The following is a 112,659-nucleotide window of genomic DNA, read 5'->3' as shown; positions in this document are numbered from 1 at the left end:
GCGGTGAGCACGGCGAGTCCGAGCGCGGATCCGATCTGGTAGCTCGTGCTGACGAGGCCCGAGGCGACGCCGGTCTCGGCCGGAGGCGCCGCGTTGATGGCGGTGCCGAGCGAGGGGACGAACGCCAGCGACATGCCGAGAGCGGCGAGCAGCGAGGCGGGCAGGACGTCGACGGCGTAGGTGCCGTCCGGTCGGACGAAGGCGAGCCACGCCAGTCCGCCGGCCAACAGGAGGAGTCCGCTGACGATCAGCGCCTTGGCGCCGAACCGCTCCTGAAGCCGGGGTGCCAGTGCGATCATGACGAGCACGACCAGTCCGGTCATCGGCAGCAGCGCGGCTCCGGCGGCGAACGCGCTCGCACCGAGCACCTGCTGCAGATACAGGTTCAGGAAGAACCACATCGACACCCAGGCGGCGCCGAGCATCAGCTGGGCGACGTTCGCGGCTCCGAGGAGCGGTGCGCGCAGCAGGCCGAGGCGGAGTAGAGGGTTGCGGCTGCGGGCCTGGATGAGGAAGAAGATGAGCAGCAGAACGATGCCGGCTGCCAGCATCCCCAGCGTGGACCAGGTGAGCCAGCCGACCTCGGGTGCGTTGACGACGGCGTAGACCACGGCGGCGAGTCCGAGGGTCACCGTGACGGCTCCGCCGATGTCGATCGATCCCGATGTCCCGCGCACTGTGCGAGGAAGGGCGGTGCCGGTGAAGGCGAGTACGAACAGCGCGATCGGCACGGTGACGTAGAACACCCACGGCCAGCTCACGTACTCGGTCAGGACTCCGCCGAGGAAGACGCCGGCCGTGCCGCCGATGGGTGCCGCGGCGCCGTAGACGGCGAACGCCTTGGGGAGGTCGGGCGTTCCGCCGAACAGCATCATGAGCAGGGTCAGGGCTGCGGGGGCGATCATCGCGGATCCGGCGCCCTGGATGGCGCGTCCGGCGATCTCGACGCCGATGTCACCGGCGGCTCCGGCCATGATCGAGCCGACGATGAGGACGATCCAGCCGAGCACGAAGATCTTGCGGGCGCCGAACGCGTCGGAGAGGCGTCCGCCCAAGAGCAGCAGTCCGCCGAAGGCGACCACGTAGGCGTTGAACACCCACGACAGGGACTCCGGCGTGAAGCTGAGGTCACGCTGGATGTCGGGTAGGGCGACGCCGATGATCGAGGTGTCCATGATCACGACGAACTGCGCGGCGGCTATCAGCACGAGGCCGAGCCACCGCTTCGCGGGTGACAGGGGTCGGGTTGTGGGCATGTTCGTTCCTCCTGGGAGCTGCGCCGGGATGTCCGGGTCGCGGTGTAGCTTATACCCATAGGGGGTGGGGGTATCTCCCATTGTGAATGCGACGACGAGACCCCGCCTGGATCGGGCGGGGTTCGGATGCGGGTTCGGGTCGGGTGATGCCCAGCGTGGAGCTGACGTTCGCGGCCGTCTTCGCGCCGGGCCCGATGTGGTCGGTGGGCAACGTCACGACCGCGTTGAGCTCGATGGCGCAGTGCGCGCGAATCCTGCTTGGGGCGAGAGGCCCAGGAACGAGGGATGTGGAGGGACTGACGGGAATCGAACCCGCGCTATCTGCTTGGGAAGCAGAAGTTCTACCATTGAACTACAGTCCCGAACCCGCTCGAGAGCAGGTGTGGGCAAGCCTACCTGCACCGCGCGCGATGGCCAAAGCCACACGGCGGGGATCCGCATCGGCAACTAGGCTGGTGCCGTGCTTCTCAGTGATCGCGACATCAAGGCAGAACTCGCATCCGGCCGCGTCGGCCTCGAACCGCACGAGCAGGAGATGGTCCAGCCGTCGAGCATCGATGTGCGCCTGGACCGCTACTTCCGGCTGTTCGACAACCACAAGTATCCGTTCATCGACCCGTCGGTCGACCAGCCGGAGCTGACGCGTCTGATCGAGGTCGACCCGGAGGAGCCGTTCATCCTGCACCCCGGTGAGTTCGCGCTCGGCGCCACCTACGAGCAGGTCACGCTGCCTGACGACATCGCCGCCCGCCTCGAGGGCAAGTCGTCACTGGGACGCCTCGGACTCATCACCCACTCGACGGCCGGCTTCATCGACCCCGGTTTCACCGGGCACGTGACGCTGGAGCTCGCGAACGTCGCGACCCTGCCGATCAAGCTGTGGCCCGGGATGAAGATCGGGCAGCTCTGCTTCTTCCGGCTCACCTCTCCCGCAGAGAACCCCTACGGCTCCGGTCCCTACGGCAACCGGTACCAGGGGCAGCGCGGACCGACGGCCTCGCGGTCGTTCCAGAACTTCCATCGGACGGATGTCGGCGTGACCGACGTCGGAGCAGTCGGAGGCTGACATGACAGACGGCAGTGGCAGCACCCCGGAACAGCCGGTCTCCCCTGAGGAGGCGCTGGCCCCCGAGGAAGCGCTGATCCCGCCCGCCGATGCCGTCATCCCGCCGCCTCCGCCCGAGATCCCGATCCCTGCGGGTCTGCTCGCACCGCCGCCGTCGGCCGACATCCCCGACGCGGATGTCGTGATCCCGCCACCGCCGCCCGACACGCTGCGCCGCTCCGACCGGGTGCGTCCGACGCCCCGCATCCTCGAGGGTGACGCGCCGGCTGCGGTGGCCGAGGACTGGGCGCAGCCGTCGGTCGCGCCCGAGGTCCCGACGTCGGGCGGCTACGGCGGGCTCGTCGCCGTGATCTTCGCCTTCCTGCTCCTGCTGCTCGTCGCCGCGATCGTGCTGATCGTGGTGCTGCTGAACACGGTCGGGCTGCCCTTCGCGGGTGGGGCCGTCGTGCCGCCGTCCATCCTCGCGCTGCCGGTCTGACGCGCCCACTGACGCCGCGTCAGGTCTATCCCCGCGTCAGGCCTTCGACTGCCGCCGACGGAGTGCCGCCGACGCCACCGCGACCACGGTGCCGACGGCGACGCCGATCACGGTCTCGATCGCGCGGTCCTGCAAGAGCACGTCGACCGGTGTCGGCGCGGCGAGGTGCACCATGAGCAGCGCGAGCGGGGTGATGAACACCATCGCGATGCCGTAGTTGCGGCCGACGAACAGCTCGGCGGCGGCCTGCAGCAGTACGACGAGTGCGATGACGGCGAGCGGCGGCAGATCGATCGCGAGCACCCCCGCCGCGACGAGGATGCCGAGCAGGGTGCCGACGAGTCGCTGGATGCCGCGGATCACACGGGCGTTGAGCTGGGGGCCGCTGACCGCGGCGACCGCGCCGACCGCCGCCCAGTACCAGTGCGAATCCATGATCAGGAATCCCGCGAAGCCCGCACCCACGATCGCGACGGCCACGGTGGCAGCCATCTCCCACGCGATCGGTCCCACCGGCTGCCGGGAGCGGGGTGGTGCATCCTGCGCGCTGCGGGTGAACAGGCCGATTACTGCGGTGACGGCCAGCCCGAACAGCACGCTCGCGCCGCCGACCAGGAGCACGTCGCCGAAGGAGGCGGCCGTCGCGGGGATGGTCGCGCACGCGCCGACCGCGAATACCGGGAACAGCGGCCCGGGCGGGTGCCAGCGCATCGTGTACGCGAGCAGGGTGACGGCCGAGGCGATGACGGCGAGCACGAGGATGCTGACGGCGGCGGGAGCGGACACGACTGACAGCGCGGTGCCGATGAGCATCGCGGCGAGCAGGACTCCGCCGGCGCTCGCCTGCATCCGGATGCGGTCGCGGAACACGTCGTGGCGCCCGTAGAGCGCGGCGAAGGCGCCGAAGCTGGCGTAGATGCTCAGGTCGAGGCGCCCCAGCATCCACAGCACGAGAAGGGGGACGGCGACGCTGATCGCGGCCCGGAGCGCCACGCGGTGATCGCCGCGGTGCGGTCCGACGCGCAGGACGCCGGTCCACACTCGTCCCTGGGAATCCGCCACCGATCCAGCCTACGTCCGACGGCAGGCGGGTTAGCCCCCTGGCGAACCACCCCTTTGTGTGCGAGCTGCCCCTTTGAGGACGGTTTTAAAGGGGTGGTTCGCACCGAACGGGGTGGGTCGGCGTCTCTCGGAAGGGGGCGGCGGTCAGTTCGCGGCGGCGCGCTGCCGTCCGGCGTAGAGAGTGCCCCAGCGGGTCAGCTCCGTCAGTAGCGGCCCGGAGCTCGCGCCGAGTTCGCTGAGCCGGTACTCGACCTTGGGCGGCACCTCGCGATACACGGTGCGGGTGATGAGGCCGTCTTCCTCGAGCTCGCGCAGCTGGCGGGTGAGCACGCGCGCGGTCGGGTTCTCCAGAAGGCGTCCGAGCTCGCCGAAGCGGAGGACCTCGTGCTCGCCGAGCAGGGTCAGGATGCTGGGCTTCCAGGCCCCGCCGAGCACCGCGATCGACACCTCGGCGTCGCAGGTCTCGGTCCAGTCGCGGATGATCCGCTCGGTCTTCTCCCGCACGGCACGGCCCCCTTGGTATCCGAAGTGTCAGTACGTATCAGAAATGACCGTACTTGTGGCTTCTGTCTGTACTTTACAGACTGAGACCGTGACTTCAACCCCCACTCTCGACGGCACCCGCTCATCCCTCCGCCTCTGGTTCGCGATGGCTCCCCTCCTGCTCGGGGTGCTCATCGGCGCCCTCGCGATCAGCAGCGTTTCGACCGCGCTCCCGGCGATCCGCGGCGAGCTGGATCTGACCGATACCGAGGGGCTCTGGCTCGTCGATGTCTACGCGCTGTCGTTGGCCGCGACGTTGATCGTGGCGGCGAGGATCGGCGATGCATTCGGGCGAAAGACCATCGTCCTCATCGGCCTCGCCGGGTTCGCTGTTCTCAACGTGGTCGGCGGGCTCGCCTCCAGTGGCCTGGTGCTCATCGTCGTGCGCGCCCTGCTGGGCGTCGCCGAGGCGTTCGTCATCGCGGGCGTCGTCGCGACGATCGGCGCCAAGTTCCAGGCGCGCGAGCGCGTGCTCGCCTATGGGCTGTGGACGGCGACCTTCGGCACCGGAAGCGCACTCGGACCGGTGCTCGGCGGGCTGCTGGCCGAGGGACCCGGATGGCGCTGGCTGATGCTGGGCAGTGTTCCTCTCGCGGTGATCGCCGGGGTGCTGGCCGTGTGGCTCGTGCCCGACTCGCGCAGCTCGCAGCCGCCGTCGTGGGATGTGCTCAGCATCCTCTCCTCGATCGTCGCGCTCGGTGCCTTCGTCTTCGCCCTGCACGAGGCACTCGTGGCGCCGCTGCCGGCCCTGGTCGCGGCGGTGATCGCAGCCCTGACCCTGGTGTTCTTCGTGCGCAGGCAGGGCCGGCTCAGCGATCCGCTCATCGACATGCGGCTGTTCCGGGTGTCAGGGTTCAGTCCCGCGATCATCCGGATCGTGGTGAGCAGCGGGGCGTCAGCGGCATCGGTCCTGCTGGTGAGTCTGCATCTGCAGGACTCGCGCGGGCAGAGCGCGGCTGAGGCGGGCATCGCACTACTCCCGCAGGCGGTGGCCATCGCGATCGGTGGCGTCGTGGCGCCCCTGGCCCTGCGCTGGCTGTCGGCGAACGCGCTGACAGTGCTGGCACTCGTGCTGCAGGCCGTCGGGCTCGTCTGGCTCGCGTTCGACCCGGCGGTCGTGGCGGTCCCGCTCGTGCTCGTCGGACTCGGGTTCGGCGTCGGTGCGACGCTCGCCGCGACGGCTCTGTTCGAGGTGACGACCGAGGATCAGGCCGGCCAGGTCGGCGCGATCCAGGAGGTGGGCTTCGCGCTCGGAGGCGGGCTCGGCATCGCGGTGTTCGGCACCATCGCCGCCGTCCTGGTGACGGGCGGGTTCGTCGCGGCGGTGCTCGTGGCGGCCGCGGTCGTCGCGACCGCCGCCCTGCTCCCGCTGGTGCGGCGCGCTTCGCGCTGACCCGCCACTGACAGCGAGAAACGCCCCACCCGGTCGTCGGGTGGGGCGTTTCTCTGAGGAGGGTGAGATTAGGCGTCGCGACCGCGGGTGAATCCCGCGTCGAAGCCGCGCTCGAACGCGTGCTGGGCGATGCGCTCGGCACGGTGCGGACCGTGTCCGTGCTCATTGTGGCCGGGGTGCCCGTGCCCGCGGCCGTGCCCGCGGTGTCCGGCACCCGCTTCGCCGTGTCGGCAGCCGTGCTCAGCATCCGGTCCGAAGCCGTGCGCGACATCCGGGCCGAAGCCGTGCTCCGGTCCGTGACCGAAGTCGCGGCCGTCGCTGTGATCGAAGCCGTGCTCGTGACCGAAGCCGCGACCGAACCGGCGCCCGAAGCCGCGCGGGAAGCCGCGGCCGTGGCGGGGTCCGCCGAAGCCGTGCCGGCGACCGCGGGGCAGAGGGGTCTCCTCGTCCCAGCCGAAGGCGCGGGCGATTTTCTCGAGCGAGGCGAGCGTGGTGGCCATCTCCTCGTCGGAGACGGCGCTCGACACCTTCGCGCGGATGCCGTCGACGAGGGCGCCGAGGCGGTCCTTCGCCACGCGGCCCTCGTCGGTGAGCGTCCAGCCGTCGCCCTCGGGGGTGACCCAGCCGCGCTCGACGAGTCGGTGCAGCTTGTGTGCGTTCAGGGGACGGTCCGCCGTGACGGTGCCGTCGACGATGTTGAGGATCCGCCAGTCGCGGCGGGTGACGTGCTCACCGTCGAAGGCGGCGGCGAACTCGGCCGCCATCAGGCGGTCGGCGGCCTTCAGCCAGTAGCCGAAGGGGCGGGTGGTGTTCTCGGGGTTCTGTGATTCAGAGGTGTTCATGGGAAGTCCTTAGTTGTCAGTGTGCATGTGAATGTCACAGTGCATGTACATGTAGTGTGACATGGAGTCGCAATGCATGTCAAGTCGCATGTAAAATCGAGCCGTGACCACCGAACCGCACGACCCCGCCGCGCAGGATCCCGCCGAATCCATCGCGCAGGCGCTGTCCCGCCTGCGCGGGCGTCGTCCCGGTGATCGGGGTCCAGGCGGTCGCGGCGCCGCCGAGCGCGGTCGCGGTCACGGAGGCCCGCACGGCTGGCACGGCGGTCCGCACGCGGGTTCGCATGGCGACGACGCTCACGATCACTTCGACCACCACCGTGGTCACCCGGGCATGCCCCCCTGGATGTCCGACCCGTCCGGTCGGCTCGGCGGCCCCGCTCGCATGCGCATGCTCGAGGCCCTGGCCGCGGCATCCGCTCCGCTCAGCGTCAGCGACCTCGGCATCGCGATCGGGGTCGATCAGCCGCGCGCTTCACGGCTCGTGCAGCAGGGCGTCGAGCGCGGCTTCGTGCGCCGCGAGGCCGACCCCGACGACGCGCGACGCACGCGCATCGCGCTGACCGACGAGGGGCGCAAGCTCGCCCGCGGCATGCGCGGTGAGCGTCGCGAGATGCTCACGACCGCGCTCGCATCCTTCACCGATGACGAGCGCGTCGAGCTCGCCCGGCTGCTGAACAAGCTCGCCGACAACTGGCAGCGCTGAACAAGCTCGCCGACAACTGGCAGCGCTGAACAAGCTCGCCGACCACTGGCAGCGCTGAACAAGCTCGCCGACAACTGGCAGCGCTGAACAAGCTCGCCGACAACTGGCAGCGCTGAGCCGGCCGGGCTCTAAGCGCGCGCGAACTCGAGCGACGGCTCGTCGTCGACCGAGAGCGACAGCACGACCGTCTCGACGGCCTCATGCGCCTCGATCCGCCGCTCGACGTCGCGCAGCCGTCGGGCCACATCGTGCTCGCGGGCGTCGCCGGCCAGGTCGATCTCGGCCACGATGAACAGCCGGTTCGGACCCACGTACTCGATGTGCAGGTAGGTGACGCGTTCGATCTGGTCGAGTCCGAGCAGGGCGGTGCCGACACGGGCGCGCAGTTTCGGGGCCGCCGTGGCCCCGACGAGGAAGATGATGTTCCGCCGGATCAGGATGACCGCGACCACGCCGAGCAGCACGCCGACGAGGATCGAGCCGATCGCGTCCCAAGCCGCGACGCCGGTGATCTGGTGCATCGCGATGGCGCCCGCCGCGATCGCCAGGCCGATCAGCGCGGCGGAGTCCTCGAAGAACACGGCACGCAGCGTCGTGTCGCTCGTCTCCAGCACGAAGTCCCAGGTCGACGATCCGCGCTCCTTGGCGAGACGCCGCGACTTCACCATCGCCTGGGTGAACGACGCGCCTTCCAGCACGAACGAGACTCCGAGCACGATGTACGCGACCATCGGACTCTCGACGGGGCCGGTGTCGGACAGCTCCTGGATGCCGTGCATGACCGACACGATCGACCCCGCCGTGAAGATACCGAACGCGGCGATGAGCGACCACACGAAGGCGTTGCGTCCGTAGCCGAGGGGGTGCCGCGCATCCTTCGTCTTCGCGCCGCTGCGGTCGGCGATCAGCAGGAACACCTCGTTGCCGGCATCCGCCCACGAGTGCGCCGCCTCGGCGACCATCGATGCCGAGGCGGTGATGATCGCGGCGATCGTCTTCGCCACCGCGACGAGGATGTTGGCGAGGAAGGCGAGGATCACGGTCACGCGGTCAGGCTACTCCCGCCGCACCGATGGCACCCCGACACAACTTCGGACTTCGATGACGACGCGCCGGGATGCGGAGCCCAAGCCCGGCGTGTCGCCCGCGAGATCCGAAGTTGTGGGGTCGTGCGGTCGGGCGGTCGGGCGTGTGGGCGGGCGGGCGTGTGGGCGTGCGGGTGCGCAGGCTACTCGCCGCGGGGCGTTCACGACTCAGCGGGGCGCCTTCACCGGGAGCAGCAGCAGGAAGCCGGCGATCAGGACGATCACGATGCCCAGGATGCCGTAGGCGGTCTGGCTCGTCAGGACGATCAGGAGCGTCCAGGCGCCGGAGGCCATCCAGCTCGCGGCGCGACCCGTCGTGGCGTAGAGGCCGAAGATCTCGCCCTCCCGGCCGGCCGGGGTGAGCCGTGCGAGGAAGGAGCGTGCCGCTGCCTGGGCGGGGCCGACGAACGCGCACAGGACGAGGCCGCCGATCCAGAAGACCATAGACCCGGCGTCCCGCAGGAAGAAGACCGCGAGGCCGGCGACGATCATCGATCCGATCGAGGCGAGGATGATCCGCTTCGGCCCGAGGCGGTCGTCGAGTCGGCCGGCGGCGATCGTGGAGACGCCGGCGATCAGGTTCGCGACGATGCCGAAGACGATGATGTCCTGCGCCTCGAACTTGAACACGGCCGTGCCGATGATCGCTCCGAACGCGAACACTCCGCCCAGGCCGTCACGGAACACAGCGCTCGCCAGCAGGTACCAGAAGGTCGGCCGCGTCTCCTCGTTGCGGTACAGCCCCGCGACGTCCTTCACCAGCAGCGGATAGGAGGCGAAGAAGCCGACCTTGCGCTCCGGGCGGCCGAGCGACGGCTCCGGCACGTTGAGGAAGATCGGGATGCTGAAGACGATCGCCCATACGGCGCATCCGACGGCGATCAGTCGATAGGCGAGGCCGTTGTCGGTCGACATGCCGAACCAGTCGAAGGTGTCGAGCACCACGACGATCACCAGGGCGATGATGCCGCCGAGGTACCCGAAGCCCCATCCGAGCCCCGAGATGCGGCCGACGTTCTTCGGGTTCGCGATGCCGATGAGCATCGCGTTGGAGTTCACCGCGGCGATCTCCTGGAACACGGTCGCGGCCGAGATCAGGGCGACGCCCAGCCAGAACAGGCTCGGCGTCGGTTCGACGAACCACAGGCCCAGCATGCAGAGGATCAGGGCTCCGGTGCCGATCCCGAGCCAGAGCTTCTGGCGCCCCGCGGCATCCGCCCGCTGGCCGAGCACGGGGGCGAGCAGCAGGATGCCGAAGGCCGCGATGGTCGAGCCGAGGCCCAGGCCGGAGGCGAGGTCTGCCTCCGCGGCCATCCGAGCCGGGTCGCTCGCATCGAGTGCTGCGACGTCGGCGGGGAGGAAGCCCTCGCCGACGAGGTAGAGCGCGGTGAACACGAACGTGAGGATGACGGTGTTGAAGGGCTGCGTCGCCCAGTCCCACAGCGCCCACGAGTAGACCTGCTTCTTGGGCGCGGGTGTCTCGCCGCGCAGGTCGAGGCCGACGACGGCGACGGCACCGCTGTTCGCGGTGGCCACGGGCTCGGGGACGCCCTGGCGAGGATCGGGTTCGCTCATGCTGGAAGTCTGGCCGCGCCCGGTGAACGGCCGGTGACGACGCGCCGCACGCAAACACCGCTCTCTCCCGCTTCCGGTCGCACTTGGTGACGCCCGCGCGTCCGGAAGGCGGCGCGAACTGCGACCGCAAGCACGCGCGAGAGACCCAGCTCAGTCCGTGCGCAGCGGCCGGAGGGTGCGGGCGTAGTCCTCCTTGAGCACGGCGAGGTGCAGCCAGGCCTCTATGCGCGTCACCCCGGGCAGCGCGCGCAGCCGCTCCAGGCTCGCGTACAGCGCTCCGGCGGAAGGCTCGACCAGCGTGGCCACGGCGTCGAACCGGCCGAGGGTGCGAGCGGCGAAGTCCACCCCTCGTCCGCGCCGCAGCTCGTCGATCACGGCATCGTCGTCGTCGCCGAGGGTCATGCCCACGCCCATCGACAGCTGCCGGTGGGCGAGGCCGCGCGCCTCGACCGCACTGATCTTGATCACTCCGCCGTCGATCAGCCGCTGCACCCTGGTGGCGACGGCGGAGGGGGAGAGCCGCACCTCCTCGCCCAGCGCGCGGAAGCTCTTGCGCCCGTCGGTCTGCAGCTGCTCGATCAGGGCCTCGTCGATCGCGTCGAGCGTGACGCCGCCGTGGTACTCGGAGACGAAGAACCCCTTGATCACGGTCGAGTAGATGATGGTGCTGATGTCGAGCACGCCGTCGATCGCGCGGATGAGAGCCAGCAGATCGTGCAGCTCCGACATCGACCCGACGCGCACCTCGGTGACCACATCGTGCGCGCCGCCGACCGCCGACACCAGCACGGTCTCGCTCATGTCGCGCAGGTGCTCGGCGACGAGCTCGACCGCGCCGTCGGTGCGGATGGAGATGTGGGCGAGCACATGCTGCCCGAGGAACACGGGATCGACGGCGGCCACGACCCGTACCGTCCGGTCGGCGAGCATCGTGCGCAGTCGTGCTGCGACGGCGGCCCGGGACTGCCCGAGTCGCTGGGCGAGGGAGAGGATGCTGGCGCGACCGTCTTCCTGCAGCGCACGGATCAGTTCGGCGTCGAAATCCATGGTTCCGCCCATTTCCTCAGTTTCCCGCGATCGCACGCTTCGCCGCGCGCATGTTCAGTGTAAGAGGGGGCGAGGCCGTGGGGAAGGCACGCATTGCACGAAACGACGATCAGATACTCAGTGAATACTCGTTCTCGCTGGAGTTCTGCCCTTGCCGGCGGCTCCACGCAGCCGTAGCATCCTTCGCTATCCGACATCTTCCGCAAAGGAGCGGGCACCCTCATGACCACTACCCCCACCAGCGGCACGCACAGCCGGGCACGCCGTGCCGGCATCGCCGCCTTCGTCGGCACCACCATCGAGTGGTACGACTTCTACGTCTACGCGACCGCCGCGGCGCTCGTCTTCGGTCCGCTGTTCTTCCCGAGCGGCGACCGGCTGGCCGAGACCGCAGCGGCCTTCGCGACCTTCGCGGTCGCCTTCCTCGTCCGCCCCCTCGGCGGCATCATCTTCGGCCACATCGGCGACAAGCTCGGCCGGCGCACGTCGCTCGTCATCACGCTGCTGATGATGGGAGCGGCCACGGTGCTCGTCGGCTGCCTTCCGACCTACGAGAACATCGGCATCCTCGCCCCGATCCTCCTGATCCTGCTCCGCGCGGTGCAGGGCCTCGCGGTCGGCGGCGAATGGGGCGGCGCGGTGCTCATGAGCGTCGAGCACGCCCCCGAGAAGTCGAAGACCTTCTACGGCGGCTTCACGCAGCTCGGCAACCCGGCCGGCGCGCTGCTGGCATCGGGCATCTTCGCGATCATGACCCGGATGGGCGACGACTTCATCATCAACGGTGGCTGGCGCATCCCGTTCCTGCTGTCGATCGTGCTGGTCGGCGTCGGCTTCTGGGTCCGTTATCGCGTCGAGGAGACCCCGGTCTTCGAGGCGAAGGTCGAGGGCCGCAAGCAGTCGATGCCGCTGGCCTTCGCGCTGCGCACCAACTGGCGCCCGATCCTGCTCGGCATCGGCATCCTGCCCATCTCGACCGGCGGTTACTACCTGGCCACCACCTTCGCCACGGCCTATGCCACCGGCGACACGGTCGCGATCAGCGAGCAGGTCATCCTCGATGCCATGACGATCGCCTCCTTCGTGGAGTTCGTCGTGACCCTCCCCGTCGCCTGGCTGGGCGACAAGTGGGGGCGGAAGAACGTCATGTACATCGGTCTGATCACCTCGGTGCTCACCTTCGTGCCGTTCCTGCTGATCCTGCCCGGACGCATCGAACCGCTCATCTTCCTGTTCGCCTCGCTGGTGCGCATCGCGATGAGCGCCACCTACGCACCGATCGCCGCCCTGCTCTCGCAGATGTTCCGCCCGCAGGCCCGCTACACCTCGATCGCGCTGTCCTACGGTGTCGGCGCAGCGGTCTGGGCCGGATTCTCGCCGTGGTTCGCGACGCAGCTGATCGCCTGGACGGGCAGCATCTGGTCGGTGATCGCGATGTTCATCGGCATGGCCCTCATCGCCGGAATCTGCACCCGCCTCGCGCCGCAGCACTCCGACGAGGCTCCCGTGACGGCGTCCTTCACCGCGCGTACGGACACCACGGCGAACCGGCTGCCCTGACCGGCGCCGCCACCTCCGCCTCCCGTACGCCACGACCGCGAACAGGTTCCCCATGAGAAAGCTCACCCCCTTCGACCGCTCGGCTCAGACGGCTCCCCTTCTCCTGACCGCGCACGCCATCCATACCGCGGATGACGACGCCACCACGGCGACGGCGATGTTGACCGATCGCGGGCGCATCCTCGCGATCGGTACCCCCGCCGAGTGCGAGGCGGCGGCGGAGGGGGTGGGCCTCTCGCCCGAGCGCATCGATCTCGGCGACGCCGTGATCGTCCCCGGCTTCGTCGACGCGCACGCGCATCCGCTCATGTTCGGGCAGATGATGAGCTGGGTCGACTGCGGCCCCGAGAAGGCGGGCAGCATCCCCGAGATCGTGGCGCTGCTGAAGGCGGCGGCCGCCGAGCTTCCCGAGGGGCGCCCGGTGCGCGGCTACGGCTACGAGCAGCGCAACCTCGCCGAGAAGCGCCACCCCACCCGGTTCGAGCTCGACGAGGTCGCCGCCGACCGCGAGGTCTACCTCATGAACGCCTCGGGTCACGGCGGTGTGGTGAACTCGTACACGCTCGCCATCAACGATGTCGACAGGGACACCCCGAACCCCGACGGCGGAGAGTTCTTCCGCGACGCGGACGGCGAGCTCACCGGGGAGCTGTCGGATGCGGCCTGCAACATCCTCACCGGCGTCCACGGGGTGAAGATCGGCCACCACGGTCCGAACTTCCACCTGGCGGACGAGCCGGAGGAGCACCTGCGCCAACTCGACGCGGCGACGCAGCGGTTCCTGGCCGGGGGAGTGACCTCGATCGGCGACGCCCAGGTCACCCGTCGCGAGTTCGACATGTACCTGCGCCTCGCCGAGGCCGGGCGCCTGGAACTGCGCGTGTCGATGTACCTGCTGTCGCACCTGCTCGACGAGGCGCTCGAGATGGGTCTCGTCGGACAGTTCGGCAACGCGCACCTCAGCTTCGCCGGCATCAAGTTCTACGCCGACGGCACGCTGGGCGGCTGGACCGCATACTTCCCTGACGGCTACGTGGGCGATCCCTGCCGCACTGGCCAGCTGTATCACGAGCCCGCCGAGTACGAGGGGCTCATCCGCAAAGCGCACGCCGCGGGGTTGCAGACCGCGACCCACGCCCAGTCGCCCACCGCGATCGAGATGGTCGTGTCCGCGATCGAGGCCGCGCTCGCCGAGCACCCCGATCCCGACGCCCGTCACCGCATCGAGCACTGCGGCCTGCCGACTCCCGAGCAGATCGAGCGGATGGCCGCCTCCGGCATCCGTCCGGTCAACCAGACCCAGCACTACTTCAACTGGGGCGAAGGTGTGGAGGAGGCCATCGGCACTCCGGGCGAGCGCTTCAACCCGCTGGGCGAGTTCGAGCGCGCGGGCGTGCCGTTCACGATCTCGTCCGATGCCCCGGTCGCCGAGCCCATCCCGCTCGAAGCCATCCAGACGGCCGTGACCCGAGTCACGCGCCGGGGGCACAAGCTCGGGCCGGACGACCTGCGCGTCTCGGCGCTCGCAGCTCTGCGCGCACACACGATCGAAGGTGCCGTGTCGATCGGCCGCGAAGACGATCTGGGGTCGCTCGAAGTCGGCAAGTACGCCGACTTCGCGGTGCTCTCCGGCGATCTGCTGGCCGTCCCCGCCGAGGAGATCTCGGCGATCACGGTGCGCGAGACCTGGGTCGACGGCGTCCGTCGTCACCGAGTGTGAGGATGATCCGATGAGCAGCGACACCACAGCGGCAGAGCAGTACGCCGACACCGCCGGGCGCGCCGTACTGGAGACGATCCGCGCGTACGGGGTCACCGCGATCTTCGGCATCCCCGGCACCCACAACCTCGAGCTCTACCGCCCGCTCGCCGACCTCGGCATCCGCGCGGTGACGAACCGTCACGAGCAGGGCTCCGGCTACGGTGCCGACGGGTGGGCCCAGCAGACCGGCCTCCCCGGAGTCGTGATCACGACCTCCGGTCCCGGACTGCAGAACGCCATGAGCGCGATCGGCACGGCCTTCTGCGAGTCGCGCCCGCTCATCGTCCTCTCGCCGGGAGTGCCGCTCGGTGCGGAGTTCGCCGACGTCGGCACACTGCACGAGACGAAGGACGCGACGGCGATGGTCGCCGCGATCGCCGAGTGGTCGCGGCGGGTGACCAGCGCCGCCGAGGCGGTCGAGGCCGTGCACGATGCGTTCCACCTGTTCCGCACCGGCCGTCCGCGCCCCGTTCACATCGAGATCCCGCTCGACGTGCTGGAAGCGCCCGCCGACGTTCCCGCCGAGGCGCGGCAGCCGCGTCCGGTCCCTGCGCGGGTCTCGGGTGAGTCGGCTGCGCTCGCCGAAGCGGCCCGGCTACTGGCAGAGGCGAAGACCCCGGTGATCGTCGCCGGTGGGGGAGCCGTGGATGCCGCGCACGAGGTCACCCTCCTGGCCGAGCGCCTCGGAGCCCCGGTGCTGACCACGCTGAACGGCAAGGGCGTGGTCGACGAGCGGCATCCGCTCTCGCTCGGGTCGAACCTTCGTCTCGCCGCGGCCCGCGCGGTCGCGGAAGATGCCGACGTGCTGCTCGTGGTCGGCTCGAAGCTCGGCGAGGCCGAACTGTGGGCGCCGCGGCTCGAAGCCCGCGGGGCCGTGATCCGCATCGACATCTCGCTCGCGCAGCGCGACAAGAACCTCGCCGCGACGGTCGGGATCACGGGGGATGCAGCTGCCGTTCTGGACGCGCTGTCGACTGCCCTCCCCGCCGGTGTACGCCCGGCGCGTGACCTCACCGCCGAGCGCACCGCGATCGCCGCCGAGATGCGCGCGACCGCCCCCGACACGGTGGCACTGGCTGAGATCATCGTCGAGGCCCTGCCCGACGACGCGATCGTCGCGGGTGACTCGTCCCAGATCGTCTACATGGCGCTCGGCAGCGTGCTGTCGTCGGCGCATCCGCACTCCCTGCTCTACACCCCGACCTACGCCACCCTCGGCTACGGTCTCCCGGCAGCGATCGGTGCCGGAGTCGCGCAGACCGAGCACCCGGTCGTGACCGTGATCGGCGACGGCGCCCTGATGTTCTGCGTGAACGAGCTGGTGACGGCGGTCGAACAGCGCCTCGACATCACGATCGTGTGCGTCGACAACGGCGGGTATGCCGAGATCCGTCAGAACGAGGTCGACCGCGGCATGGAGCCGATCGGCGTCGACCTGGTACAGCCCGACTGGGCAGCGCTCGCCTCGGCCTTCGGCGCGACCGGGCGGCGGGTGGAACGCCGTGACGACATCGCATCGAGCATCCGCGCCGCGATCACCGACGGGGGAGTGCAGCTGGTGCACATCCCGCAGAGTGCGCTCTGAATCCCTCGACATCCCCGACGAACAGGAACGAGCAATGACCGACAACATCGGCCCCATCGACGCCTCCGTGAACCCGCGGTACTCCGGCATCGCGACCTTCGCCCGGCTGCCGCGTATCGAAGACGTGCCGCGTGCGGACATCGCCGTCGTCGGCATCCCCTTCGACTCCGGTGTGAGCTACCGACCGGGCACGCGCTTCGGCCCGTCGCACGTGCGGGAGTCCTCGCGGCTGCTGCGCCCCTACAATCCCGCCCAGGACGTGTCGCCGTTCGCGATCGCGCAGGTGGTGGACGCCGGGGACATCCCGGTCAACCCGTTCGATCTCACCGAGGCCGTGACCGAGGTCGAGCGCGCGGCGCTGGCGCTCGGCGAGCAGGTGCAGCGCATCGTCACGATCGGCGGCGACCACACGGTCGCTCTGCCACTGCTGCGTGCGGTGGCGGCGAAGCACGGGCCCGTGGCTGTGCTGCACTTCGATGCGCACCTCGACACCTGGGACACCTACTTCGGGGCCCCCATCACGCACGGCACTCCCTTCCGACGCGCGAGTGAGGAGGGGCTGATCGACCTCACCGCGAGCTGCCACGTCGGCACCCGTGGCCCCCTGTACTCCAAGCAGGACCTGGAGGACGACGAGCGCCTCGGCTTCTCGATCGTGTCGAGCGAATACATCGAGGAGCACGGGGTCGAGGCCGCCATCGCCCGCATCCTGCAGCGCATCGGCGACAAGCCGCTGTACGTGTCGATCGACATCGACGTGCTCGACCCCGCCCACGCGCCCGGCACCGGCACCCCCGAGGCCGGCGGGCTGACGAGCCGCGAGCTGCTGCGGATCTTGCGGGCACTGTCCTCGCAGAACATCGTCGGCGCGGATGTGGTCGAGGTGTCGCCCGCCTACGACCATGCGCAGATGACCGGCATCGCCGCGAGCCACGTCGTGTACGAGCTCGTGACGCTGCTGGCCGCCCGCCTCGCCGCCTAGCCCACGAGACTGACCCGTCTGTTCCGGTCGCAGTTCGTGCCGCCCGACGGCCGATCCTGCGGCACCAACTGCGACCGGAACGGACAGAAGCGGCAGCAACTGCGACCGGAACGGGCACGGGCGGCCCGGCCTCACGTGTACGACGCCGCGAGCAGCTCGGCGAACAGCTCCTCGGCGTCGCAGTCGACGCGGCGGCGGGCGAACCAGTCGCAGATGTTCACGCAGTCGCGGTGCAGCAGATCGAGCCCCTGCGGGTTCGCGATGATGTCGACGATCTGCGGCAGATCGATCACACGCACCCGCCCCTCGTGCACGAGCAGGTTGTACGCCGACAGGTCGCCGTGGGCGAAGCCGGCCGCGGCGAAGATCCGCATCAGCTGGACCACCTGGGCGTAGTACTCCTGCAGTTCGTGCCGGTCGCTGCGCACCTGGGCCAGGCGGGGTGCGGCCGTGCCGTCGGCGTCGCCGAGGAACTCCATCAGCAGCTCGGTGCCGTCGACCTGCACCGGGTACGGCACCGGTGCGCCGAGCTCCCACATCCGGCACAGCGCCTCGAACTCGGCGAACGACCACTGTGCCGCGGCGACCGCGCGACCGTGCTCCGACTTCTTCGCGAGGGCTCGGGTGTCGCGGGTGTTCCGGGTGCTGCGGCCCTCGGTGTACACCGACGAGCGATGGAAGCTGCGGTGCTCCGCGCTGCGGTAGCGCTTCGCCGCCAGCAGTGTGCGCTGCGTCGGGTCGTCCGGCACTGCGCGTTCCAGCAGGAAGACGTCGGCCTCCTTGCCGGTCTTGAGGATGCCGCGCTCGGTGTCGAGCGCGCCGGCCGAGGTCACCACCCACGCCGGCCATGGCTCGGGGCCGCGCTCGGATGGGGTGATCGCCGGCCAGGTGGACCAGCGTTGCCCCTCTCCGGGATCGACGTCGGCGAAGGAGAGTTCGGTTTCGAGGGATTCGAACGAGGATGCGTCGAAGGACGCGGCTTCCGAGGAAGCGAAGAGTTCAGACAAGGTGTGGCTCCGGGAGCAGGAGGCCACGCCGGGATCAGGAGCGGGTGGCCTCGAGGGGAAGGTGGTCGGCGGTGAGCGCGACAACGACGATGTTCATGTCCTCGGCTCCTTCCGCTCGGGCTTCCCGGGCTCGTCCCGGTGCGTCGTCGAGCATAGGGCGTCGGCGGTGCGCTTGTCCAGACATCCTGGCTGAACCGACGGGGAGATGAATCGCGACCCGGACGATCGGTCGGTTGCGGCGGACGACCGGTCGGGCGGCGGCATCCGGATGCTGCGAACGTGGAACCATGACCACCACAGCGCCCGTCCCCACCGTGCCGGCCACGGCCGTCACCCGCATCCGCTACGGCGGACTCATCGTCCTGATGCTGATGGGCTTCCTGCTGGTCACGGCCGAGTTCCTCCCCAACGGCGTGCTGACCGAGATGGCCGACGGCCTCGGGGTCACCCCCGGTCAGGCCGGGCAGACGGTGACGGTCACGGCACTCGTCGGCCTCGTCGTCGCGCCGACGGTCGGACTCATCTTCCCGCGCCTCGACCGGCGGTCGCTGCTGGTGTGGATGGCGCTCGCCGCGGCGGTGTCGAACCTCATCGTGGCGATCTCGCCGAACCTGATCATCGTGCTGCTGGCGCGCTTCCTGCTGGGTGCCGCGATCAGCGCCTTCTGGGCGATGTCGATCACGGTCGCCGCCCGGCTCGCGGGTCCGGAGAACCTGGGTCGCGGCGTGATGTTCACCTCGGCCGGAGTCTCGCTGGCCACGGTGGCGGGCGTGCCGCTGGGTGTGATGCTGAGCGAACTGGTCGACTGGCGGATGGTCTTCGCCCTCGCAGGCGGGTTCATGGTCGTGCTCGCGGTGGTGCTGCGGTTCGCACTGCCGTCGGTGCCGGCCGAACGCGCGTCGAGCCTGCGGCTCCTCGTCGACACCCTGCGCCGGCCGGGAATCGGGCTCGGGATGATCGGGCACGTGCTCGTCGTGCTCGGGCACTTCCTCGCCTACACCTACGTGCGTCTGGCGCTCGAGCGCATCCCCGAGGTCGATGCCTCGACGATCGTGGTGCTGCTCGCGCTGTTCGGCGTCGGCGGCCTGCTCGGCAACATCACGATCGGGCTGGTCATCGACCGCACGTTCGCCTTCTTCGCGGTGTTCGCCCCGCTGGTGATCGCCGTGTCCATGATCTCGATGATCCTGTTCTCCGGCTCGATCCTGGGCGTGGGCATCGTGGTGGTGGTGTGGGGCTTCTTCTTCTCGTCCTGGCTGATCGTCGCCAACACCTGGGTCGGACACCGGATGCCGGATCGGCTCGAGGCCGGCGGTAGCCTCGTGGTCGTGGGGTTTCAGGGGGCGATCACCCTGGCCGCGGGCGTGGGCGGACTGCTCGTCGACACCCTGAACGTCGAGCTGGTCTACGTGCTGGGTGCGTCTGCGCTGCTCGCGGGTGCCGTGCTCTTCGGAGTGTCGAACCGGGTCAGCAGTCGGGCCTGATCCGGGTGCGCGCCGATCCGCTGCCGGCGGCCCGCCGCGCCACTCTCGCTTCCTCGTGCGTGCACAACTTCGGAGATCGAGGGCGACGCGCCGGGGCGGGGGCCGCGACGGCGGCGTGTCTCGCCGTATCTCCGAAGTTGTGACGTGACGTGACGTGACGGGACGGTACGGGCCGGGGCGGACGGGACGGGGCGGACGGGCGCGACGGCGTCAGGCGGAGACGGGGATCCGGTTGGCCATCCGCCACGACGAGGGGGTCAGGCCGGTGCGGCGGCGGAACGCGCGGCTGAACCCCTCATCCGAGGCGTAGCCGAGCTCTCGGGAGATCTCCGACACGCTTCGCCCGGCGTCGAGCATCCGCTTCGCCGCATCCACCCGCACCTCGGTGACGTAGTCCGCGGGGGAGCGGCCGACCGCGTTGCGGAACCGCTCGGCGAAGGTCGACCGCGACATGGCTCCGATGCCCGCGAGGCGCTCGACCGTCCAGTCGCGGCCGGGCTCCTCGTGGATGGCGTCGACGACGCGGTCGAGGAACGGGTCGTTCGACAGAGACGGCCAGCCCGCCGGTGCGCAGCCGTTCGCCGCCCAGGCGCGGATGACCGACAGCAGCACGGTCGTCGCCATCATGCGGCAGATGACCGGGTCGCCCTGACGCGCCGGCTCCACCGTGTGGTCGACGACGCCCATGTTCAGGGCGAGGGCGGCGGCGGCCGGCTCGATGGCGTCGAAGCCGGTGACCGTCAGGAACGGCGGGAGCAGCGCGGGCAGCGGTGACGCCGCATCGGCGAGCACGATCTCGGCGATCATGAGGCTCGTGTCGCCCTGGGCTTCCAGCGCGAACGGCGTGCGGCCGAGCGTGAGGAACGCGTCGCCCGCGACGAGGAGATCGCGGCGGCTGGCCGGGTCGACCGTGAGGCGATGCGACTCCGGGTCGACGTCGAGGCGGCAGCCGTCGCCGAGCGGAGGATGCCCGTGCACACCGCCGTCGACGATGTACACGAGGGTGATGGCGCCGGTCGGGATCGGCAGCAGCGCACCGGGGGCGAGAGTCGTCCGGCGGCCGATGCCGACGCGGAGGTCGACGGCGCCGAGCACCTGCGAGATCGCGTCCGCGTCCACTGTCACCATGCCTTCGGCAACGCCTCCGCACAGCGTGATATTCCGCCAGCGAGCTCTTTCGAAGCGCGAAGCGCCCCGCGTCGTCCCGCCGGTCTCAACCATTCGGTTGATTCGACGGCGACGACCGCCGGATACGGTGGGAGGACCCCCACCCGAGGAGACCCGTCTTCCGCACCCCCGACCGCCTGTTCCGAGTTCTCGCGATCGCGGAGGCGATCACCTGGACGATCCTGATCGCCGCGATCATCGCCCGCGCCGTCGGTGCGCCCGGGGTCGTGGTGACGGTGGGCGGTGGCATCCACGGATTCGTGTTCCTCGCCTACGGGGCGACGGCGATCCTGGTCGCGCTGAACCAGCGGTGGCACCCTGGCGTCGGCGTGCTCGCGGTGGTCAGCGCCGTGGTGCCGTACGCCACGATCCCGATGGAGATCTGGCTGCATCGCACCGGGCGTCTCGATGGTGCCTGGCGGCTGGAGGCCACGGACGACCCGCGGGATCGCCGCTGGTACGACCGGCTGATGCGGTGGTTCCTGCGCCGGCCCTGGGTTCTCGCGGTGCTGCTGGCCGTCGGCATCGTGGCGCTGTACGTCATCCTGCTGCTGGTCGGTCCTCCCGGCGGCAAGTGAATCGCCTCCGAGGGGAGGGCGTGATGCTCAGCGAGCGACGACGATCGCGTTCGCCTCGTTGACGGCATCCATGATCTTCTCCGCGTCGTTGGCGGTGCAGTCCACGATCGTGTAGAGGCCGACTCCGGTCTGCGTGAACGCGCGCGCAGCCATGAGCCAGGAGCGGGAGCCCTCCACGGCGCTGACCTGACGCATCTCGACGCCGCCGGTGCCGCCCGTCATGTAGCTGAACTCGCCGGTGGTCGCGACGGGGGTGATGTCGGCCGTCGGGGTCTCCAGCAGCACGCCGAGGATGGCATCCGACGATGCGCTGTCGTCGCTTTCGACCACCGGGACATCGGTCATGTGTCCCTGCCAGAACCGCACCGTGCAGGTGCCGTCGGCCGTGCCGTACGTCCAGCCGCCGTTGCCGTCGTCGGGCGAGATCGTCTCCCACCGCTCGTCGGCGAGGAATCCGTCGCCCCACTCGATGTACGCGTCGTTCGAGAGTTCGAGGCCTTCGTCGAAGCTCAGCGTCGTTCCTCCGACCGGCGCTTCCGTCTCGCCGGTCTCCGTGCCGGGCGACGGCGCCTCGGAGGGTGACGCGACCGGGATCTGCGAGTACAGGCATCCGCTCAGCGGCAGGATCGCGAGCGTCACGATGGCGGCTGCGGTGCCGATGCGGCGGGTGGCGGAGGCGGTCCACGTCATGCCGGTCAGCCTAGCGACCTCAGCCGCGTCTGACCGGCTGCTGCAGCTCGGTGACCCAGTCCGACTGGTCATCCGACACGGCGCGCACGTAGAGCTCTCGGCACGCCCCGTCGTGCACCAGACCGCGGGCGAAGATCTCGGAGTGGATGCCGTGCCAGCTCTCGGCGATGCGGTCCATCGAACCCAGGTGGATGCCGCACACGGCCTCGTCTGCGGCGGGGAGCTCGACGATCTCGAATCCGTCGTGCGCGGGTCCGGAGTAGGTGTACCCAGCGATGACCTGCACGCCGTCGTCGAGCGTCTCGTACTGGGCGATCGGGGTGGAGAGCGAGTGCTCGTCGCCGATGATCGCGGCGACCGCGTCGAACGACGGGCCGACCACGCCGGCGACCGAGGGCTGGTCGGGGACGACCGTGCGGATCGCGGCGAGGCGGACGGCGGGGAGGGGCTTGTCGACGATCTCGATCCGGGACATATGGTTCTCTTTCTCGATGAGGTGGAGGCGCCGTTCGACGTCGACGAGTCTCCCCGCGGCGACCCGGTGCTCCAGCTCGACCTCTGCGCGGCGGATCCGCAGCAGGGAGGCGATGCGATCGGCGTCGACTCCCCGGTCGAGGATCGACGAGATGTCATCGAGTCCGAAGCCCAGCTGGCGCAGGGCGACGATCCGATGCAGCCGATCCAGTTGTGAGGGGTCGTAGGAGCGGTAGCCGCTGAACTCGTCCACGTGGGCGGGCACGAGCAGGCCAGCCGTGTCCCAGTGCCGCAGCATGCGGTGGGTCACCTGGCCGATCTGCGCGAACGCTCCGATGGACAACATGTCTCTGTTCTCCCGTCTGCCACAGTGTCAGGGTCAAGTATCGCGTTCGGGAAGGTGTGGTCGGATGCTCGTCGAGGCGCTGCGCTAACGTCGACGCGTGGACGAAGAGGTGCTGACAGGGGGGAACGCGAGCGGGACGGTGGTGCGCATCGGCGACACCGTGCGCAAAGCGTGGTCGGATGCGACCCCGAGCGTCAGCCACTTCGTCACGGCGCTGCGGGCGGCGGGAGTCGATGCTCCGGAACCGCGCGGCCGAGACGAGCATGGGCGGCAGGTCGTCGAATTCGTCCCCGGCAGGATCGCGATCGCGGGCGCTCCGCTGTCCGCGGTCGACCTGCGCCGCGTCGGCTCGATGATCCGGCGGATCCATGACGCGAGCGCTCAGTATGTGCCTCCGCAGAACGCCGTGTGGCAGACCGCGATCCCCGCTCCGGCTGCCGAGATCGTGTGCCACAACGATCTCGGCCCCTGGAACCTCGTCATCGGCGACCGATGGGTCTTCATCGACTGGGATGCGTCCGCCCCGAGCACCCGGCTCTGGGATCTCGCTTATGCAGCGCAGGCGTTCACCCTGTCCGACGTCGAGCGCGAAGCGGAGAGCGCGGCCGGCGATCTCGCGGCGATCGTCGACGGTTACGGCGCAAGCCCCGCCCTGCGGCGTGACCTGCCGCAGGCGATGGAGGAGCGGACGGCGGCGATGCTCGCGCTCCTCGAGGGTGCGCGTTCGACGGGGGAGGAGCCGTGGGCGTCGATGCACGCGAGCGGTCACGGCGACCACTGGGCGAGGGCTCTGCGGTACGTCCGGGAACATCGGCGGGTCTGGCTCCGGGAGATCGAACAGGGCTGAGCGCCTCTTTGCCGACCGCATATCGGTATTTCGTTTTCTCGCTCTGATCTGGGCCTTTGAATGTCGGTGGCCCCTGGTTGACTCGGGATATGGCAGCACTGGCAGATGCGACGGTCGAGCAGATGGAGACGCTCGGCGAGCTCACCGACATGCTCGTCGGGTTGGAGCGCACCATCAGCAGTCTGCAGGCCGCGCGCGACGGCGTTCTCGCGGTCGGTTCCCGGCTGGCGCTGCAGGTGGCCGACGAGGCGGCCCATCCCGATTTCGGCGACCTCGCGGCTCGCACGGTCGCGGCCGAGATGGCGGCGGCGCTGCGGGTCAGCGACCGCACGGTGCAGGCGCGGATGACCGACGCGGTGTGGAGAGTGGAGCGCTTCCCGCTGGTGTGGGCCGCCCAGGGAGCCGGCCGGGTCAGCGCCGCGCACGCGCGGGCGATCTGCGATGCGGCAGAGCATCTCGAAGACGCGGGGGATCGAGCGGCCTACTCCGCCGAGATGGTCCCGTTCGCCGAGTCGGAATCCCCGAACCGGGTGTCACGGCACGGGCGGCGGGTCGCGGAGCGGTTCCAGTCGCGATCGGTCGACGAGCGGCACCGGGATGCGCGGGAGAAGCGTTCGGTGTGGGTGAAAGACGTCGGCGATGGGATGTCGCAACTCGGGCTGCTCGGCCCGTCCGCACTCGTTCACGGTGTCTTCGAGCGATTGACGCAGATGGCGCAGGAGGTGAAGAAGTCGGGGTCTCAGGGGTCGGAGTCGGCGCAGGAGGCAGAGTGCGCGCAGGAACAGTCGGAAGGTGATCAGCGCACCACCGCGCACCACCGCGCAGCTCCGCGCCGACCTCGCTCTCGACCTGCTGCTCACCGGTGCACCGGACGGGCATGACACCTCCGACGGGCTCCTCGCCGCGATCCGCGGATCGGTTTCGGTCACCGTTCCGGTCACGACCCTGATGGGACAAGGTTCGATGCCGGCCGAACTCGATGGGCGCACGCCGATCGACGCCGGCACGGCGAAAGCTCTTGCGGGGGCCGCGTCCGGGTGGGATCGGATCCTCACCCACCCGATCACGGGGGTGCTCCTCGCTGTCGATCGCTATCGGCCCGGTTCCGAATTGAAACGGTATCTCCGGGCTCGGGATCAACGCTGCCGATTCCCGACCTGCGGGCACGCGGCACGCGAGTGCGATATCGACCACCATCACGACGCCGCCCGCGGCGGCCCGACCACCTCGAGAAACCTGGGCCATCTGTGTCGCCGCCACCACGTGCTCAAACACCATTCCCCGTGGGTCGTCGAGGCGCTCGGCGACGGTACCTACGCGTGGACGAGCCCGACGGGCAGGGTCTACATCGATCGACCGCAACCCCAGAACGCCGTCACGTTCGTCGAGGAACATTCCCCGGCGCCCTTCTGATCCACAGCTCGGAGCGCAGGTTCCGATCAGGCGCAGAAGGCTCCCGAGCCCGCGTTCCGCAAACTTGAGTCGACTCGTATCAAGTTGATTTGACACGGTCAAGGCGCAGGCGTACAGTTGAGCCATCGCGACTCAGGTTTCCCTGATCGCCGCGGATTTCCGCACCACAGCGGAGATCCACCACAACGAACTTCCCAACCAAAGAACTTCCAACAAAGGAGAGAACACATGGCACGTGCTGTCGGTATCGACCTCGGAACCACCAACTCCGTCGTCAGCGTCCTCGAGGGCGGCGAGCCCAAGGTCATCGCCAACGCCGAGGGCTTCCGCACGACCCCCTCGGTCGTGGCCTTCACCAAAGACGGGGAGGTGCTCGTCGGTGAGACCGCGAAGCGCCAGGCCGTCACCAACGTCGACCGGACGATCGCCTCCGTCAAGCGCCACATGGGCACCGACTGGAGCTTCGACGTCGACGGCAAGAAGTGGACGCCGCAGGAGATCTCCGCGCGCATCCTCATGAAGCTCAAGCGCGACGCCGAGTCGTACCTGGGCGACACGGTGACCGACGCGGTCATCACCGTCCCCGCGTACTTCAACGACGCCGAGCGTCAGGCCACCAAGGAGGCCGGCGAGATCTCGGGCCTCAACGTCCTGCGCATCATCAACGAGCCCACCGCGGCCGCTCTGGCCTACGGCCTCGACAAGGGCAAGGAAGACGAGCTCATCCTGGTCTTCGACCTGGGTGGCGGAACGTTCGACGTGTCGCTGCTCGAGGTGGGCAAGGACGACGACTTCTCCACGATCCAGGTGCGCTCGACCGCCGGTGACAACCGCCTCGGTGGAGACGACTGGGACCAGCGTCTCGTCGACTACCTGATCAAGCAGTTCAAGGAGACCACGGGCGTCGACGTCTCGGGCGACAAGATCGCCCTGCAGCGTCTCAAGGAAGCTGCCGAGCAGGCGAAGAAGGAGCTCTCCTCCTCGACCTCGACCAGCATCAACCTGCCGTACCTGTCGCTGACCGAGTCGGGCCCGGTGTCGCTTTCCGAGACCATCACCCGCGCGAAGTTCGAGGACCTCACGAAGGACCTGCTCGACCGCACCAAGAAGCCGTTCGAGGACGTCATCCGCGAAGCCGGCATCAAGGTGTCCGAGATCGACCACATCGTGCTCGTCGGTGGATCGACGCGTATGCCCGCGGTCGCCGAGCTCGTCAAGCGCGAGACCGGCAAGGACGCGAACAAGGGCGTCAACCCGGACGAGGTCGTCGCCGTCGGAGCCGCGCTCCAGGCCGGTGTCCTCAAGGGTGAGCGCAAGGACGTCCTCCTCATCGACGTCACCCCGCTGAGTCTCGGCATCGAGACCAAGGGCGGCATGATGACCAAGCTCATCGAGCGCAACACGGCCATCCCGACCAAGCGCAGCGAGACCTTCACCACGGCAGACGACAACCAGCCGTCCGTCGCGATCCAGGTCTTCCAGGGCGAGCGTGACTTCACGCGCGACAACAAGCCGCTCGGCACGTTCGAGCTGACGGGTATCGCTCCGGCTCCCCGTGGCATCCCGCAGATCGAGGTCACCTTCGACATCGACGCCAACGGCATCGTGCACGTGTCTGCCAAGGACAAGGGCACCGGCACCGAGAAGTCGATCGTCATCTCCGGCGGCTCCTCGCTGTCGAAGGAAGACATCGAGCGCATGGTCCGCGAGGCCGAGGAGCACGCGGCCGAGGACAAGGCTCGCCGCGAGGCCGCCGAGGTCCGCAACCAGGCCGAGACTCTCGCGTACTCGATCGACAAGCTGATCACCGAGAACGACGACAAGCTGCCCGAAGACGTGAAGACCGAGGTCAAGGCCGATGTCGACGCGCTCAAGACGGCGCTGGCCGGCGAAGACGACGAGGCCGTGAAGACCGCGTTCGACAAGCTCAACCAGTCCCAGTCCAAGCTCGGCGAGGCCATCTACGCCTCCTCGCAGGCGGATGCCGCAGCCGGCGCTTCGGCTGAGGGCGAGGCTCCGGCCGGTGACGCTCCCTCCTCCGAGGAAGACGTCATCGACGCCGAGGTCGTCGACGACGAGGACGAGAAGAAGTAATCATGACGGACAAGAACTTCGACGAGAACCAGAATCCTGAGTCCGCCGAAGGTCGCAGCGAGGGGTCGGATGCTCAGGCATCCGGCCCCGCGCCGCACCACCCGGACTCCCGTGAAGCGGCCGCCGCCGAGGGGTCGGACGAGACCCCGATCGACGGCGCCGACGACGACCTCACGGTCGACGACATCCTCGGAGCGACCCAGACCGGCGAGGCCGCGGCGGAAGACGCTGTGCTCGCCGACCTCGAGTCGACCCTGCTGAACGACCTCAAGCGCCTCCAGGCCGAGTACGCCAACTACCGTCGCCGCACCGAGGAGCAGCGTCAGGTCGAGATCGAACGTGCGAAGGGCGAGGCCGCCAAGGGCCTGGTCCCCGTGCTCGACGACCTCGACCGCGCCGCTCAGCACGGCGATCTCGTCGACGGCACCCCGTTCGCCGTGATCGCCGACAAGGTGCGCACGGTCGTGGAGCGTCTCGGAGTGGTCGCGTACGGCGAGAAGGGCGAGGAATTCGACCCGCAGCGCCACGAGGCCATCTTCCAGCAGCCGACCCCCGGTGCCGAGAAGACCACGATCCTCGAGGTCGTCGAGGTGGGCTACCGCCTCGGAGACGTCGAGCTGCGCCCCGCGAAGGTCGTCGTCGCTGTCCCTGCGGAGTAGGTGATTGATGGCCAGCCAGGATTGGTTCGACAAGGACTTCTACAAGACCCTCGGGGTCTCCAAGGACGTCAGCGATGCGGATCTGAAGAAGACGTATCGCAAGCTCGCGCGGAAGTACCACCCGGACTCCAATCAGGGTGATGCCAAAGCGGAGGCCAAGTTCAAGGAGATCAGCGAGGCCTACTCCGTGCTCTCCGACGCCGAACAGCGCAAGGAATACGACGAGATCCGCGCCATGGGCTCCGGCGCTCGCTTCACCGCGAGCGGTCAGGGCGCCGGCGGCTTCGAAGACGTGTTCAGCCGGTTCGGCCAGCAGGGCCGAGGGCAGACTGCCGACTTCGAAGACATCTTCGCGATGTTCAACCAGGGGCAGGGCGCGAGCTTCGGCAACGGCCGCTTCGGACAGACGAGCGGCGGATACCGCGGCTTCGGCGGTCCGCAGCGCGGCGCCGACGTCACGGCGCGCACCACGCTCGACTTCGTCACCGCCGTGCAGGGCGAGACCATCTCCCTGCAGGGCGAAGACGGCAAGCCGTTCAAGGTGAAGATCCCCGCGGGCGTCGCCGACGGGCAGAAGATCCGTCTGCGCGGCCGCGGTCGTCCCTCGCCCGACGGCGGAGAGAGCGGAGACATCGTGGTGCAGATCGCGGTGCGCCCGCATCCGGTCTTCACGCGCGACGGTCTGAACCTGCGGGTCGTCGTCCCGGTGACCTTCACCGAGGCGACTCTCGGCGCGACGATCGAGGTCCCGACGCTCAGCGGCGACGTGGTCAAGCTCCGCGTCGCACCCGGCACCCCCTCCGGGCGGGTGCTGCGCGTCAAGGGACGCGGAGTCACGACCTCCAAGGGCACCGGCGATCTGCTCGCCGAGCTCCAGGTCGCGGTGCCGACGCACCTCGACGACGCCGCACGCGAGGCGCTGAAGAAGTTCCAAGAGCTCGAGCCCGAGGAGAACCCGCGGGCCGAGCTCATGGCGAAGGCACGGCGATGACGAGCCGGACTCTCGCCGACGCAGGCGTTCGCGCCGGATCAGGCCGTTCTGTGAAGAACTCGCCTGATCTGGCGCGTCTGCCTGTTCCGGCGCGTCTGCCTGCGTGGGCGCTTCTGCCTGCGTGGGCGCTTCTGCCTGCGTGCGATTCCGGGGGAGGAGAGAGGTTCCTGTGATGAACGCTGACACCCCGGTGTTCGCGATCGCGGCCGCCGCCGAGCTGTCCGGCCTCCACCCGCAGACGCTGCGGCAGTACGACCGCATCGGTCTGGTCGTGCCCGGACGCACCCAAGGCGGATCCCGCCGCTACTCGCCCCGCAACATCGAGCAGCTGCGCGAGGTCGCCCAGCTCTCCTCCGAAGGCGTGAGCCTTCCCGCGATCGCGCGCCTGCTCGACCTCGAAGACGAGAACCGGGCGCTTCGCAGCCGCATCGCGGTGCTCGAGGGTGCACTGCGCGCCGAACGCGAGAATCGTCCCGGCGTGCGCGTGTTCGCCGCCGGTTCCTCGGGAGTGGTACCGATGCCGACCGGTCGTCGCCTGCGTCGCTCGACCGAGGTCGTGCTCTGGGATCCGCGCGGGAGCGCCTAGGCGCCCCGTCCTTCGTGGTGTGTATCCTGTCAACAGTTAACAGGAGGTCACCATGACGCAGTCCGTGAAGCGTGGAGAATCCCTCGGCGCGCAGGTGGCCCGAGTCCTGCGGCAGCGCATCGTGCGCGGCGAACTCGCCCCCGGCGCACGCATCACCGAAGAGGCGTTGGCCGAGGAGTTCTCGGTCAGCCGCGGACCCGTGCGCGACGCGCTGACCCAACTGAGCTTCGAGAAGCTCGTCGAGGTGCAGCGCCCCCGCGGCGTCTACATCGTCGGGCTCACCCATGACGACGTCGATCAGCTCTACAGCCTGCGCGGTGCCCTCGAGCAGCTCGCGCTCTCCCGGGCGATGCGCGTCGAGGACGACTCCCGCTGGACCGCGATGGCGGCGGCCGTCGGGCGCATGGGAGAGGCGGCGGATGCCGGCGATCACGCGGCCTTCGTCGTCGCCGACCTCGAGTTCCACTCGCAGATCTACGCTCTCGCCGATCACCCCCGCCTCGAGGGTGCGTGGAACCAGTACCTCCCGACGTTCACCGCTCTGCTCGAGGTCACGATCAACCACGACGAAGACCTGCACGAGTCATCCGGCGACCACGTCAAGCTCATGGATGTGATGCGCAGCGGGAAGCCCGCGCAGGCGGCGAAGGTGCTGTCGGAGCACCTGGACGGCGCCCGCGAACGCATGCTCGCCGAGCTCGCCGCCCGCGCCTGAGTGGGCGCATCCGCTGGCCGAAGAGGTCGCATGAGTGTTGACTGTTAACAGTCAACACTGCTAGCCTCAGGGAGTCGACAACAAGGTCGACCCACGTAGAGGAGCAAAGATGCCCCGCAAGCGCATCACCCGGGCGGCCGCCGCGATCGCCGCCCTCGCAGCCACCGCTCTCATCGTCTCGGCCTGCACCAAGGTCGAAGAGGGCGAAGAGGCCGGATCGGCCTTCCCCGAGAACGACCTCCGACTCATCATCCAGGCCAACCCCGGCGGAGGCTCCGACCTCTCGTCGCGTGCGCTCGCCACGGAGCTCGAGAAGATCCTCGACGTCAGCGTCATCCCGGAGAACATGCCGGGTGCCGCCGGCGCCCTCGCGATGGAGTACGTGGGCGCACAGGATCCCGACGGCTACGTCATCGGATTCGCCCCCGTCGAGATCGCGATGCTGAACACCACGCAGGGTGCCGACGTCCTGCCCGAGAACTTCGACCTGCTCGGCCAGATCATGCTGGCCCCCGGAGTCGTCACGGTCGGCGCGAACAGCGGCATCGAGACACTGGAAGACCTCGTCACCCAGGCGAAGGCCGGCGCCGTCACCGTCGCCAACTCCGGCGCCGGCTCCATCTGGGAGGCCGCGACCGTCGGACTCGGCAGCGCGACCGACGCCGATTTCACCCCGGTCCCGTACGACGGCGGAGCGACAGCCGTCGCGGCGGCCGCATCCGGTGAGACCGTCGCCGCCGTCTCCGGACTCGGCGAGGCACTGGCCCAGGGCGAATCCGTGCGCATCCTCGCCGTCATGAACGACGTGCGCCACCCCGACGCGGAAGACGTCGAGACGGTCGAAGAGGCCATCGGCGAGAACGTCGTCTTCGGCGGCTGGGGCGGCATCTACGCACCCAAGGGCCTGCCGGATGACGTGAAGTCCACGCTCGAGGCCGCGGTCAAGGAGGCCGTCGAGTCCGACAGCTACCAGAAGTTCCAGGCCGACGCCGGGAACCTCGTCGTGTACCGCGACTCCGCCGAGTGGACGACGTTCGTCGACGAGCAGTTCGACCTGTTCAAGGACCTCCTGGGCTGAGAACACTGCGGGGCCGGTGCAGATCGGCCCCGCAGCTGTCTCTCGTCGACGAAAGAAGGAGCATGATGTCCACCCCCGACGCCGTTGCGGAACCGGCGGGCCACGACGAGCCTGCCGGCGAATACCAGGGCGCGCCCGCCTCCCGGCGCCTCGAGATCGTGTTCGCCGTCGTCTCCCTCGCCTTCACCTCCGGCTACCTCTTCCTCTCGACGCAGATCCCGCTGCGCCGCGAAGCCGCCGCCGGGCAGATCGACGCCCGTTTCTGGCCCCTCGTCATCGGGGTCACCGGAGTGGTCATCGCCATCGCGCTGCTCGCCGTCGCGATCACCCGCCCGGCCCCCACCCGCGAAGACCTCGAGCGCATCCAGCCCGGCGGCTACCTGCGCGTCATCGCCACCCTCGCGATCACCGGCGCCTTCATCGCGCTCTGGTCGCTGGGCTCGGTCGTCCTGTTCGGCTACCGCGTCGAGGTGTTCCCCGTCGCCGCAGCCCTGCTGATGGCCGCCCTCATGCTCCTCTACGGCCACCGCCGCTGGTTGAGCCTGATCATCTACTCCGCCTCCGTCACGGCGTTCGTCTACGTCGTGTTCGGGATGCTCCTGAGGATCCCCCTGTGAACGCGCTCATGGAGGGGCTGAACTCGCTCCTCGACATTTCGATCCTGCTCTACATGCTCGTCGGCCTCGTGCTCGGCTTCATGGTCGGAGCCTTCCCCGGCATCACCGCGACCATGGCCGTCGCGCTCGCCGCCGGATTCACGATGACACTCGAGCCGGTGCAGGGCCTCGCCGTGCTGCTGACCATCTACGTCGCCGCGAACTTCGGCGACCGGGTACCGTCGATCCTCATCAACACTCCGGGCACTCCGGCATCCATCGCCACGACGCTCGACGGCTATCCGATGGCGAAACAGGGGAGGGCGGGTCTCGCCCTGACCATCTCGGCGATCGTCTCGGCGGTCGGCATCCTCGCCTCGCTCGTGCTGTTCTCGGTCGCGGCGGTGCCCATCGCCAGCTTCGCCCGCGACTACTTCAAGTCGCCGGAGCTGTTCGCACTCGTCGTCTTCGGCATCGCGATCATGATCGGCATCTCGTCGAAGTCGATGCTCAAGGGCATCCTCGCCGGACTCTTCGGCCTCATGCTCGGCAGTGTCGGCACCTACGCCGCGACCGCCGACCAGCGCTTCACCTTCGGGGTGCTCGAACTCGTCGAGGGCGTGAACTTCATCGCCGTCATCATCGGCCTCTTCGGCATCGCCGAGCTGTTCGACCAGCTGCTCACGCACCGCAAGTCCGCCGTGCGTCCGATCTCGAGCCTCGGCCGCTGGTGGCCGAACCGCGCCGAACTGAAGCAGAGCGGTCGCGCGACCGCGGTCGGCGGCGCCGTCGGACTCGGCGTTGGCCTCATCCCCGCGGCGGGCGGCGACATCGCCGGACTCATCGGCTGGGAGAGGGCGCGCAAGGCCTCCAAGCACCCGGAGATGTTCGGCAAGGGGTCCATCGAGGGCGTCGCCGCCAGCGACACCGCCTCCAGCGCCACGCTCGGCGGCTCGCTCACCACCACCATGGCCCTCGGCATCCCCGGCGACTCGGTGATGGCCGTGATGATCGGCTCCATGATCATCTGGGGCATCACCCCCGGGCCGACGCTGTTCACGAACCGTCCCGACCTCGTGGTCTCGATCGTGGGCATCATGCTCATCGCGACGATCCTCTCGCTGGGCCTGAGCCTGGTGCGCATGAAGGGAATGGTGAAGCTCCTCGACGTGCCGCAGCCGTACCTGTGGAGTGGCATCCTGATCTTCTGCATCATCGGCACCTATGCCACCTCGAACAGCCTCTCGACCGTCGTCACCATGCTCGTGTTCGGCGTGATCGGCGTGCTGCTCAAGCGCATGCAGGTGCCCGCCGGTCCGATCGTGCTGGGCCTGCTCCTCGGACCACTCGCCGAGGAGAACCTCGCCCGCACACTCGCGATCCTCCCCACGCGGCCGTTCTTCGAGGTCGTGAGCCCGATCGCGATCGTGCTGCTCGCGCTGGCCGTGCTCTCGATCGTGATGCCGGCGATCCGTGCCGCCCGCAGGCCCCGCGCCGAGCGCGCGGCACTCGCGGACTCGATCCTGCACGACGACAGCATCCAGCAGATCGAGAAGGCGCACGACGAGCTCGCCGCTCAGCCCGACCTCCTCACCTCCACCGTCCGCAACGTCGACGTCCCCGCGCGCCGCGCCCGCAAGTCCCGCAAGAACTCCGAGGAGACCGAGAAGTGACCCGCTACGACATCCTGACCGCCGTCCCGACCGCGTTCCGCCGCGACGGCAGCCTCGACCTCGAGGGGTCACGCGCGATCTTCCGCTTCGTCGGCCAATCGGGCAACGAGGGCGCCTTCATCCTCGGCACGACAGGGGAGTTCCCGGCCGTCGACGTCACCGAGTTCACGGCCCTCGTCGCCGCCGCCGTCGAGGAGTTGCACGACCGGATGCGCGTCATCGTGCACGTCGGCCAGCCCAGCACCTTCGAGGCGGTGCGGCTCGTCGATATCGCCAAGGGCCTCGGCGCGACCGAGTTCGCCGCGCTCACGCCGTACTACCTGAAGTCGACCGAGGACGCGATCTTCGACTACTTCCAGGCGGTCTCGGATGCCGTCGGCGACGGGCGCCTGTACGTCTACATCTACCCGGCCCGCAGCGGCAACACCGTCTCGCCCGAACTGCTGGTGCGGCTCGCGGAGCGGCCCAACATCGTCGGAGCCAAGCTCAGCGAGCTGTCCCTCGACGAGATCGCGGCGTACCGCGCGGTCGTCCCCGCCGACTTCGAGCTGTACACCGGCGCCGACCGCGACCTCATCGCCGCCGTCGACGCGGGTGCGCAGGGCGTCGTGTCCGGGGTCTCGTCCGTCACCCCGAAGCCTTTCCGCGCTCTGGCGGACGCCGGACGATCGGGTGATGCCACGGCGATCGCGGCCGCCCAGTCCGCGGTCGACGACGTGGTCTCCCTGATCGGCGGGGACATGGCGCGCATGAAAGAGGCGTACCGCGTGCTCGACGTCGTCGACGCCTACTGCCGCATGGCCATCGCCGAGCCGAGCGATGCCGAGCGCACCGCCGTCGCCGAGGTGGTCGCCGCGCACCGCTGATCGCGTGCCGCCCGGAAGGGGCGCGATCACAGGAGATGGAAAAGTGCGCTTCCTAGCGTGGAAGCAGGGAACGACCCTGCTCCGCGCCTGGCGCGCGGGTGTCCTGCCACGAAGGAAGAACTCCTCATGACGAACACCAAAGCCTCCTCCGCCGCACCCTCGCTGGGACTCCTCGTCCTGCGCGTGGTCGTCGGTGCGATCTTCGCCGCGCACGGCGCGCAGAAGATCTTCGAGTTCACGCTGCCCGGAACGATCGGCAGCTTCGCCGGCATGGGGATCCCCCTCCCCGAGATCGCGGCGCCGGTCGTCGCCTTCGTCGAGCTCGTGGGCGGTCTCCTGCTGATGCTCGGGCTCTTCACGCGCCCCGTCGGCATCCTGCTCGCGGTCGACATGATCGTCGCGCTCGTCGCCGTGCACCTTCCCGCCGGTCTCTGGGTCGGAGAGGGCGGATACGAGTTCGTCGCCGTCCTCGGCGCGGCAGCGCTGGCCCTCGCGTTCACCGGTGCCGGGCGGTTCTCGGTCGACGGTGCGTTCCTGCGCGGACGAGCACCGGCCTGGCTCGCCTGACCGGAGAGCAGTGACACGGATGCCGCGGGGGTGACCCCCGCGGCATCCCTCGTCTGCGGGGGATGCGCGGCGTTCTGGTGAACGGATGAGACGCGATAAGGTTGCGTAACCATTTCATTCTTGACACCGCTGTGAATGCGGAGTTATGGTGATGAAACCGATTTCACGCAGACCCGGCGAGAACTCGGATGCACCGTCGCATAGAACTTGCTGCCCAAAGGAGTGAACAGTGAAGTCGAACCACGCACACCCGTCCCGCCGCGCACGCGCGCTGCGGATCACCGGCCTCGTCGCCGTCGCGACCATCGCCCTGGCCGGCTGCGCCGCCGGCGACGACTCAGCGGATGCCGGGAGCGCCGGGGGAGAGCTCACGTTCTCCAACTGGCAGTTCCTCGAAGACGGCAAGGGCCCGATCATCTGGGACGCCGTCAAGGGCTACACCGGGCCGGACGACAACGTCGAGCTCACCAAGGTCGAGATCCCGTTCGCGAACTACGCCGACAAGCTCAGCACCGAGCTAGGTGCCGGCGGCGGCCCCGACGTCATGGTGCTGCAGGACAGCCAGTTCGCCTCGCTCGTCGACGCCGGCGTGCTCGAGCCGCTCGACGACATCGCCGACGAGCTCGGCGACTCCCTGAACAACACGAACGAGGCCGGAGTCTTCGACGGCGGGCAGTACGGCTTCAACTGGGAGCGTCCGACCTACAGCACCGTCATCTACAACAAGGACATCTTCGCCGAGCTGGGGCTGGAGGTTCCGACGACGTTCGACGAGTTCCTCACCACGGCGAAGACGATCAAGGATGAGCTGGGGATCGCCGGCTGGGCCGGCCGTCACCAGACCGCCGAGATCGACGGCTGGACGCTGGAGATGGCCAACTGGATCTACGGATTCGGCGGCGAACTCAGCGACGGGAAGAAGCTGACCATCGACAAGGCCGAGAACGTCGAGGCCGTCGAGGCGTTCCTCGAGACGTTCGCCTCGGGCGTCGCCCCCATCGGCGACGACGCGTCGACCTTCCGCGCGAAGTTCGGCCAGGGGCAGGTCGGAATGCTGTTCGAGAACTCCGGCGTCGCGACGACCATCACGAGTAACCCGGACAACGCCGTCAACGGCCAGAACATGGGCGCGGCTCCGCTGCCCCTCGCGAACCCCGGCTCGAACTCGCAGCTGATCATCGCCGTCAACGCGAACAGCGACAACAAGGAGGCCGCCAAGGACTTCGTGCGCTGGGTGCTCGGCGAAGAGGGCCAGACCGCCATCCGCGCGGGCCTCGGCGCCTCGGCCATGGCCACCGACGTCGAGCCGGACGCCGCCTTCCTGGAGGCGAACCCGTGGGCGACGCAGTTCCTCGAAGCCGCCAAGACCTCGAAGTCGACCCTCGTCGAGGGCTTCGAGACCGAGAGCAAGGTCGTCTGGCGTGAGGTCCTCACCGCGGTCGAAGACCTGCGGGTCAACGGCGGCGACGTGAAGTCGAAGCTCGCCGAGGTGCAGGAGAGCCTCGAAGCCGAGCTCGGCTGAGCACTCCGAGGGGCGGGCTTCACCCCCGTCGCCCGCCCCTCGGTCATCCCTGCGACACGCGAAAGGACCCCCGGCCATGGCCACCCCCACGCTCGAGGCGCGTCCCACGACGCCCTCTGCCTCGCCGCCACGGCGACGCCGCGACACCGGCGCGATCGGACGCTTCATCGAGCGCAACGGCGCCTACCTCTTCCTCTTCCCGGCGATCGCCTACCTGGCGATCTTCACGGTCTTCCCCCTGATCCGCGGCGTGCTGCTGTCGTTCACCGCGACCAAGCTCGTCAACCCCTCCGGGGGACGGCCGGTCGGCATGGAGAACTACGAGTACCTGCTCTCGAGCGACAAGTTCTGGTCGTCCGTCATCACGACCCTCCTCTACACGCTCTTCACAGTGGTCTTCTCGGTCGGGATCGGCACGGCCGGAGCGCTGCTGCTCAACACCGCGTTCAAGGGCCGAGGCATCATCCGCGCCATCGCCACGGTCCCGTGGGCCGTGCCGACGGTGGCCGCCGCCCTCATCTTCGTCTGGATCTACAACAACGAGCAGGGCATCCTGAACCGCACCACCGCAGCGCTCGGTCTCGGTGAGCACGGCTGGCTCGTCGATCCGAAGTACGGGCTGTTCGCGGTGACGCTCGCGACGGTCTGGAAGCTCACGCCGCTCGTGATGCTGGTCATGCTCAGCGCCCTGCAGAGCGTGCCGCACGAGCTCCGCGAAGCGACCTGGGTCGACGGCGCCACGCGCTTCCAGTCCTTCCGTGCGGTCACCCTGCCGCACATCATGCCGACCGTCCGCGTCATCACGCTGCTCATGACGATCTGGTCGATCCGGCGCTTCGAGATCATCTTCCTGATCACCGGTGGCGGGCCGCTCGACGTCACCAACACGCTCGTCGTGAACGTCTACCGCACGGCGTTCCAGGATCAGAACCTCGGACGGGCCGCAGCGATCGGCGCCCTCGGTCTGGTGCTGTCGCTGCTGGTGACGGTCGTCTACTTCATCGTCGAGCAGATCCAAGAACGTCAGGAGAGCCAGCGATGACCACCGTGCGCATCCCCACCGATCTCCCGCGTCGCCGCGGGATCGGCGCCAAGTTCGGCAGCCTCGGCAAGGCCGTCCTCATCACGCTGCTGGTCGTCTTCGCCGGATTCCCGGTGTACTGGATGCTGGCCACCTCACTCGGCACCGAGGCGTCGCTCTACGGCGGTAGCCAGCCGCTGCTCCCCGAGGTGCAGAACATCGGCCAGTGGGGCGGCTTCCTCTCCGACATCCCGATCCTGCGCTGGCTCGGCAACTCGTTCGTGATCGCCGCCGGCACCACGATCCTCAGCCTCGTGCTGGCGACCATGGCCGCCTATGCGCTCAGCCGGTACAAGTTCCACGGCCGCGGCGTCGCCGGCTTCATCTTCTTCAGCACCCAGATGCTGCCCGAGGCGCTGATCATCGTCCCGCTGTACGCGATCTTCGCCGGCGCCGGGCTGCTCAACAGCCACTGGGGGCTCGTGCTCGCCGACACCGCGTTCGTGATGCCGGTGAGCATGTTCATCATCAAGAGCGGCATCGACAAGATCCCGTACGAGATCGAGGAGTCTGCCCGCATCGACGGGTGCTCTCGCCTGCGCATCCTGACCACGATCGTCCTGCCGCTGATCATGCCGAGCATCGCGGCCGCGGCCGTCATCGCGTTCTTCGACGGCTGGAACGAGTTCATGTTCGCGAACACGTTCATCTCGTCGTCGGACCTGTGGCCGGCGTCCGTCGGGCTGTCGTCGTTCCTCGGGCAGTTCTACACGCCGATGAACGTCGTCATGCTGTGCGCGCTGCTGTTCGCGCTGCCCGCGATCATCTTCTTCCTGTGGGCGCAGCGCGGCATCGTGTCCGGGCTCACCGCGGGATCCGTCAAGGGCTGACCGCCCTGCAATCTGGAGTATCGATACATGTCTGAAGGACTCGACCCGCTCTTCTCGGTGCGGGACAAGGTGGTCGTCGTGACCGGCGGCTTCGGCCAGATCGGAGCGGAATTCGTCCGCTCGCTGCACCAGCGGGGCGCGCGCGTCGCGGTGACCTCCCGTAGCGAGGTGGCCGATCCCGCCGCGCGCCTCGGCATCGACGACCCGGACGGGCGGCTGCTCGCCGTGGCGATGGACATCACCGACCAGGCCAGCGTCGACGCCGGGCTCGACCGGGTCGCCGAGACCTGGGGTGTGCCGACCGTCGTCGTCAACAACGCCGGTCTCGACACGCAGCCCAGCGCGCCGCCCGAGGTCTCCGGACCGTTCGAGGAGTTCCCCGTCGAGGTGTTCCGTGAGGTCGTCGACACCAACCTCGTCGGCACGTTCCTCGTGACGCAGGCAGCGGGCCGGCGGATGCGCGACGCCGGCGTCGGCGGCTCGATCGTGAACGTGGGGTCGATCTACGGCATGGTGTCTCCCGTGCAGGACATCTACGCCTACAAGGCCGAGGACACCGGCATCCCCTTCATCAAGCCGGTCGCCTACTCGGCCGCGAAGTCGGGGCTCTACAACCTCACCCGCTACTGCGCCACGTATTGGGGGCGTGCGGGCATCCGCGTCAACACGCTCACGCCCTCGGGCGTCCGCCGGGACACGCAGGACGCGAAGTTCCAGGCGAACTACATCGCCCGGATGCCGATCGGCCGCATGGCCGAGGCCGACGAGTACAACGGCGCCCTGGTCTTCCTCGCGTCCGACGCCTCGACGTACATGACCGGCTCCAACCTGGTGGTCGACGGCGGATGGACCGCGTGGTGAGCGACCTGCTCGGCACGCGTCTGTTCACGGCGGCGGTCACCCCGATGCGCCGAGACGAGAGCGTCGACCTCGGCGCGCTCGCGACCATGCTCGACGCCGACATCCGCCGCGGCGTCGAAGGCCTCTACATCTGCGGGTCCTCCGGCGAGGGCGTGCTGCTCTCCGAGGCCGAGCGCATCGCGGTGGCGGAGACCGCGGTGACGGCTGCCGCGGAGCGCGTGCCCGTGGTCGCGCACGTCGGAGCGATGTCGACGGGAGAGGCGGTCCGCATCGCCGCCGCGGCGAAGCATGCCGGGGTCGGCGCGATCTCGATGATCCCGCCGCTGTACTACGGCTATTCCACCGCGGATGTCGTGCGGCACCTCCGCACCGTGATCGATGCGGTCGAGCTTCCCTTCATCCTCTACAACATCCCGCAGTTCACGGGACGGGACATCTCGGAGGGCGGCTTCGACGAGCTGCTCGCGCTGCCGCAGGTGATCGGCGTCAAGCACACCTCGCGCAACCTCTACGGCGCCGAGCGGATCCTCCGCCGCTACCCGCACCTGACCCTGATCAACGGCTTCGACGAGTTCTACCTGCCGGCGCTGTCGATCGGCGCCCGCGGAGCGATCGGCACCACCGTGAGTCTGCAGATCGAGCTCTTCCGTTCGCTGCGGCGGCGATTCGACGCGGGAGACCTCGCGGGAGCGCGCGCCGTGCAGGTGCGCATCAACGACACCGTCGAGGGCATGGTCGAGGTGGGCGTGTTCGGTGCGGCCAAGTACCTCGGCGGCAAGCTGTCGGTGCCGCTCGGCGACTGCCGATCCCCGCTCCCGGCGCTCGACGACGACGGGCGCGCGCGCCTGGACGCGGTCTTCGCCCGGCTGCAGGAGAACATCGCGGTCACCGCCGAGGAGGATGCCCGCGCGGGCTCGTGACGTGTGATCGCGGGCGTCGTCCGGGGAGGCCGGTAGGGTGAAGCATCCGGGCAGCAGAGGGCGGGAAATGACCACGATCTACGACGTCGCGCGGCGTGCGGGCGTCTCGCCGGCCACCGTCTCGCGGGTGTTCAACGGCACCCGGGTCTCGCCCGAGAAGATCGAGGCCGTGCGGGCTGCGGCGGAGGAGCTGAACTTCACGCCGAACCGCGCCGCGCGCACCCTGCGCACGCAGAGCTCCGAGGTCATCGCGCTCGTCATCCCCGACATCGAGAACCCGTACTTCACCGAGATGGCTCGCGGGGTCGAGGATGTAGCTTCCGAAGCCGGATACTCGGTGGTGCTCTGCAACTCCGACTCGCAGACCGTCAAAGAGGCGACATACCTGCAGATCGCGATCGCCGAGCACATGTCGGGCGTCATCATCGCGGCCGCGTCGAAGGAGACGGATCTCGACAGCATCCTCTCCACGGGTCGGCCGGTGGTGGCCGTCGACCGCGCCACGCGTCACGAGCTCGATGTGGTCGTGATGGCGAACCGCGAGGCGGGCGTCGCGGCGACCGAGTCCCTGATCGCCGCTGGATACCGACGCATCGCCTACATCGGCGGTCCGGAAGACATCGACACCGCGGCCGAGCGCGCTGCCGGATGGCGGGAGGCCCTTGCAGCGGCGGGCCGTTCGGCCGACATCGACGAGCTGCAGCGGTTCGCGACCTTCCGTGTCGACGGCGCGCGTGCGGCGATGGAAGAGCTGCTCGCCCTTCCCGAGCCGCCCGACGCCGTGGTCGCCGGGAACAACCTCATCGGCGTCGGAGCGATCCAGGTGCTCACCGAGCACGGACTCACCCCGCCGGCCGTCGGGGTCGCCGTCGTCGGATCCCTGCCCTTCACGACGCTCTCGCCGACCGCCGTCACGATGGTGCGGCTGCCCGCCCGGCACATGGGCGTCACCGCGGCGCGCATGCTCCTCGAGCGCATCGCCGGCGACACCCATGCCCCGCGCACGGTCGTGCTGCGGGGCGAGACCCGCCACGCGACAGCCCCACGCTCGGCCTGACGTCGAACTGATCCCGGCCTGGCGTCGGCCGACTGCATACGCAACCATCATTCTTGCTTGCGTTGTGAAATCGATTTCAGTTACGATCTCCTCAGGCGTGATCAAGGAGGACACCATGCGATGCACCCTCGGGGTGGATGTCGGCACATCGAGCACCAAAGGCGTGCTCGTGGCGGCTGACGGAACCATCATCGCCACCACCACCCGGACGCACGACGTCTCCCGGCCGCGCACCGGCTGGGTGGAGATGGATGCCGCGATCTGGTGGGACGAGTTCGTCGACATCGCCCGCGAACTGCTCGCGGCGCACCCCGACGCGGAAGTCGTCGCCGTGGGTGTCAGCGGGATGGGTCCCTGCATCCTCCTCGCCGACGAGAACGACCAGCCGGTCCGGCCCGCGATCCTCTACGGCGTCGACACCCGCGCTTCCGCCCAGATCGAGCGGATGACCGCCGAGCTCGGCGTCGAGGAGATCACGCGCATCGGAGGCTCGGTGCTCACCTCGCAGGCCGGCGGTCCGAAGATCGCCTGGATCGCCGAGGAGGAGCCGGAGGCATTGGCGCGCGCCCGCCGGCTGTTCATGCCCGCATCCTGGCTCGTCCGTCGACTCACCGGCGCGTACGTGTTCGACCACCAGTCCGCGAGCCAGGTCTCCCCGCTCTACGACATCGAGAGCGAGAGGTGGCATGCCCCGTTCTGGGGTCGCTACGCCACCACGATCGTGCAGCCGCGCCTGGCCTGGGCGGGCGACATCGCCGGCGCCGTCACCGTGCAGGCATCCGAAACGACCGGGATCCCGGCTGGAACGCCCGTCATCACGGGCACGATCGACGCCTGGACCGAGGCCGTCAGCGTCGGCGCGCACGAGACGGCCGACCTCATGCTCATGTACGGGACGACCATGTTCATGGTGTTCACCAACGCGGTGACGCCGGGGGAGCCCGCGCTGCGCACACCGTCGATGTGGACCACGGCCGGGGCGTTCCCCGGAACCCGCAACCTCGCCGGCGGCCTCTCGACGTCCGGCGCGCTGACCGCCTGGCTGAAGGAGCTGACCGGCACCGACTATCCCGAACTCCTCGCCGAGGCGGAGGCATCGGGGGTCGGCGCCCGGGGTGTGCTGATGCTCCCGTACTTCGCCGGCGAACGCACTCCCATCCAGGACCCGGACGCGCGGGGCGTGATCGCCGGACTGACTCTGGAGCACGCCAGGGGAGACCTGTACCGGGCAGCGCTCGAGGCCACAGCGCTCGGTGTGCGGCACAACGTCGAGACCATGCGGGCCGCCGGCGCCGATATCCGCCGGATCGTCGCCGTCGGCGGTGGCACGCAGGGCCGGCTGTGGCTGCAGATCGTCTCCGATGTCACCGGTCTCGTGCAGGAGGTGCCGCAGACCACGATCGGTGCGAGCTACGGCGCCGCCTTCCTGGCCGCCGTCGCCGTGGCGGCCGACGGCGAACGGCCGCTCATCACCGACTGGAACCCCATCACGGAGCGCATCACCCCGAACCCCGACCTGCGCCTCGCCTACGACACCCTCTTCGACCGGTACGTGCGCCTGTACGACGCGACGAAGGGCGTCGTCCATGAACTCGCCGCCGAGCAGCGCGGCACCACACCCATCCCCAACCCGGAGGCATCATGACCACCTACACCCTGCCCGCACGGGCATCCCGTCCGGCAGTCGCTCCGCAGACGGCGTACCTCATCACCTCGGGCGACCTGCGGGAATCCGCGAACATCGCCGGATGGCCCACCCAGGTCGAGCTCGAGGCCGGCGTCACGGGCGTGCTCGCGGACCTCGGCTGGGAGGTCATCCGGCCCTTCGGCGTCGACCCGGAGACCGGTCACGGATTCATCTCCAGCCAGCGCATGGGCCTCGAGGTCTTCAAGGACATCCCGGTCGATGCCCCGCTGGTCGTGGCGATCGCCAACTGGCAGTACTCCCACCACGTGCTCGCCGGCCTCCGCACCCACCAGGGCCCGATCCTCACGGTCGCGAACTTCGCCGGCGACTGGCCCGGCCTCGTCGGACTCCTCGGCCTCAATGCCGGCCTGACGAAGATGGGCAAGCCCTACGCCACGACCTGGTCCGTCGACTACACCGACGACTGGTTCAAGGCGGGCATTGAGGAGTGGACGCAGACGGGTGCCATCACCCATGACGCCTCGCACGTGCGCGCGCTTCCCGCCCTGCCCGACAGCCCCGAGAAGCAGCTGGGCGAGGCGCTCGCCGCGGAGCTCCTCGCCGAGAAGGCCATCATCGGCGTCTTCGACGAGGGCTGCATGGGCATGTACAACGCGATCTTCGACGACGAGCTGCTCAACCAGACGGGCATCTACAAGGAGCGGCTGTCGCAGTCGGCGCTGTACGCCGAGATGCTCGAGGTCACCGAGGCCGAGGCGGACGCCGCCTACGACTGGCTGATCGACGCGGGCATGACTTTCCGGTACGGCGAGGACGCCACCACCGAGCTCACCCGTGAGCAGGTGCAGTGGCAGCTGAAGATGTACATCGCCGCGCTCCGCATCGCCGACGACTTCGGACTCGATGCGGTCGGCATCCAGTACCAGCAGGGTCTGAAGGACCTGGTGCCGGCATCCGACCTGGCCGAGGGCATCCTGAACTCGACCCAACGCCCCCCGGTGACCTCGCGCGACGGCTCGCGGGTGCTGCACGAGGGGCGCGCGTTCCCGCACTTCAACGAGGCCGATGAGGGCGTCGCGGTCGATGCGCTCGTGACCGACCGCGTCTGGCGTGCGATGGGCCTCGTGCCCGACAACACCCTGCACGATGTGCGCTGGGGCGAGGAGTACGACGGACAGTTCGTCTGGGTCTACGAGATCTCGGGCTCGGTTCCGGCATCTCACCTGGGCGGATGGCAGAACGCCGAGGGCTGGCGGCAGGGGCACGTGTTCTTCCCCGCGGGCGGAGCCACGATCAACGGTGTCTCGAAGCCCGGCGAGATCGTGCTGTCGCGTGTGTTCATCGCCGACGGCATTCTGCAGGCCGACATCTTCCGCGCCTCGGTCGTCGAGCTGCCGGCCGAGGAGACCCAGCGCCGTAAGGACGCAACGAACCCGGAGTGGCCGATCGCGCACGTCGTGCTGCACGGCGTCTCCCGCGACCAGTTCATGGCTCGCCACAAGGCGAACCATGCGCAGCTCGTCTACGCTCCGGATGCCGAGACAGCCGACAAGGCCCTGATCGCGAAGGCCGCGATGTTCGCCGGGATGGGCATCAAGGTCAACCTCGTGGGAGACGTCGCGGTCTGAACCGGCGGTGGATTATTGTGACCGCCAGAACCGCACGGCGAGGTTCGTGAGTTCTTTGTCGAGGTCGTCGACCTTCGACTCGATGCGCCCCAGGCGTGCGTCGACGCCGTCGATGCGCGCCGAGAGGGTGGCGTCGACTCGGCCGACCTCGGCGCGGATCACTCGGCTGAGCTGCGTCGTCATGAGCGTCATGCCACCGAGCATGACGGCGGCGAACACCCCGATCAGCGTCCATACCTGTGGGTCGTTCAAGTGCATGCCTCCAGTCTGAATCCGGGTGCCCACGTTGTCACGGTATTCCGGTGTCGCGACGCCGGGAGGCCGCCAATTGTGGGCACAGCCCTGGGCCCACGTCTCGGTGCAGAACGAAAGTTCGCCTCTCGATAGCGGTTCTTCACCTCCGTTCACTTAAGCGATATAGTCGGCCGCAGGTCGCGCCGATGCGGCCTGATCTCGATATCGATGATGAAGGAGACGATCTGCCATGAGTCAGCCGCACGTCAGGATTCACCGGTTCCGAAAGGGGCTCGCCGCCGTCGCGGGTCTTGCGCTCGCGGCTTCGGGCGCTGTCGCCGTGTCGCCGGCCGCCGCGACAGAGAAGCCCGGGGAAGATCCGCAGCTCGCCGTCTATGTCGAAGTCAACTCGAACGATTTAGCGAACGTCGCCGACTACACGCTCGCCGAGTCAGGTCGACCGGCCGTCGACCTGGCGATGATCTTCGCCGCCAACATCAACTACGACGGTGAGAAGGCGTACCTGCACTTCAACGAGCGCGTCACCGAGACCCTCGACGACGCGGAGAACCAGATCCGCCCGGTGCAGGCGCGCGGCACGAAGGTCCTGCTCTCGGTGCTCGGCAATCATCAGGGGGCGGGGTTCGCGAACTTCACGTCCTATGAGCAGGCGGATGCGTTCGCCGCGCAGCTCGCCGATGCGGTGACGACCTACGGGCTCGACGGCATCGACTTCGACGACGAGTGGACGAACTACGGGGCGAACGGGACCCCGCAGCCCAACGCTCAGTCGTTCGGATGGCTGGCCACGGCACTCCGCGACCGTCTCGGTCCCGACAAGATCATCAGCCTGTACGCGATCGGCGAGACGTACACCGTGACGGACTTCAGCCTGTTCGACGCCGCGGCGGTGCTCGACTACGCCTGGAACCCGTACTACCCGACCTACAACGCACCCACCGTTCTCGGGCTCGATGACAGGTCCCGCCTCGGAGCAGCGGCGATCGACCTCTCGAACGTGAGCGCGGCGACGGCGACGGACTTCGCCGAGCGCACGGTCTCCGACGGCTACGGCGTCTACGTGGCGTACAACCTCACGGCGACGGATCAGTCCGACCTCCTCTCCGGCATCACGCAGCATCTCAAGGGCGAGGCGACGGAGTACCGGGCCGCGCCGAAGGACACCACGGCCCCCACCGTGACCGTCAAGAAGGGCACACCATTCACGACCGGAACGGACGGCGGCTACTCGAAGGTCAGCTTCAAGCTCCACGATGCGGGAAAGATCGACCGCGTGTCCGTCAACGGCGTGCAGAAGAATCTCACCGACGACAAGTGGAGCGACCTCAACTTCGTGAAGCCGGGCGTCTTCGGCGCCGTCGCCGGGGCGAACACGCTCGAGGTGTTCGACGTCGCCGGCAACCGCACCGAGGTGCCGTTCGTCCTGACGCCGTGATCAGTCCACCTGAGTGATCAGTCCAGGTCGAAGAACTCGAGCTGACGGATCGTGACCTCGGCCACCGCCCGCACGCGGAGTGCCGAGGTCACGATCGGCGAGGTCAGCGTGAAGGGCGTCGTGCGGTCTGCCGGCAGTTCCGCGCTGTGCGTCATCGTGACCGGCATCCACCGGCCATCCGTCCCCTCGGCCTCCCACCGCAGGGACGATGACGATGTCGCAGCCACCATAAGCGTCACGCTGACGTCGGTGACGCCTCGAGGCTCCCCGAACCGCCATCCCACCCATTCCCCGGGGCGCAGCATGACGCCGGCATCACCCGATGGCGAACCGTCGTCGAAGATCCGCTCGGGAGCGACCGTCTCGGGCGAGGCGATGAGGTGACCGGGGCCGGACGTCAGATCCGCCCGCCAGACCGCGACGTCTCCGGCGGAAGGGGCCTGTTCGAGCGCGGTGGCCGGGTCGATCCCGAACTCCAGCTCCAGCACGGCGTCGCCGACGAGCGCGTCGATCGGCAGCTCGGCCGTCGGCAGCGAGACCCCGTCGAGGCGAGCCCGCTGCAGGATGCGCGCCGACGGCTCACTCCGCACGGACCGGATGCGCAGCGAGGAGCCGTCGCCGCGATCCACACGGACGTCGTCGAAGAGAGGCGACCCGATCCGCAGCCGGCCAGAGGCGAGTTCCAGCGGATAGAGCCCGAGCGCGGCCCACAGCCACCAGGCGCTCATCTCGCCGTTGTCCTCGTCGCCCGGGAACCCCTGGCCGATGTGCGCGCCGGCGAACAGGCGTCCGGCGAGGTCGTGCACGGTACCGGCGGTCTTCCACGGCCGGTCGCTGAACGCGTACATGAAGGGGATGTGGTGCGCCGGCTGGTTCGAGATCGCGCACATCCCGGCACGGAGCGCCCGCGCCTCCCGCTGCTCATGGATGACGGTGCCGTACGCACCGCCGAAGCGCTCGTCGGCCGTCTCCGGCTCTGCGAACAGGGCGTCGAGGTGGCGTCCGAGACCGGCGGGACCTCCGTAGAGGTCGGCGAGGCCTGCGCCGCCGTGCACGGCGCCGACCGACATGCCCCAGGCGTTGGTCTCGACGTTGTCGCCGCCCCAGGACCGCGGATCGAATGCGGTGGCGGCAAAGCCGCCCTCACAGTCCCTGCCGCGGAAGAACCCGATGTCGTGGTCGAACAGCGCGCGGTACGACCGGGCGCGATTCTCGAAGTATCGGGCGAAGGATCGATAGCGCGCGGCAGCGGATTCGGTCTCGGATGCAGAATCGGATGCGACCTCTCGGGCGAGCTGCGCCGCGAGCCTCCCGAGCGCGGCATCGCTCACCGCGTTCTCGATGCTCCAGCTCATGCCCTCGGGCACGTTCGAGGAGATGTATCCGGTGAATCGGCCCCTCGCGATGCCCTTGCGGCCGCGGCGCGCGTCCGGCCCCGGCTCGCACGCGTTCCGCCAGCCGCTCTCGAACGCCGTGACGCGGTCGAACCCCACGCCCCAACGGGCGGCATCGGCGAAGATCTGGTCGCTCGAGGTGCCGACCATGCTGTCGACATAGCCCGGTGCGCTCCATCTCGCCATCCAACCGCCGCGACGGTACTGCTCGAGCTGACCGTCGAGGAGCCGCCCGGCGAGTGCGGGGTCGAGCAGGGCGAGTGCCGGCCACTCGGTGCGATAGGTGTCCCAGAAGCCGTTGTTGACGACGAGCTCGCCGTCGACGGCCGGCGGAACTCCGCTCCCGTCGTGCGACTCGCGCGCGGCGAACACGTCGGCGAACCGCCAGACGGGCGCCTCCGCTGTCCCGGCGTTCTCGGCCGCGCTGTTGGGGTACAGGTGCATCCGGTGGAGCGCGGCGGCGATCCGTGCCCGATTCTCCTCGTCGGCGAGCGATCGGTACGGGGCGTCGGCTTCGGGCAACGGGGGGATCGTCACCCGCGACAGCAGGCGATTCCAGGATGCGGCGGCCGCGTCTCGCAGCTCTTCATAGGCGGTCGTCGGAGGAGCCTCGGTCTTCAGGGCATGCCGGGCCTGCTCCACCGACAGGAAGGAGATGCCGATGCGCACTTCGAGCGACCCGCGTCCGCCGATGTATCCCGCGACCCTGCCCCGCCCACCGTCGTGGAGTGGTCCACGGTCAGTGTTCTCCTCGCCGTGCGGAGCCTGCTGCACCGATCCGGCGAAGAAGCAGCGGGGTGCGTTGCCCCAATCCTCCGGGCCCGCAGGGATCCAACCCTCGAAGCCCCCGTCATCGGTCCAGTCGAGGCATCCGTCGTCGGTCAGCTGATCGATGACGAACCCGACCGGGGCGTCGACATCCGCACTGCGCACGCGGAACGCGGCCGTGTGCGACGTCGCCGTCATCTCGATGCGCAGGTCGTCGCCGAGCTCCGCCGCGTACTCGTGCGGCCGGCCGCGTTCGGTGCCGGGCACGATCCAACGCCGGCGAGCCGCGTGCGACGAGGCGGGGCGGCCGAGGAACGGCATCAGCTGCAGCACCGAGCGATCGCCGATCCACGGGCTCGGTTGATGGGAGAACTGCAGTGCTTCCAACCGGCGACCTTGAGGATCGTCGTGCACGAAGGGCCGATACGGCCAGCGGGCGTCCTCCGCGTCGGTCGCCGGGGTGACGAACGTGAACCCATGCGGCATCGCCACCGCCGGGATGGTGTTGCCGCGTGAGAACCGCGGGCCCGAATGCGACCCGCGCCGGGTGTCGACCCGTTCGACGGGGGCGAGGTCGGCGGAGGGAGCCCGCTCCTCGACCACGACCTGCACGAACCCGGCGCACCGCGCGGGGAGGTCAGGGGCACCGGGGAGGGATGCGGTGCCGAGCACGATCTCGACGGTGCCGCTGCGGCGTGCGAACGGGGCGAGGGAGACGGTGTCGGCGTTCCACTGCTCGGGCAGGCTCCACCGGGCATCGAACTGGGCGTGCGCCGTGACGGGGAAGTCGTAGCGATCGCGCACGGCCGAAGCCTCGCTCAGTCGTGTTCCCTCGGGGAAGCGCACATCCACCGTCACGGCGAGCGCCGCGTGCGGGGCGAGCGTCGCTGCGGGGCCGTCGGCATAGAACGCCCAGTGCAGCACGGTGTCCGAGGAGATCTCGAGGTCGGCGAGCCCCGGCACATCGATCCGCTGCTCGCCGGCGGCCGGATCGAACGCGAAGGCGTACACCGCGCCGGGCAGCACGCCCGCACGAGGACGGGACGAGGGAGGATCTGCCGGCCCGTCCGCCAGCGTCAGATGCGCGGCGCTCACCCCTTGATCGCGCCCTCCTGCACGCCCTTGAAGAAGAACCGCTGCGTGAACGAGAACATGATGACGATCGGCACGAGCGCGATCATGGTGCCGGCGGCGATCAGGCGCGGGTCGACCGAGAAGCTGCTGTTCAGGTACGCCATGCCCACCGTCAGGGTGTACTTCGACGGATCCGAGAGCACGATGAGCGGCCACAGGTAGTCGTCCCAGGCGCCGATGAACGCGAAGATCGCGACCACCGAGACCATTCCGCGGATGTTGGGCCACACGATGTGCCGGATGCGCTGCCAGGTCGTCGCGCCGTCGACGGTCGCGGCATCCAGCACGTCCTTGGGGATCATGCGGCACGCGGTGGCGATCAGCAGCACGTTCATCGCACTGATCGCGCCGGGGAGGAAGACGCCCCAGAGGGTGTCGGCCAGCCCCAGAGCGCGGATCGTGAGGAAGTTGCTGGTCACCGTCACCTCACCGGGGAAGAGCAGCGTCGACAGCAGGATCGCCATCACGATCCACTTGCCGCGGAACCTCATGCAGCCCAGGGCGTAGCCCGCGAACGTCGCCAGGACCACGTTGCTGACGACCGTGCCGACCGAGACGAGCAGCGAGTGCCAGGCATAGAGGTACACCGGCACGATGTCGGCGACCCTGCTGTAGTTCTGCAGCGTCGGCTCGCGCGGGATGAGCTCGGGTGGGAACGAGTAGATGTTCTCCTGCGGCCCCTTGAACGAGGTCGACAGCTGCCAGATGAACGGCCCGATGACGAGCACGAGCACGAAGAGGAGGAGGGCGTATCGACCGATCAGCCCGCCGAGGGTCGGCTTGCTGAAGTCGCCGGAGCCGCGGCGGCGGAACATGCGCTCCCGGGGTGGTGCCGACAGCTCTTCGGAGGGGCGGGCGTCGTCGGTCGAGCGGGGCGGCGTGAGTGTGCTCATGCGGAGACCTTCGCCTTCTTCTCGCGATTCATGACGGCGATCGCGACGAGGGGGATGAGGGTGAGCAGGAACAGCGCCACGCTGATGGCGGAGGCGTATCCGATGTTCCCGTTGAGGCCGGAGCCGACCTGGCGGATGAGCATCACGAGCGACATGTCGTATCCGCCCGGGCCGCCCGTGCTCTTGGAGAGCACATCGAGCTCGGCGAACACCCTCATGGCGGACACCGCGATGAGCACCGAGATGAGGAGCATCGCACCGCGCACCGAGGGGATCGTCACCGACAGGAAGCGACGGAAGGAGCCGGCGCCGTCGAGCATCGCCGCCTCGTGCAGCTCCTTGCCGACGTTCCCGAGCGCCGCGAGATACACGACCATGTAGTAGCCCAGGCCCTTCCAGACCGTGAGCAGGATGGCGCAGCCGAGCAGCAGCCACCGGTCGACGAGGAACGCCATCGGCTTGTCGACCAGCCCGAGGAACTCGAGCGTCTGGTTGATGATGCCGCGGCTGTCGAACAGCCAGGTCCAGATGAGGGCGACCACGACCACCGAGGCGATCACGGGGAAGTAGAACGTGGTGCGGAAGAACGAGATGCCGGGGAGCTTCTTCTGCACGAGGAGGGCGAGCAGCAGCGGCAGGATCGTGAGCAGCGGCACGCACACCACCACGTAGATGAGACACGTGGTGAGGGCGTTCCAGAACATCTCATCGCCGAACATGCGCTCGTAGTTCGCGCCGCCGACGAACTCAGGCGTCCGCAGGGGCTTGGCGTCGGTGAAGCTGAGGAAGACCGTGTTCAGGAACGGCCAGAGCGCGAACACCAGCACCCAGGCGACGGCGGGCCCGAGGAGCAGCCAGGGTGTGAACCACCGGTGGGATCTCATCGTGGCCTTCCTGCCGGCCGGGGTGCCGGTGCTCGCGCGCATGGCTTACTTGTCCACGCGGTTGGCGTTGGCGTACTCGACGATCTTGTCGAGCTGAGCCTTCGCGTCCGCCTCGCCGTTGACCGCGAGGGCGATCTGCTGGGTCATGTAGGTGGCCATGTCGGACGTCCACTGGAACGGCAGCGCCTTGGCGTCCTTCATCGCGCCGAACACCGTGTCGATCGCCGCCAGCTGCTTCTGGTCGGTGACCGTGGCGGCGATGTTGTCGACGACCTCGTCGCCACCCTCGGCCGTGCCGGGGGCGGTGCCGACGGCGAGGGACGAGAACGCCACCTGGTTCTCCTGGTTCGTCGCGAACTCCGCGAAGGCGAGCGCGGCTTCCTTATTGTCGGAGTCGGCCGAGACGTTGAGACCCTGCACGTACAGCGGTGCGACACCGAGTCGCGGGGTCGCCACCGTGTTCTCGAGCAGCGCCGGTGCGTCCTTCTGCAGGTCGGTCGTGAAGCCGGTGCCGCCGGTGGTGAAGGCGACCTTCTCCTGGATGTACGCCTCCGCGTTCCCGCCGTAGTCGCCGGTCAGGGCTTCCGCGGGCATCGCACCCGCGGCGTACGCATCGGCGTACTTGTCGATGATCGCCGCGGCCTCGTCGGTGTTGAAGTCGAACTCGCCCTCATCGTTGATGACCTCCATGCCGGCGGCCGTGAAGGTGTCGAGGGCCGGGATCGAGGAGAGGAGCTGCACCTTGCCGTTGGACTCGGTGGCCACGTCCTTCGCAAGCGTGAGGAGCTCGTCGACCGTGGTCGGCAGGTTCTCCTCGGTGACGCCGAAGGGGGCGAGCTGTGCGAGGTTCCACCAGGAGGCGTCGCTGGAGAGGTACCAGGGCAGGCCGAAGGTGCCTTCCATCCCCGGGTACTGGCTGTAGGCGTCCCAGGCGCCCGTGTTGTAGGCGGACTTCAGATCGGGGTCGGCGGTCTCGAGGTCGACCAGCTTGCCCGCCGCGACCAGCGGGTACGCGATGTCGGGCGGCAGGTTGAGCACATCGGGGAGGGTGTCGGCGTTCGCCTGGCTCAGGATCTTCTCCTGGTAGCCGTCTCCCGGCTGGTCGAGCCACTCGACCGTGACGTCGGGGTGCTCCTTCTCGAACGCGTCGATGAGGTCTTCGAAGTACGGGGTGAACTTCTCGTTCTTGAGCGACCAGGTCTGGAACTGGATGGTGCCGCTCAGGTCGCCCGAGGTGTCGATGGGGCCCGCGTCACCGGCGGTGGCGCCACCCCCGGTGCAACTCGTCAGCGCCAGAACGCCGATGCTGAATCCTGCCAGGGCGGCAATGCGTGTCCGAATCTTCATCGTGCTTCTTCCTCGAGGCGGGCGATTCTGCCTTCCGTCCATGAAAATGGCACTGGAACGCTTTAGCAGATGAAACCATCCGATTCCGCGCCTGTCAAGGCCCGCACGCGCGGGCCTTGGGGCCATTGGCAGAAGATGGGTGCGCCTTGTTGCTCAAGCGTTATAGTGGTGCGAACTCCGCCCTCCTCGAAGGGCACGTCCGAAAGGTCTGACACATGACGCAGCGCGGCGCCCTCGATGCTCCTCTGAGGTTCGGGGCGAACTACACGCCGTCCAAGGACTGGATGCACTCCTGGCTCGACTTCACTCCCGACGACGTGCGCCGTGACTTCGCCGCACTGGCCGAGCTCGGGCTCGATCACGTCAGGGTCTTCCCGCTGTGGACCGTGCTGCAGCCGAACCGCACACTCATCCGGCAGAAGGCGATCGACGACGTGCGCGCCGTGGTCGACATCGCCGGCGAGTTCGGCATGGATGCCGGGATCGACGTGGTCCAGGGCCACCTCTCGAGCTTCGACTTCGTCCCGTCGTGGCTGTACACGTGGCACGACAAGAACATGTTCACCGATCCCCGCGCTCTCGAGGGTCAGGTCGCACTCGTCGATCGGCTCGGGCGGGCGCTGGGGGATGCGCCGAACTTCCTCGGTCTGACGCTCGGCAACGAGACGAACCAGTTCTCCGCGCACACGCATCCGTCGCCGTGGCCGGTCACGCAGGACGAGGCCGGTGGCTGGATCTCGACTCTGCTGGCGGCGGCGGAGGCTGCGGCGCCGGGGCTCCCGCACGTCCACAGCGAATACGACGCCGTCTGGTACATGGACGGCCACGGTTTCACCCCGGCGCATGCGTCGCGGCTGGGGGCCATGACCACGATCCACTCCTGGATCTTCAACGGCACCGCCCAGCGCTACGGCGGCCGCTCCGTCGCGTCCGATCGTCATGCCGAGTACCTGATCGAGCTCTCTCGAGCCTTCGCGACCGACCCCGACCGGGTGGTGTGGCTGCAGGAGGTGGGCGCTCCGTCGAACTGCCTCACCGACGACGAGATGCCGGGCTTCCTGGAGGCGACCGTGCGCTCGGCGGCGCGCACCGAGAACCTCTGGGGCATCACCTGGTGGTGCTCGCACGACGTGAGCCGCGACCTCGGCGACTTCCCCGAGCTGGAGTACTCGCTCGGTCTGATCGGGCAGGACGGTGCGGCGAAGCCCATCGGGCGCCGCCTCGCCGAGCTCATCCCGGAGCTTCGGCAGCGGGTCGCGCCGCCCGTGCGGGACACGGCGATCGTGGTGGACGTCGACGACCGCGAGGTGCCGGTGAGTCGAGCGGCGCTGAGCCCGGGCGGTGCGGTGTTCCAGGCCTGGGTGGATGCCTGCGCCGCGGGCCTCGATCCGGCGCTGGTCACATCGCGCGACGCGCTCGACCCCGCAGCGCTCGACGCGCGAGGCATCCGTCGTCTCATCCGTCCCGACCTGTCGGCCGACGTCGTCGACCCCTACGGCTCGGTCAACACCGTCGTCCAGGGCTGACGGCTGCTCAGGCCGTGCGCGCAGGTGGAGCCGTGCTCTCGCGCGCGGTGAGCACGGGCGTCGGGCCCTCGACGCTCGGCAGGTTCACTCCCGCTTCGATCTGCTGCAGCAGGAGGGTGGCGGCGCGTTCGCCGAGCTCGAAGGTGTCGCGGGTCATCGCCGTGATCGACGGGTTGATGAGACCGGCGATGACCGAGTCGTCGAACGAGGCGAGGGAGACGTCGCGCGGAACGGCGCGGCCCATCTCCTGTGCGACGCGGAGACCTGCGACCGCCATCACGTCGTTGTCGTAGACGATCGCGGTCGGATGCTGCCGGCCCGACAGCAGCGCCCGCGTCACGGCGGAGGCGCGCGCGGGCGAGAAGTCCGTGGTGATGATCTCGCCCTCGAGGCCATCGGCGGCCATGCGCTCGAGCACCTCGGCGCGAAGTCGCGTGTGCTCGAGCTCGGCGGGGCCGGCGACATAGGCGATGCGGGCGTGCCCGAGGGCGGCGAGGTAGGAGAAGAGGGTCTCGGCGACGGTGTCGTCGCCGATCCAGACGCTCGGCACCGAGCCTTCGGGGGCGGGTTCGGAGCCGATCATCACGGCCCGTGCGTCGAGAGCTTCGATACGCCCGACGCGGGGGTCGCCGTCGCGGGGGTCGATGAAGATGAAGCCGTCGACCTGGTTGGAGGAGCGCCACTGCCGGTGCACCTCCATCTCCTCCGCGATGTCGGCGACCAGCCGCAGCTGCAGGCTCACCTTGCTCTCCGACAGTCGTGACTCGATACCGGCGATGAGGTCGGTGAAGAAGGCCTCGGAGCCGAGCGACCGGGCGGGTCGGGCGAGCGCGAATCCGACCGTGTTGGCGCGCGCCCCGACCAGGGCACGAGCCGCTGAACTCGGCTGCCAGCCGTTCTCCTCGACGATCGTGAGGATGCGCTGTCTGGTCTCGTCGCTCACACCGGGGCGGCCGTTCAAAGCGAACGAGACGGCGCCGGGGGAGACTCCCGCCATGCGCGCGATGTCGGCGATGGTGACGCGTTTCGCCGGAGTCATAGTCCCTCACAATACTTGATCGATTTAGTCTCGCGGAAGAAGTGACGATGCGTTTAGACTTGCTTACTAGATCGTTTTAGTAAATCCGATAGCATCAACACGGCGTCGCCCGTCGCGCCGCGGACCAGCACTCACCGTCGAGCCCGGAGATTCCCATGCATGACGACACCTCGCTCACCGTCGGCCGCGTCAAGCGGGTCCTCGAGGAGCGCATCCGCCCGGCGATCCACTCGGCCACCGTGCCGCTGGACGTCGAGATCCACGAACTGCCCGGCGAGCCGATCGCGCCCGCCGAGGGACTCGCACTCGCCTTCGAGCCCGGTGTCGTCGGCGCACCCTGGGGTCCCGCCTGGGGCACCACCTGGTTCAGGCTCACCGGACGCGTGCCTGCCGAGTGGGCGGGGCGCCGGGTCGAAGCGCTCATCGACCTCGGCTTCGACGTGAACATGACCGGCTTCCAGTGCGAGGCCCTGGCCTACCGTCCGAACGCCGCAGGATCCGACCCGATCCCGGTGAAGAGCATCAACCCGCGCAACCAGTGGGTTCCGATCACCGAGACGGCCGAGGGTGACGAGCCCGTCGAGCTGTATCTCGAGGCGGCATCCAACCCGGTGCTGCTGGATTACCACCCCTTCCTCCCGACACAGGAGGGCGACATCCTCACCTCCTCGAAGGAGCCGCTGTACCGCGCGCGGCGGATGGACCTGGCCGTGTTCGAGCAGGAGGTCTTCGACCTGTCGCTCGACCTTGAGGTGCTGTTCGAGCTGCAGGCCGAACTGCCGGCGACCTCGCCGCGGCGCATGCGCATCCTGCAGGCGATGGACGACGCACTCGACGTTCTCGACCTGCAGCACATCGTGGAGACCGCGGGCGACGCGCGTGCCCGCCTCGCCGACGTGCTGGCCGCGCCCGCCGAGGCCAGCGCGCACCGCATCTCGGCCGTCGGCCACGCGCACATCGACTCCGCCTGGCTGTGGCCAGTACGCGAGACGATCCGCAAGGTCGCGCGCACCACCTCGTCGATGACGACGCTCATCGAGGAGCAGCCCGAGTTCCAGTACGGCATGTCCAGCGCGCAGCAGTACGCCTGGATCAAGGAACACCGCCCCGAGGTGTGGGAGCGGGTCAAGGCCGCCGTCGCCGCCGGGCGCTTCCTGCCGCTCGGTGGCATGTGGGTCGAGTCCGACACCGTGATGCCGACGGGCGAGTCGCTCGTGCGGCAGTTCTCGCACGGCCAGCGGTTCTTCGAGCGCGAGTTCGGCATCCGGTCGAAGGGCGTGTGGCTGCCGGACAGTTTCGGCTACTCGCCGGCTCTGCCGCAGCTGATGCGCCGTGCCGGGTTCGAGTGGTTCTTCACGCAGAAGATCTCGTGGAACCAGCAGAACGTCTTCCCGCACCACTCCTTCCTCTGGGAGGGCATCGACGGCTCGCAGGTGTTCACGCACTTCCCGTCGATGGACACCTACAACTCGCAGCTGAGCGGCATGGAGGTCGCGAAGGCCTCGCGTCAGTTCAAGGAGAACCGGCTCAGCTCGCGGTCGATCGCCCCGGTCGGCTGGGGCGACGGCGGTGGCGGCACGACCCGTGAGATGACCGGCAAGGCCGAGCGTCTGCGCGACCTCGAGGGCAGCGCGCAGGTCGTGTGGGAGCATCCGGACGTCTTCTTCGATGCCGCAAAGGCCGAGCTGCCGCATCCGGCCGTCTGGGTCGGCGAGCTGTACCTCGAGCTGCACCGCGGCACACTCACCAGCCAACACGCCACGAAGGCGCTGCACCGCTGGGCGGAGCACGCGCTGATCGAGGCCGAGCTGTGGGCGGCGACGGATGCCGTGCGCACCGGCGCCGCGTATCCGCAGGCCGAGTTCGACCGCCTGTGGCAGGCCGTGCTGCTGCACGAGTTCCACGACATCCTGCCGGGCACCTCGATCGCGTGGGTGCACCGTGAGGCCGTCGCGGTGCTGTCGGACGTGCTCTCGGACGCCCAAGGCATCGCGGATGCCGCCCGCCGTTCGCTCGCGGGCGAGGGCGACCGGGAGCTGCAGTTCGAGCCGACGTCGGTCGGTCGCGGACGCGCCCTCGGGGCGGCGTTCGTGGCTGAGCCCACGGCGGCGCCGGTGTCGCTCACGGAGGAAGACGGTGGCTGGCGGCTCGAGAACGAGCTCGTCTCCGTGCTCGTCTCGGCCGAGGGGCTGATCGTCTCGGCCGTCGACAAGGCTTCAGGGCGTGAAGCGGTGGCGGCGGGCAAGGCGGCGAACCTGTTCCAGCTGCACCAGGACTTCCCGAACATGTGGGATGCGTGGGACATCGACCGGTACTACCGCAACAGCGTCGACGACCTCACCGCCGTCACGTCGATCGAGGCCTCGGTGGTCGGTCGGTCCGCGAAGATCGTGGTCGTCCGTCCGTTCTCGGAGTCGACCATCGAGCAGAGCATCATCCTGCAGCCGGACTCGCGGACCGTGCTGCTGCGCAACGAGATCGACTGGAACGAGACCGAGAAGCTCCTCAAGCTCGCCTTCCCGCTCGACATCCAGGCCGCCCACACCGACGCCGAGACCCAGTTCGGCTACCAGTCACGGGTCACGCACACGAACACCAGCTGGGAGGCGGCGAAGTTCGAGACCTCGATGCACCGGTTCGTGCTGGTGCGCGAGCAGGACTTCGGCGTCGCCCTCGTGAACGACTCGATCTACGGCTACGACACGTCGCGCGAGGTGTCGGACGACGCCGTGACGACGACCGTGCGACTGTCGCTGCTGCGGGCGCCGCGGTTCCCCGATCCCGACACCGACCACGGTCACCACGAGATCGAGGTCGGCTTCGTGATCGGAGCGGATGCGGCGATCGCGACGGCCGAGGGCATTCGGATCAACGCGCTCCCGAGCGTCGTGCGCGGTGCGCGCGAGGTCGAGCCGCTGGTGTCGGTGCGGGGCGCGGGCATCGTGGTGTCGGCGGTCAAGCTCGCCGACGACGGGTCCGGCGACGTGATCGTGCGCGTGTACGAGGCACTCGGACGACGCGCGACCGGTGAGCTCTCGGTCGGGTTCGAGCACCGCGAGGTGCGTGAGGTGAGCCTGATCGAAGACGACATCGACGACGCGCGGGTCGGTGGAGGACTGCAGCTGCGCCCGTTCGAGGTGCGGACGCTGCGCATCCTGCGCTGAGCAAAGGCGTGTGATCAGGCGGAAGCGCGGGATCAGGCGGAACGCCCGCGGAAGTGCCTGATCTCGCGCAGGTGCCTGATCTCGCGTGCGCGCTCGCGTGTCTGTCTGTTGTGGCGGCCGTCCGCGTGCGCGACGATGGCGGGATGGCGAGCATCGACGACGCGCGGACGATCGCCCTCACCCTCCCGGGCGCCGAGGAAGCGGTGAGCGGCCATACCGGCGAGGCGGCGTGGCGGCTGAAGAGCGGGCAGTTCGCGTGGCTCCGCGGCCCGAGCGCGACCGACCTGCGGCAGCTCGCGGAACTCGGGCGGGAATGGCCGGCGGGAACGGTGCTCGCAGTGCGCGTCGCCGACCTCGAGGAGAAGGAGGCGCTGCTCGCCGCAGAACCCGGGGTTCTGTTCACGATCCCGCACTTCGACGGCTACCCCGGGCTGCTCGTGCGTCTGGACGTCATCGACCGCGATCGGCTGACCGAGATCATCACGGATGCGTGGCTGGTGCGCGCGCCCGCCCGGGTCGCGAAGGAGTGGCTCGCGGAGCGCGGACTGGACTGAGCCGCGTGGCGACCTGGCGGAGCGTGCGCGTTCAGACCAGGAACGGGCGGGCGGCGTCGAGGAACGCGCGCGGCTCATCCGCCCAGAGCCGGATGCTGGTGACCTGGTGCTCTCCGCCGCGCGGCGCGAGGCCGGGAAGGCGGATCGCGAACGGACGCTCCAGTTCGATCTCGATGTTCGTCTCGTCCTGCATCCGCTCGGCGTACTCGGCTCCGTGGTCGGTATCGGAGATGCGCGGCTGCTTCGGCTCGTCGACGCGCTTCGAGATCGCCACCGAGGCGACCGCATCCCAGGGGACGAAGACGTCGACCTCCAAGCCGCTCCGCACTCGGATGCCGTCCGGCGCCACGGCATGCGGACGCAGCAGCATTGCGCACAGGAGCCCGATCATCCACGTCAGTCCCCAGATCCCGAGGATGAGGATCGGGATGCGCACCGCCGGCCAGGGGTGCACGATCAGATCGAGGATCGGGATCTCGACGGCGGACAGCACGATGAAGATGATGAGCACGGTCAGCACCGGACGGTGGTAGCCGATGCCGGTGCCGCCCTCCGGGACCGCAGGACGGCGGGCGATCGCGCGACCGATGCTCGAGTACACGCGAAGCTCGGCGATCAGTGCGCGGTGGAGCATGTTGAGGATGCGGGCGGTGCGCGTCGGAGTGGGCGGCGGGGTGGGCTGGTGCGCCCGACTCACGCTCGGTTCGGCGCTCACGGGGCATCCTTCCCTGGTTCGCTCGCAGCCTGAGTCACGAGCTGCTCCAGGTGGTCGGCGATGGCGATGATGCCGCGCTCCACGGCGTCGCGATCCTCCGGGGCGACGGCATCGAGGAGGGTTGCGTTGAGCTCGACGTGGTCGTTCTGCATCCGCGCCATCGTCTCGGTGGCCGAGGGGGTCAGCTCCACCAGCACGGCCCGCCGATCAGACGGATGCGGGGTTCGTCGCACGTGACCGGATGCTTCCAGCGCATCGACGAGGCCGGTGATGTTGCGCGGAGTGACCTCGCACAGGCGGGCCAGCGTCTGCTGCGTCGAGGGCCCGGCGTGCTGCAGCATCCACAGCAGGTGCACGCGTGCCGTGGTGAGGCCGGTGCCGTCGAACGCCCGCGCCATGTCGCGCTGGAAGAGGTCGCCGATCTGGAGCAGGCGGTCGAGCAGCAACGGGTTCATAATGCTGATGCTACTACATAGTTACCTGACTTCACTAGTTGTGAAGCGGGAGCGCGCTCAGGCGGGATCGAGCCGCAGCACGTCCGGGGATTCTCCACCGGTGAGGTCGTCGGCGATGCGGATGCTGCGCGCCAGATCGTCGAGCGCGCCGGTCAGGGTGCCGAACCGCTCCTTGTCGCTGCACACCGCGGTCAACGTCACCAGATGGGTGCCCGTGTCCCAGGTGTAGGTCGCGAAGGGCGGCGACGCGGGAGACGGCGGCATCGGCACGAGCAGCTTCTCGCCCACGCCGAGCCGGGTGGGGAACGACTCCGTGTCGTCGAAGTCCATCGGCATCGACGCGCGAGCGATCCGCACATCGGGGGTCAGGACCTGCGCCGACGCCATCGCCACGACCAGCTCCGGCTCGGCCTTCCAGGTCCACACCAGGACGCGGCCATCCGCCCGCTTCATCAGCATCGGCGCCGCCTGGCTCATCGCCCACGCGCCGAACCGGGACCCGGGGCGCTCGGTCGCACCCACGGCGGCGTTGACCTGACCCAGGAGCATGCGGATCGCCGCCTTGCGATGCCGGCGGCCCTTCCACCCGAGCGAATCCGTCACGGGAATCCACAGCTGGGGATCGGCGTCGGCAGTCAGTCGCATGGCTCCACGGTATCGGCTGAGGCTGAGGGGATGCCGGTATGCCGCCGCTGTCCGATCAGGCCCCTCGGGTAGAGTGGCCAGCGCCCCGACCAGGGCTTTCCCTTGGCCGCCACATCGTAAGGCAGCATGTCTGTGACCTCCTCCGACGATCCGATCGATCCGTCGAGCGGCCCCGCCGCCGCCCCCGCGCCCCGCCCGTTGAAGATCGTGATCGGCTGCGACACCTTCGCGCCCGACATCAACGGCGCCGCCCGCTTCGCCGAGCGCCTCGCCGCAGGGCTCGTGCAGCGCGGACATGACGTGCACGTCGTGGCCCCCAACCAGGCCTACCGTCGCGCGCAGCCGCACACCGAGGTCATCGAGGGCGAGCCGATGACGCTGCACCGTCTGCCGTCGGTGCGCTGGGCGCCGCACGACTGGCTGCGGTTCGTGTGGCCGTGGCGTTCGAAGCACTACGCCCGCAAGGTCATCGACCAGGTGCAGCCGGATGTCGTGCACATCCAGTCGCACATCGTGATCGGCCGCGGCCTCGCCTACATCGCGAACGAGCGCGGCATCCCGGTCATCGCGACCAACCACGTGATGGCCGAGAACATCCTCGACCACACGACCATGCCGAAGTTCATCGACGACCTCGTCCTGAAGTTCGCCTGGGCCGACGCGAAGCGCACCTTCGACAAGACGCGTGCCATCACCACGCCGACCCGCCGCGCCGCCGACTTCCTCGAGAAGACGGTCGAGGTGAAGGGGGTGATCCCCGTCAGCTGCGGCATCGACCGCACGCAGTACACGCCCGTGATCGCCCCGCGTGACAAGAACCGCATCGTCTTCGTCGGCCGCCTCACCGCCGAGAAGCAGGTCGAGGTCATCCTCAAGGCGATGACGAAACTCGACCCCGCCCTCGACACCACGTTCGACATCGTCGGCGGCGGCGACCAGCGCAAGCAGTTGGAGCACCTGGCCGCGCAGCTCGGACTCGCTGACCGCGTCACGTTCCATGGGCGCACCAGCGACGAGGAGCTCCGCGCGCTGCTGTCCCGTGCGAGCCTGTTCGTGATCGCCTCGATCGCCGAGCTGCAGTCCATCGCGACCATGGAGGCCATGGCGTCGGCGCTGCCGATCGTCGCGGCGGATGCCGTGGCCCTCCCGCACCTCGTGCACGACGGCGAGAACGGCTACCTGTTCGAGCCGGGCAACGTCGACGACCTCGCCGCGCGCCTGACCGATGTGCTCACGGCCGACCCCGCGGAGTACGAGCGGATGCAGCGGGCCTCGCTCGACGGTGTTGCGATCCACGACATCAACCGCACACTCGACACCTTCGAGGCGCTGTACCGCAACGAGCCGCTGCCGGAGTAGCGAGCAACCCGCCATGCACAGTATCCCCATCGGTTCACGGCGCCGCGACGCGTCAGCGGCGGAGTAGCCCGCATGCACAGTATCCCCATCGGTTCACGGCGCGTAGACGCGTCAGCGGCGGAGTAACCCGGCATGCACATCGTCTTCTTCGGGGATCAGCACCTCGACTCCCTCGGCGGCGCGCAGGTGTCGATGCGGCTGCAGCGGGAGTTCCTCGAACGCGCCGGACACACGGTCACGGTCGTCGCGCCGAAGATGCACGGATCGCGCACGCCATCCGATACTCACGGCGGGGCGTACATCGACCTCCCCTCGGTGCCGATCACGCTCGACCGCGAGTACTCGATGAGCTGGCCGGGGCGCGCGACCGACCGCTTCCTCGACAGAGCGTTGACCCGCCGCCCCCCGGTCGACCTGGTGCACGTGCAAGCCGACTTCTGGGGCGCGTTCATCGGGCACCGCTACGCCCAGCGACACGGCATCCCGGTCGTGCACACGATGCACAACCGCGTCGACGTCGGGATCGCGGCCGTGACCCCGCTCCACCGGCCCGTGCTCGGCGTGTTGAACGCCTGGCGCCGCGGGGCGATGCGCGGGATCGGCAATCCGGTGCGCGGCGCGGACGGCTGGGCGTTCCTGCGTGGCCTCGCCGTCGGCGCATCCGCTGTGACCGCGCCGTCGACGCACTTCGCCCGACGCCTGGAGGAACACGATGTCTTCCCGCGGGTCGACGTGATCTGGAACGGTATCGACGACGACCTGCGTGCACAGACGCTCGCTGCGCGACCGGCAGTCAGGGAGTCGGGACCGCCCCGGTTCGTCTGGCTCGGCCGGATGAGTCCCGAGAAGCGCCTGCTGCCGTTCCTCGAGGCGTTCGTCGCCGCCGGAATCGACGCGGAACTCGAGATCATCGGCGGCGGAGGGCAGCGTGCCGCGGCCGAGAAGATCGTGCGCGGGCATGACGGCGTGCGCTTCGCCGGACGACTGACCTACCCGCAGACCCTGGAGCGGATCGCCGCCGCCGACGCGCTCGTGCAGACGTCGATCGGCTTCGAGACCCAGGGGATGACCCCGTTCGAGGCGGCCACCCTCGGCACGCCCTCCGTGATCTGCGACCCCGACATCGCGGCCGAGCTCGGCGGGGGATTGTGGGCGGTTCCGGATGCCGGCGCCACCGTTTCCGGACGGGAGCTCGAGACCCGACGGGTGGCCGCGCTCGCGGAGACCCTGCGCAGGGCCGCATCCGACATCGCCGCCGGCACCGCGCCCACCCCGGTTCCCGAGGTTTCGGAGGCGTTCCGGCAGTCGTCGCGCACGGCGGCCATGGTCGAGGTCTACGAGCGGGTGCTCGCCGGGCGCTGACGAGGCTGAGTTTCAGACGAAGCGCAGGAACGCGATGCCGACCCAGCTGAAGATCATCCCGAGAGCGCCGGCCCCGGCGATCCCGATCGCGATGCCGGTGAGAAGGCGCGCGCCCGGTCGGCGCGCGGCGATGATACCCAGCACGAGGGCCACGGCATACGCGAAGAACGAGATCACGCCGATCGCGTCGTCGATCGCGTAGGCCGCTCCGTACCCGAAGTCCGATGTGTAGATGAAGAGTCGGACGATCGACGAGATGAGGTTGACCGCGAGAGTGATGACGGCGATCACGAAGGCGGTGCGGCCGAGCATGCTGCCGGCCGGTGCGGTGGGGGCTCCTGACGCGATCGGCCAGGACGCGGGCTGGCCGGGCGCTCCCGCAGGATAGGCCGGGGCTGCGGTCGGGTAGCCGGCGCCGGGCGGGTAGGCGGCGCCGTGCGGGTAGCCGGTGGGATGCGCGGGAGTGCCGGCCGGGTGAGTGGGGGCGGTCGGATACGCCGTGGGATACGCGGGAGCAGCCGGGGCAGCCGGGGCAGCAGGGTCGGCAGGGTCGGCGGGGTCAGAGGGTGGCGCACTGGACGCGTGAATCGGGAACGTGTGCGTGCCGGGATACTGCGGATCGGCGGGCAGGTGCGCGGGAGGCTGCGAGGGCTCGCTCATGACGACGAGCGTAGCCGTGGTGCCCGCGATCCGCACGGGGGAATCGGCTCAGCTCTTGGCGCCGGTCAGCGCGAGTGTGCCGCCGAGGCCGATCATCATCACGCCCCCGGTACCGGAGAGCGTCGACATACGACGCGGCGAGCGGGCGAACCAGGTGCGCGCGGTTCCGGCGGCGAGTGCCCACACGCTGTCGCAGACCAGTGCGAGCGCCTGGAAGGTGAGCCCGAGCAGAAGCAGTTGCGCCCAGACCGTGCCGGCCGCCGGCACGACGAACTGCGGGAGCACAGCCACGAAGAACGCGATCGTCTTCGGGTTGGTCAGCCCGACGATGAAGCCCTGGCGCAGCAGCTTCGCGGCGGAGGCCGGTGTGCGACCCGCATCCGGGACGTGGTCGTGGCGGTGGCGGATGGCCTGCACTCCGAGCCAGACCAGGTAGGCGGCGCCGACGATCTTGATGATGGTGAACGCCACCACGGAGGAGGCGACGATGGCCCCGACCCCGAACGCCACGGCGAGGACGGCCGGCACGGTTCCGAGTGCGTTCCCGACGACGCTGAGCACGCCGGCGCGCCGGCCGAGCGAGAGTGAGCGGCCGATCACGAACAGCACGCTCGGACCGGGGATGACGATGATCACGACGGAGGCGACGGCGAAGGCGACGAGGCTGTCGAGCGGGATCATGAGCCGACCATACACCGCGGCTCGAGCCGGGTTCAGCGGTAGCCGTGCCCGGACTCGGCCTGCTGGTGGATGTCGCGACCACCGATGCGACCCCAGTCGGTCGGCGCGCGGTGGTAGCCGTCGCGACGGAGTTCGACGACGGTGGCGACGGTTGCCCACACGACCAGAGCGATGAGTGCGATGACGAGTATCATGGCAGAAACGCTACGTTCGATGCTGAACTGTCACGAGTGGCAGAATCGACTATCATCGTACGAAAACTGCCAACCGGGAGTGTGCATGAAGACAGTGGCCTGCGTCATCCAGGACGGCTTCGCGCCGTTCGAGTTCGGCGTCGCCTGCGAGGCGTTCGGGCTCGATCGGTCCGCCGACGGCGTACCGAACTTCGACTTCCGCATCGTCGCCCCGCACTCGGGAGTGGTGAAGTCGAAGATCGGCTTCTCGGTCAACGTCGAGCACGACCTGGCCTTCGCCTACGAAGCCGACCTCGTCGTGTTCTGCCCCGTGCCGCGCGAGCGCTGGGGCGACATCGATCCGCTCCTGCTCGACGTAGCCCGGCATGCGGTCGACCGCGGCGCCTGGGTGATGAGCGTCTGCAGCGGCTCGTTCATCCTCGCCGCCGCCGGCGTGCTCGACGGGCGACGTGCGACGACGCACTGGATGTACGCGCACGTGATGGCCGACATGTACCCGCAGATCGACATCGACCCCGACGTGCTCTTCGTGCAGGACGGGAAGATCATCACCAGCGCCGGCACCGCCGCCGGCATCGATGCGTGCCTGCATCTGCTCCGCCAGGAGGTGGGCGCCGAGCTCACCAACCGCATCGCGCGTCGCATGGTGGTGCCCCCGCAGCGTGACGGCGGCCAGGCGCAGTTCATCGACCGTCCGATCCCCGTGGTCGCCACCGACTCGCTCGCGGCGGTCGCCGACTGGGCCGTCGAGCACCTCCGCGACGACCTCGGAGTCGATCAGCTCGCGGCCAGAGCCCTGATGTCGCCGCGCACCTTCGCCCGACGGTTCAAGGCCGAGTACGGCGCGACGCCCGCGGCCTGGCTCGCACGCCAGCGCATCATCCATGCCCAGCGGATGCTGGAGCGCACCGACCTTCCCCTCGACCACATCGCCGATGAGTGCGGGTTCGGCTCGGCGGCCGTGCTGCGGCAGAACTTCGCGAGGGTGCTCGGACTCACGCCCACGGCCTACCGCGCGCGGTTCTCCTGCGCCGAGGATTCAGAGGCTTCGGCGGTGCCGGCGGCCTGAGCCGGCGTTCCGGTCAGATCGCCCGCGTGGTCGAACGCTCGACGAGCGAGCAGGGCAGGAGCACGTGCGCGGCATCCTGCTCCGGCGCGGCGAGACGCGCGAGCAGCAGCTCGACGGCGCCGTGCGCCATGTCGAGGATCGGCTGACGCACCGTCGTGAGATCGAAAGCCTGCCACGACGACATCGCGACATCGTCGAACCCGAGCACCGACACCTGGTCCGGCACACCGATTCCGAGTGCCTTCGCGGCGTTCAAGGCGCCGAAAGCCACGAGGTCGTTGTGGCAGAAGAGTGCGGTGGGAGGCTCCGGCAGCTGCAGCAGGCGCGTCGCGGCCTCGAACGCTCGGGTGTAGTCGAGGTCGGCCACGTCGAGCAGCGAGGGGTCGAACGCGACCCCCGCGGCCTCGAGTTCCGACAGGAAGCCTTCGTGCCGATCGCGCACCGAGGTCGTGCCGAGAGGGCCGGCGATCACCCCGATGCGTCGATGGCCGAGAGACGCCAGATGGCGGCCCGCGATGCGGCCTCCGTCCATGTTGTCGGGCGAGATCGAGTCGTTGTCCGGCACGGCCCCGGGCCCCATCGTCACCGCGGGGACGCCGAGCGACACGATGCGACCCTCGTCATCGGGCGAGAGCAGAGTCGTCGTGAGGATGACGCCGTCGACGTTCGTCTCCCGCAGGGTCCTCGCGAGGTCTTCGGTGGTGTCGGCGCGACCGCTGAGGATGAGAGCGCGATATCCGGCGCGGTTGAGATCGTCGCTGATGGTGTGCAGCAGTTCGGCGTAGTAGCTGTTGCGCGGGTCGCCGAGCACGACGCCGATCGTCTGGGTGCGGCTGGTGACGAGGCTCCGGGCGCTGAGGTTGGGGCGGTAGTCGAGCTGCTGGATGGCCGCCTCGACCTTGGCGCGCACCCGCTCCGAGACGCCCTCATGGCCGTTGACGATGCGTGACACCGTGGTCTGCGACACGCCCGCCGCTCGGGCGACGTCGACGCTGGTCACACCGCGGGACTTCGGCGGCATGGGCCCTCCTCTTCGTGCCGGGCTTCCCATGCTAGACGGCGTGGAGGAGAGGAATGACTACGCAGTCCTCGGCGTGGCGCATCCGTTGCTCGCATCGCCGGAATGCGGGGGATGTGCGCTCAGTCGCTCCAGTGTGCCGGCGAGGGGAGCGCATGATCGCTCACCTCAAGGCCTGCGGGGGTGACGGATGCCGTCGCATAGAGGAGCGACTGCGTGGGGTACCCGTGCGGGCGGTTGTCGCGGATGATCGCGCGGTCGTCCTCGGGGGCGAGCTTCGCCGACGACGCGAGGAGCGCGGTCCATTCAGCCGCCCAGTCCTCGATGTCGGCCGTCGGACCGAGGGCGCGGAACTCGGGAAGCCAAGCGGTGATCCGCGGCGTCGCCTCGTCGTCGAGGTCGTCGTGCGCGATCATGTGCGTGCCGGGCACGATGGGGGTCTCGCGGAGCTCGACGCCATCCCACGACAGCACGCGCGCACCCTCGGGGCCGACCTCCAGCAGGTTGAAGCCGTGCATGGGCAGCGGGGCGACGGGAGAGCGGCCCACGACCGACTCGAGTGCGAGGGATCCGCGCGAGAGGGCCTGAGCCTCGGGGAGGTCGCGCACGTCAGCGCGGTTCAGCAGCACCGCCAGCCGGAGCTCCGCGGGGTTCGCGGCGAGCCAGGCCCCGCCCGCGCGACGATCCCGGATGCCGATCACCCCCGGATACCGCTCCGGCCACCAGGGGCCGAGAGCATCCCATTCCCGCTGGGGGTCTTCGTCGCGCACCGCCAGAAGCCTCGCGACACCGGCATCCTCGACATCGATCACGACCGTGCACACGGGGCCAAGTCTAGGTCGATGACGCCGGTGTCGGCCCGCGGCGGCGGATGCTGGGGCAGAATCGAGACGTGAACATCGTCGTCGGAGTCACGGGCGGCATCGCCGCGTACAAGACGGTGCACCTCGTGCGCCTGCTCACGAAGGGTGGGCACGACGTGACCGTGGTGCCCACCGAGGATGCGCTGCGCTTCGTGGGGCTGCCGACCTGGGAGGCGATCAGTCGCCACCCGGTCACCACGAGCGTGCACGACGACGTGGCGAAGGTGCGGCACGTGGCCCTCGGTCAGGGCGCCGAACTCGTCATCGTGGCGCCGGCGACCGCGAACTCGATCGCCAAGATCACCGCAGGACTCGCCGACGACCTCCTCGGCACGACTCTGCTCGCCACCGAGGCTCCCGTGCTGATCGCTCCGGCCATGCACGCGGAGATGTGGCGGAACAGGGCCACGCAGGCGAACATCGCGACGCTGCGGGAGCGCGGCGTGCACCTCGTCGGCCCCGCGGACGGCGAACTCGCGGGCGGCGACAGCGGACCCGGGCGGATGGCGGAGCCCGAGGAGATCTTCGCGGCGGCACAGGCGCTGCTCGCTCCCGGAGACCTCGTCGGTGTGCGCGTCGTCGTCTCGGCCGGCGGCACGCGCGAGCCCATCGATCCCGTGCGCTTCCTCGGCAACCGGTCCAGCGGCAGACAGGGGGCGGCCCTCGCCGCCGAGGCTGCCGCGCGCGGGGCCGAGGTGACCCTGGTCGCGGCGAACATCGCGGGCGACGTGCTCGCCGAGGTGCGGCATCCGGCGATCCGCATCGTCTCCGTCGGCGCGGCTGCGGAGCTCGCCGAGACGATGAAGCGGGAGGCCCCGGGCGCCGACGTGGTGGTGATGGCGGCGGCCGTAGCCGACTATCGACCGGTCGCGGTGTCGGACCGCAAGCTCACGAAGGAGGGCGGGGGAGTGCCCGCGATCGAGCTGGTCGAGAACGAGGACATCGTCGCCGCACTCGCCTCGACGCGGAAACCGGGACAGCTCATCATCGCCTTCGCCGCGGAGACCCCGGAGGACGAGGCCGAGCTGCTCGCCCGCGCTCGCCGCAAGCAGCAGCGCAAGGGGGTCGACCTGCTCGTCGTGAACGAGGTCGGCTGGGAACGCGGGTTCGAGAGCGCCGAGAACGCCGTGCACATCCTCGGCCCGGGCGGGGCGGATGCCGGCGCGGCATCCGGCTCGAAACGTGCGGTCGCGGCCGCGATCTGGGACGCCGTCCAGCGGGAGCGCTGAGGCCGGGCTCGGCGCGGGGCATCGACTGGAGGAGAACGCGACCGAGTGCTAAACTTGAGTCAACACGACTCAACTTTGATCCCGCCGTCCGTCCGGTCGGCGGGAGACGACCAGAAGGAGCATCTCCAGGAGGAGCGCATGAGCAACCCGCAGACCGGCAACCAGAACCAAGACCAGCAGTCCGCCCTCGAGCAGTTCGGCATCAACCTGACCGACCGCGCCCGCGAGGGCAAGCTCGACCCGGTGATCGGACGCGACAGTGAGATCCGTCGCGTCAGCCAGGTCCTCACCCGCCGCACCAAGAACAACCCGGTGCTGATCGGTGAGCCCGGCGTCGGCAAGACCGCCGTCGTCGAAGGCCTCGCCCAGCGCATCGTCGCCGGCGACGTCGCCGAGTCGCTCAAGGACAAGGAACTGGTCACCCTCGACATCTCGGCTCTCGTGGCCGGCGCCATGTACCGCGGGCAGTTCGAGGAGCGGCTGAAGCAGGTCCTCAAGGAGATCACCGAGTCCGACGGCCAGGTCATCACGTTCATCGACGAGCTGCACGTGCTGATGGGTGCGGGTGGCGGCGAGGGTTCGGTCGCGGCCTCCAACATGCTCAAGCCCATGCTGGCCCGCGGCGAGCTGCGCCTGATCGGCGCGACCACGCTCAACGAGTACCGCGAGTTCATCGAGAAGGATGCCGCGCTCGAGCGTCGCTTCCAGCAGGTGTACGTCGGCGAGCCCACGGTCGAGGACACCATCGCGATCCTCCGTGGACTTAAGGGGCGCTACGAGGCGCACCACGGAGTCACGATCTCCGACAGCGCCCTCGTCGCCGCTGCCGCACTCTCGAACCGGTACCTTCCCGCGCGGCAGCTGCCCGACAAGGCGATCGACCTGATCGACGAGTCGATGTCTCGGCTCAAGATGGAGATCGACTCCTCGCCGGTCGAGATCGACCAGCTCAAGCGCCAGGTCGACCGGCTGAAGCTGGAGGAGCTGGCTCTCAAGCGCGAGAAGGACGCCGCGTCGAAGGAGCGCCTCGGCACGCTCCGTGAGCACCTCGTCGAGATGGAGAAGGAACTCGCAGGGCTGGAGGCCCGGTGGGCGCGCGAGCGTCAGGGCCTGAACCGCGTCGGCGAGCTCAAGAAGCAGCTCGACGACGCCATCACCCAGCGCGACCTCGCGATGCGAAACGCCGATTACACGAAGGCCTCGAAGCTGGAATACGAGACCATCAAGCGCCTGGAGCGCGACATCGCCGAAGCCGAGCAGGCCGAGGCCGCGACCCCCGCCGAACCGCGCATGGTCAACGAGCAGGTCACCGAGGAGGACATCGCCGCGGTCATCGCCGCGTGGACGGGCATCCCCGTCGGTCGCCTGTTGCAGGGTGAGAGCGAGAAGCTGCTGCACCTCGAGAGCGAGCTCGGCAAGCGCCTGATCGGGCAGAAGGATGCCGTCAAGGCGGTGTCGGATGCCGTGCGACGCTCGCGTGCCGGCATCAGCGACCCCGGCCGTCCGACCGGGTCGTTCCTGTTCCTCGGACCGACCGGTGTCGGCAAGACCGAGCTGGCCAAGGCGCTGGCGGAGTTCCTGTTCGACGACGAGCATTCGATGGTGCGCATCGACATGTCGGAGTACGGCGAGAAGCACTCGGTGTCCCGGCTCGTCGGCGCCCCTCCTGGTTACATCGGCTACGAGCAGGGCGGTCAGCTGACCGAGGCCGTGCGGCGTCGCCCGTACAGCGTGATCCTGCTCGACGAGGTCGAGAAGGCGCACCCCGAGGTGTTCGACGTGCTGCTCCAGGTGCTCGACGACGGTCGTCTGACCGACGGTCAGGGCCGCACGGTCGACTTCTCCAACGTGATCCTGATCCTCACGTCGAACCTCGGCTCGCCGATCCTCATCGATCCGGTGCTGTCGCCCGAGGTCAAGCGCGAGCAGGTCATGGCGCTGGTGCGGCAGGCGTTCCGTCCGGAGTTCCTGAACCGCCTCGACGACATCGTGATGTTCTCGGCGCTCAGCGAAGACGACCTCGCGCAGATCGTCGAGCTCTCGGTCGACCAACTGCACGACCGCCTGAAGGACCGTCGACTCACACTCGCCGTGACGCCGGATGCCCGGTCGTGGCTCGCCGAGCGCGGGTACGACCCGATGTTCGGTGCCCGGCCGCTGCGCCGCCTCATCCAGAGCGAGGTGCAGAACAAGCTCGCGACGGCGCTGCTCTCGGGCGGCGTGCGCGACGGCGACACCGTGCGGGTGGATGTCGGCGCCGACGGGGCGGGCCTCGTGCTCACCGCGACGACGCCGGAGCCCGCGTCCGAGCCCGAGGAAGACGACGACGTGATCGAGGCGGAACTGCTCGACGACTGAGTCGTTTCCCCTGAGCCGCGCGACCGCCGCACGTTATGAAGGAGAACTCACGCTATGAAGGAGCGGATGCTGCAGAGCATCCTTCGAAGCGTGAGTTCTCCTTCATTTCGAGAGGGTGGGCGGGTGGAGCTGTGAGCGCAGGAGCGTCCGGAGCGCAGCGAGGTTCGCCACGCTGAAGAGGAGCCTGACGAGGAGCAGAGCGGCCCACAGGCCTACCGCGCTCGGGGCCGTGAACCTGCAGATGATCAGCGCGGCAGGCGCGAGCGCGAGATACGTGAGGATCAGTCCGAGCAATCCGGCTGTGGCGCCGAAGGTGACCTTCATGTAGGCGAACAGGGATCCGGAGAACGGCTCGAGCAGGAGTTGCAGGGCGATCAGCAGACCCAGTGCCGGATCACCCACCGGGCTCAGGCCGAACGCGGAGAGCAGGGTGAGCGACAGCGCGAGGGGGACGACGAAGATGCCGACGACGCCGTACGACGCCGCGCGGTACGCAGGCTCCCGACCGCCGTCCTGAAGCGTCATCCGCCCGGCGGTCTGGCCCACCATCTTCAGCGGGATGATGACGGTCCGGCACAGCGCGACACCGGCGGCGACCTGAGCTGCGACTTCGGCGGAGATGCTGGCCGCGACCAGCTGCGCGACCATGAACAGCACCATGAAGACGGCGCCGTCGAGGGAGTTCAGGACGCGATCCCCGATGCGGCGGGGCGAGAAGTCGGGGGCGAGGAGAACGCGGACCCGGATTCCGGCTCGGAGTAGTCGCCGCCGACGTTCCCAGAGCATGGCGATCACCATGAGCGAGGCGACGACCGATTGCAGGGCGATCGCGGCGAGCGGATCGGGGACCAGGATGACGATCGCGAGGCCGATCGCCAGGCCGATGAGCGTGCGCGTGAGCGTGATGACGAGGTTGTCCTTCTCGCGCCCGAGGTGTTGAAAGGCGGCGGCGAGCACACTGGTGTGTGACGACAGGGCGTTGGCGGGAAGCTGGAGGATCAACGCGATCCAGAGCGCCATCCCGAGAGACGATGTCGGCGCTGCGGAAAGGCTGAGCGTGACGGCGGTTGCGGCGCTCACCGCGATCACGATGAACGACACTGCCGACGCGAGTCGCAGATTCGTCGCTATCGCGGAGGTGATCAGGCCCTCGTCGGTGCGGGCGGCGGCCAGCTCGCGCAGAGTGCCGATCCCGACGCCGACGTTGATGAGGGTGCCGAGCCCGCTGATCGTCGCGGCCGTTCCGATGATCGCTGCGAAGTCGGCTCGACCGAGCGCGAGTGCTACCGCGATCAGGGCGAACGACGCCCCGAGGGGGATGACTTGGGCGAGCATCATGGGCGTCGCGTGCTTCAGAACCCGGGTGATATCGCGTCGGAACTCGTCGAAACTCACAGTCCACGAGGCTAATGGGCGTTCGTTCACGACGGCGGGGGTGCACGACGAGAGTGCCGGAGTATCGGTTTACGCCCGTCGACGACGACGTGATCGAGGCGGAACTGCTCGACGACTGAGTCGTCCCGCTGCGCCGCCGGGCACCCGACCGCCGCACGTTATGAAGGAGAACTCACGCTATGAAGGAGCGGATGCTGCACAGCATCCTTCGAAGCGTGAGTTCTCCTTCATTTCGGGAGATGGTCGCAAGGCGGCGCGCCGCGGCTACCGCAGGGGTGGGCGGTGCAGCCCGCCGAGAGCGTCCTTCTCGAGCTCCCGTCCGATCAGCGAGTGCCGCCGCGAGTATGCGAAGTAGATCACCAGGCCGAGCGCGAGCCAGATGGCGAAGCGCACCCAGGTCTCGGTGCTGAGGTTCAGCATCAGCCAGAAGCAGGCGAGCGCCGAGATCCACGGCAGCCACGGAGACAGCGGCACCGTGAACGGGCGCTCCAGGTCGGGTCGGCTCTTGCGGAGGATCGGCACACCGATGCTCACCAGCACGAAGGCCGACAGCGTCCCGATGTTGATCATGTCGCCCAGCACCTGCACATCCGTGAAGCCGGCGATGATCGCGATCACGACGCCCACGATGAGCTGGATGCGGATCGGGGTGCCGCGCTTCGCGTTCGTCACGCTCAGCGAGCGCGGCAGCAGGCCGTCACGGCTCATCGCGAACACGACGCGGGCGAGGCCCATCAGCAGCACCATCACCACGGTCGTGAGTCCCACGAGGCTGCCGATGGCGATCACCTGCGCCGCCCACGTCGCCCCGACGAGCTCGAACGCGCTCGCCAGGGAGGGCTCTTCGAGCTTCGCGAGCTCGGTGTACGAGACCATGCCGGTGATGACGATCGCGACCAGCACGTACAGGACGGTCACGATCACGAGGCCGAGCATGATGCCGCGCGGGACGGTGCGCTTGGGATCCTTGGTCTCCTCGGCGCTCGTGGCGACGACGTCGAAGCCGATGAACGCGAAGAACACCAGGGCCGCGCCGCTGAGGATGCCGAACACCCCGTAGATCGAGGGGTCGGAGCCGGTCATGAACGAGAAGAGGGACTGCGTCCAGACGCTTTCCGATGCCGCGCCCTCCTGCGCCGGCGGCACGAACGGGGAGTAGTTGGCGCCGTTGATGAAGAACAGTCCGACGACGATGACGAACAGCACGATCGCGACCTTGATCACCGTGAACACGCTGTTGACCCGACTGGACAGCTGCGTGCCGAGGGCGAGCAGCAGCGTGAAGATCGCGACGATCACGACGGGACCCCAGTCGAAGCTGAGCGGCCCGATCTGGAGGGTCATCGGGATCTCGAGGTCGAACAGGGACACCGCATCGCCCAGGTAGACGCCCCAGTACTTCGCGATCACGGCCGACGCCATGAGCATCTCGAGGATCAGGTCCCAGCCGATGATCCAGGCGAGGAACTCGCCGAGGGTCGAGTAGGTGAAGGTGTAGGCGGAACCCGCGACCGGGATTGAGGAGGCGAACTCCGCGTAGCAGAGGATCGCGAGCCCGCACACGGCCGCGGCGATGATGAACGAGACGATGACGGCCGGGCCGGCATGCCGCGCGGACGCCTCGGCACCGACCGAGAAGATGCCGGCACCGACGGCGACCGCGACGCCCATGACAGCGAGATCCCACACGCCCAGGGAGCGTTTCAGGGACCGTTTCTCGTCGTGCGTCTCTGCCATCGACTGTTCGACGGACTTGATCCTTCTCTGGATTGCCATGCCGACGATTGTAGATCGGAGCATCGCGCCGCACCCCTCACAAACGGCGCTCCAGCGTCTGCCCTCCGGCCCGAGGGTGTTCAGCCCTCGGAGGCTGCGGCCAGGGCTCGGCCGGTGAGCGACGCGGCGTCGCGCACGATCGCCGCCGGAGTGCCGGCGAAGATCAGCCGCCCGCCGTCCGAGCCGGCACCGGGGCCGATGTCGATGACATGATCCGCGCGCGCGACCACGCGCAGATTGTGCTCGACCACGACCAGCGTCGCGCCGTCGTCGAGCAGATCGTCGAAGAGGGTGTTGATCGTGTCGACGTCGGTCGGATGCAGGCCCGAGGTGGGTTCGTCGAGGATGATCCGGTCGGCGGGGTCGCGCCGCGGATCACTGAGATGCCGGGCGAGGAGCAGCCGCTGCTTCTCGCCGCCCGAGAGCGTGTCGAGCGACCGTCCCACCGGGATGTAGCTCAGACCGGTGCGCTGCACCCACTCCAGCGCCGAGACCACATCGGGGTGGGCGGAGAACAGCGCGCTGACCTCGGCGGGCGTCGAAGCCAGGACGTCGGCGATCGAGGCACCGTCGACCCGCACGCCGAGCGCCTTCGGGTTGAAGCGCAGGCCGCCGCAGGCATCACAGGGCAGCGAGACGTCGTCGAGGAACGCGAGCTCGGTCGTGATGTGCCCGCGCCCATGGCAGGTGGGGCAGGCTCCGCGCGAGTTGAAGCTGAACCACGACGGGTCGAGGCCCGACGCGGCGGCGAACACCTCGCGCACCGTGTCGGCGATGCGCAGGATGCTCAGCGTCGTCGACCGCGCTCCGCCGCGCAGCGGGTCTTGCCCGACGACCGTGAACTCGGGATGCTGGCGCGGCAGCTCGACCGTGGCGAAAGAGCTCTTTCCCGAACCCGCGACCCCCGTGATCGCGGTGAGCACGCCGAGGGGGACATCGACGTCGAACCCGCGCAGGTTGTGCGATCGCGCATCCTTCACGGTGATGCGACCCGAGGGTTCCCGTGCCGTCTCGCGGATCGTCAGCGGCTCGGCGAGCACTCGTCCCGTGAGAGTGTCGCTGCCGCGCAACGCCGCGGGCGTGCCCTCGAACTGCACTATGCCGCCCGCGGAACCCGCCCCGGGCCCGAGGTCGACCACGTGATCGGCGACCGCGATCACCTGCGGGTGGTGCTCGACGACGAGGATCGTGTTGCCCGCATCGCGCAGCCGCTGCAGCAGGGCGACGAGGCGCTGGATGTCGGCGGGGTGCAGCCCGGTGCTCGGCTCATCGAACACGTAGGTCACGTCGGTCAGGGCGCTGCCGAGGTGGCGCACGATCTTGACCCGCTGCGCCTCGCCGCCGGACAGGGTCGACGACTCGCGGTCGAGCGTGAGGTAGCCGAGGCCGACCGAGAGCAGGGCGTCGAGCACATGACGGATGCCCTCGACCGCCGGTGCCACCCGCGCATCGTCGAAGGCGTCGAGCAGTGTGTGCAGCTCGGCCACCGGCATCCGCATCCAGTCCACGATCGATCGCCCGTCGATGAGGCTCGCCCGCGCCGCCTCGTTCACTCGCGCGCCCCGGCAGTCCGGGCAGGTGTGATGGGTCACGAGCCGGTCGAGCTCTTCACGCACCTGGGGCGACATCTTCACCGGGCGCTGCTTCAGGAACACGTCGCGCATGCGGGTGATCACGCCGTCGAACCGGGCGCTCTGCGGGAACCGCGGGTCCGGGTCGTCGAGTTTGAGCTTGTCGGCGTAGAGGAACTGATCCATCTCCTCGGCCGTGTAGTCCTTGAGCGGCTTCTCGCGGTCGAACAGCCCGCAGTAGGCGAACCGCTTCCACCGATACACGCCAGGGCGGAACAGGCTGAACCGCACCGGCCCCTCGTCGATGTTCTTCTCGGGGTCGATCAGGGCGTCGATGTCGATGTCGTACACCGTGCCGAGTCCTTCGCAGGTCGGACACATACCGGAGGGATCGTTGAACGAGTAGGCGGGGGAGTAGCCGGCCGAAGGCTCGCCCACGCGCGAGAACACGAGGCGCACGAGAGAGGCCAGGTCTGTCGCGGTCGCCACCGTCGAGCGCGCGTTGCCCGTGAACCGACGCTGGTCGATCAGCACCGTGAAGGTCAGGCCGTCCATGGACTGCACGTCGGGCGCCGGCATCTGCGGCAGCCGTGCGCGGATGAACGTCGAATAGGAGTCGTTGACGAGCCGCTGCGCCTCGGCGGCGATCGTGTCGAGCACCAGCGACGACTTGCCCGATCCGGAGACGCCGGTGAAGACGGTGAGCAGCTTCTTGGGAACGTCGACCGAGACATCGCGGAGGTTGTTCGTCCGCGCGCCGGTGATGCGGAGAGTATCCATCCGGAAACGCTAACGGGGCCCCCGGACAATCCGGGGGCCCCGTCGACAGCGGAGGGTGGGCGCGGGTCAGGCGCTGAGGACGACCGTCTCGTCGATCGGGCGACGCACGCGCGGAGCGACCTCGCGCTCCTGCAGCACCTCGGGAAGCGCCTCGATGTCGCCGAACTCGCCGACGGCGAAGACCGTGGTGGGGACGAAGCGGGCTTCGAGGTCGGCGAACTCGCGGACGACCTCCGGGTCGAAGCCGCTCATCTGGTGCACGACGAGGCCGTCGTGGTGGGCCTGCACCGAGAAGTGCGCGACGGCCTGACCGAGGTCGTACAGGGCGTGGGTGATCGGCGTGCCGTCGGCCGTGGCCGTCTCGGCGATCGCGACCACGAGCACAGCGGCGTTGCCCGCCCATGCCTGGTTGAAGCCCATCAGGGCGTCTACGACCTGGGCGTGCAGGGCGGTGCCGCGGCGGGCGACGATGAAGCGCCACGGCTGGGTGTTGTTGGCGGACGGGCTCCAGCGGGCGGCCTCGAGAGCGGTGGCGAGCTTGGCCTCGTCGATCGAGTTCTGCGCGTCGAAGGCGCGGGGGCTCCAGCGGCCGGCGAGGACGTCGAGGACGGGGTGCTCGGTCGGGGCGGTGCGGTCGATGACGGGAGTGCTCACGGAAGTGCCTTTCAGAAGGAGTGGATCGGACTCCTTCGTCCGGGTACACGGGACAGAACAGATGCATGTGCATGCATATTCCCGAGTGGGTGCGTGTCTTCGTCAGGCGGGCAGGTTGTGCGAAGCGGCGTCCGCGAGCGCGTTGCGCACGGCGCGGATGGACGGGGCGGCGGCGGACACGCGCCGTGCCGAGGAGAAGATCTCGCGCCGCGGCTCGCGGGGGAGCGGCGCCAGATCCACGGTCGGGGTGTCGCCGGCCCACACGAGCTCGGGCAGCAGTCCGACCGCGAGCCCGGCGTGGATCAGCCGCACGTGCGCCGTGAGGTCGGCGATCTCGAACCGCACGTCGGGCTCGAACCCGGCCGTGCGACAGAGCTGCTCGGCCCAGGCGCGGGATGCCGTGCCCTCGGGCTCGAGGACCCACGGCTCCTCGCGGGTGGACCACAGAGCGGCGACGGCATCCGCGTGCGTGGGCGCTCCGGGATGCCGGGCGAGGGCGATCGCGTCGTGGGCGAGCATCACCCGGTCGAGGTCGGCGTGGATCGGGCGGGTCCGCCCCGGATACTGCTCGGCGAGGATCAGGTCGAAGTCGCGGCTGGACACCCCGACGAGCCCGGTCTCCGGGTCGCACTCGGTGACCTCGACCCGCAGGGCCGGATGCCTCTCCTTGAGGGACTCGAGCGCGCGCGGCAGCAGGGAGTGCGCGGTCGACTGGAACACGGCGATGCGCGCCGTGCCCGTCACCTCGGTGAGCGACTCCGCGACGGCGACCTCGGCGTGCTCCAGCTGATCGAGGATGCCGATGGCCTGGCTGACCAGCACATTCCCCTGCGGGGTGAACTGCACGCCGCGGCCGACTCGGCGCAGCAGCGGCACCCCCACATCGCGCTCCAGGGCGCTCAACTGCTGCGACACGGAGGCCTTGCTGTACGAGAGGGCGTCGGCGACGGCGGAGAGGGTTCCGCGGCGTGACAGCTCCACGAGCATCCGCAGGCGATTGACGTCGAGCACGGTCGCTCCATTCGTTCAGCTTGAGTGAACAGAATCCACGCAAATCGGTTGATAGACGGAGCCTACCGAGGGGAAGGACAATGATCCAGCCGCACACGAAACCCCGGTGTGCGCTCTCTTGGAAGGTCCCCCGATGCCTGTCGCCGCCGACACCACCATTCCCCGCACAGAAGACGTCGCCGCCCTCGTGCAGCGCTGGCTCGCCGAGAGTGAGACGCACCCCGTCGAACCGGCCGCCCAGCGCCTGTCCGAGGTGCTCAAAGACCCGAACGGACTCGCGTTCACGGTCGGTTTCGTCGACGGCGTCATGCGCCCCGAAGACCTGCGTGTCGCGGGTCGCAAGCTCGCCGAGATCTCGGAGATCACCCCGAGCCTGCTGCCCGGCTACCTCCGGGCCGCGATCAAGACCGGCGGCTTCTGGGCGCCGAAGCTGCCCGGCGTGGTCGTGCCGATCTCGCGCCGCGTGCTGCGCGCCATGGTCGGGCACCTCGTGCTCGACGCCACGCCCTCCAAGCTCGGCCCCGCGATCGCGAAGCTGCGCAAGAGCGGCAACCGCCTCAACCTCAACCTCCTCGGCGAGGCCGTGCTCGGCGAGCGCGAAGCCGGGCACCGCCTGCAGGGCACCCGCGACTTCCTCGCCCGCGACGACGTCGACTACGTGTCGATCAAGGTCTCCAGCGTCGTCAGCCAGCTGTCGATGTGGTCGTTCGACGAGGCCGTGGCCGATGTCGTCGAGAAGCTCACCCCGCTCTACGAGCTCGCCGCGAAGGCCGAAGCCAAGGGCAAGGCCAAGTTCATCAACCTCGACATGGAGGAGTACCGCGACCTCGACCTGACGATCGCGGCCTTCACCAGCATCCTCGACCAGCCGGGGCTCGAGAACCTCGAGGCCGGCATCGTGCTGCAGGCCTACCTGCCCGACGCGCTCGGCGCGATGCAGCACCTGCAGGAGTGGGCTGCCGCCCGCCGGGCGAAGGGTGGAGCGCCGATCAAGGTGCGTGTCGTCAAGGGTGCGAACCTCGCCATGGAAGAGGTCGACGCCGCGATCCACGGCTGGCCGCTCGCCACCTACGGCACCAAGCAGGACTCCGACACCAACTACAAGCGGGTGCTCGACTGGGCGATGACCCCGGAGCGTCTGGATGCCGTGCGCATCGGCGTCGCGGGCCACAACCTGTTCGACATCGCCTACACGTGGCTGCTCGCGCAGGCGCGCGGGGTGGCGCGCCCTTCGACAGGCTCAGGGACCCAGGGGGAGGCGGAGCCCCTCGTCGAGTACGAGATGCTGCTGGGCATGGCGACCGGCCAGGCCGAGGCCGTCCGCAAGGACGTCGGACGCCTGCTGCTCTACACGCCGGTCGTGAACCCGGCCGAGTTCGACGTCGCGATCGCGTACCTCGTGCGCCGCCTCGAAGAGAACGCCAGCCCGGAGAACTTCATGTCGGCCGTGTTCGAGCTCGCCTCGAACCCGACGCTGCTCACTCGCGAGCGGGAGCGCTTCGAGCGCTCGCTGGCCGCGCTGGAGACCGATGCTCCGGAGTACGTCCCGGCACCCCACCGTGTGCAGGACCGCACCGTGGAGGCTCCCGCAGGCACCACGAACGGATTCGAGAACCAGGCCGACACCGACCCCGCCATCGCCGCGAACCGGGCGTGGGGGCGCGAGATCCTCGGCCGCTCGGTCGGATCGACGCTGGGCCTCGACACCATCGCGATCGCGAAGGTCGAGACGGATGCCGAGCTCGACGGCATCTTCACCGCCGCCAGCGCCGCTGCCGAGAAGTGGGCCGCCCTGCCCGCCGCCGACCGCGCCGCCGTGCTGCACCGCGCCGGCGACGAGCTCGCCGCGCGCCGCGGCCAGCTCATCGAGATCATGGCCCACGAGGCGGGCAAGACCATCGCCGAGGCCGACCCCGAGATCAGCGAAGCCATCGACTTCGCGCACTACTACGCCGAGCGCGCCAAGGACCTCGAGACCGTCTCGGGCGCCGAGTTCGTGCCGTCGAAGGTCACCGTGGTCACCCCGCCGTGGAACTTCCCGGTCGCGATCCCCGCGGGTGGAGTGCTGGCCGGTCTGGCCTCTGGGTCGGCCGTGATCATCAAGCCGGCCAAGCTCACCCAGCGCTGCGGTGCGGTGATGGTCGAAGCGCTGTGGGCCGCGGGTGTGCCGCGTGACCTGCTCGCGCTCGTCGACCTGGCTTCGCGCGACCTGGGCACGCGGCTCGTCGCCGGCCCTGCGGTGGACCGGGTGATCCTGACCGGGGCGTACGAGACGGCGCAGCTGTTCCGCTCGTTCCGCTCCGACCTGCCTCTCCTCGCGGAGACCAGCGGCAAGAACGCGATCATCGTCACTCCCTCCGCCGACCTCGACCTCGCGGCCGCCGACGTGGCCCGCAGTGCCTTCGGTCATGCGGGGCAGAAGTGCTCCGCGGCGTCGCTGGCGATCCTCGTGGGATCGGTCGCCGACTCGAAGCGGTTCGAGCGTCAGCTGGTGGATGCCGTGACTTCGATGCGCGTCGGGCTGCCCGACGACCCGGCCACGCAGATGGGTCCGATCATCGAGCCCGCGAACGGCAAGCTGCTCACGGCGCTGACGAAGCTGGAGAAGGGCGAGCGCTGGCTCGTCAAGCCGCGCAAGCTCGACGACGAGGGCAAGCAGTGGACGCCCGGCGTCAAGACCGGCGTGCGCGAGGGCTCGTACTTCCACCTGACCGAGTTCTTCGGCCCGGTGCTCGGCATCATGCACGCCAAGGACCTGGACGAGGCGCTGCGCCTGCAGAACGCGGTCGACTACGGCCTGACCGCGGGCATCCACTCGCTCGACTCCGACGAGGTCGCCACCTGGCTCGACCGCGTGGAGGCCGGCAACCTCTACGTGAACCGCGGCATCACCGGGGCGATCGTGCAGCGTCAGCCGTTCGGCGGCTGGAAGCGCTCGGCCGTCGGTGCGGGCGCGAAGGCCGGCGGACCGAACTACCTCTTCGGCCTCGGCGACTGGGCTCCGGCCGAGCTTCCGGCCGGAGCGCCGAGCGCGGCCGTCGTGCCGGTGGTCGGCGCGCTGCTGGATGCTGCCGCCTCCGAGGTCGACGCGGCCGAAGCTGAATGGCTGCACCGCGCCGCGGCATCCGACGAGCGCGCCTGGGTCGACGAGTTCGGTGCGGTCAGCGACAAGTCGGGCCTCGGAGTCGAGCGCAACCTGTTCCGCTACCGTCCGGTCGCGGTCGATGTGCGCATCGCCGAGAACGCGCCTCTGGCGGACGGCATCCGCGTGCTCGCGGCCGCCCTGCGCAGCGGCAGCCCGTTCACGGTGTCGGCGCCGGCGCTGCCCTCGCGCGTCGAGAAGGCGCTGCGGGCGCACGGGGTCACCGTGAAGCACGAGTCGGATGCGGCGTGGACCAAGCACTACGCGAAGGCGGCGAACTCGTGGCACCGCGTGCGTCTGGTCGGCGGCGATGCCGCGGCTCTGCACGAGGCGCTGGACGGAAGCCCCGATGTCGCGGTGTGGTCGCACGCCGTGACCGGTGCCGGCCGCGTCGAGATCCTGCCGTTCCTGCACGAGCAGGCCGTGTCGATCACGAACCACCGCTTCGGCAACCCGACCACTCTCGCCGACGGCATGATCTGACCGGTACTTGTCCGCCGAGACCCGGTTGTCGCCGAAACCCCGAGTAACCGCCGAAACCCCCTGCTGCAGACATCCGCAACAGGGGGTTTCGGCGTGAAGGCGGGGTCTCGGTGCGGGGCGAGACGCGAGACGAGGGGCGAGACGCGAGACGCGAGGCGCGGCGCGTCAGCCGCGCAGCGCCTCCTTGAGCTTGACCCGGGAGCCCATGCGCAGCAACGAGTTCTCGTAGATCTTCGCGCCGATGACGATCGCGGCCACGCAGCTCGCGAGCAGGATCACCAGGCTCAGCAGCGGCTCCCACCACTGCGCCTCGCCGACGAACAGGCGCATCGGCATGCCGACCGGGGCCGAGAACGGCACGTACGACATGATCGTCAGCACCAGCGGGTTGTCGTTGAAGACGATGACCAGGATGTACGGCGCCATGATCAGCATCGTGATCGGCGTGGTCGTCGAGCCGATGTCCTCCTGGCGCGACACCATCGAGGCGGCGGCCGCGAACATGGCCGCCAGCAGGATGAAGCCGAACAGGAAGAACACCGCGAACCAGATGATCGGCGCTCCGAGGGTCGTCAGCACCTCGCGTTGACCGGTGACGATCAGCCCGATCGTGGCCACCGCCGCGAGGGCGAGGATCTGCCCCATCGCGAGCACCGTGTTGCCGATGACCTTGCCGGCGAGGAGCGTGCGCGCCGGGATCGCCGACAGCAGCACCTCCACCACGCGCGTCTGCTTCTCCTCCACGACGCTCTGGGCGATCGTGCCGCCGAACGTCGCCGCGGCCATCATGAACACCAGGCCGAACGCGATCGCGATGAAGTAGCGCAGCAGCGGGTTGGTGGTCGCCGGTTCCAGGATGACGACCTCGGGAGAGATCGACAGTGCCGAGACGATCGAGCCCGGGGCATCCTGCAGGGCGATGATCGTGTAGCCCGAGGGACCATCGCCTTCCAGCACCGCGGCGTCGACCTTGTCGTCGCGCACGAGCTCTTCTGCGGCGGCCTGGTCGGCCACTTCGGTGACTTCGACTCCGGGGATCGCCGACACGACGGATGCCGTCTCTGCCGTCGCGGCGATCGGCGTCGTGTCGGTGTTCTTGCTGGCGAAGCCGCCGAGGATGATGCCGGCCAGCGCGAGCACCAGGAGGATGCCGGTGGAGATCAGGAAGGCCTTGCTGCGGAGCTTCGATCCGATCTCGCGCTCGGCGACGAGCCAGATGCCGTTGCTGCTGCGGACGGGGGCGGGGGTGCTCACTGGATGACCTCCTTGAAGATCTGGGCGAGGGACGGATGCTTCGGCGCGAAGCTCGCGACGTCGCCGCGCTGCACGGCCGACTGGAGCACACGCTGGGCGGTCTCGGGGCCGTCCGCGTCGAACAGGGCGTAGCCGCCCTCGAAGTCGACGACCGTCACACCGGGCTCGGTGCGCAGCCACCCGGCGTCGCCTGCGGAGACGAGCTCGTAGCGGTCGCGGGCGTGCTCGGCGCGGAGCGCATCGCGGGAGCCTGAGGCGCGGATCGTGCCACCGGCGAGGATCACGAGGTCGTCGCACAGGCGCTCGACCACATCGAGCTGGTGGGAGGAGAACAGGATGGATGCGCCTTTCGCAGCGCTGGACTGCAGCACTCCGGCGACCACGTCGACCGCGAGCGGGTCGAGACCGGAGAACGGCTCGTCGAGGATGAGCACCTCGGGGTCGTGCACGAGCGAGGCGGCGATCTGCGCGCGCTGCTGGTTGCCGAGCGACAGCGACTCGATCGTGTCGTTCAACCGTTCGCCGAGGCCCAACTCGGTGAGGAGCTCCGTGGCCCGGTCGGTGGCCTCCTGTTTGCCGAAGCCGTGCAGCCGGGCGAGGTACACGATCTGCTCGAGCACCTTCATCTTCGGGTAGAGACCGCGCTCCTCGGGCATGTACCCGAAGCGGCGGCGGTCTTCGGCCGTGATCGGCGCGCCGTCGAGGTCGACCCGGCCGCCGTCCGAGGACAGCAGCCCCAGGACGATCCGCATGGTCGTGGTCTTGCCGGCGCCGTTGCCGCCGACGAAACCCGTCAGGCGGCCGGGGGCCACCGTGAAGGACACGTCGTCGAGCACGCGCCGAGAGCCGTAGCTCTTGGTGATGCCGGAGAGTTCGAGCATTCCTGTCGTCATACCTTCACGCTACGGAGCAGGGCGGCCCCGGGCATCCCCCGCGTGGCGGACTCCTTCCCGTCCGTCCCGCGGCTGACCCCCGTCGGCCCGCGTCGCCCGCCCCTTCCCCGCCCGACGGCGCCGAGTGCACGGGATGCTGCCGAGTGCACGGCATCTTCGCGTGGAGAAGCCGTGCGTTCGACGGGAAGCCGTGCGCTCGGCGACGGGGAGGGGGGAGGAGGAGGGTCAGGGGCGGCGGGTGTGCAGGACCGTGCGGACGACGAGCCCGGCGACGAGTGCCCAGAACGCGGCACTGACCCCGAGCACCGAGATGCCGGATGCCGCGACCAGGAAGGTCACGACCGCGGGGATGCGCTCGCCCGGATCGTCGATGGCCTGCTGCACGGCAGACCCGAACGCGGCGAACAGCGCGAGACCGGCGACCGCGGGGATCACGGCGGCGGGCGCGAGCACCACGAGTGCGGCGAAGGCGGCGGAGAACGCGCCGAGCACGAGGTATGACACCCCGGTCGAGACGCCCGCCACCCACCGCCGCTTCGGGTCGGGGTCGGCGTCCGGTGATGCGGCCAGGGCGGCGCTGATCGCGGCGAGGTTGATGGCATGGCCTCCGGCCGTCGCGCCGAGAGCCGTGCCGACACCCGTCACCAGCATGGCCGGACGCCACGGCACCTCGTACCCGAAACTGCGCATGATCGCGATGCCCGGCACGTTCTGCGAGGCCATCGTCACGATGAACAGCGGCAGCGCTAGGCCCACGAGCGCGCCGACCGTGAACGTCGGCGCGGTGAACTCGAGTCGGGGCACGAGCATGGCGGGGTCGAACGGAGCCCCTTCGGCGATGAGTGAGACGGCGACCACCACGGCGGCCGCGACGAACGCGAGGGGAACCGCCCACCGCGGCGCGAGGCGCGCGAACACCAGCCAGGTGAGCACGACCGGCACCACGCCCCACGGATTCTCGACGATGCCCGTGATCGGCGCCAGACACAGCGGCAGCAGCACACCGGCGAGCATCGCCTGCGCGATCGATGGCGGGATGCGGGCGATCAGGGCGCCGAGCGCGGGCCAGAGCGCCGTGAGCAGGATCAGTGCGGCGGTGACGAGGAACGCCCCGACCGCCGCCGGCCACCCTCCCTCGACGGTCCCGGTCGCGACGAGGAGGGCGGCGCCGGGGGTCGACCACGCGACGGTGATCGGCATCCGGTACCGCCAGGCGAGCACGACGCACGCCAGGCCCATGGTGAGGCTGGCCGCGAGGAGCCCGCTGGCCGCCTGCGCCGCATCCGCCCCGACCGCATCGAGCCCGGTCAGCACGACCGCGAATGAGCTCGTGAATCCGACCAGCGCCGTCACCACCCCCGCCAGGATCGGGCGCGACAGGGAGGGCGATTCGGGCATGGCTCCGAGGCTATCGCGCAGGCGCGTCGGGGCGCCTACGCGAGACCCATGCGGTGTGCGAGCACCACGGCCTGCACGCGATCGCGGGCGCCGAGCTTCTGCAGGATGCGGGAGACGTGCGTCTTGACCGTGGCCTCGCCGATGAACAGCGCCCGCGCGATCTCGGCATTGCTGCGCGCATCGGCGAGCAGCGTCAACACCTCGGCCTCGCGGTCGGTGAGCGGCTCGGCGAGCGTGACCCTCGGGATCGCGGCGCTCTCGATCGAGACGGCCGCCGGTGCCGGTGAGGGTGCGGGGGTCGCGGCGAACCGTGCGAGCACCCGGCGGGTCACCTCGGGCGCGAGCATCCCGTCGCCGGCGGCCAGAGCGCGCACCGCGGCGATCAGGTCCTCGGCGCCGGCGTTCTTGAGCAGGAAACCACTGGCCCCGGCATCCAGCGCCTGGTACAGGTAGTCGTCCCTGTCGAAGGTCGTGACGATCGCGATGGCGGCCTCGACCGCGGGATCGGCGACGATGCGACGGGTCGCCTCGATGCCGTCCATGTCGGGCATCTGCACGTCCATCGTGATCACGTCGGGACGCAGAGCGGATGCCTGCGCCACGGCCTCTGCCCCCGACGAAGCCTCGCCGACCACCGTGATGTCGGGCTGGGTGTCGAGGATGGTGCGGAAGCCGGCGCGCAGCAACGCGTGGTCGTCGACCAGCAGCACGCGGATCGGGTCGCTCATCGCACGCTCGATCCGGTCGCCGTGGGCAGCGGCACTCGGGCGCGCACCCGCATCCCGCCGAGCGGCCGCGGCGCGACCTCGAGCGTGCCCCCGGATGCGGCGGCCCGCTCCCGCATGCCCAGCTGGCCGAGCCCCGGACGTAAGTGGGTGACCGCTCGTCCGGTGTTCACGATCTCGACCTCCACACCGTCGTCCTCGTAGCGCACGCGGACGTCGGCGGTGGCCCCGCTGCCGGCGTGACGACGGGCGTTCGTCAGCGACTCCTGGGCGATCCGGTACAGGTTCACGGCGACGAGCGACGGCACCGGCACCGGCTCCCCGATCACCGCGTACTCGGTCGGCAGCCCGGCCTCGGTGGATGCCTCGACGAGCTCGGCGATGTCGTCCAGCGCGAGGGTGGACGCCGCATCCGTCGTCTCGCCGCCGGGCGTGCGCAGGGTCTCCAGCAGCTGACGCAGTTCGTGGATCGCGTCGCGCGCCGAATCCTCGATGCCGGTGAGGATGCGCGCCGACTGCGCGGGATCGCGTTCGAGCACCAGACGCGCGGCGCCCGCCTGCACCCCCATGACCGAGACGTGATGCGCGACGACGTCATGCAGCTCGCGCGCGATGCGCACCCGGTCGAGAGCGACGGCCTGGGCCGCGGTGACCTCGCGCTCACGCTCGAGCTCGGTCGTGCGCTGCTCGAGCACGGCCAACTGCTCGGCCGCCGCCCAGGAGCGCTCGCCGAAGTAGTACGCGCCGCCGAAGTACAACACGTTCAGCAGCAGCTGGATGAGCATGAAGGCCACGTAGGGCGACATGGCGCCGGCGGCGACGTCGGCCTTGTCCGCCTCGCTGATCGCGTCGCGGTACATCGTGATGATCAGCCACACGAACATGCCGACGATGATCCCGACCCGCACGAGCATCGCGCGACGCCGGTCGTTCATCCAGGCGCCCACCGTGTATAGCGTGAGGAACATCACGATGTTGCCGACGTAGATCTCCGGAACGCGGATCGTGACGGCCGTGAAGTAGGCCACGGCCACGATCACGGCGGCCGTGCCCGGCCAGCGGCGGCGGAATGCCAGGGGAGCGGTGGCGACGACGGCGTACACCAGGGCCCACCACAGCGGGGCTTGCTCGTCACCGTAGATCTCGGCGATCGAGGACAGTCCTGCGCTCAGCACCGCGCCGACGAACATGACGGCGGCGAGGATGACATCGGATCGTCGTTGTCGCTCGGTCGGCGTGCGGGTGAACGCAGTGGCAGGCATCCCTCCACCGTAGGGCGACGGCTGAATCGTGGCATCCCCCGCGCGGTGGATCGGAGGGCTCGGCAGGCGCACAACTTGCTATTGACAAGCATGGTTGTTATTTGCAAGTATCGTCGAAGAGGTCGACGCGATCCTCGCGAAGGGCCTGGCCGCCGGCGGCGTCGAGCCGAAGCCCGTGCAGGACTACGGCTTCATGTACTCGCGCGACCTCGATGACCCCGACGGCAACTCCCTCGGCTTCCTCTACATGACCCCCGAGGCGGTCGAGAACGGTCCGGATCACGTGGCCGACCACGCGGCCTCGGCCTGACATGGCGGCGCGCAGCTATGGCCAGTACTGCGGTGTGACGACGGCCGTCGAGCTGATCGGCGAACGGTGGAGTCTTCTCATCGTCCGCGATCTGCTCGTCGGGCCGCGGCGATACACCGACCTCAAGCAGGGCCTGCCGCGCATTCCCACCAACATCCTCTCCACGCGTCTGAAGGAGCTGCAGGAGGGCGGGGTGGTCCGCCGCGTGCCCCTGCTGAACTGCGGCCTCGTCTACGAGCTGACCCCCTACGGCCGATCGTTCGAGCCGATCATGCTCGCGCTCGGCCGGTGGGGCTTCCAGGCGATGGGCGACCCCGAGGAGGGCGACGTGGTCACCCCGGACTCGCTCACCATGGCATTGCGCACGGCGTTCCAGGCGGATGCGGCGACGGATGCCGAGTACGAGCTGCACGTCGGCGACGTCGCCCTGCGTGCCTCGGTGCGTGACGGCGAACTCCGGGTCGCGCAGCTCGCGCCCCCGGCGCCACCCGTCGGCGGACGGCTGCCCGAGGGGGAGCCGGACGCGGTGATCGTCGCTGGTCCCGGCATCCGGCGACTGATCGGCGGGGAGATCACGCCGGACGAGGCGCTCGCGCAGGACATCGTCGCGGTCGTCCGCGGCGAGGAGTCGCGGCTGGATGGATTCGCGGCCACCTTCCACATCGCACGGATGACAGTAGGGAGCATGACATGAGCACTGATGACCTGCAGGATGCGGCAGAGGGGCGCATCCTGATCGACCTCTTCATGACCCTCGACGGCGTCGCGCAGGGGCCGGGCGGAGTGGGCGAAGACACGTCCGGCGGATTCCGCTTCAGCGGCTGGCAGGCGGGGTACCCCTCGCCCGGAATGGGGGAGGAGGTCGACAACGGGATGCGGGGCCTCGACGCCCTGCTGCTCGGCCGTCGCACCTACGACATCTTCGCCTCATATTGGCCGCACCACACCGATGGTCCCGACGGCCATATCGGCCGGTTGTTCGACCGCGTCCCGAAGTACGTGGCGACGAGGGATGCAGATCTCGCGCTCGACTGGCAGGGCAGCACCCGGGTCGGGGATGACCTCGCCGCCGAGGTCGCCGCGATGCGGACGGCACACCGCGAGGTGCACGTGATCGGCAGCATCGACTTCGTGCACACCCTTCTCGCCGAGGGCCTCTTCGACGAGCTGAACCTCTGGGTCTATCCGATCCTGCTCGGCGCGGGCAAGAAGGTCTTCGACGACGGGGCACTGCCGTCGGTGCTGCGCCTGTTGCGGCCGCCGGCCACAGACGAGGCCGGCGTGACGTTCCTCCACTACGGGCGCACCGATCGCGTGCCGGAGGTCGGGACATTCGGGTGAGCGCACGGAGGGGTTGATCGAGTAAATCGACTATTCCCTTTCCACGCTGCTACCCCCTAGATTCGAGCTGGACGTTGCCGCATGATCGGCACGGAATTCGAGGCCGCCGCGGCAGCGCGATCGTTGCGCGGGCGGACTCCTTCACGGGGTGGGACGATGACGCGACGACGCGCGACGATCAAGGCTGTACTCGGCGGAATGGCGGCGCTCACGCTCGCCTGGGGCGGTGCGACCGCGGCGGTCGCGGCAGAACCGACCGCCGCCATCACGGGCACGGTGGTCACCTCCGCCGACGGAGCGCCCGTACCGTTCATCTCGGTCCACGCCAGCAACGAAGACTTCACGGAGTCCGGATTCGCGGTGACCGACGAGAACGGCGAGTACCGGATGGAAGGCCTGCCGGCGGGCGAGTACACCGTGCGGTTCGAGACCGACGGGACCGATCTCGTCTCCGAGTACTGGAACGACGCCGCCGACCGGGAGAGCGCGCAGCGGGTCACCCTCACCGAGAGTGAGGGTGTCGAGGGTATCGACGCGGCGCTCGACCTGGGCGGCTCGATCTCCGGTCGCGTGATGCGGCAGAGCGACGGCGAACCGCTCGAGAGCGTCACGGTGCGGGCCAGCACACCGGACGGTTCGAGCACCGCGTCGGTCGCGACTGACAGCGACGGTGTCTACCGGATTCCGGGTCTGCGCGGCGGCGACTACATCGTGAGTTTCGCTCCGGACGACGCGACCTTCTCGAACGAGTACTGGGACGACGCGTACGACGTCAGCATGGCGGCGCCCGTGACGGTGGCATCGGGTGAGGCGAGCGCGGCGATCGATGCGTTCCTCGCCGAAGCGGGCACGATCAGCGGAGAGGTGGTTCTCGCGGTGGACGGTTCGCCGGTGCCGGGATGGGTGCAGGCTCACGACCCCCGCACGTCCACCACAGTGCAGGCGGACATCGCACCGAACGGCAGCTACGTACTCACCGTACCTCCGGGAAAGTATGAGGTGGTGTTCACCCCCAGTGGCGGTCGAGGTATCGCCGAGTACTGGGACGATGCGCTTCGCGTGGAGGATGCCACTGCGGTCGACGTCGCGCAGGGGCAGATCGTTACCGGGGTCGATGGCGTGCTCGACTCCTACGGCGTGATCTCCGGTGTGGTCGAGACGGCGGGGACTCCATCGGGTGATGCCCTCGTCGAGGCTTTCCAGGGCGGCAAGCCGGCAGGAATGGCTTACACCCGGCCGGACGGCTCGTATGAGATCTCCCTCCCGGTCGGTTCCTACACGCTCCGCGCGCGGGCTCAGGTCTACGACCCGATCTATGCACCGCAGTACTTCGACGGTGTCGCGCTGGCTTCGCAGGCCACGCCGATCACTCTCACCACATCCTCTGATCGAGCCGGAGTCGATTTCGATCTCGCGCTCGGTGGCAACATCGCCGGCACCATCTCGACTGCGGACGGGTCTGCATTCTCTGATGCGCGGGTCACCGTGCTGCTTCAGCGCGCCGGGACGTGGCACGAGGTCGCCTCTGTCGACAGCTCCGGCGCCTACACCTTCCGTGAGGGGCCGGATGGTTCGGCTCCCGGGGGTTCGCTGCCCGCGGGAACGTACACGGTGCGTGTCGAGGCCGCCGGTTACTGCACCCAGTACTACGGTGGCGTCTCCGCCCTCGGCGATGCCGAGACGTTCACGCTCCGTGCCGGCGAAACCGCAGGCGGCATCGATTTGGACATTGCTGAGGAGTGCGCGGAGCCACAACCGACGCCCACGCTGTCCCTGTCCACGGGATCGATCCGCGCGGGCAAGGACATCACGGTCTCGGGCACCGGGTTCACGCCGGGCGCGACCATCGCCTTCGAGCTGCGTTCCGACCCGATCGCGCTCGGAGTGCTGACGGCCGACGCTGACGGCGTGCTCCAGGGGACGCTGCGTATTCCGGCGACTGCGCCTGTCGGCGCGCACACCTTGGTCGCGCTGTCGGGCTCCACTGTGGTCGCCAGCGCTGCGCTGACCGTGGCCGCGGCTGCGGGCCCAGGCACCGGAAGCGGCGGTCAGACCGGCGGCGCCGCAGCTCCGGGCGACGGGCTGGCGAACACCGGAGCAGAGACCCCGACCGCGGTCATCGCGATCGGTTTCCTCCTGGCCGTGATGGGTGGACTGCTCGTGCATCGACGCCGCGCGGAGAGCTGAGGCGAAGGCGTCAGCCGAGCAGTCGCTCGATCACCTGCGCGACGCCGTCGTCATCGTTCGAGGCGGTCGTCTCGTCGGCCGCGGCCTGAACCACGGGTTCCGCATGGGCCATGGCGACGCCGCGCCCTGCCCAGCGCAGCATCTCGACGTCGTTGAGCGCATCGCCGAAGGCGACCACGTCGGCGCGGCCGATGCCGAGGTGCTCGCACAGGCGGGCGAGCCCCGTGGCCTTCGTGACGCCCGGCATATCGGAATGAAGTTAGGCGGTAGCAACTTAGCGGGCATTAGTATATCGGACACTCGCGATAATCGGTGTTAGCTTCGACATGCGCCTTGATTGAGTGCGCGGAACACGATTTAGGAAGAAACATGGAAACGACCGTTCGTATCGCACTTCTGCAGGAGAGTAGCTGCAACCTCGCCACGCGATTCATTGTCGATGCACCCCTCGCCGCTCCGAAGCCCGTTCACATCTGAGCGTGACCCGGAACATTGCCAGGACGTGCAAATTGGCGCGTCCTGGCAATTCCGAGAGAAAGCACATGGATAACACTTCGGTGATGGCGTATCTTCATGGGGATGGCGCCATAAAATTAGAGTTTTCAACATCAGTGGACTCCATCGATATCACGGGCGAACCTATTCCCGCGGACAATCGGAAGAAGACTGAGTGGTTGCAGAATATTGCTCTTCGCTACGGGGGTCATAAAGTAGAAAACGAGTTGGATATTCCAAAGGCGGGATATTGTATCGCGACATCGGACCATCCCTTCCTCGATATGTCGGAAGGAATGGAGGCTCGTATTAAAGACGCGCAGATTATGGCCGGGTATGTCGCAAGCGACTCTTATCCTTCGGTGTATCTCGAGCTGCCGCACGACGAAACCTATCAGCTTGAGGACGCTGCGGATTTAACCATCGACGAACTTCGGAACTCAGCCAGGTGTCGGTTGAGCGCGATGATCTCAGGCTCCTTCGGCGTTCGCCGCCATCAGGCCACCTACCACGATCCGATGACGGGGTATCACCAGGTTGAGCTTGTGAAAAAATCAGTGCCATCGGGCGGCTCGCGACACCCGTCGGAGCTGTTCTTAGAGGTTCACGCGTCTCCCGTTCTTTCGACGGGCATATGGCACTTCAACACCCGACGTGGCGAGTTACAGCGAGTCAGTTCGGCGCCCCTCTCCAAAGCTCCGGTGTCGGACGCCGATTGGATTATTGGAATTGCAGTCGCGTCCGTCGTGCGTAGGGCGATGTTTCGGTATCGGGACCCGCGGAGCTTTCGCGCGATTCTCGTAGACGCCGGACATGCAGAAGCACAACTGGAGGCTATCGCCAACTTCTGCAACTGGCGATACAGATCGGGCGTGGCAATTGACTTCGATTTCACGACTCACATCGGTCTGGGGAAGGACGAGGTGCCCGTGCTTATTCGTGGGCTTCTAGAGGGGTGGGAGTAATGGAAGTCATCGATGCAACTGGGGTGCGCTCCGTGCCGCCTTTCTGGAGTGAAGTGGGCTGGGCGCGCCCCTACCACTTTCTAGGCGCCGCTGGAAATAGCTGCCCTGGTGAGTTTGTTAGCCACGACTACCTGGCGGACAAGATCGTCTCGGGATTTACCTATTCGAAGTCGATAGCACGCAAGAGCTTGACTCGAACGAAGGCAGGGCCAATTTCTCGGGCCCAGTTCAGTGCCGTTTTGAGATGCATGTATCAAGCGCTCTCGGACGAGAGGGACATCGTTGCATGTGTTGTTACGGACAATGTCGAAGCCTGGGCCGACGCAGCGTGGGTGGTCGAGAACGAGCCTCGTTCCCTACGCCAAATCATGACCAAAGACAATTCTCACCTGATGTCGCGCATGCTTCAAGGGCAAGAATGGGCGCAAGGCGCAGGCATCTACGTTCTGTTATGCCTGGACTGGCGAGCCGTCCAGTCCTCAGGGCAGGATGTGAACGCAGCGTACGCCAACGCCCTCGTGAAAGTGGGGCGGATTGGACACGCGCTGCTTCTCGAAGGTCAGCATCATAATTTGGTTGCGCGAATGACTCCAGCAATCCACGAGAGCAGTGCCTCCGCGCTCTTTAGGTTGTCAGAGGATATATCCCCGATCTATGCGATACGACTCTCGGAACCTACCTGATGAAACGTCGCCGACGGGGAGGCGGTGACCTCCTTCGACGCTTCTTCATCAGTCGGTCGTTCGCTCTGCTTTGGGCGGCCCAGGCACTGTCGTCGTTCGCGGAGTACTGTGTCGCGGCCACGGCGACGGTCTGGATCGTCACCGATCTCGGAGCCGGTGAGGCCTCCACCCCCCAGCTCATCGCGCTGATGGTCGCCGCGGTCGCTGTTCCCCGGTTGATCCTCGCGCCGTTCGCGGGCGTGTGGGTCGACCGCTGGAACGCGAAGCGGGTGATGATCAGCAGCGACCTCACGCGCGCCGCTATCTACCTGATCGTCGTGGGCATCGCGGTTTCGCTTCCCGACCAAGTGATCGTGATCACGCTCGTCGTCGCACAACTCGCGGCCAGCATCAGTTCGCAGTTCTTCGACCCGGGCCGAAACTCGATGATGCAGATTGTGATCCCGCAGGATCGCCGGGCCGACGCTGCCGGCCGATCGATGTTCGCCAGTATGGGCGTAGGAATCCTCGCGACGGTCTCGGGCCCGGTGGTGTACGCGGTCAGCGGGCCGGTTCTCGCGCTCACACTCTCCACAGTCTGCCTGCTGGTGTCGACCGTTCTCGTCCGGGCGGTGCCGATCCGCGCCGCTTTCACCCGCAACGAAGATGTCGGCTACTGGCGGTCGCTGCGGGACGGGCTGTCCATCGCCTGGCGGGATCCGGGAATCCGTCTTCTCATCGTGGGCATGGGGGCGTACGGGCTGTCGCTCGGAACCAACAACGTGTCCCTCGCCCTCTTCGCTCTGGAGACGATGGGGCTCTCGCCCGCGGAGTACGGGGTGGTATCGGGGATGTTCTCGGTCGGTGGTCTGATTGGTGCTGTATTCGCGCCGTCGATCGTGTCTCGTTTCACGCCCGAGCGACTCTTCCCCGTCGCGCTGATCTCGCTCGGACTGACGTACATCGGATACTCATTCCTGCGCGCATTCGTGCCCGCGGCGATCACGATGGGTCTAGCCGGGCTCCTGTTCTCTCTGTACATCGTGTGCCAGGGGCCGATCCTCCAAGCGAAGGTGCCGATGGGAGCGATGGGGCGGGTGTCGGCCCTCACCGCGCCGATCCTCGCGGTCTGCTCCCTGCTCGCGACCGCTGTCGTCTCGCAGGTGTTCGCGTCCCTCGGGCCCGCGGGATCCCGGGAGGCGGCATACGCCACGGCGATCGCCGTGTCCGCTGCGGTGATGAGTCTCGCGAGCCTGATGATGATCATGGGTCGGCGGCGAACCGAGGATCGTCTGCTCGCTGTGACCTGAGCGTGCCGCGTCAGCCGAGCAGTCGCTCGATCACCTGCGCGACGCCGTCGTCATCGTTCGAGGCGGTCGTCTCGTCGGCCGCGGCCTGAACCACGGGTTCCGCATGGGCCATGGCGACGCCGCGCCCTGCCCAGCGCAGCATCTCGACGTCGTTGAGCGCATCGCCGAAGGCGACCACGTCGGGGCGGCCGATGCCGAGGTGGTCGCAGAGGCGGGCGAGCCCGGTGGCCTTCGTGACGCCCTCGGCCATCACCTCGACGAACGGAGCTCCGGACAGCGTCGCCTCGAACCCGGTCAGCCCGAGGCTGCGCAGCGTGTCGAAGAGCGCGGCAGGGGCGAGTTCCGGATGCCGGATGACGAGCTTCAGACTCGGTGCCGCGAGCACCTGCTCCAATGGCACCCCGCCCATCGTGCGGGGGTCGCGCTTGTGGTCGGAGAGTTGGGCGATCTCGGCGTAGCCGTCCTGCGCCACGAAGGTCTCACCGCCCTCGCGCACGCTCGCGAACAGCAGGCCCGGGATGCTGGCGCGCAGCGCCTCGACCAGGGCGCGGATCGTGTCGGGCGGAAGTTCCTCGGCGAACAGCATCCGTCCGTTATCCAGACGCACGGCGTAGGCACCGTTGCTGCAGAGCGCCCACCCGTCGAACCCCGCATCGCCGGCGATGGCACGCAGCCCGATGGGCTGGCGCGCGGTCACCGGGACGACGTGGATGCCGCGATCGCGGGCCGCATCGAGCGCCACCCGCGTGCGCGGCGTGACAGTGGAAGAGGAGTCGAGCAGCGTGCCGTCGAGGTCGGTGGCGATCAGCCGCACGGTCACAGGAGCGGCCGTCAGGAGAAGATCATCGGAAGGTCGTCGTCATCGTCAGCGGCGCCGCCTGTTCCTAGACGGTGACCGTCGAGGTCGACCACCACAGGAACATGATCGCTGGGCTGCTCGCCCTTGCGCTCGTTCCGGTGGATCGAGGCGCCGGTGACGGCTTCAGCCAGCGTGCGCGAGCCCAGCACGAAGTCGATGCGGATGCCCTCGTTGCGCGGGAACTTCAGGCGCTGGTAGTCCCAGTAGGTGAAGCCCTCCGGAAGCAGCGGGCGCACCACGTCGGTGACTCCGGCATCGGCGAACGCGAAGAACGCATCGCGTTCGGGCTGCGAGACATGCGTCGAGCGGCCGACCACGATGTCGGGATCCCCGTTGTCGTGGTCGAACGGGATGATGTTGAAGTCGCCCACCAGGGCGAGCGGAAGGTCGGGGTTGGCCGAGAGCTCGGCCGCCGTCGACCTCTTCAGCTGCTCCAGCCAGTGCAGCTTGTAGAGGTAGTGCGGGTCGTCGAGCGAACGGCCGTTCGGCACGTACAGGCTCCACACCCGTACCCCGTCGACCATCACGCCGAGCGCGCGCGCCTCGAGCGGAGCATCCGGACCCTCATGCCCCTTCGCGAACCCCGGCATCCCGTCGAACGCGGTGCGCACATCGGTGATGGGCAGGCGGCTCGCGATGGCGACACCGTTCCACTGATTCAGCCCGTGCACCTCGACGTGGTACCCGGCCTCTTCGAACGGCGCGTAAGGGAACTGCTCGGGCTTGCACTTGATCTCCTGCATCGCCAGCACGTCGATGTCTTCACGGACGGCGAACTCGACGGTGCGGGTGACGCGGGTGCGGATGGAGTTGACGTTCCAGGTGGCCAAGCGCATGCGTCCAGCCTAGAGCCCACCTCCTACACTGGATGCCGTGACCGCACTCGACGCAGACCGCCAGACCCTCCTCGACCTGATCAAGGACGAGGCGGTGTTCCACGGTGACTTCACCCTCTCGAGCGGCAAGAAGGCGACGTACTACGTCGACATGCGCAAGCTCACGCTCGACCATCGGGCGGCCCCCGCCATCGGCCGCATCATGCTCGATCTGATCGGCGACCTCGACGTCGTGGCCGTCGGCGGTCTCACGCTCGGGGCCGACCCGATCGCGAACTCCGTGCTGCATGCCTCGGTCGCCACCGAGCGCCCGCTCGACGCGTTCGTCGTGCGCAAGGAGCCGAAGGACCACGGCCGCGGCCGTCAGATCGAAGGCGCCGACGTCAAGGGCAAGCGGGTCGTCGTGCTCGAAGACACCTCGACCACCGGACAGTCGGCGCTCAAGGCCGTCGAGGCGCTGCGCAAGGAAGGCGCCGAGATCGTCGCCGTCGCCGTGATCGTCGACCGCAAGACGGGGGCGCAGGCCGCCATCGAAGCCGAGGGACTCGAGTGGCGCGCCGCCTTCGACCTCGACGACCTCGGACTCGACCCGCAGTGACGCGCTACGCGCTGGCCGTCGACGTCGGCGGCACCAAGATGGAGGCCGCGCTCGTCGCGGAGGACGGCGTGCTCGTCACGGGCAGCCGCAGCCGGCAGGCGACCGGTCGGGACGCCACGTTCGAGTCGTTGAACGCCGCCGTCGTCGCGATCGTCGAGCACGCGCTCGCCGCGCTGCCCGCGGATGCTGAGCTCGTCGGTGCGGGTGCGGGCAGCGCCGGCCCCGTCGATCGGACCCTCGGCACGATCATGCCCGTCAACATGCCACTCGCACGCGGCTTCGCGCTCGCTGAGGCGGTTCACGCGGCAGCATCCACGGTCGTGGGGCGAGATGTGCGCACCATCCTCGGACACGACGGCGGAGCGCTCGCCCTCGCCGAATCCTGGCTCGGGGCGACCCAGGGCGCCGGTGCCTCACTGTCGATCGTCGTCTCGACCGGTGTCGGCGGCGGCTTCGTCGCGAACGGCGCATACATCCCCGGTGCGACGGGCAACGCCGGACACCTCGGGCAAGTGCGCCGTGAGGGCGGGATGACCCTTGAGGAGATCGCCTCGGGTCCCGCGAGCGCCGCCTGGGCGCAGCAGCAAGGATGGACCGGGGCGACGGGTGAGGATCTCGCGCGTGATTCGGCTGCCGGCGACCCCCTCGCGCGAGCGGCGATCGAGCGCTCGGCCCGCGCCGTGGGCGAGGCTCTCGCGGATGCTGCGACGCTCGTCGACCTCGATGTCGTGGCCATCGGGGGCGGGTTCTCACGCGTGTCTGCCGACTACATCGATCTCGTGCAGCAGGCGCTCACCGCGAGCGCGGTGCACGAATACTCGCGCCGCACCCGCGTCGTGCGCTCGGGGCTGGGCGACGAGGGGCCGCTGATCGGCGCCGCCGCCCTCGTGCTGCGGTAGGACCGTCCGGAACGCTGCTCAGCGACTCGCTGTGAGCAGGTGCCGCGGTGGGCCTTCGAGTCGGGCGACGGAGATCTTCAGGTCGGTGACGTCGGCGGCGACGGCGTCGATGCGGGTGCTGAGCTTTTCGTCGACGGCGTCGATGCGGTCGTCGATGCGGCGGATCATCCAGGCGCCGGCGGCGAAGAGACTGGCGCCGAGGGTGAGCACGATGCCGATCGCGCTGACGACGATCGTGGCGGTCTCGGTGGTCACCGTCTCATCCCCCTTCTGCGGTGAGCAAGTGCCGTGGCGGGCCGTCGAGTCGCGCGACGGAGATCTTCAGGTCGGTGACGTCGGCGGCGACGGCGTCGATGCGGCGGACCATCCAGGCGGCGCCGACGAACATGCTCGTGCCGAGCGTGACCACGACACCGACGGCGCTGATGATGATCGCGAGGGTCTCCGTGGACACGCGTGCACTCCTTGCTCGGATAGGTGTATCGACGACGTTACGCCGCCCTTCCCGGTGCGCGCGCCGGTATTCCAGCATCTGTGAAGAGGTCGCGGATGGTGCGAGGTGTGGAGAAGAGGTCAGGTCGCCGCGGTCGCCGGTCCGGGATTCCGAACCGCTCCCAGCACCAGCACCGGCACCAGTGCGCACAGCGCAGCCGACACGAAGAAGGTCGTGCTCGAGGCCGGGTCGCGGCCCACCAGCAGGATCAGCGTGGGGACGAACGTGCCGCCCACCGCGCCGCAGGCCACGAGTGCTCCGGTCACTGCCGCGCTGCGAGCCGGATCCAGCCGGTCGAGGGCGAGCCCCAGTATGAGTCCGTAGCTCGGGGCGAGGAGCACGACCACCGCGGCCAGCGCGACCAGCGCCCACACCGGCTTGGACCCCACCAGCATCCCGGCCGTCGCCATCAGGACGGCGGCCCCGGTCGTCGCGGCGAGGAGGATCACGATCGGTGACACGGACGCCCGGCGCAGCGCCGCCGCGCTGAAGCGGCCGACGGCCATCAGCGTCCAGAACGCCGAGGTTCCGAGAGCTGCGAGAGCGGGATCGACCTCGAGGATGCGCTCCGGGATCACGGCCGACCAGCCGGACAGCACGGTCTCGACGCCGACGTACAGCGGCAGCGAAACTGCAAATGGCAGCAGCACGAGCAGCCCCCGCACGTCGCGATGCGCGGGAGCCTCCGCGACGGAGACCGCAGGAGTCGGGCCGGCGAGCATCACGACCGTGATGAGGGGCACCACCGCGAGGAGGCCGAGCACGGCACGCGCATCGGACGCGACGGCGACCAGGAGCGGCGTGACCGCGGCGCAGACCGCGACCGTCCCGAGCAGCGCGCTGAGCAGCCCCGTCGCACTGCCGACCGCCGCGGACTTCGCCGCCACCGAACCCGAGGCCTCGACCAGCCCAAACCCGAACCCGGCGACGGACGCCGCGGCGATGAACAGCGCGGGAGTGCCCGCGACCGCAACGGCGATGACGGCGGCAGCCTGGAGTGCGCTGCCGAGGATGAGCGCGGTCTGCGGTGGGAAGCGGACGAGGAGCGGTCCGGAGACGAGCACGCCCACCAGCAGCCCCGCAAAGAGCGCGGGGACCGCGGCGCTGAGATCGGCCCCGATCGCACGCTCTGCGGAGGGGAGCACCGCCGGGACGAAGGCCGCCGTGACGCCGAGCCCCGCGAACGCCGCGAAGAGTCCTGCCCGCGCGCGCCCTGCGTTCGTCACGCTCCGGCCGACCGCACGCGATGCACGGCGGCGAACGTGTCGCGCAGCGCCTCCATCGAGCGGTCGTAGTTCGACTGGGCGACGCCGATGAAGATGCAGTCGACCACCATCAGCTGCGCGATCCGGCTGCCGAGCGCGCCCGAGCGGAAGCCGGTCTCGCGGGCGGCGGTCGTGAGCACGATGTCGGCTTGATCGGCCAGCGGTGCCCCGGCGTGGTTCGTGATCGCGATGGTCGTGGCGCCCGCCCGACGGGCGAGCAGGAGGAACTCGATGGTGTCGGTGGTGGCGCCGCTGTGCGACACGGCGATCGCGACGTTGCCCGGGCCGAGCGTCGCCGCCGACGTCCAGGCGGCGTGCGGGTCGGACCAATCCAGCGCGGTGCGGCCGATACGGGTGAGCTTGCGCTGCAGGTCGAGCCCGACGATGGAGCTCGCGCCGACGCCGAAGATGTCGACCCTGGTCGAGGACGTGATGGCTTCGACCGAGGCGCGCAGGGACTCGGTGTCGAGCACCTTCGCGGTGTCGGCGAGGGAGAGCGTCTCGGCGAGCGAGACCTTGGCGACGATGTCGGCCAGCGTGTCGTTGCGGTCGATGTCGCCGGAGACGGCGGGGAGTGCGGCGGTGTCGAACGTCTCCCGCTCCACGTCGCGCAGCACGTGGTTGCGCAGCTCTCGCACGTGCTCGTAGCCGAGCCGCTTGCAGAACCGCACGACCGAGGTGGTCGAGGTGTCGCAGCGCTGCGCGAGCTCGGCGACCGAGAGTCCTGCGGTACCCGCGGGATCGGCGAGGAAGAGGTCGGCGATGCGCTGCTCGCTCGGACGCAGCTCGGGACGGATCGCGCGCATGCGGACGAGGACGGGGTGTGCGCCGGCTTCTTCGCGGGCAGCTTCATTGGACATGGCGGTCTCCGATCGCTGTTCATAACAGTAGAGGAACTTCTGTTACATCTGTAGTGACGTTCGTGTACTTTTGGTACCAACCAAGACCGACGACGTTCACGGGGCGGCAGGCAACAGCGCCTGACCCGACGCCACGGCGACGCGTCCCAGCCAGGAGGAATCTGCAATGAGCACAGCACGGCGAGCGTCATTGGGCGCTCTCACCGCCACGGCCGCCGCTTTGGCGCTCGTGATCACCGGTTGTTCCGCACCGGCATCCACCTCCGGCTCCTCGGAGGGCGCGGCCGGCGGCGACCTCGTCATCGGCGTCACCAGCGACCCGGACACCCTGTTCCCCTGGAAGGCCACGCAGTTCCAGGCCGTCAACGTGCTGCAGAACCTGTACGGCACGCTGACCGAGTTCGATGAGGATCTCAACGTCGTCCCCGGTCTCGCCGAGTCCTGGGACGTCTCCGAAGACGGCCTCACCGTGACCTTCCGCCTGCGTGAAGGCGTCACGTTCGCCGACGGCAGCACCTTCGGCTCCGAAGACGTCAAGTACTCGCTCGACGCCATCGCCGCCGAGGCCACCGCCGCCGTCGCGAGCAGCTCCCTCGCCTCCGTCACCGCGGTCGAGGCCACCGACGAGACGACCGTCACCCTCACGCTGAGCGCTCCCGACGCCGCCCTTCCCGCCAACCTCGCGGTGATCAACATGGCGATGCTGTCCTCCGACGACACCGAAGAGGCACTCAACACCACCCCGAACGGCACCGGTCCGTTCGTCCTCGACAGCCGCAAGGCGAGCCAGTCGATCACGCTCGCCAAGAACGAGGACTACTGGGGCGACGCCGCGCTGCTCGACACCGTCGAGTTCCGCGTGATCCCCGACGAGTCGTCGATCGTCTCGGCGATGCAGTCCGGCAACGTGCAGCTCGCGGTGTTCGACGACCCGCTGGTCGCGCAGACCGCCGAGGGCGCCAACGTCGAGGTCGCCACGACCCCGCAGCTGAGCTACCACGCGCTGCAGCTGAACGCCACGCGCGGCGACCTCGCCGATGTCAACGTGCGTCTCGCCATCCAGTGCGCGATCGACCGCCAGGAGGTGCTCGACACCGCCGCCCTCGGCGAGGGTGAGGTCACCGGCCCGATCACCTCTCCCGCGTACAAGTCCGACCCCGAGGCGCGTCCGTGCCCGGAGCGCGACCTCGACAAGGCCGCCGACTACCTGAAGAAGGCGGGCAAGGAAGACGGCGTCACCGTCAAGACGATCGTCTCGCAGGGCGAGTACGCCACCTCGGTGAACGAGGCGCAGAACCTCAAGGCCCAGCTCGCCGACGCGAAGATCACGCTCGACATCGAGGTCCTCGAGTCCGGTGCCTTCGTCGACCGCTGGATCGCGGCCGACTTCGACGCCGCCGTCGCGCTCAACGGCGGTCGTCCCGACCCCGACGGCATGTACGGCCGCTACTTCACCAGCACCGGAAACCTGAACAAGGTCGCCGGCTACTCCTCGCCCGAGCTCGACGCGCTGTTCGCCGAGGGGCGCCAGACGGCCGACCCGGACAAGCGCAAGGACATCTACGCGCAGGTCTCCGAGAACCTCGAGGACAACGCCGCGTGGATCTGGCTGTTCACGAGCTACACCTACACGGCGACGGCATCGACCGTCGACGGCTTCGTCCCCATGGTGAACGGCTCGCTGCAGTACCTGCGGACCACCTCCATCAAGTAGCGGATCGAGGGGGCGCGGCCACCCCGCGCCCCCTCCCTCCCCGACGACAGGCAGCCCCACACGCGCATGTTCAGACAGCTCCTCCGCAACAGCGTGCTGCGACGCATCCTCGCAGCCCTCGGCACGCTCCTCGGCGTCGCCATCTTCGTCTTCCTGATGCTGCGCGCCATCCCCGGCGACCAGATCAGCTCCGGCCTCGGCACCGAGGCGGCCGCCCTCACTCCCTCCCAGCGCGCGGCCCTCGAGGCCTACTACGGCCTGGACCAGCCGCTCTTCGTGCAGTTCTTCTCGTGGCTCGGCAACATCTTCACCGGCAACCTCGGCTTCTCGTCCCGGGCGCAGACCAGCGTGCTCGAGCTGACCGCGGCCGCCCTCCCCGTCACGTTCGAGCTCGCGATCTTCTCGATCGTGATCGCCCTCGCCATCGGCATCCCGCTCGGCATGCTCTCGGCCTCCAAGCCCGACTCGGTCCGCGACGGCTTCGGCCAGGTGGTCGGCCTCGCCGGTCTCTCGATCCCGGCGTTCCTGCTCGGCACCGCTCTGCTGGCGGTGCTCGCCTCGTCGTTCGGCTTCAACCCCAATGGCCAGGCCTACGCGACGCTCTTCGAGGACCCGCTGCTCAACCTCCAGCAGATGCTGCTGCCGTCGATCGTGCTCGGCTTCGGCATCGCCGCACCGATCATGCGCACGACCCGCACCGCGGTGCTCGAGATCCGCGCCAACGACTTCATCCGCACCGCGAAGGCGAAGGGCGTCCCGCCGCGCCGCCTGCAGGTGCGCCACGTGCTCGGCAACGCGCTCGTGCCGATCGTCACGATGACCGGCCTGCAGTTCGGCTACCTCCTCGGCGGTGCCGTGGTGGTGGAGCAGATCTTCTCGCTCCCCGGCATCGGACGACAGGTGCTGCTGGGCATCCAGCAGAAGGAGTACGCACTCGTGCAGAGCACCGTCCTCGTGATCGCGCTCGCCTTCGTCATCGTCAACCTGCTCACCGACCTGCTGTACCGGGTCATCGATCCTCGGGTGCGTGCCGCATGACCGACATCTCTCAGACCTCGGCCCTCGCCCCCGGCGGCGGGCGCACCATGGAGCGCGTGCGCCTCTTGTTGCGCAGCCGCAGCGGGCTCACCGGCCTCATCATCGTCGTGCTGCTCGCGGTGCTGAGCCTCGTCTCGGCGTTCGGGCTGCTGCCGTTCGATCCGCTCGCCCAGGACCCGCCGTCCCGCCTGCAGCCGCCGTCGGCCGTGCACTGGTTCGGCACCGATCAGTTCGGTCGCGACGTGTTCTCCCGCGTCGCCGCCGGAGTCGCGAACTCGGCGCTCATCTCGGTCGTCGCCGTCGCCTTCGCCACCGTCGTCGGCACGGTGTGCGGACTCATCGCCGGCTTCTACCGCGGCTTCTCCGACGGGGCGATCACGGCGGTCACCAACGTCCTGTTCGCCTTCCCGCCGCTGCTGCTCGCCCTGTCGCTGGCCTCGGTGTTCGAGCGCAACTGGTTCACCATCGCCGTGGCCATCGCGATCGTCTACGTGCCGATCTTCATCCGCGTGACCCGAGGCCCCGTGCTGTCGCTGCGCGAGGTCGAGTACGTCAAGGCGGCCAAGAGCACCGGTCAGAGCCGCATGGCGACCATGTTCCGCCATGTGCTGCCCAACATCACGTCGATCATCATCGTGCAGGTCACGCTCTCGCTGTCCTGGGCCGTGCTCACCGAGGCCTCGCTGAGCTTCCTCGGACTCGGCACCCCGCCGCCCGCGCCCTCGCTCGGGTCGATGATCTTCGAGGCGCGCACACTCGTCACGATCGCCCCGTGGACCATGATCGCGCCCGGCGTGATCGTCGTGCTCCTCGTGGTCGGTCTGAACCTGCTCGGCGACGGCCTGCGCGACAGTCTCGACCCCCGGAACAGAGGAAAGCGATGACGGTGGAAGACCTCGGCGGACTCGCCACGGAGGCCAGCGATCCCCGCTACGCGGAGCTCGACCTGATGAGCGTGGCCGAACTCGCGCAGACGATGAACGAGGCGGATGCCACGGTACCGGCCGCCGTGCAGCGCGCGCTCGGGCAGATCGTCCCCGCGATCGAGGCCACGGCCGCCCGCATGGCGCAGGGCGGACGTCTGGTGTACGTCGGTGCAGGAACCCCCGGCCGTATCGGCGTGCTCGACGCCTCGGAATGCCCGCCCACGTTCAGCACCCCGCCGGAGCTGGTGTTCGCGATCATGGCCGGAGGGCCCGGGGCGATCGTCAGCCCGGTCGAAGGCGCCGAGGACGACGCGGAGGCGGGGGCTGCGGCCATCGACGCCGCCGGCATCGGCCCGCTCGACACCGTGATCGGCATCGCCTCCAGCGGCCGCACACCGTATGTGATCGCGGCGGTCCGCCGCGCGCGCGAACTCGGAGCGCTCAGCATCGGCCTCTCCTGCAACGTCGGCACCGCCCTCAGCGCGGCGGCGGAGCACGGCATCGAGGTCGAGGTCGGTCCCGAGGTGCTGTCGGGTTCGACCCGGCTCAAGTCGGGTACCGCGCAGAAGCTGGTGCTGAACATGTTCTCGACCATCTCGATGGTGCGTAACGGCAAGGCCTACGGCAACCTGATGGTGGATGTGAAGGCCACCAACCACAAGCTGCGCGAGCGGGCGATCCGGATGGTGCAGACCATCGCGGATGTCGACCGCGACACGGCGGTGGCTGCTCTGGAGACCGCCGCCTACGACGTGAAGCTCGCGTCGGTCATGATCCGCCGCGGTGAGGACCTCGCCGCGGCCACCGCACGACTGGACGCAGCCGATGGCCGGCTGCGCACTGCACTGGAGGAGAACTGATGCGCGTCCTCGGACTGATCTCCGGCACCTCGCACGACGGGATCGACGCCGCCGTCGTCGACTTCACGACCAGCGGCGGCTTCACCGCCCACGGCGTGGACCTGCACGGCAGGGTGCTCGCGGCGACGAGCGTGCCCTACGCCCCCGAGCTGCGGGCGCGGCTGATCGCGGCGCTCCCGCCCGCGCAGACGACCCTCGCCGAGGTGGCCGAGCTCGACACCCTCATCGGGCAGGCGTTCGCCGAGGTCGCCGCCGACATCGCGGCCGAGGTCGGCGGTGTCGACGCGGTGTGCTCGCACGGGCAGACCGTGTACCACTGGGTCGACGGCGCGCACGCCCTGGGCACCCTGCAGATCGGGCAGCCCGCCTGGATCGCCGAGAAGGTCGGCGCCCCCGTCGTGTCCGACATCCGCATCCGCGACATCACGGTCGGGGGACACGGTGCCCCGCTGGTGTCGTTCCTCGACGAGCTGCTCCTGCGCGCCCGCGCGGGAGTCTCAGGGGCGCTCAACCTGGGCGGCATCTCGAACATGACCGTGGTGCGCCAGGACGGCCTGGTCGCCTACGACATCGGCCCCGCGAACGCGCTGGTCGACGCGGTCATCGTGGAGCACGGCCTCAACCCGCTCGGCTACGACGACGATGCCGCGATCGCCCGCACCGGACAGGTGGACGAGGCGCTGCTCGCCGCGCTGCTCGACGACCCGTACTACGCGCTCACCCCGCCCAAGAGCACCGGCAAGGAGCACTTCCACCTCGGCTACGTGCACGAGCACCTCGCCGCACAGGGCCGCGAGATCGCGGTCGCCGACGTCGTGCGCACCCTCACCGAGCTCACCGTCCGCACGGTCGCTCGTGACGTCGAGGCCGCCGGCATCGGGTTCCTCGCCGTGTCGGGCGGCGGATGCCGCAATCCGCTGATCCTCGACGGACTGCGCGCCGCGCTGCCCGAGACCGAGGTCGTGCTCGCCGACGAGCTGGGGGCTGCGGCCGACAGCAAGGAGGCGATCCTGCTTGCCCTGATCGGCTGGTCCACGATGCACGGAGTCCCCGCGATCGTCCCCGGCGGCACCGGTGCGCGCGAGCCCCGCATCCTCGGCACCATCACGCCCGGCGTCGGCCCGCTGCAGATGCCGGAGCCCGTCGCCTCCATCGACTCCCTCTCGCTCACGGAGGCTGCGGCATCGTGAGCCTGCAGGTGCGCCCCGCCACCCCGGACGACCTGTCCGGGGTGCTCGAGGTGTTCCTCGCGTGCTGGCGCGAAAGCTACCGGGGTGTGCTCCCCGACGGGGCGATCGATGCGATGACCCGTGAGCGGGCCGAGGCGGTGTGGCGCCGAGTGCTCGAGGATCCGGTGGGCGTCGTGCTCGTCGCCGAGCGGGACGGCCGGATCGTCGGGATCACCCGCTACGCCGCGACGCCAGGAGACGACGGCCGGATCGACGGCGCCGTGCACTCCCTCTACGTCTCGCCCCGCGCCCACGGCGGGGGGATCGGCGGAGAGCTGCTGGCGCAGGCGACCGCAGAGCTGCAGGATGCCGGGGCCGAGGCGGCGACGCTGTGGGTGTTCACCGCGAATGCGCCGTCGATCGGGTTCTACGAATCGAAGGGCTGGCACGCCGACGGAGTCACCCGCACGCAGCCGGAGTTCGGCGAGCCCGAGCAGCGCATGCGCAGGGAGTGGACATGAGCGAGGTCTTGAGATGACCGCCACCGCAGCCGTCGCCGCGGTCCTCGCAACGGATGCCGCGCCGCGTGGCGCCGTCGCGGGTGTGGTCACCGATACCGGGCGCGACATCGCCGCGGACGGCCTGGCCGACCTCGCCGGAACGCCCATGACGACCGCGACCGCGTTCGACGTCGCCTCGGTGTCGAAGGTCGCCGCGACGACGACGGCGATCCTGCGGCTGGTCAGCTGGGGCGACCTCGGCTTCGACGACCCGGTCGACCGCTTCGTCCGCGGCACGGCCTGTGCTCCGGGAACGACGGTCCGTCACCTGCTGCAGCACCGTGCAGGTCTCTGGGAGTGGCAGCCGCTCTACCTCGACCGCGCGCACGCCGGCGACCCCGCAGCCGCAGCTGACGCCATCCCGCTGCGCTACGGCCTCGACGACGGGCGTCACTACTCCGACCTTGGCTTCATGCTCCTCGGCCGCATCGTCGCCGCCGTCATCGGGATGCCTCTGGACGCGGCCGTCCGCGAACTCGTGACGGCGCCCCTCGGTCTCGACCGCACCGGATACGGGCCGGTATCAGCGCCCGTGGCCTCGTCCGGCATCGGCGATTCCGCCGAGCGCCGCATGGTCGCGACCGGCGAGCCGTACCCGATCCTCACCGCCGACCGCGACTTCGCCTGGCGTGAGGAGGAGATCGTCGGGGCCGTGAACGACGGCAACTGCTTCCACGCGTTCGGCGGCATCTCCGGCCATGCCGGGCTCTTCAGCACCGCCGACGACCTGCTGACCCTCGGCGCCGCGCTCGCCGCTCCCGAGCGCCATCCCGAGCTGTGGCATCCGGATGCTGCAGCCGAGCTGTTCCGCGACGGTCCCGACGCCGGGCAGGCGCTGGGCTGGCGCAGCGACACGGTCGCGGTCGGCGGCCGACCGACCCGGATGCTCTGGCACCCGGGCTTCACGGGCTGTGCGCTGGGATTCGTCCCGGGAACCGGCACCGCCGCCGTCCTGCTGAGCAACCGCCTGTTCGCCCCCGAACCCGCACCGACCGAGGCGCTGTGGCGCTCGGCGCTCCCCGCACTCCTGGACGATAACGATCTGGACGACAACGAAGGAACACCATCATGAGCAACACCGAGCCCGTGCTGAGCATCAGCGGCCTCGCCGTCGCCTTCCGGACCGGTTCCGAACTGGTCACCGCCATCAGCGACATCAGCATCGACGTCGCCGCCGGGGAGACCGTCGCGATCGTGGGCGAGTCGGGGTCGGGCAAGTCGACCACCGCCGCCGCGGTCAACCGACTGCTGCCGGAGAACGGCGTGATCACCGCCGGCAGCATCCGCTTCGACGGCCGCGAGCTCACCGACCTGCCCGAGAACGCGATGGTCTCCCTGCGCGGCGCCGGGATCGGCCTCGTGCCGCAGGATCCGATGTCGAACCTCAACCCGCTCATGCGTGTGGGCGAGCAGATCGGCGAGGCGCTCGAGGTGCACGGCCACACGCACGGCGATGCCACGAAGGCGCGGGTCGTCGAGCTGCTCGAGATGGTCGGGATCGCGGATGCGGCGCAGCGGGCGCACCAGTACCCGCACGAGTTCTCCGGCGGCATGCGTCAGCGCGTGCTGATCGCGATGGGCCTGGCCTGCAAGCCGCGCCTGCTGATCGCCGACGAGCCCACCTCCGCCCTCGATGTGACCGTGCAGCGGCGCATCCTGGACCAGCTCGACACGCTCACCGACGAGCTCGGAACAGCGGTCTTCCTCATCACGCACGACCTGGCCCTCGCCGCCGAGCGCGCGGATCGCATCGTCGTGATGTTCCGCGGTCACATCGTGGAGGAGGGGACGTCGGCCGAGGTGCTCGGCAACCCGCAGCACGAGTACACGAAGCAGCTGCTCGCCGCGGCGCCGAGCCTCGCCTCCCGCCGCGACGCACTGCCGCAGCGCGAGGCCGCCACCGGGACGCCGTTCGTCGAGATCCGTGACCTCCGCAAGGAGTTCGCCCTCCGCGCCCCCAAGGCGGGCGAGCCGCAGACGTTCACCGCGGTCGACGGGGTGAGCTTCGAGATCCGTCGCGGCACGACCGTCTCGATCGTGGGCGAGTCCGGATCGGGCAAGTCGACCACGGCGAACATGGTGCTCGGGCTCGAGGACGCCACCTCCGGGTCGATCCTGTTCGACGGGCTCGACCTGACCACGCTGCGCCGCAAGGAGCTGTTCGCCCTGCGCCGACGCGTGCAGCCGGTGTTCCAGAACCCGTACGCCTCACTCGACCCGCGCTACACGGTCGAGCAGTCGATCGCCGAGCCGCTGCGTGTGCACCGCATCGGCACCGCGGCCACCCGGCACTCGCGTGTGCTCGAACTCCTGGAGCAGGTGGCGCTGCCCGCCGCGATGGCCGAGCGCCTGCCGCACGAGCTGTCGGGTGGTCAGCGTCAGCGTGTGGCGATCGCCCGGGCGCTCGCGCTCGAACCCGAGCTCGTGGTGCTGGATGAGGCCGTCTCCGCACTCGACGTGCTGGTGCAGGCGCAGATCCTCGACCTGCTCGCCGACCTGCAGAAGCGCCTGGGGCTGAGCTACCTGTTCATCAGCCACGACCTCGCGGTCGTGCGGATGATCTCCGACGAGGTGCACGTCATGCAGCGCGGCGTCGTGGTCGAGAGCGGCACCCCCGAGCGCATCTTCGACGACCCGCAGCATCCGTACACCCGGGAGCTGCTCGCCGCGATCCCCGGAGCGACGCTCGCGTCCTGACCGGCGGGGTCGCCCGCGCCTGTCCACTTGTCGGGAGGATGCGCCGGATCGGGGGTGAAACCCTGTCATTCGTCCGACATCCGTGCGATCTCCCGACATCCGTACCGGAAAACGGGCACGCGAAGCGGATGCGGGGATGTCAGCGGGACTTGTCGTCCTCGTCCCAGGGGCCTTCCCACCAGCCGGCGCGGCCGTCGTCCGAGCCACCGCGTCCGCGCCGTGAGCGCACGAACTGCACGATGAACACGGTCAGCGAGCTGAGCAGGATCAGGAAGACCACCAGGAACAGCACGTCGCTCTGATTCATGGACGCTTCCCCTCTGCGGCATCCGCCACGATCTTCGCGATGCGGGCCGTCCGGGTCTCCGGGCGCTTGGCCATCGCGATGTGAGTGAGCCCGAACTTCTTGACCGACTTCGGGAACGCGTCCCAGTTCTCGCGCGCGGCGGGCACCGCGTCGAGCGCGGCCGCGAACTCCTCCGGCTCGATCCCGGCCTCCGGTCCGTCGAGCAGGGTCCACGAGCCGTTCGCCTTCGCGATCTCGAGCACGCGGATGCCGGCGGGAGCGAGCGCCCCCTCCGCTTCGAGCTCCGCGATGCGCGCCTTGTTCGTCGCGGCCCATCCGCTGCCGGGGCGGCGCGGAGAGAACCACTGTCCGTTGGCGCGGTCGGCGGTCCCGTCATCGAAGACGCGTACCGGGCCGTCGATCCATCCGAAGCAGAGCGCCTGCCGCACGGCATCCTCGTAGCCGACGCCGTCGGACGAGCCGCGCACACTCAGCAGCCAGACGCCCGCCGTCCGCTCGTGGTTCGCTTCGAGCCAGGCACGCCAGGCCGCGGCATCCGCCGCTCGGAACCGCTCGCCCTCGTCGAGTGCCCCCATCGGCTACTTCTTGATCTTGACCGTCGTGATCGTCTCGGTGATCCGCGGCAGCAGGTCGGCGACCGACTGCACGATCTCATCCGGGCGGAACGGGTACTTCTCGATCTCGGCCTGGTCGCTGATGCCGGTGAGCACCAGGATCGTGTGCAGACCCGCCTCGATGCCCGCGACGACGTCGGTGTCCATGCGGTCGCCGATCATGCCGGTGCGCTTCGAGTGCGCGCCGATCTTGTTCAGAGCGGAGCGGAACATCATCGGGTTCGGCTTGCCGACCACGTACGGCTCCTTGCCGGTGGCCTTCGTGATCAAGGCGGCGATGGCGCCGGTGGCGGGCAGTGGTCCGTCGGCGCTCGGGCCCGTGGCATCCGGGTTTGTGACGATGAAGCGCGCACCGCCGATGATGAGGCGGATCGCCTTGGTGATCGCCTCGAACGAGTAGTTGCGGGTCTCTCCGACGACCACGAAGTCGGGGTTCGTCTCCGTCATGATGAAGCCGGCGTCGTGCAGGGCGGTGAGGATGCCGGCCTCGCCGATCACGAATGCCGAGCCGCCGGGGAGCTGCTGCTTCAGGAAGTCGGCGGTGGCGAGGGCCGAGGTCCAGATGCGCTCCTCGGGCACGTGCAGCCCGCTGGTGCGGAGGCGAGCGGAGAGGTCGCGCGCGGTGAAGATCGAGTTGTTGGTGAGCACCAGGTACGGGATACCTGCGCTCTCCCATCCGGCGAGCAGTTCGGATGCTCCGGGGATGGCGTCGTTCTCATGGACGAGCACGCCGTCCATGTCGGTGAGCCAGCATTCGATGTCGTCGCGTTGTGCCATGTGCACAGCCTAGAGGCCGCAGGCGACGCACACCTGACCGTATTGCGGAGCCGTCAGGCGCTGAGCCAGACCACCTGTGCCGCACCGTCGGGCAGGGCCGTCTGCACGCCGTCGATCTCCACTCCGGACGCTGTCACCGTGACCGTCGATGCGACCGCCAGGCCCAGCGCCTCGAGTGCCCGGAGCAACTCCGGATCGCGGTCGTCCACGCGCAGCACGCGGCCGGCGTGCCCGGCCGGAGCGTCGGCGAGGAGCACGAACGGCTCGCGCTCGATGTGACCGTCGGCGTCGGGGATCGCATCGCCGTGCGGGTCGAATCGGGGGCGACCGAGGCGCGCATCGATGCCCTCCAGCAGCCGATCGCTGATGGTGTGCTCGAGCACCTCGGCCTCGTCGTGCACCTCGTCCCAGCCGTAATCGAACTCCTGCACCAGCCAGGTCTCGATCAGGCGGTGCCGGCGCACCATCGCCAGGGCACGGAGCGTGCCGGCATCCGTCAGTCGCACCGCACCGTAGGGCACGTGCGAGACGAGACCGGCGGCGGCGAGCTTCTTCACCATCTCGGTGACCGACGACGGGGCGATGCCGAGCTTCGCGGCGAGCACCGAAGGGGTGATGGGGGCGTCCTGCCACTCGGTGTGCGCGTAGACGGTCTTCAGGTAGTCGTCAGCTGCAGGGGATGCCACCGGACCAGCCTACGTGGTGCGCTCGCGCGCCCATGAGGTGAGGCCGTGGATCAGTGCCCGCACCCCGATCTCGAAGGTGCGGCGGGCGGGGTCGGAGCTGAGTCGCGCCCGGGCGCTCTCGGCTTCCGCGAAGGTCGGATACGTCGGAGCGAGCTCGCCCGGTGCCATGTTGTCCGCAGGCGCGAGGGCATCCAGCGCGGAGCCGATGATGAAGGACTCGAGGGCGACGATGGCATCCACGATCGTGTCGGTCGGCCAGCCGTCGTCACTGAGCAGGCGGGCGATCTGCTCGTAGTCGGCGAAGGAGGCCTCGTCGGCGTCGATCGGCGAGGTCGCCAACATCACCATGGCCTCCGGGGCGCGGATGGCGGCCTCGCGGTAGCTGTGCGCCCACGTCAGGAGCGCGTCGTCGATGGGCATCTCGTGCAGCACGGGGGAGACGAGCGCACGACTGACCTGCCCGCGCATGGCGCGGATCACGGCGTCGCGGTTGGCGAAGTGGTGATAGAGCGCGGAGGTGCGCACGCCGAGGGATTCCGCGAGCGCGGTCATCGTGAACTGACGCG

The 112,659-nt window shown here is 69.1% G+C and carries 106 protein-coding genes and 1 tRNA gene (2 of these 107 cut by a window edge); 58 read left to right on the top strand and 49 right to left on the bottom strand.

Going from position 1 to position 112,659, the window contains the following annotated elements:
• Together ACWGO6_RS07255 and ACWGO6_RS07250 are read right to left on the bottom strand one after the other, a co-directional pair.
• Positions 1 to 1,256 carry the 5' portion of an MFS transporter gene (locus ACWGO6_RS07255; RefSeq protein ID WP_452326302.1) on the bottom strand. Its footprint begins 175 nt before the window's first position, so the window shows 1,256 of its 1,431 coding nt (coding positions 1-1,256); its start codon is at positions 1,254 to 1,256; its stop codon lies beyond the left edge, outside the window.
• 288 nt (positions 1,257 to 1,544) lie between these two features.
• Positions 1,545 to 1,618: transfer RNA gene (locus tag ACWGO6_RS07250), tRNA-Gly, on the bottom strand.
• 98 nt (positions 1,619 to 1,716) lie between these two features.
• On the opposite strand from ACWGO6_RS07250, the gene dcd reads away from it, so the two are divergent.
• Together dcd and ACWGO6_RS07240 are read left to right on the top strand one after the other, a co-directional pair.
• Complete coding sequence (gene dcd / locus ACWGO6_RS07245; protein ID WP_136042368.1) at positions 1,717 to 2,322, top strand: dCTP deaminase; 606 nt, start codon at positions 1,717 to 1,719, stop codon at positions 2,320 to 2,322.
• A 1-nt stretch (position 2,323) separates the two neighbouring features.
• Positions 2,324 to 2,800 (top strand): hypothetical protein, encoded by a 477-nt coding sequence (locus ACWGO6_RS07240; RefSeq protein ID WP_452326301.1) that lies wholly within the window; start codon positions 2,324 to 2,326, stop codon positions 2,798 to 2,800.
• 36 nt (positions 2,801 to 2,836) lie between these two features.
• On the opposite strand, the gene ACWGO6_RS07235 is transcribed toward ACWGO6_RS07240, so the two are convergent.
• Together ACWGO6_RS07235 and ACWGO6_RS07230 are read right to left on the bottom strand one after the other, a co-directional pair.
• Positions 2,837 to 3,862 carry an FUSC family protein gene (locus ACWGO6_RS07235; RefSeq protein WP_452326300.1) on the bottom strand — a complete coding sequence of 342 codons (1,026 nt, stop codon included), beginning with the start codon at positions 3,860 to 3,862 and terminating at the stop codon, positions 2,837 to 2,839.
• A 144-nt stretch (positions 3,863 to 4,006) separates the two neighbouring features.
• A complete protein-coding gene (locus tag ACWGO6_RS07230) occupies positions 4,007 to 4,366 on the bottom strand; it encodes a winged helix-turn-helix transcriptional regulator (RefSeq protein WP_136042370.1) in 360 nt (119 codons plus the stop codon).
• 88 nt (positions 4,367 to 4,454) lie between these two features.
• On the opposite strand from ACWGO6_RS07230, the gene ACWGO6_RS07225 reads away from it, so the two are divergent.
• Positions 4,455 to 5,798 (top strand): MFS transporter, encoded by a 1,344-nt coding sequence (locus ACWGO6_RS07225; protein ID WP_452326299.1) that lies wholly within the window; start codon positions 4,455 to 4,457, stop codon positions 5,796 to 5,798.
• A 68-nt stretch (positions 5,799 to 5,866) separates the two neighbouring features.
• Here ACWGO6_RS07225 and ACWGO6_RS07220 read toward each other — a convergent pair whose 3' ends face one another.
• Positions 5,867 to 6,640, bottom strand: a complete 774-nt coding sequence (locus ACWGO6_RS07220; protein WP_452326298.1) for a MarR family winged helix-turn-helix transcriptional regulator — start codon at positions 6,638 to 6,640, stop codon at positions 5,867 to 5,869.
• 79 nt (positions 6,641 to 6,719) lie between these two features.
• A complete protein-coding gene (locus ACWGO6_RS07215; protein WP_452326297.1) occupies positions 6,720 to 6,968 on the bottom strand; it encodes a hypothetical protein in 249 nt (82 codons plus the stop codon).
• A gap of 18 nt (positions 6,969 to 6,986) precedes the next feature.
• Between ACWGO6_RS07215 and ACWGO6_RS07210 the strand changes: the two genes are divergently transcribed.
• Entirely contained in the window at positions 6,987 to 7,346 is a 360-nt protein-coding gene (locus ACWGO6_RS07210; RefSeq protein ID WP_452326296.1) for a MarR family winged helix-turn-helix transcriptional regulator, read from the top strand.
• A gap of 128 nt (positions 7,347 to 7,474) precedes the next feature.
• Here the strand turns inward: ACWGO6_RS07210 and ACWGO6_RS07205 are convergent, their stop codons facing one another.
• The 3 genes from ACWGO6_RS07205 to ACWGO6_RS07195 form a co-directional block, all read right to left on the bottom strand.
• A complete protein-coding gene (locus ACWGO6_RS07205) occupies positions 7,475 to 8,392 on the bottom strand; it encodes a cation diffusion facilitator family transporter (protein ID WP_452326295.1) in 918 nt (305 codons plus the stop codon).
• A gap of 207 nt (positions 8,393 to 8,599) precedes the next feature.
• Positions 8,600 to 10,006, bottom strand: coding sequence for an MFS transporter (locus tag ACWGO6_RS07200; protein WP_452326294.1), 1,407 nt, complete (start codon positions 10,004 to 10,006; stop codon positions 8,600 to 8,602).
• A gap of 150 nt (positions 10,007 to 10,156) precedes the next feature.
• Entirely contained in the window at positions 10,157 to 11,065 is a 909-nt protein-coding gene (locus tag ACWGO6_RS07195; protein WP_452326293.1) for an Lrp/AsnC family transcriptional regulator, read from the bottom strand.
• Positions 11,066 to 11,275: 210 nt separating this feature from the next.
• Between ACWGO6_RS07195 and ACWGO6_RS07190 the strand changes: the two genes are divergently transcribed.
• Genes ACWGO6_RS07190 through speB form a run of 4 tightly spaced genes read left to right on the top strand, consistent with a single transcriptional unit; the run spans position 11,276 to position 16,942 of the window.
• Complete coding sequence (locus ACWGO6_RS07190) at positions 11,276 to 12,613, top strand: MFS transporter (RefSeq protein WP_113681436.1); 1,338 nt, start codon at positions 11,276 to 11,278, stop codon at positions 12,611 to 12,613.
• A gap of 52 nt (positions 12,614 to 12,665) precedes the next feature.
• A complete protein-coding gene (locus ACWGO6_RS07185) occupies positions 12,666 to 14,333 on the top strand; it encodes an amidohydrolase (protein WP_452326292.1) in 1,668 nt (555 codons plus the stop codon).
• Positions 14,334 to 14,343: 10 nt separating this feature from the next.
• Entirely contained in the window at positions 14,344 to 15,960 is a 1,617-nt protein-coding gene (locus tag ACWGO6_RS07180; protein WP_452326291.1) for a thiamine pyrophosphate-binding protein, read from the top strand.
• Between the two features lie 34 nt (positions 15,961 to 15,994).
• Complete coding sequence (gene speB / locus ACWGO6_RS07175) at positions 15,995 to 16,942, top strand: agmatinase (RefSeq protein WP_452326290.1); 948 nt, start codon at positions 15,995 to 15,997, stop codon at positions 16,940 to 16,942.
• 131 nt (positions 16,943 to 17,073) lie between these two features.
• Here the strand turns inward: speB and ACWGO6_RS07170 are convergent, their stop codons facing one another.
• Entirely contained in the window at positions 17,074 to 17,949 is an 876-nt protein-coding gene (locus ACWGO6_RS07170; protein WP_136042378.1) for a serine protein kinase RIO, read from the bottom strand.
• Positions 17,950 to 18,236: 287 nt separating this feature from the next.
• Between ACWGO6_RS07170 and ACWGO6_RS07165 the strand changes: the two genes are divergently transcribed.
• Positions 18,237 to 19,433, top strand: a complete 1,197-nt coding sequence (locus tag ACWGO6_RS07165) for an MFS transporter (RefSeq protein ID WP_452326289.1) — start codon at positions 18,237 to 18,239, stop codon at positions 19,431 to 19,433.
• Between the two features lie 210 nt (positions 19,434 to 19,643).
• On the opposite strand, the gene ACWGO6_RS07160 is transcribed toward ACWGO6_RS07165, so the two are convergent.
• Positions 19,644 to 20,561 (bottom strand): helix-turn-helix domain-containing protein, encoded by a 918-nt coding sequence (locus tag ACWGO6_RS07160; RefSeq protein WP_136042380.1) that lies wholly within the window; start codon positions 20,559 to 20,561, stop codon positions 19,644 to 19,646.
• A 122-nt stretch (positions 20,562 to 20,683) separates the two neighbouring features.
• Here ACWGO6_RS07160 and ACWGO6_RS07155 point away from each other — a divergent pair, with 122 nt between their 5' ends.
• Complete coding sequence (locus ACWGO6_RS07155; protein ID WP_452326525.1) at positions 20,684 to 21,178, top strand: DUF3817 domain-containing protein; 495 nt, start codon at positions 20,684 to 20,686, stop codon at positions 21,176 to 21,178.
• 27 nt (positions 21,179 to 21,205) lie between these two features.
• Here the strand turns inward: ACWGO6_RS07155 and ACWGO6_RS07150 are convergent, their stop codons facing one another.
• Both ACWGO6_RS07150 and ACWGO6_RS07145 read right to left on the bottom strand, forming a co-directional pair.
• Positions 21,206 to 21,868, bottom strand: a complete 663-nt coding sequence (locus tag ACWGO6_RS07150) for a hypothetical protein (protein ID WP_136042382.1) — start codon at positions 21,866 to 21,868, stop codon at positions 21,206 to 21,208.
• A gap of 19 nt (positions 21,869 to 21,887) precedes the next feature.
• Positions 21,888 to 22,688, bottom strand: coding sequence for a MerR family transcriptional regulator (locus ACWGO6_RS07145; RefSeq protein ID WP_136042383.1), 801 nt, complete (start codon positions 22,686 to 22,688; stop codon positions 21,888 to 21,890).
• A gap of 97 nt (positions 22,689 to 22,785) precedes the next feature.
• Between ACWGO6_RS07145 and ACWGO6_RS07140 the strand changes: the two genes are divergently transcribed.
• From ACWGO6_RS07140 to ACWGO6_RS07040, 21 genes are all read left to right on the top strand, one after another.
• Positions 22,786 to 23,535, top strand: a complete 750-nt coding sequence (locus ACWGO6_RS07140; protein WP_452326288.1) for a phosphotransferase — start codon at positions 22,786 to 22,788, stop codon at positions 23,533 to 23,535.
• An 89-nt stretch (positions 23,536 to 23,624) separates the two neighbouring features.
• Entirely contained in the window at positions 23,625 to 24,416 is a 792-nt protein-coding gene (locus ACWGO6_RS07135; protein WP_452326287.1) for a DUF222 domain-containing protein, read from the top strand.
• Between the two features lie 82 nt (positions 24,417 to 24,498).
• Positions 24,499 to 24,948: an HNH endonuclease signature motif containing protein gene (locus ACWGO6_RS07130; protein WP_452326286.1), complete on the top strand. Its 450-nt coding sequence runs from the start codon at positions 24,499 to 24,501 to the stop codon at positions 24,946 to 24,948.
• Between the two features lie 228 nt (positions 24,949 to 25,176).
• Positions 25,177 to 27,042, top strand: coding sequence for a molecular chaperone DnaK (dnaK, locus tag ACWGO6_RS07125; protein ID WP_105711538.1), 1,866 nt, complete (start codon positions 25,177 to 25,179; stop codon positions 27,040 to 27,042).
• Between the two features lie 2 nt (positions 27,043 to 27,044).
• The gene (locus ACWGO6_RS07120; RefSeq protein WP_452326285.1) at positions 27,045 to 27,701 is read left to right on the top strand and encodes a nucleotide exchange factor GrpE; all 657 of its coding nucleotides are present in this window, start codon (positions 27,045 to 27,047) and stop codon (positions 27,699 to 27,701) included.
• 7 nt (positions 27,702 to 27,708) lie between these two features.
• Positions 27,709 to 28,692: a DnaJ C-terminal domain-containing protein gene (locus ACWGO6_RS07115; protein ID WP_136042387.1), complete on the top strand. Its 984-nt coding sequence runs from the start codon at positions 27,709 to 27,711 to the stop codon at positions 28,690 to 28,692.
• 172 nt (positions 28,693 to 28,864) lie between these two features.
• Positions 28,865 to 29,278 carry a heat shock protein transcriptional repressor HspR gene (locus ACWGO6_RS07110; protein WP_136042388.1) on the top strand — a complete coding sequence of 138 codons (414 nt, stop codon included), beginning with the start codon at positions 28,865 to 28,867 and terminating at the stop codon, positions 29,276 to 29,278.
• A gap of 52 nt (positions 29,279 to 29,330) precedes the next feature.
• On the top strand, positions 29,331 to 29,993 hold the full coding sequence (locus tag ACWGO6_RS07105; protein ID WP_136042389.1) for a GntR family transcriptional regulator: 663 nt from the start codon (positions 29,331 to 29,333) through the stop codon (positions 29,991 to 29,993).
• Positions 29,994 to 30,102: 109 nt separating this feature from the next.
• Positions 30,103 to 31,071: a tripartite tricarboxylate transporter substrate binding protein gene (locus ACWGO6_RS07100; RefSeq protein ID WP_136042390.1), complete on the top strand. Its 969-nt coding sequence runs from the start codon at positions 30,103 to 30,105 to the stop codon at positions 31,069 to 31,071.
• Positions 31,072 to 31,133: 62 nt separating this feature from the next.
• A complete protein-coding gene (locus ACWGO6_RS07095; RefSeq protein WP_136042391.1) occupies positions 31,134 to 31,688 on the top strand; it encodes a tripartite tricarboxylate transporter TctB family protein in 555 nt (184 codons plus the stop codon).
• The gene (locus ACWGO6_RS07090) at positions 31,685 to 33,340 is read left to right on the top strand and encodes a tripartite tricarboxylate transporter permease (RefSeq protein ID WP_136042392.1); all 1,656 of its coding nucleotides are present in this window, start codon (positions 31,685 to 31,687) and stop codon (positions 33,338 to 33,340) included. The genes ACWGO6_RS07095 and ACWGO6_RS07090 overlap by 4 nt, the downstream gene beginning before the upstream one ends.
• Positions 33,337 to 34,206, top strand: coding sequence for a dihydrodipicolinate synthase family protein (locus ACWGO6_RS07085; protein ID WP_452326284.1), 870 nt, complete (start codon positions 33,337 to 33,339; stop codon positions 34,204 to 34,206). Before ACWGO6_RS07090 ends, ACWGO6_RS07085 begins: the two co-directional genes overlap by 4 nt.
• Positions 34,207 to 34,332: 126 nt before the next feature.
• Positions 34,333 to 34,773, top strand: a complete 441-nt coding sequence (locus ACWGO6_RS07080; RefSeq protein ID WP_105711546.1) for a DoxX family protein — start codon at positions 34,333 to 34,335, stop codon at positions 34,771 to 34,773.
• A 229-nt stretch (positions 34,774 to 35,002) separates the two neighbouring features.
• Positions 35,003 to 36,295 carry an ABC transporter substrate-binding protein gene (locus ACWGO6_RS07075; RefSeq protein ID WP_452326283.1) on the top strand — a complete coding sequence of 431 codons (1,293 nt, stop codon included), beginning with the start codon at positions 35,003 to 35,005 and terminating at the stop codon, positions 36,293 to 36,295.
• A 76-nt stretch (positions 36,296 to 36,371) separates the two neighbouring features.
• Positions 36,372 to 37,337, top strand: coding sequence for a carbohydrate ABC transporter permease (locus tag ACWGO6_RS07070; RefSeq protein WP_452326282.1), 966 nt, complete (start codon positions 36,372 to 36,374; stop codon positions 37,335 to 37,337).
• Positions 37,334 to 38,206: a carbohydrate ABC transporter permease gene (locus ACWGO6_RS07065; protein ID WP_136042396.1), complete on the top strand. Its 873-nt coding sequence runs from the start codon at positions 37,334 to 37,336 to the stop codon at positions 38,204 to 38,206. Before ACWGO6_RS07070 ends, ACWGO6_RS07065 begins: the two co-directional genes overlap by 4 nt.
• Before the next feature lie 27 nt (positions 38,207 to 38,233).
• Positions 38,234 to 39,067 carry an SDR family oxidoreductase gene (locus ACWGO6_RS07060; protein ID WP_452326281.1) on the top strand — a complete coding sequence of 278 codons (834 nt, stop codon included), beginning with the start codon at positions 38,234 to 38,236 and terminating at the stop codon, positions 39,065 to 39,067.
• Positions 39,064 to 39,987 carry a dihydrodipicolinate synthase family protein gene (locus ACWGO6_RS07055; protein WP_452326280.1) on the top strand — a complete coding sequence of 308 codons (924 nt, stop codon included), beginning with the start codon at positions 39,064 to 39,066 and terminating at the stop codon, positions 39,985 to 39,987. The genes ACWGO6_RS07060 and ACWGO6_RS07055 overlap by 4 nt, the downstream gene beginning before the upstream one ends.
• A 67-nt stretch (positions 39,988 to 40,054) precedes the next feature.
• Positions 40,055 to 41,044 carry a LacI family DNA-binding transcriptional regulator gene (locus ACWGO6_RS07050; protein ID WP_452326279.1) on the top strand — a complete coding sequence of 330 codons (990 nt, stop codon included), beginning with the start codon at positions 40,055 to 40,057 and terminating at the stop codon, positions 41,042 to 41,044.
• Between the two features lie 115 nt (positions 41,045 to 41,159).
• Complete coding sequence (locus tag ACWGO6_RS07045) at positions 41,160 to 42,689, top strand: FGGY-family carbohydrate kinase (protein WP_452326278.1); 1,530 nt, start codon at positions 41,160 to 41,162, stop codon at positions 42,687 to 42,689.
• On the top strand, positions 42,686 to 44,320 hold the full coding sequence (locus ACWGO6_RS07040; RefSeq protein WP_452326277.1) for a fucose isomerase: 1,635 nt from the start codon (positions 42,686 to 42,688) through the stop codon (positions 44,318 to 44,320). The genes ACWGO6_RS07045 and ACWGO6_RS07040 overlap by 4 nt, the downstream gene beginning before the upstream one ends.
• Positions 44,321 to 44,332: 12 nt before the next feature.
• Here the strand turns inward: ACWGO6_RS07040 and ACWGO6_RS07035 are convergent, their stop codons facing one another.
• Positions 44,333 to 44,578: a hypothetical protein gene (locus ACWGO6_RS07035; RefSeq protein WP_452326276.1), complete on the bottom strand. Its 246-nt coding sequence runs from the start codon at positions 44,576 to 44,578 to the stop codon at positions 44,333 to 44,335.
• 226 nt (positions 44,579 to 44,804) lie between these two features.
• Between ACWGO6_RS07035 and ACWGO6_RS07030 the strand changes: the two genes are divergently transcribed.
• The gene (locus tag ACWGO6_RS07030; protein ID WP_452326275.1) at positions 44,805 to 46,010 is read left to right on the top strand and encodes an endo-beta-N-acetylglucosaminidase H; all 1,206 of its coding nucleotides are present in this window, start codon (positions 44,805 to 44,807) and stop codon (positions 46,008 to 46,010) included.
• 17 nt (positions 46,011 to 46,027) lie between these two features.
• Here ACWGO6_RS07030 and ACWGO6_RS07025 read toward each other — a convergent pair whose 3' ends face one another.
• From ACWGO6_RS07025 to ACWGO6_RS07010, 4 genes are read right to left on the bottom strand one after another with little or no spacing between them, the layout of a single operon-like run.
• Complete coding sequence (locus tag ACWGO6_RS07025; RefSeq protein WP_452326274.1) at positions 46,028 to 49,267, bottom strand: GH92 family glycosyl hydrolase; 3,240 nt, start codon at positions 49,265 to 49,267, stop codon at positions 46,028 to 46,030.
• Positions 49,264 to 50,199, bottom strand: a complete 936-nt coding sequence (locus ACWGO6_RS07020; RefSeq protein ID WP_376101351.1) for a carbohydrate ABC transporter permease — start codon at positions 50,197 to 50,199, stop codon at positions 49,264 to 49,266. Before ACWGO6_RS07020 ends, ACWGO6_RS07025 begins: the two co-directional genes overlap by 4 nt.
• Positions 50,196 to 51,125 carry a carbohydrate ABC transporter permease gene (locus ACWGO6_RS07015; protein ID WP_452326273.1) on the bottom strand — a complete coding sequence of 310 codons (930 nt, stop codon included), beginning with the start codon at positions 51,123 to 51,125 and terminating at the stop codon, positions 50,196 to 50,198. Before ACWGO6_RS07015 ends, ACWGO6_RS07020 begins: the two co-directional genes overlap by 4 nt.
• A gap of 3 nt (positions 51,126 to 51,128) precedes the next feature.
• A complete protein-coding gene (locus tag ACWGO6_RS07010; RefSeq protein WP_452326272.1) occupies positions 51,129 to 52,430 on the bottom strand; it encodes an ABC transporter substrate-binding protein in 1,302 nt (433 codons plus the stop codon).
• A gap of 215 nt (positions 52,431 to 52,645) precedes the next feature.
• Between ACWGO6_RS07010 and ACWGO6_RS07005 the strand changes: the two genes are divergently transcribed.
• Positions 52,646 to 53,956, top strand: coding sequence for a glycoside hydrolase 5 family protein (locus tag ACWGO6_RS07005; RefSeq protein ID WP_452326271.1), 1,311 nt, complete (start codon positions 52,646 to 52,648; stop codon positions 53,954 to 53,956).
• Positions 53,957 to 53,963: 7 nt separating this feature from the next.
• Here ACWGO6_RS07005 and ACWGO6_RS07000 read toward each other — a convergent pair whose 3' ends face one another.
• On the bottom strand, positions 53,964 to 54,995 hold the full coding sequence (locus ACWGO6_RS07000; protein WP_452326270.1) for a LacI family DNA-binding transcriptional regulator: 1,032 nt from the start codon (positions 54,993 to 54,995) through the stop codon (positions 53,964 to 53,966).
• Positions 54,996 to 55,150: 155 nt separating this feature from the next.
• On the opposite strand from ACWGO6_RS07000, the gene ACWGO6_RS06995 reads away from it, so the two are divergent.
• Together ACWGO6_RS06995 and ACWGO6_RS06990 are read left to right on the top strand one after the other, a co-directional pair.
• Positions 55,151 to 58,159, top strand: coding sequence for an alpha-mannosidase (locus ACWGO6_RS06995; RefSeq protein WP_452326269.1), 3,009 nt, complete (start codon positions 55,151 to 55,153; stop codon positions 58,157 to 58,159).
• Between the two features lie 143 nt (positions 58,160 to 58,302).
• On the top strand, positions 58,303 to 58,713 hold the full coding sequence (locus ACWGO6_RS06990; RefSeq protein ID WP_168429586.1) for an MmcQ/YjbR family DNA-binding protein: 411 nt from the start codon (positions 58,303 to 58,305) through the stop codon (positions 58,711 to 58,713).
• Between the two features lie 31 nt (positions 58,714 to 58,744).
• Here ACWGO6_RS06990 and ACWGO6_RS06985 read toward each other — a convergent pair whose 3' ends face one another.
• From ACWGO6_RS06985 to ACWGO6_RS06975, 3 genes are read right to left on the bottom strand one after another with little or no spacing between them, the layout of a single operon-like run.
• A complete protein-coding gene (locus ACWGO6_RS06985; RefSeq protein WP_240745101.1) occupies positions 58,745 to 59,428 on the bottom strand; it encodes a hypothetical protein in 684 nt (227 codons plus the stop codon).
• Complete coding sequence (locus ACWGO6_RS06980; protein WP_136042410.1) at positions 59,425 to 59,883, bottom strand: MarR family winged helix-turn-helix transcriptional regulator; 459 nt, start codon at positions 59,881 to 59,883, stop codon at positions 59,425 to 59,427. The genes ACWGO6_RS06985 and ACWGO6_RS06980 overlap by 4 nt, the downstream gene beginning before the upstream one ends.
• 57 nt (positions 59,884 to 59,940) lie before the next feature.
• A complete protein-coding gene (locus ACWGO6_RS06975; RefSeq protein ID WP_136042411.1) occupies positions 59,941 to 60,528 on the bottom strand; it encodes a hypothetical protein in 588 nt (195 codons plus the stop codon).
• 126 nt (positions 60,529 to 60,654) lie between these two features.
• Here ACWGO6_RS06975 and ACWGO6_RS06970 point away from each other — a divergent pair, with 126 nt between their 5' ends.
• Both ACWGO6_RS06970 and ACWGO6_RS06965 read left to right on the top strand, forming a co-directional pair.
• Entirely contained in the window at positions 60,655 to 61,887 is a 1,233-nt protein-coding gene (locus tag ACWGO6_RS06970) for a glycosyltransferase (protein ID WP_136042412.1), read from the top strand.
• A 132-nt stretch (positions 61,888 to 62,019) separates the two neighbouring features.
• Complete coding sequence (locus ACWGO6_RS06965; RefSeq protein ID WP_452326268.1) at positions 62,020 to 63,249, top strand: glycosyltransferase family 4 protein; 1,230 nt, start codon at positions 62,020 to 62,022, stop codon at positions 63,247 to 63,249.
• Positions 63,250 to 63,261: 12 nt separating this feature from the next.
• Here ACWGO6_RS06965 and ACWGO6_RS06960 read toward each other — a convergent pair whose 3' ends face one another.
• From ACWGO6_RS06960 to ACWGO6_RS06950, 3 genes are read right to left on the bottom strand one after another with little or no spacing between them, the layout of a single operon-like run.
• Positions 63,262 to 63,909 carry a hypothetical protein gene (locus ACWGO6_RS06960; RefSeq protein WP_452326267.1) on the bottom strand — a complete coding sequence of 216 codons (648 nt, stop codon included), beginning with the start codon at positions 63,907 to 63,909 and terminating at the stop codon, positions 63,262 to 63,264.
• Between the two features lie 48 nt (positions 63,910 to 63,957).
• Positions 63,958 to 64,590, bottom strand: coding sequence for a LysE family translocator (locus ACWGO6_RS06955; RefSeq protein ID WP_136042415.1), 633 nt, complete (start codon positions 64,588 to 64,590; stop codon positions 63,958 to 63,960).
• 32 nt (positions 64,591 to 64,622) lie between these two features.
• A complete protein-coding gene (locus ACWGO6_RS06950) occupies positions 64,623 to 64,784 on the bottom strand; it encodes a hypothetical protein (RefSeq protein WP_452326266.1) in 162 nt (53 codons plus the stop codon).
• An 85-nt stretch (positions 64,785 to 64,869) separates the two neighbouring features.
• Here ACWGO6_RS06950 and ACWGO6_RS06945 point away from each other — a divergent pair, with 85 nt between their 5' ends.
• A complete protein-coding gene (locus ACWGO6_RS06945) occupies positions 64,870 to 65,853 on the top strand; it encodes a GlxA family transcriptional regulator (protein WP_136042416.1) in 984 nt (327 codons plus the stop codon).
• A gap of 13 nt (positions 65,854 to 65,866) precedes the next feature.
• On the opposite strand, the gene ACWGO6_RS06940 is transcribed toward ACWGO6_RS06945, so the two are convergent.
• Together ACWGO6_RS06940 and ACWGO6_RS06935 are read right to left on the bottom strand one after the other, a co-directional pair.
• Positions 65,867 to 66,874: a LacI family DNA-binding transcriptional regulator gene (locus ACWGO6_RS06940; protein WP_168429584.1), complete on the bottom strand. Its 1,008-nt coding sequence runs from the start codon at positions 66,872 to 66,874 to the stop codon at positions 65,867 to 65,869.
• 119 nt (positions 66,875 to 66,993) lie between these two features.
• On the bottom strand, positions 66,994 to 67,695 hold the full coding sequence (locus ACWGO6_RS06935; RefSeq protein ID WP_452326265.1) for an NRDE family protein: 702 nt from the start codon (positions 67,693 to 67,695) through the stop codon (positions 66,994 to 66,996).
• A 68-nt stretch (positions 67,696 to 67,763) separates the two neighbouring features.
• On the opposite strand from ACWGO6_RS06935, the gene coaBC reads away from it, so the two are divergent.
• Complete coding sequence (coaBC, locus tag ACWGO6_RS06930) at positions 67,764 to 68,963, top strand: bifunctional phosphopantothenoylcysteine decarboxylase/phosphopantothenate--cysteine ligase CoaBC (RefSeq protein WP_136042419.1); 1,200 nt, start codon at positions 67,764 to 67,766, stop codon at positions 68,961 to 68,963.
• 138 nt (positions 68,964 to 69,101) lie between these two features.
• Positions 69,102 to 71,321: an ATP-dependent Clp protease ATP-binding subunit gene (locus ACWGO6_RS06925; RefSeq protein WP_136042420.1), complete on the top strand. Its 2,220-nt coding sequence runs from the start codon at positions 69,102 to 69,104 to the stop codon at positions 71,319 to 71,321.
• 102 nt (positions 71,322 to 71,423) lie between these two features.
• On the opposite strand, the gene ACWGO6_RS06920 is transcribed toward ACWGO6_RS06925, so the two are convergent.
• The 5 genes from ACWGO6_RS06920 to ACWGO6_RS06900 form a co-directional block, all read right to left on the bottom strand.
• Positions 71,424 to 72,716 carry a hypothetical protein gene (locus ACWGO6_RS06920; protein WP_452326264.1) on the bottom strand — a complete coding sequence of 431 codons (1,293 nt, stop codon included), beginning with the start codon at positions 72,714 to 72,716 and terminating at the stop codon, positions 71,424 to 71,426.
• 264 nt (positions 72,717 to 72,980) lie between these two features.
• Positions 72,981 to 74,492, bottom strand: a complete 1,512-nt coding sequence (locus ACWGO6_RS06915; protein WP_136040879.1) for an APC family permease — start codon at positions 74,490 to 74,492, stop codon at positions 72,981 to 72,983.
• 80 nt (positions 74,493 to 74,572) lie between these two features.
• Positions 74,573 to 76,843 (bottom strand): excinuclease ABC subunit UvrA, encoded by a 2,271-nt coding sequence (locus tag ACWGO6_RS06910; protein ID WP_205820225.1) that lies wholly within the window; start codon positions 76,841 to 76,843, stop codon positions 74,573 to 74,575.
• A 66-nt stretch (positions 76,844 to 76,909) separates the two neighbouring features.
• On the bottom strand, positions 76,910 to 77,497 hold the full coding sequence (locus tag ACWGO6_RS06905; protein ID WP_136040880.1) for a nitroreductase family protein: 588 nt from the start codon (positions 77,495 to 77,497) through the stop codon (positions 76,910 to 76,912).
• A 102-nt stretch (positions 77,498 to 77,599) separates the two neighbouring features.
• Complete coding sequence (locus ACWGO6_RS06900) at positions 77,600 to 78,508, bottom strand: LysR substrate-binding domain-containing protein (RefSeq protein ID WP_136040881.1); 909 nt, start codon at positions 78,506 to 78,508, stop codon at positions 77,600 to 77,602.
• 133 nt (positions 78,509 to 78,641) lie between these two features.
• Here ACWGO6_RS06900 and ACWGO6_RS06895 point away from each other — a divergent pair, with 133 nt between their 5' ends.
• Positions 78,642 to 82,133, top strand: coding sequence for a proline dehydrogenase family protein (locus ACWGO6_RS06895; protein ID WP_452326263.1), 3,492 nt, complete (start codon positions 78,642 to 78,644; stop codon positions 82,131 to 82,133).
• Between the two features lie 165 nt (positions 82,134 to 82,298).
• On the opposite strand, the gene ACWGO6_RS06890 is transcribed toward ACWGO6_RS06895, so the two are convergent.
• The 5 genes from ACWGO6_RS06890 to ACWGO6_RS06870 form a co-directional block, all read right to left on the bottom strand.
• Positions 82,299 to 83,387: an ABC transporter permease gene (locus ACWGO6_RS06890; RefSeq protein ID WP_136040883.1), complete on the bottom strand. Its 1,089-nt coding sequence runs from the start codon at positions 83,385 to 83,387 to the stop codon at positions 82,299 to 82,301.
• Positions 83,384 to 84,268 carry an ABC transporter ATP-binding protein gene (locus ACWGO6_RS06885; protein ID WP_136040891.1) on the bottom strand — a complete coding sequence of 295 codons (885 nt, stop codon included), beginning with the start codon at positions 84,266 to 84,268 and terminating at the stop codon, positions 83,384 to 83,386. Before ACWGO6_RS06885 ends, ACWGO6_RS06890 begins: the two co-directional genes overlap by 4 nt.
• Before the next feature lie 237 nt (positions 84,269 to 84,505).
• The gene (locus tag ACWGO6_RS06880) at positions 84,506 to 85,678 is read right to left on the bottom strand and encodes a benzoate/H(+) symporter BenE family transporter (RefSeq protein WP_452326262.1); all 1,173 of its coding nucleotides are present in this window, start codon (positions 85,676 to 85,678) and stop codon (positions 84,506 to 84,508) included.
• Between the two features lie 35 nt (positions 85,679 to 85,713).
• The gene (locus tag ACWGO6_RS06875) at positions 85,714 to 86,406 is read right to left on the bottom strand and encodes a response regulator (RefSeq protein ID WP_452326261.1); all 693 of its coding nucleotides are present in this window, start codon (positions 86,404 to 86,406) and stop codon (positions 85,714 to 85,716) included.
• Positions 86,403 to 87,665, bottom strand: a complete 1,263-nt coding sequence (locus ACWGO6_RS06870; RefSeq protein WP_136040886.1) for a sensor histidine kinase — start codon at positions 87,663 to 87,665, stop codon at positions 86,403 to 86,405. The genes ACWGO6_RS06875 and ACWGO6_RS06870 overlap by 4 nt, the downstream gene beginning before the upstream one ends.
• Positions 87,666 to 87,759: 94 nt before the next feature.
• On the opposite strand from ACWGO6_RS06870, the gene ACWGO6_RS06865 reads away from it, so the two are divergent.
• The 4 genes from ACWGO6_RS06865 to ACWGO6_RS06850 all read left to right on the top strand — a co-directional run bounded on the left by ACWGO6_RS06865 (position 87,760) and on the right by ACWGO6_RS06850 (position 91,503).
• Positions 87,760 to 87,975: a VOC family protein gene (locus ACWGO6_RS06865; RefSeq protein WP_452326260.1), complete on the top strand. Its 216-nt coding sequence runs from the start codon at positions 87,760 to 87,762 to the stop codon at positions 87,973 to 87,975.
• A gap of 1 nt (position 87,976) precedes the next feature.
• Entirely contained in the window at positions 87,977 to 88,669 is a 693-nt protein-coding gene (locus ACWGO6_RS06860) for a winged helix-turn-helix transcriptional regulator (protein WP_136040887.1), read from the top strand.
• The gene (locus ACWGO6_RS06855; protein WP_136040888.1) at positions 88,666 to 89,316 is read left to right on the top strand and encodes a dihydrofolate reductase family protein; all 651 of its coding nucleotides are present in this window, start codon (positions 88,666 to 88,668) and stop codon (positions 89,314 to 89,316) included. The genes ACWGO6_RS06860 and ACWGO6_RS06855 overlap by 4 nt, the downstream gene beginning before the upstream one ends.
• 156 nt (positions 89,317 to 89,472) lie before the next feature.
• Positions 89,473 to 91,503 (top strand): carboxypeptidase regulatory-like domain-containing protein, encoded by a 2,031-nt coding sequence (locus ACWGO6_RS06850; protein WP_452326259.1) that lies wholly within the window; start codon positions 89,473 to 89,475, stop codon positions 91,501 to 91,503.
• Positions 91,504 to 91,513: 10 nt separating this feature from the next.
• On the opposite strand, the gene ACWGO6_RS06845 is transcribed toward ACWGO6_RS06850, so the two are convergent.
• Entirely contained in the window at positions 91,514 to 91,750 is a 237-nt protein-coding gene (locus ACWGO6_RS06845) for an HAD family hydrolase (RefSeq protein WP_452326258.1), read from the bottom strand.
• Between the two features lie 295 nt (positions 91,751 to 92,045).
• Here ACWGO6_RS06845 and ACWGO6_RS06840 point away from each other — a divergent pair, with 295 nt between their 5' ends.
• The 3 genes from ACWGO6_RS06840 to ACWGO6_RS06830 are packed head-to-tail and all read left to right on the top strand — an operon-like array spanning position 92,046 to position 94,935.
• The gene (locus ACWGO6_RS06840) at positions 92,046 to 92,963 is read left to right on the top strand and encodes a nitroreductase family protein (protein ID WP_136040539.1); all 918 of its coding nucleotides are present in this window, start codon (positions 92,046 to 92,048) and stop codon (positions 92,961 to 92,963) included.
• A complete protein-coding gene (locus ACWGO6_RS06835; RefSeq protein ID WP_136040538.1) occupies positions 92,963 to 93,646 on the top strand; it encodes a hypothetical protein in 684 nt (227 codons plus the stop codon). Before ACWGO6_RS06840 ends, ACWGO6_RS06835 begins: the two co-directional genes overlap by 1 nt.
• Entirely contained in the window at positions 93,646 to 94,935 is a 1,290-nt protein-coding gene (locus ACWGO6_RS06830; RefSeq protein ID WP_136040537.1) for an MFS transporter, read from the top strand. The genes ACWGO6_RS06835 and ACWGO6_RS06830 overlap by 1 nt, the downstream gene beginning before the upstream one ends.
• A gap of 10 nt (positions 94,936 to 94,945) precedes the next feature.
• Here the strand turns inward: ACWGO6_RS06830 and ACWGO6_RS06825 are convergent, their stop codons facing one another.
• Positions 94,946 to 95,755: a Cof-type HAD-IIB family hydrolase gene (locus tag ACWGO6_RS06825; protein ID WP_452326257.1), complete on the bottom strand. Its 810-nt coding sequence runs from the start codon at positions 95,753 to 95,755 to the stop codon at positions 94,946 to 94,948.
• A gap of 11 nt (positions 95,756 to 95,766) precedes the next feature.
• A complete protein-coding gene (locus ACWGO6_RS06820; RefSeq protein ID WP_136041214.1) occupies positions 95,767 to 96,630 on the bottom strand; it encodes an exodeoxyribonuclease III in 864 nt (287 codons plus the stop codon).
• A 37-nt stretch (positions 96,631 to 96,667) separates the two neighbouring features.
• Here ACWGO6_RS06820 and pyrE point away from each other — a divergent pair, with 37 nt between their 5' ends.
• Together pyrE and ACWGO6_RS06810 are read left to right on the top strand one after the other, a co-directional pair.
• A complete protein-coding gene (gene pyrE / locus ACWGO6_RS06815; RefSeq protein WP_091227717.1) occupies positions 96,668 to 97,228 on the top strand; it encodes an orotate phosphoribosyltransferase in 561 nt (186 codons plus the stop codon).
• On the top strand, positions 97,225 to 98,127 hold the full coding sequence (locus ACWGO6_RS06810; protein WP_136041215.1) for an ROK family protein: 903 nt from the start codon (positions 97,225 to 97,227) through the stop codon (positions 98,125 to 98,127). The genes pyrE and ACWGO6_RS06810 overlap by 4 nt, the downstream gene beginning before the upstream one ends.
• Positions 98,128 to 98,145: 18 nt before the next feature.
• Here ACWGO6_RS06810 and ACWGO6_RS06805 read toward each other — a convergent pair whose 3' ends face one another.
• The 4 genes from ACWGO6_RS06805 to ACWGO6_RS06790 form a co-directional block, all read right to left on the bottom strand.
• Complete coding sequence (locus ACWGO6_RS06805) at positions 98,146 to 98,382, bottom strand: hypothetical protein (RefSeq protein ID WP_136041216.1); 237 nt, start codon at positions 98,380 to 98,382, stop codon at positions 98,146 to 98,148.
• A 4-nt stretch (positions 98,383 to 98,386) separates the two neighbouring features.
• Positions 98,387 to 98,581, bottom strand: coding sequence for a hypothetical protein (locus ACWGO6_RS06800; RefSeq protein WP_136041217.1), 195 nt, complete (start codon positions 98,579 to 98,581; stop codon positions 98,387 to 98,389).
• Positions 98,582 to 98,700: 119 nt separating this feature from the next.
• Positions 98,701 to 99,846, bottom strand: a complete 1,146-nt coding sequence (locus tag ACWGO6_RS06795; RefSeq protein ID WP_452326256.1) for an MFS transporter — start codon at positions 99,844 to 99,846, stop codon at positions 98,701 to 98,703.
• Positions 99,843 to 100,745, bottom strand: a complete 903-nt coding sequence (locus ACWGO6_RS06790; RefSeq protein ID WP_136041219.1) for a MurR/RpiR family transcriptional regulator — start codon at positions 100,743 to 100,745, stop codon at positions 99,843 to 99,845. The genes ACWGO6_RS06795 and ACWGO6_RS06790 overlap by 4 nt, the downstream gene beginning before the upstream one ends.
• 166 nt (positions 100,746 to 100,911) lie before the next feature.
• Here ACWGO6_RS06790 and ACWGO6_RS06785 point away from each other — a divergent pair, with 166 nt between their 5' ends.
• The 8 genes from ACWGO6_RS06785 to ACWGO6_RS06750 all read left to right on the top strand — a co-directional run bounded on the left by ACWGO6_RS06785 (position 100,912) and on the right by ACWGO6_RS06750 (position 109,709).
• The gene (locus ACWGO6_RS06785; protein ID WP_136041220.1) at positions 100,912 to 102,459 is read left to right on the top strand and encodes an ABC transporter substrate-binding protein; all 1,548 of its coding nucleotides are present in this window, start codon (positions 100,912 to 100,914) and stop codon (positions 102,457 to 102,459) included.
• A 66-nt stretch (positions 102,460 to 102,525) separates the two neighbouring features.
• Positions 102,526 to 103,497 carry an ABC transporter permease gene (locus tag ACWGO6_RS06780; protein WP_091031746.1) on the top strand — a complete coding sequence of 324 codons (972 nt, stop codon included), beginning with the start codon at positions 102,526 to 102,528 and terminating at the stop codon, positions 103,495 to 103,497.
• Positions 103,494 to 104,381: an ABC transporter permease gene (locus tag ACWGO6_RS06775; protein ID WP_029261265.1), complete on the top strand. Its 888-nt coding sequence runs from the start codon at positions 103,494 to 103,496 to the stop codon at positions 104,379 to 104,381. Before ACWGO6_RS06780 ends, ACWGO6_RS06775 begins: the two co-directional genes overlap by 4 nt.
• On the top strand, positions 104,378 to 105,283 hold the full coding sequence (gene murQ, locus ACWGO6_RS06770; RefSeq protein WP_452326255.1) for an N-acetylmuramic acid 6-phosphate etherase: 906 nt from the start codon (positions 104,378 to 104,380) through the stop codon (positions 105,281 to 105,283). The genes ACWGO6_RS06775 and murQ overlap by 4 nt, the downstream gene beginning before the upstream one ends.
• Positions 105,283 to 106,473: an anhydro-N-acetylmuramic acid kinase gene (locus ACWGO6_RS06765; protein ID WP_452326254.1), complete on the top strand. Its 1,191-nt coding sequence runs from the start codon at positions 105,283 to 105,285 to the stop codon at positions 106,471 to 106,473. The genes murQ and ACWGO6_RS06765 overlap by 1 nt, the downstream gene beginning before the upstream one ends.
• Positions 106,470 to 106,973 (top strand): N-acetyltransferase family protein, encoded by a 504-nt coding sequence (locus tag ACWGO6_RS06760; protein ID WP_452326253.1) that lies wholly within the window; start codon positions 106,470 to 106,472, stop codon positions 106,971 to 106,973. The genes ACWGO6_RS06765 and ACWGO6_RS06760 overlap by 4 nt, the downstream gene beginning before the upstream one ends.
• Before the next feature lie 13 nt (positions 106,974 to 106,986).
• Positions 106,987 to 108,084, top strand: coding sequence for a serine hydrolase domain-containing protein (locus ACWGO6_RS06755; RefSeq protein ID WP_452326252.1), 1,098 nt, complete (start codon positions 106,987 to 106,989; stop codon positions 108,082 to 108,084).
• Positions 108,081 to 109,709, top strand: a complete 1,629-nt coding sequence (locus ACWGO6_RS06750; RefSeq protein WP_452326251.1) for an ABC transporter ATP-binding protein — start codon at positions 108,081 to 108,083, stop codon at positions 109,707 to 109,709. Before ACWGO6_RS06755 ends, ACWGO6_RS06750 begins: the two co-directional genes overlap by 4 nt.
• A gap of 139 nt (positions 109,710 to 109,848) precedes the next feature.
• On the opposite strand, the gene ACWGO6_RS06745 is transcribed toward ACWGO6_RS06750, so the two are convergent.
• The 5 genes in view from ACWGO6_RS06745 to ACWGO6_RS06725 are tightly spaced (at most 53 nt apart) and all read right to left on the bottom strand, a layout consistent with a single transcriptional unit that may run on beyond the window.
• Positions 109,849 to 110,016: a hypothetical protein gene (locus ACWGO6_RS06745; RefSeq protein WP_168429535.1), complete on the bottom strand. Its 168-nt coding sequence runs from the start codon at positions 110,014 to 110,016 to the stop codon at positions 109,849 to 109,851.
• Positions 110,013 to 110,591, bottom strand: coding sequence for a YdeI/OmpD-associated family protein (locus ACWGO6_RS06740; RefSeq protein WP_452326250.1), 579 nt, complete (start codon positions 110,589 to 110,591; stop codon positions 110,013 to 110,015). The genes ACWGO6_RS06745 and ACWGO6_RS06740 overlap by 4 nt, the downstream gene beginning before the upstream one ends.
• Before the next feature lie 3 nt (positions 110,592 to 110,594).
• Positions 110,595 to 111,407 carry an HAD-IIA family hydrolase gene (locus ACWGO6_RS06735; protein ID WP_029261258.1) on the bottom strand — a complete coding sequence of 271 codons (813 nt, stop codon included), beginning with the start codon at positions 111,405 to 111,407 and terminating at the stop codon, positions 110,595 to 110,597.
• Positions 111,408 to 111,460: 53 nt separating this feature from the next.
• Entirely contained in the window at positions 111,461 to 112,093 is a 633-nt protein-coding gene (locus tag ACWGO6_RS06730) for a metal-dependent transcriptional regulator (RefSeq protein WP_136041227.1), read from the bottom strand.
• Positions 112,094 to 112,102: 9 nt separating this feature from the next.
• Positions 112,103 to 112,659 carry the 3' portion of a TetR/AcrR family transcriptional regulator gene (locus ACWGO6_RS06725; RefSeq protein WP_452326249.1) on the bottom strand. The gene runs 100 nt beyond the window's last position, so 557 of the gene's 657 nt are visible here — the last part of the coding sequence; its start codon lies beyond the right edge, outside the window; its stop codon occupies positions 112,103 to 112,105.

The organism is Microbacterium sp. NPDC055665, assembly GCF_053618035.1.
Note: the sequence above shows the minus strand (reverse complement) of the source record. Positions and strands in the feature narration are given on the sequence as shown.

What these genes read in the sequence shown, in the direction of transcription:
- ACWGO6_RS07240 (WP_452326301.1), top strand. Translation starts at nt 2,324, where the DNA reads ATGACAGACGGCAGTGGCAGCACCCCGGAACAGCCGGTCTCCCCTGAG.
- ACWGO6_RS07220 (WP_452326298.1), bottom strand. Translation starts at nt 6,640, where the DNA reads ATGAACACCTCTGAATCACAGAACCCCGAGAACACCACCCGCCCCTTC.
- ACWGO6_RS07210 (WP_452326296.1), top strand. Translation starts at nt 6,987, where the DNA reads ATGTCCGACCCGTCCGGTCGGCTCGGCGGCCCCGCTCGCATGCGCATG.
- ACWGO6_RS07200 (WP_452326294.1), bottom strand. Translation starts at nt 10,006, where the DNA reads ATGAGCGAACCCGATCCTCGCCAGGGCGTCCCCGAGCCCGTGGCCACC.
- ACWGO6_RS07195 (WP_452326293.1), bottom strand. Translation starts at nt 11,065, where the DNA reads ATGGGCGGAACCATGGATTTCGACGCCGAACTGATCCGTGCGCTGCAG.
- ACWGO6_RS07190 (WP_113681436.1), top strand. Translation starts at nt 11,276, where the DNA reads ATGACCACTACCCCCACCAGCGGCACGCACAGCCGGGCACGCCGTGCC.
- ACWGO6_RS07185 (WP_452326292.1), top strand. Translation starts at nt 12,666, where the DNA reads ATGAGAAAGCTCACCCCCTTCGACCGCTCGGCTCAGACGGCTCCCCTT.
- ACWGO6_RS07180 (WP_452326291.1), top strand. Translation starts at nt 14,344, where the DNA reads ATGAGCAGCGACACCACAGCGGCAGAGCAGTACGCCGACACCGCCGGG.
- speB (WP_452326290.1), top strand. Translation starts at nt 15,995, where the DNA reads ATGACCGACAACATCGGCCCCATCGACGCCTCCGTGAACCCGCGGTAC.
- ACWGO6_RS07165 (WP_452326289.1), top strand. Translation starts at nt 18,237, where the DNA reads ATGACCACCACAGCGCCCGTCCCCACCGTGCCGGCCACGGCCGTCACC.
- ACWGO6_RS07160 (WP_136042380.1), bottom strand. Translation starts at nt 20,561, where the DNA reads ATGGTGACAGTGGACGCGGACGCGATCTCGCAGGTGCTCGGCGCCGTC.
- ACWGO6_RS07150 (WP_136042382.1), bottom strand. Translation starts at nt 21,868, where the DNA reads ATGACGTGGACCGCCTCCGCCACCCGCCGCATCGGCACCGCAGCCGCC.
- ACWGO6_RS07145 (WP_136042383.1), bottom strand. Translation starts at nt 22,688, where the DNA reads ATGTTGTCCATCGGAGCGTTCGCGCAGATCGGCCAGGTGACCCACCGC.
- ACWGO6_RS07135 (WP_452326287.1), top strand. Translation starts at nt 23,625, where the DNA reads ATGGCAGCACTGGCAGATGCGACGGTCGAGCAGATGGAGACGCTCGGC.
- ACWGO6_RS07130 (WP_452326286.1), top strand. Translation starts at nt 24,499, where the DNA reads ATGCCGGCCGAACTCGATGGGCGCACGCCGATCGACGCCGGCACGGCG.
- dnaK (WP_105711538.1), top strand. Translation starts at nt 25,177, where the DNA reads ATGGCACGTGCTGTCGGTATCGACCTCGGAACCACCAACTCCGTCGTC.
- ACWGO6_RS07120 (WP_452326285.1), top strand. Translation starts at nt 27,045, where the DNA reads ATGACGGACAAGAACTTCGACGAGAACCAGAATCCTGAGTCCGCCGAA.
- ACWGO6_RS07115 (WP_136042387.1), top strand. Translation starts at nt 27,709, where the DNA reads ATGGCCAGCCAGGATTGGTTCGACAAGGACTTCTACAAGACCCTCGGG.
- ACWGO6_RS07110 (WP_136042388.1), top strand. Translation starts at nt 28,865, where the DNA reads ATGAACGCTGACACCCCGGTGTTCGCGATCGCGGCCGCCGCCGAGCTG.
- ACWGO6_RS07105 (WP_136042389.1), top strand. Translation starts at nt 29,331, where the DNA reads ATGACGCAGTCCGTGAAGCGTGGAGAATCCCTCGGCGCGCAGGTGGCC.
- ACWGO6_RS07100 (WP_136042390.1), top strand. Translation starts at nt 30,103, where the DNA reads ATGCCCCGCAAGCGCATCACCCGGGCGGCCGCCGCGATCGCCGCCCTC.
- ACWGO6_RS07095 (WP_136042391.1), top strand. Translation starts at nt 31,134, where the DNA reads ATGATGTCCACCCCCGACGCCGTTGCGGAACCGGCGGGCCACGACGAG.
- ACWGO6_RS07080 (WP_105711546.1), top strand. Translation starts at nt 34,333, where the DNA reads ATGACGAACACCAAAGCCTCCTCCGCCGCACCCTCGCTGGGACTCCTC.
- ACWGO6_RS07070 (WP_452326282.1), top strand. Translation starts at nt 36,372, where the DNA reads ATGGCCACCCCCACGCTCGAGGCGCGTCCCACGACGCCCTCTGCCTCG.
- ACWGO6_RS07065 (WP_136042396.1), top strand. Translation starts at nt 37,334, where the DNA reads ATGACCACCGTGCGCATCCCCACCGATCTCCCGCGTCGCCGCGGGATC.
- ACWGO6_RS07060 (WP_452326281.1), top strand. Translation starts at nt 38,234, where the DNA reads ATGTCTGAAGGACTCGACCCGCTCTTCTCGGTGCGGGACAAGGTGGTC.
- ACWGO6_RS07050 (WP_452326279.1), top strand. Translation starts at nt 40,055, where the DNA reads ATGACCACGATCTACGACGTCGCGCGGCGTGCGGGCGTCTCGCCGGCC.
- ACWGO6_RS07045 (WP_452326278.1), top strand. Translation starts at nt 41,160, where the DNA reads ATGCGATGCACCCTCGGGGTGGATGTCGGCACATCGAGCACCAAAGGC.
- ACWGO6_RS07040 (WP_452326277.1), top strand. Translation starts at nt 42,686, where the DNA reads ATGACCACCTACACCCTGCCCGCACGGGCATCCCGTCCGGCAGTCGCT.
- ACWGO6_RS07035 (WP_452326276.1), bottom strand. Translation starts at nt 44,578, where the DNA reads ATGCACTTGAACGACCCACAGGTATGGACGCTGATCGGGGTGTTCGCC.
- ACWGO6_RS07030 (WP_452326275.1), top strand. Translation starts at nt 44,805, where the DNA reads ATGAGTCAGCCGCACGTCAGGATTCACCGGTTCCGAAAGGGGCTCGCC.
- ACWGO6_RS07020 (WP_376101351.1), bottom strand. Translation starts at nt 50,199, where the DNA reads ATGAGCACACTCACGCCGCCCCGCTCGACCGACGACGCCCGCCCCTCC.
- ACWGO6_RS07015 (WP_452326273.1), bottom strand. Translation starts at nt 51,125, where the DNA reads ATGCGCGCGAGCACCGGCACCCCGGCCGGCAGGAAGGCCACGATGAGA.
- ACWGO6_RS07010 (WP_452326272.1), bottom strand. Translation starts at nt 52,430, where the DNA reads ATGAAGATTCGGACACGCATTGCCGCCCTGGCAGGATTCAGCATCGGC.
- ACWGO6_RS07005 (WP_452326271.1), top strand. Translation starts at nt 52,646, where the DNA reads ATGACGCAGCGCGGCGCCCTCGATGCTCCTCTGAGGTTCGGGGCGAAC.
- ACWGO6_RS07000 (WP_452326270.1), bottom strand. Translation starts at nt 54,995, where the DNA reads ATGACTCCGGCGAAACGCGTCACCATCGCCGACATCGCGCGCATGGCG.
- ACWGO6_RS06995 (WP_452326269.1), top strand. Translation starts at nt 55,151, where the DNA reads ATGCATGACGACACCTCGCTCACCGTCGGCCGCGTCAAGCGGGTCCTC.
- ACWGO6_RS06990 (WP_168429586.1), top strand. Translation starts at nt 58,303, where the DNA reads ATGGCGAGCATCGACGACGCGCGGACGATCGCCCTCACCCTCCCGGGC.
- ACWGO6_RS06980 (WP_136042410.1), bottom strand. Translation starts at nt 59,883, where the DNA reads ATGAACCCGTTGCTGCTCGACCGCCTGCTCCAGATCGGCGACCTCTTC.
- ACWGO6_RS06975 (WP_136042411.1), bottom strand. Translation starts at nt 60,528, where the DNA reads ATGCGACTGACTGCCGACGCCGATCCCCAGCTGTGGATTCCCGTGACG.
- ACWGO6_RS06970 (WP_136042412.1), top strand. Translation starts at nt 60,655, where the DNA reads ATGTCTGTGACCTCCTCCGACGATCCGATCGATCCGTCGAGCGGCCCC.
- ACWGO6_RS06965 (WP_452326268.1), top strand. Translation starts at nt 62,020, where the DNA reads ATGCACATCGTCTTCTTCGGGGATCAGCACCTCGACTCCCTCGGCGGC.
- ACWGO6_RS06960 (WP_452326267.1), bottom strand. Translation starts at nt 63,909, where the DNA reads ATGAGCGAGCCCTCGCAGCCTCCCGCGCACCTGCCCGCCGATCCGCAG.
- ACWGO6_RS06955 (WP_136042415.1), bottom strand. Translation starts at nt 64,590, where the DNA reads ATGATCCCGCTCGACAGCCTCGTCGCCTTCGCCGTCGCCTCCGTCGTG.
- ACWGO6_RS06950 (WP_452326266.1), bottom strand. Translation starts at nt 64,784, where the DNA reads ATGATACTCGTCATCGCACTCATCGCTCTGGTCGTGTGGGCAACCGTC.
- ACWGO6_RS06945 (WP_136042416.1), top strand. Translation starts at nt 64,870, where the DNA reads ATGAAGACAGTGGCCTGCGTCATCCAGGACGGCTTCGCGCCGTTCGAG.
- ACWGO6_RS06940 (WP_168429584.1), bottom strand. Translation starts at nt 66,874, where the DNA reads ATGCCGCCGAAGTCCCGCGGTGTGACCAGCGTCGACGTCGCCCGAGCG.
- ACWGO6_RS06925 (WP_136042420.1), top strand. Translation starts at nt 69,102, where the DNA reads ATGAGCAACCCGCAGACCGGCAACCAGAACCAAGACCAGCAGTCCGCC.
- ACWGO6_RS06915 (WP_136040879.1), bottom strand. Translation starts at nt 74,492, where the DNA reads ATGGCAATCCAGAGAAGGATCAAGTCCGTCGAACAGTCGATGGCAGAG.
- ACWGO6_RS06910 (WP_205820225.1), bottom strand. Translation starts at nt 76,843, where the DNA reads ATGGATACTCTCCGCATCACCGGCGCGCGGACGAACAACCTCCGCGAT.
- ACWGO6_RS06895 (WP_452326263.1), top strand. Translation starts at nt 78,642, where the DNA reads ATGCCTGTCGCCGCCGACACCACCATTCCCCGCACAGAAGACGTCGCC.
- ACWGO6_RS06885 (WP_136040891.1), bottom strand. Translation starts at nt 84,268, where the DNA reads ATGCTCGAACTCTCCGGCATCACCAAGAGCTACGGCTCTCGGCGCGTG.
- ACWGO6_RS06880 (WP_452326262.1), bottom strand. Translation starts at nt 85,678, where the DNA reads ATGCCCGAATCGCCCTCCCTGTCGCGCCCGATCCTGGCGGGGGTGGTG.
- ACWGO6_RS06875 (WP_452326261.1), bottom strand. Translation starts at nt 86,406, where the DNA reads ATGAGCGACCCGATCCGCGTGCTGCTGGTCGACGACCACGCGTTGCTG.
- ACWGO6_RS06870 (WP_136040886.1), bottom strand. Translation starts at nt 87,665, where the DNA reads ATGCCTGCCACTGCGTTCACCCGCACGCCGACCGAGCGACAACGACGA.
- ACWGO6_RS06860 (WP_136040887.1), top strand. Translation starts at nt 87,977, where the DNA reads ATGGCGGCGCGCAGCTATGGCCAGTACTGCGGTGTGACGACGGCCGTC.
- ACWGO6_RS06855 (WP_136040888.1), top strand. Translation starts at nt 88,666, where the DNA reads ATGAGCACTGATGACCTGCAGGATGCGGCAGAGGGGCGCATCCTGATC.
- ACWGO6_RS06850 (WP_452326259.1), top strand. Translation starts at nt 89,473, where the DNA reads ATGACGCGACGACGCGCGACGATCAAGGCTGTACTCGGCGGAATGGCG.
- ACWGO6_RS06845 (WP_452326258.1), bottom strand. Translation starts at nt 91,750, where the DNA reads ATGCCGGGCGTCACGAAGGCCACGGGGCTCGCCCGCCTGTGCGAGCAC.
- ACWGO6_RS06840 (WP_136040539.1), top strand. Translation starts at nt 92,046, where the DNA reads ATGGATAACACTTCGGTGATGGCGTATCTTCATGGGGATGGCGCCATA.
- ACWGO6_RS06835 (WP_136040538.1), top strand. Translation starts at nt 92,963, where the DNA reads ATGGAAGTCATCGATGCAACTGGGGTGCGCTCCGTGCCGCCTTTCTGG.
- ACWGO6_RS06830 (WP_136040537.1), top strand. Translation starts at nt 93,646, where the DNA reads ATGAAACGTCGCCGACGGGGAGGCGGTGACCTCCTTCGACGCTTCTTC.
- ACWGO6_RS06820 (WP_136041214.1), bottom strand. Translation starts at nt 96,630, where the DNA reads ATGCGCTTGGCCACCTGGAACGTCAACTCCATCCGCACCCGCGTCACC.
- ACWGO6_RS06790 (WP_136041219.1), bottom strand. Translation starts at nt 100,745, where the DNA reads ATGTCCAATGAAGCTGCCCGCGAAGAAGCCGGCGCACACCCCGTCCTC.
- ACWGO6_RS06785 (WP_136041220.1), top strand. Translation starts at nt 100,912, where the DNA reads ATGAGCACAGCACGGCGAGCGTCATTGGGCGCTCTCACCGCCACGGCC.
- ACWGO6_RS06780 (WP_091031746.1), top strand. Translation starts at nt 102,526, where the DNA reads ATGTTCAGACAGCTCCTCCGCAACAGCGTGCTGCGACGCATCCTCGCA.
- ACWGO6_RS06775 (WP_029261265.1), top strand. Translation starts at nt 103,494, where the DNA reads ATGACCGACATCTCTCAGACCTCGGCCCTCGCCCCCGGCGGCGGGCGC.
- murQ (WP_452326255.1), top strand. Translation starts at nt 104,378, where the DNA reads ATGACGGTGGAAGACCTCGGCGGACTCGCCACGGAGGCCAGCGATCCC.
- ACWGO6_RS06765 (WP_452326254.1), top strand. Translation starts at nt 105,283, where the DNA reads ATGCGCGTCCTCGGACTGATCTCCGGCACCTCGCACGACGGGATCGAC.
- ACWGO6_RS06755 (WP_452326252.1), top strand. Translation starts at nt 106,987, where the DNA reads ATGACCGCCACCGCAGCCGTCGCCGCGGTCCTCGCAACGGATGCCGCG.
- ACWGO6_RS06750 (WP_452326251.1), top strand. Translation starts at nt 108,081, where the DNA reads ATGAGCAACACCGAGCCCGTGCTGAGCATCAGCGGCCTCGCCGTCGCC.
- ACWGO6_RS06745 (WP_168429535.1), bottom strand. Translation starts at nt 110,016, where the DNA reads ATGAATCAGAGCGACGTGCTGTTCCTGGTGGTCTTCCTGATCCTGCTC.
- ACWGO6_RS06740 (WP_452326250.1), bottom strand. Translation starts at nt 110,591, where the DNA reads ATGGGGGCACTCGACGAGGGCGAGCGGTTCCGAGCGGCGGATGCCGCG.
- ACWGO6_RS06735 (WP_029261258.1), bottom strand. Translation starts at nt 111,407, where the DNA reads ATGGCACAACGCGACGACATCGAATGCTGGCTCACCGACATGGACGGC.